66 protein-coding genes and 2 pseudogenes are annotated in these 103,842 nt (G+C 70.9%); 38 read left to right on the forward strand and 30 right to left on the reverse strand.

The window, feature by feature from the left end; translation table 11 throughout:
* Nucleotides 1-460: 460 nt before the first annotated feature.
* The 3 genes from POL72_RS31055 (at nt 461) to POL72_RS31065 (ending at nt 7,114) form a co-directional block, all read left to right on the forward strand.
* Nucleotides 461-685 carry a hypothetical protein gene (locus POL72_RS31055; RefSeq protein WP_272099878.1) on the forward strand — a complete coding sequence of 75 codons (225 nt, stop codon included), beginning with the start codon at nt 461-463 and terminating at the stop codon, nt 683-685.
* A 235-nt stretch (nt 686-920) separates the two neighbouring features.
* The gene (locus tag POL72_RS31060) at nt 921-2,381 is read left to right on the forward strand and encodes a hypothetical protein (RefSeq protein ID WP_272099880.1); all 1,461 of its coding nucleotides are present in this window, start codon (nt 921-923) and stop codon (nt 2,379-2,381) included.
* A 143-nt stretch (nt 2,382-2,524) separates the two neighbouring features.
* Nucleotides 2,525-7,114 (forward strand): HEAT repeat domain-containing protein, encoded by a 4,590-nt coding sequence (locus tag POL72_RS31065; protein ID WP_272099882.1) that lies wholly within the window; start codon nt 2,525-2,527, stop codon nt 7,112-7,114.
* 19 nt (nt 7,115-7,133) lie between these two features.
* Here POL72_RS31065 and POL72_RS31070 read toward each other — a convergent pair whose 3' ends face one another.
* Entirely contained in the window at nt 7,134-7,559 is a 426-nt protein-coding gene (locus POL72_RS31070) for a hypothetical protein (RefSeq protein ID WP_272099884.1), read from the reverse strand.
* Between the two features lie 163 nt (nt 7,560-7,722).
* Here POL72_RS31070 and POL72_RS31075 point away from each other — a divergent pair, with 163 nt between their 5' ends.
* The 5 genes from POL72_RS31075 to POL72_RS31095 all read left to right on the forward strand — a co-directional run bounded on the left by POL72_RS31075 (nt 7,723) and on the right by POL72_RS31095 (nt 13,853).
* Nucleotides 7,723-8,397 (forward strand): DUF1349 domain-containing protein, encoded by a 675-nt coding sequence (locus tag POL72_RS31075; protein ID WP_272099886.1) that lies wholly within the window; start codon nt 7,723-7,725, stop codon nt 8,395-8,397.
* An 866-nt stretch (nt 8,398-9,263) separates the two neighbouring features.
* On the forward strand, nt 9,264-10,556 hold the full coding sequence (locus POL72_RS31080; protein ID WP_272099888.1) for a cytochrome P450: 1,293 nt from the start codon (nt 9,264-9,266) through the stop codon (nt 10,554-10,556).
* A gap of 70 nt (nt 10,557-10,626) precedes the next feature.
* A complete protein-coding gene (locus POL72_RS31085; RefSeq protein WP_272099890.1) occupies nt 10,627-11,862 on the forward strand; it encodes a ferritin-like domain-containing protein in 1,236 nt (411 codons plus the stop codon).
* Nucleotides 11,863-12,167: 305 nt separating this feature from the next.
* Complete coding sequence (locus POL72_RS31090; RefSeq protein WP_272099892.1) at nt 12,168-12,740, forward strand: hypothetical protein; 573 nt, start codon at nt 12,168-12,170, stop codon at nt 12,738-12,740.
* Between the two features lie 291 nt (nt 12,741-13,031).
* Nucleotides 13,032-13,853, forward strand: a complete 822-nt coding sequence (locus POL72_RS31095) for a GNAT family N-acetyltransferase (protein ID WP_272099894.1) — start codon at nt 13,032-13,034, stop codon at nt 13,851-13,853.
* A 15-nt stretch (nt 13,854-13,868) separates the two neighbouring features.
* Here POL72_RS31095 and POL72_RS31100 read toward each other — a convergent pair whose 3' ends face one another.
* Nucleotides 13,869-15,707 (reverse strand): M2 family metallopeptidase, encoded by a 1,839-nt coding sequence (locus POL72_RS31100; RefSeq protein ID WP_272099896.1) that lies wholly within the window; start codon nt 15,705-15,707, stop codon nt 13,869-13,871.
* A 283-nt stretch (nt 15,708-15,990) separates the two neighbouring features.
* Between POL72_RS31100 and POL72_RS31105 the strand changes: the two genes are divergently transcribed.
* The 6 genes from POL72_RS31105 (at nt 15,991) to POL72_RS31130 (ending at nt 21,651) form a co-directional block, all read left to right on the forward strand.
* Nucleotides 15,991-16,377 carry a VOC family protein gene (locus POL72_RS31105; RefSeq protein WP_272099898.1) on the forward strand — a complete coding sequence of 129 codons (387 nt, stop codon included), beginning with the start codon at nt 15,991-15,993 and terminating at the stop codon, nt 16,375-16,377.
* 341 nt (nt 16,378-16,718) lie between these two features.
* A complete protein-coding gene (locus POL72_RS31110; RefSeq protein ID WP_272099900.1) occupies nt 16,719-17,117 on the forward strand; it encodes a PEGA domain-containing protein in 399 nt (132 codons plus the stop codon).
* A gap of 63 nt (nt 17,118-17,180) precedes the next feature.
* The gene (locus POL72_RS31115; protein ID WP_272099901.1) at nt 17,181-18,263 is read left to right on the forward strand and encodes an NADH:flavin oxidoreductase/NADH oxidase; all 1,083 of its coding nucleotides are present in this window, start codon (nt 17,181-17,183) and stop codon (nt 18,261-18,263) included.
* Nucleotides 18,264-18,509: 246 nt separating this feature from the next.
* Nucleotides 18,510-19,331 carry a hypothetical protein gene (locus POL72_RS31120; RefSeq protein WP_272099903.1) on the forward strand — a complete coding sequence of 274 codons (822 nt, stop codon included), beginning with the start codon at nt 18,510-18,512 and terminating at the stop codon, nt 19,329-19,331.
* A 131-nt stretch (nt 19,332-19,462) separates the two neighbouring features.
* Nucleotides 19,463-20,041, forward strand: a complete 579-nt coding sequence (locus tag POL72_RS31125; RefSeq protein WP_272099905.1) for a Uma2 family endonuclease — start codon at nt 19,463-19,465, stop codon at nt 20,039-20,041.
* 62 nt (nt 20,042-20,103) lie between these two features.
* Nucleotides 20,104-21,651: an Hsp70 family protein gene (locus tag POL72_RS31130; RefSeq protein ID WP_272099907.1), complete on the forward strand. Its 1,548-nt coding sequence runs from the start codon at nt 20,104-20,106 to the stop codon at nt 21,649-21,651.
* A 42-nt stretch (nt 21,652-21,693) separates the two neighbouring features.
* Here the strand turns inward: POL72_RS31130 and POL72_RS31135 are convergent, their stop codons facing one another.
* The 4 genes from POL72_RS31135 to POL72_RS31150 all read right to left on the reverse strand — a co-directional run bounded on the left by POL72_RS31135 (nt 21,694) and on the right by POL72_RS31150 (nt 28,818).
* The gene (locus POL72_RS31135) at nt 21,694-22,989 is read right to left on the reverse strand and encodes a PAS domain-containing protein (protein WP_272099910.1); all 1,296 of its coding nucleotides are present in this window, start codon (nt 22,987-22,989) and stop codon (nt 21,694-21,696) included.
* Nucleotides 22,990-23,371: 382 nt separating this feature from the next.
* Nucleotides 23,372-24,310, reverse strand: a complete 939-nt coding sequence (locus tag POL72_RS31140) for an AEC family transporter (RefSeq protein ID WP_272099912.1) — start codon at nt 24,308-24,310, stop codon at nt 23,372-23,374.
* A gap of 394 nt (nt 24,311-24,704) precedes the next feature.
* Nucleotides 24,705-26,693 carry a transketolase gene (tkt, locus tag POL72_RS31145; protein ID WP_272099915.1) on the reverse strand — a complete coding sequence of 663 codons (1,989 nt, stop codon included), beginning with the start codon at nt 26,691-26,693 and terminating at the stop codon, nt 24,705-24,707.
* A gap of 370 nt (nt 26,694-27,063) precedes the next feature.
* Nucleotides 27,064-28,818, reverse strand: coding sequence for an NHL repeat-containing protein (locus POL72_RS31150; protein ID WP_272099917.1), 1,755 nt, complete (start codon nt 28,816-28,818; stop codon nt 27,064-27,066).
* Nucleotides 28,819-29,452: 634 nt separating this feature from the next.
* Here POL72_RS31150 and POL72_RS31155 point away from each other — a divergent pair.
* Nucleotides 29,453-30,439 (forward strand): response regulator, encoded by a 987-nt coding sequence (locus POL72_RS31155; RefSeq protein WP_272099919.1) that lies wholly within the window; start codon nt 29,453-29,455, stop codon nt 30,437-30,439.
* 64 nt (nt 30,440-30,503) lie between these two features.
* Complete coding sequence (locus tag POL72_RS31160; RefSeq protein WP_272099920.1) at nt 30,504-36,584, forward strand: AAA family ATPase; 6,081 nt, start codon at nt 30,504-30,506, stop codon at nt 36,582-36,584.
* 63 nt (nt 36,585-36,647) lie between these two features.
* Here the strand turns inward: POL72_RS31160 and POL72_RS31165 are convergent, their stop codons facing one another.
* Nucleotides 36,648-37,769: an acyl-CoA dehydrogenase family protein gene (locus POL72_RS31165; protein ID WP_272099922.1), complete on the reverse strand. Its 1,122-nt coding sequence runs from the start codon at nt 37,767-37,769 to the stop codon at nt 36,648-36,650.
* Between the two features lie 177 nt (nt 37,770-37,946).
* Nucleotides 37,947-38,555 (reverse strand): LysE family translocator, encoded by a 609-nt coding sequence (locus POL72_RS31170; protein WP_272099924.1) that lies wholly within the window; start codon nt 38,553-38,555, stop codon nt 37,947-37,949.
* Between the two features lie 642 nt (nt 38,556-39,197).
* Between POL72_RS31170 and POL72_RS31175 the strand changes: the two genes are divergently transcribed.
* The 3 genes from POL72_RS31175 to POL72_RS31185 all read left to right on the forward strand — a co-directional run bounded on the left by POL72_RS31175 (nt 39,198) and on the right by POL72_RS31185 (nt 41,478).
* Nucleotides 39,198-40,055, forward strand: a complete 858-nt coding sequence (locus POL72_RS31175; protein WP_272099926.1) for a Uma2 family endonuclease — start codon at nt 39,198-39,200, stop codon at nt 40,053-40,055.
* A gap of 44 nt (nt 40,056-40,099) precedes the next feature.
* Nucleotides 40,100-40,705 carry a glutathione transferase GstA gene (gene gstA / locus POL72_RS31180; RefSeq protein WP_272099928.1) on the forward strand — a complete coding sequence of 202 codons (606 nt, stop codon included), beginning with the start codon at nt 40,100-40,102 and terminating at the stop codon, nt 40,703-40,705.
* 65 nt (nt 40,706-40,770) lie between these two features.
* Nucleotides 40,771-41,478, forward strand: coding sequence for a DUF4336 domain-containing protein (locus tag POL72_RS31185; RefSeq protein ID WP_272099930.1), 708 nt, complete (start codon nt 40,771-40,773; stop codon nt 41,476-41,478).
* Nucleotides 41,479-41,484: 6 nt separating this feature from the next.
* Here the strand turns inward: POL72_RS31185 and POL72_RS31190 are convergent, their stop codons facing one another.
* Complete coding sequence (locus tag POL72_RS31190) at nt 41,485-41,883, reverse strand: hypothetical protein (RefSeq protein ID WP_272099932.1); 399 nt, start codon at nt 41,881-41,883, stop codon at nt 41,485-41,487.
* Nucleotides 41,884-42,074: 191 nt separating this feature from the next.
* Here POL72_RS31190 and POL72_RS31195 point away from each other — a divergent pair, with 191 nt between their 5' ends.
* Nucleotides 42,075-42,923 carry a helix-turn-helix domain-containing protein gene (locus POL72_RS31195; protein ID WP_272099934.1) on the forward strand — a complete coding sequence of 283 codons (849 nt, stop codon included), beginning with the start codon at nt 42,075-42,077 and terminating at the stop codon, nt 42,921-42,923.
* Between the two features lie 92 nt (nt 42,924-43,015).
* Here POL72_RS31195 and POL72_RS31200 read toward each other — a convergent pair whose 3' ends face one another.
* Entirely contained in the window at nt 43,016-44,476 is a 1,461-nt protein-coding gene (locus POL72_RS31200; protein ID WP_272099936.1) for a serine/threonine-protein kinase, read from the reverse strand.
* A 990-nt stretch (nt 44,477-45,466) separates the two neighbouring features.
* On the opposite strand from POL72_RS31200, the gene POL72_RS31205 reads away from it, so the two are divergent.
* The 3 genes from POL72_RS31205 (at nt 45,467) to POL72_RS31215 (ending at nt 49,862) form a co-directional block, all read left to right on the forward strand.
* On the forward strand, nt 45,467-47,791 hold the full coding sequence (locus tag POL72_RS31205; RefSeq protein ID WP_272099938.1) for an adenylate/guanylate cyclase domain-containing protein: 2,325 nt from the start codon (nt 45,467-45,469) through the stop codon (nt 47,789-47,791).
* Between the two features lie 232 nt (nt 47,792-48,023).
* On the forward strand, nt 48,024-48,857 hold the full coding sequence (locus POL72_RS31210; protein ID WP_272099940.1) for an alpha/beta fold hydrolase: 834 nt from the start codon (nt 48,024-48,026) through the stop codon (nt 48,855-48,857).
* 474 nt (nt 48,858-49,331) lie between these two features.
* Complete coding sequence (locus POL72_RS31215; RefSeq protein ID WP_272100045.1) at nt 49,332-49,862, forward strand: class I SAM-dependent methyltransferase; 531 nt, start codon at nt 49,332-49,334, stop codon at nt 49,860-49,862.
* Between the two features lie 891 nt (nt 49,863-50,753).
* Here POL72_RS31215 and POL72_RS31220 read toward each other — a convergent pair.
* Nucleotides 50,754-51,233, reverse strand: a pseudogene (locus tag POL72_RS31220) (MFS transporter); the annotation flags it as partial.
* Between the two features lie 190 nt (nt 51,234-51,423).
* Between POL72_RS31220 and POL72_RS31225 the strand changes: the two are divergent.
* On the forward strand, nt 51,424-52,224 hold the full coding sequence (locus POL72_RS31225; RefSeq protein ID WP_272099942.1) for a DeoR/GlpR family DNA-binding transcription regulator: 801 nt from the start codon (nt 51,424-51,426) through the stop codon (nt 52,222-52,224).
* A gap of 88 nt (nt 52,225-52,312) precedes the next feature.
* On the opposite strand, the gene POL72_RS31230 is transcribed toward POL72_RS31225, so the two are convergent.
* Together POL72_RS31230 and POL72_RS31235 are read right to left on the reverse strand one after the other, a co-directional pair.
* Nucleotides 52,313-53,332, reverse strand: coding sequence for a glycoside hydrolase family 11 protein (locus POL72_RS31230; RefSeq protein WP_272099943.1), 1,020 nt, complete (start codon nt 53,330-53,332; stop codon nt 52,313-52,315).
* Nucleotides 53,333-53,604: 272 nt separating this feature from the next.
* Nucleotides 53,605-55,221 carry a cellulose binding domain-containing protein gene (locus tag POL72_RS31235; protein WP_272099945.1) on the reverse strand — a complete coding sequence of 539 codons (1,617 nt, stop codon included), beginning with the start codon at nt 55,219-55,221 and terminating at the stop codon, nt 53,605-53,607.
* Here POL72_RS31235 and POL72_RS31240 point away from each other — a divergent pair.
* The 3 genes from POL72_RS31240 to POL72_RS31250 all read left to right on the forward strand — a co-directional run bounded on the left by POL72_RS31240 (nt 55,208) and on the right by POL72_RS31250 (nt 59,163).
* On the forward strand, nt 55,208-55,501 hold the full coding sequence (locus POL72_RS31240) for a hypothetical protein (RefSeq protein ID WP_272099947.1): 294 nt from the start codon (nt 55,208-55,210) through the stop codon (nt 55,499-55,501). The genes POL72_RS31235 and POL72_RS31240 overlap by 14 nt on opposite strands.
* A gap of 275 nt (nt 55,502-55,776) precedes the next feature.
* Nucleotides 55,777-57,174 carry an FHA and sigma-54 interaction domain-containing protein gene (locus POL72_RS31245; protein WP_272099948.1) on the forward strand — a complete coding sequence of 466 codons (1,398 nt, stop codon included), beginning with the start codon at nt 55,777-55,779 and terminating at the stop codon, nt 57,172-57,174.
* Nucleotides 57,175-57,792: 618 nt separating this feature from the next.
* Nucleotides 57,793-59,163, forward strand: a complete 1,371-nt coding sequence (locus POL72_RS31250; RefSeq protein WP_272099950.1) for a glycosyl hydrolase family 18 protein — start codon at nt 57,793-57,795, stop codon at nt 59,161-59,163.
* Nucleotides 59,164-59,246: 83 nt separating this feature from the next.
* On the opposite strand, the gene POL72_RS31255 is transcribed toward POL72_RS31250, so the two are convergent.
* Entirely contained in the window at nt 59,247-60,050 is an 804-nt protein-coding gene (locus tag POL72_RS31255; protein ID WP_272099952.1) for a hypothetical protein, read from the reverse strand.
* Nucleotides 60,051-60,320: 270 nt separating this feature from the next.
* Here POL72_RS31255 and POL72_RS31260 point away from each other — a divergent pair, with 270 nt between their 5' ends.
* Complete coding sequence (locus tag POL72_RS31260) at nt 60,321-61,736, forward strand: serine/threonine-protein kinase (protein WP_272099954.1); 1,416 nt, start codon at nt 60,321-60,323, stop codon at nt 61,734-61,736.
* A 68-nt stretch (nt 61,737-61,804) separates the two neighbouring features.
* Nucleotides 61,805-62,815: a tetratricopeptide repeat protein gene (locus POL72_RS31265; protein ID WP_272099956.1), complete on the forward strand. Its 1,011-nt coding sequence runs from the start codon at nt 61,805-61,807 to the stop codon at nt 62,813-62,815.
* Nucleotides 62,816-63,173: 358 nt separating this feature from the next.
* Here POL72_RS31265 and POL72_RS31270 read toward each other — a convergent pair whose 3' ends face one another.
* Complete coding sequence (locus POL72_RS31270) at nt 63,174-63,809, reverse strand: cadmium resistance transporter (RefSeq protein ID WP_272099958.1); 636 nt, start codon at nt 63,807-63,809, stop codon at nt 63,174-63,176.
* Between the two features lie 183 nt (nt 63,810-63,992).
* Here POL72_RS31270 and POL72_RS31275 point away from each other — a divergent pair, with 183 nt between their 5' ends.
* Both POL72_RS31275 and POL72_RS31280 read left to right on the forward strand, forming a co-directional pair.
* The gene (locus tag POL72_RS31275; protein ID WP_272099960.1) at nt 63,993-66,464 is read left to right on the forward strand and encodes a heavy metal translocating P-type ATPase; all 2,472 of its coding nucleotides are present in this window, start codon (nt 63,993-63,995) and stop codon (nt 66,462-66,464) included.
* Between the two features lie 228 nt (nt 66,465-66,692).
* Nucleotides 66,693-68,636 (forward strand): hypothetical protein, encoded by a 1,944-nt coding sequence (locus POL72_RS31280; protein ID WP_272099962.1) that lies wholly within the window; start codon nt 66,693-66,695, stop codon nt 68,634-68,636.
* 118 nt (nt 68,637-68,754) lie between these two features.
* Here POL72_RS31280 and POL72_RS31285 read toward each other — a convergent pair whose 3' ends face one another.
* The 6 genes from POL72_RS31285 to POL72_RS31310 form a co-directional block, all read right to left on the reverse strand.
* Nucleotides 68,755-70,464, reverse strand: a complete 1,710-nt coding sequence (locus tag POL72_RS31285; RefSeq protein WP_272099964.1) for an RICIN domain-containing protein — start codon at nt 70,462-70,464, stop codon at nt 68,755-68,757.
* A gap of 150 nt (nt 70,465-70,614) precedes the next feature.
* On the reverse strand, nt 70,615-71,622 hold the full coding sequence (locus POL72_RS31290) for an NAD-dependent epimerase/dehydratase family protein (RefSeq protein WP_272099966.1): 1,008 nt from the start codon (nt 71,620-71,622) through the stop codon (nt 70,615-70,617).
* Between the two features lie 75 nt (nt 71,623-71,697).
* Nucleotides 71,698-72,000 carry a hypothetical protein gene (locus POL72_RS51915; protein ID WP_373372254.1) on the reverse strand — a complete coding sequence of 101 codons (303 nt, stop codon included), beginning with the start codon at nt 71,998-72,000 and terminating at the stop codon, nt 71,698-71,700.
* Between the two features lie 125 nt (nt 72,001-72,125).
* The gene (locus POL72_RS31300; RefSeq protein ID WP_272099969.1) at nt 72,126-73,502 is read right to left on the reverse strand and encodes a DUF1552 domain-containing protein; all 1,377 of its coding nucleotides are present in this window, start codon (nt 73,500-73,502) and stop codon (nt 72,126-72,128) included.
* A gap of 1 nt (nt 73,503) precedes the next feature.
* Nucleotides 73,504-75,018: a DUF1592 domain-containing protein gene (locus POL72_RS31305; protein WP_272099971.1), complete on the reverse strand. Its 1,515-nt coding sequence runs from the start codon at nt 75,016-75,018 to the stop codon at nt 73,504-73,506.
* A 641-nt stretch (nt 75,019-75,659) separates the two neighbouring features.
* Complete coding sequence (locus POL72_RS31310) at nt 75,660-76,688, reverse strand: MBL fold metallo-hydrolase (RefSeq protein WP_272099973.1); 1,029 nt, start codon at nt 76,686-76,688, stop codon at nt 75,660-75,662.
* 115 nt (nt 76,689-76,803) lie between these two features.
* Here POL72_RS31310 and POL72_RS31315 point away from each other — a divergent pair, with 115 nt between their 5' ends.
* The 4 genes from POL72_RS31315 (at nt 76,804) to POL72_RS31330 (ending at nt 81,713) form a co-directional block, all read left to right on the forward strand.
* Nucleotides 76,804-77,727, forward strand: coding sequence for a LysR family transcriptional regulator (locus POL72_RS31315; RefSeq protein ID WP_272099975.1), 924 nt, complete (start codon nt 76,804-76,806; stop codon nt 77,725-77,727).
* A 275-nt stretch (nt 77,728-78,002) separates the two neighbouring features.
* A complete protein-coding gene (locus POL72_RS31320; RefSeq protein ID WP_272099977.1) occupies nt 78,003-78,974 on the forward strand; it encodes a hypothetical protein in 972 nt (323 codons plus the stop codon).
* Between the two features lie 329 nt (nt 78,975-79,303).
* Nucleotides 79,304-80,341: a hypothetical protein gene (locus POL72_RS31325; RefSeq protein ID WP_272099979.1), complete on the forward strand. Its 1,038-nt coding sequence runs from the start codon at nt 79,304-79,306 to the stop codon at nt 80,339-80,341.
* Between the two features lie 37 nt (nt 80,342-80,378).
* Nucleotides 80,379-81,713, forward strand: a complete 1,335-nt coding sequence (locus tag POL72_RS31330; protein WP_272099981.1) for a hypothetical protein — start codon at nt 80,379-80,381, stop codon at nt 81,711-81,713.
* Between the two features lie 98 nt (nt 81,714-81,811).
* Here POL72_RS31330 and POL72_RS31335 read toward each other — a convergent pair whose 3' ends face one another.
* Nucleotides 81,812-83,044 carry a PAS domain-containing protein gene (locus tag POL72_RS31335; protein ID WP_272099982.1) on the reverse strand — a complete coding sequence of 411 codons (1,233 nt, stop codon included), beginning with the start codon at nt 83,042-83,044 and terminating at the stop codon, nt 81,812-81,814.
* 38 nt (nt 83,045-83,082) lie between these two features.
* Nucleotides 83,083-83,928: a factor-independent urate hydroxylase gene (gene pucL, locus POL72_RS31340; protein ID WP_272099984.1), complete on the reverse strand. Its 846-nt coding sequence runs from the start codon at nt 83,926-83,928 to the stop codon at nt 83,083-83,085.
* A 211-nt stretch (nt 83,929-84,139) separates the two neighbouring features.
* Between pucL and POL72_RS31345 the strand changes: the two genes are divergently transcribed.
* The 3 genes from POL72_RS31345 (at nt 84,140) to POL72_RS31355 (ending at nt 88,292) form a co-directional block, all read left to right on the forward strand.
* Nucleotides 84,140-85,648: a cobalamin-dependent protein gene (locus POL72_RS31345; protein ID WP_272099986.1), complete on the forward strand. Its 1,509-nt coding sequence runs from the start codon at nt 84,140-84,142 to the stop codon at nt 85,646-85,648.
* A gap of 215 nt (nt 85,649-85,863) precedes the next feature.
* Nucleotides 85,864-87,105 (forward strand): sensor histidine kinase, encoded by a 1,242-nt coding sequence (locus POL72_RS31350; RefSeq protein WP_272099988.1) that lies wholly within the window; start codon nt 85,864-85,866, stop codon nt 87,103-87,105.
* Nucleotides 87,102-88,292: a hybrid sensor histidine kinase/response regulator gene (locus tag POL72_RS31355; protein WP_272099989.1), complete on the forward strand. Its 1,191-nt coding sequence runs from the start codon at nt 87,102-87,104 to the stop codon at nt 88,290-88,292. Before POL72_RS31350 ends, POL72_RS31355 begins: the two co-directional genes overlap by 4 nt.
* Nucleotides 88,293-88,317: 25 nt before the next feature.
* On the opposite strand, the gene POL72_RS31360 is transcribed toward POL72_RS31355, so the two are convergent.
* The 7 genes and pseudogenes from POL72_RS31360 to POL72_RS31390 all read right to left on the reverse strand — a co-directional run.
* Nucleotides 88,318-91,029: a glycoside hydrolase family 15 protein gene (locus tag POL72_RS31360; protein ID WP_272099991.1), complete on the reverse strand. Its 2,712-nt coding sequence runs from the start codon at nt 91,027-91,029 to the stop codon at nt 88,318-88,320.
* Between the two features lie 381 nt (nt 91,030-91,410).
* Entirely contained in the window at nt 91,411-92,556 is a 1,146-nt protein-coding gene (locus POL72_RS31365; protein WP_272099993.1) for an ABC transporter permease, read from the reverse strand.
* A 35-nt stretch (nt 92,557-92,591) separates the two neighbouring features.
* Complete coding sequence (locus tag POL72_RS31370; RefSeq protein WP_272099995.1) at nt 92,592-94,118, reverse strand: sugar ABC transporter ATP-binding protein; 1,527 nt, start codon at nt 94,116-94,118, stop codon at nt 92,592-92,594.
* Between the two features lie 71 nt (nt 94,119-94,189).
* Nucleotides 94,190-95,227 carry a sugar-binding protein gene (locus POL72_RS31375; RefSeq protein WP_272099997.1) on the reverse strand — a complete coding sequence of 346 codons (1,038 nt, stop codon included), beginning with the start codon at nt 95,225-95,227 and terminating at the stop codon, nt 94,190-94,192.
* Between the two features lie 180 nt (nt 95,228-95,407).
* Entirely contained in the window at nt 95,408-100,468 is a 5,061-nt protein-coding gene (locus tag POL72_RS31380; protein ID WP_272092811.1) for an AAA family ATPase, read from the reverse strand.
* 362 nt (nt 100,469-100,830) lie between these two features.
* The gene (locus POL72_RS31385) at nt 100,831-102,057 is read right to left on the reverse strand and encodes a vWA domain-containing protein (protein ID WP_272092812.1); all 1,227 of its coding nucleotides are present in this window, start codon (nt 102,055-102,057) and stop codon (nt 100,831-100,833) included.
* Between the two features lie 56 nt (nt 102,058-102,113).
* Nucleotides 102,114-103,842: pseudogene (locus tag POL72_RS31390) on the reverse strand (hypothetical protein); the annotation flags it as partial.

Raw genomic sequence — 103,842 nt, forward strand, 5'->3', positions numbered from 1 at the left:
CGGCCCAGAGCCGCAGCGCTTCCGCTGCTCAGCTGCTGGTCCGTCAGCTCGGGGCGGGCCTTCTAACGGCCTACCTCGAACCTGTCAACCCTTTCTTTCTACTGGATCGATCCGGTCGACTCGCCGGCCTGCCGTGGCCCGCCGGGCAAGTGCTCCGAAAGCGCAGCGGCTTCGCTGCTCAAGATCTCGGCTTCCGCCTGCGTTTCCGCCGACGTGCGACGGTGAACTTATCTATGTTTCACGAAGGTGTCAACGGGCCCGTGGCGCGGCCGGACGGCCTCGAGCGCGCGGTCGCAGAGGGCGCGGTCGCGTGGTCGCTCGGTCGCTCGGTCGCGCGATGTTGCCCGCACCGCATGAGCCTGCTTCGTCGCTCGATGCGGCGCCGAAACGTCCGAGGTACCGGCCGCCCGCCACGTCACGTGACGACAGAACCGCCCGGGGCGCGAGGACGTCGTGCCTCGTGGCGAGGCGCGCGGCACGCCACCCGCCGGACCCGGCGTGCGTGCTGCCGGCCGAGCTGGCGCGCGACGACCTCGGCTCGCACGAGGACGTGACGCCGCAGGAGACCATCCCGGGCGAAAGCCCGCGGTGGGCGCTCACCGTGCGCGGGCCAGAGGCGCGTGAGCGCACCGTCGGCCGTCTGGAGCGCATACGCCCGAGCGCAAAGGAGTATGCAAAGGACTAACGAGACCTTCAATGCAGTACGGCTGCGCGCACGTGCCGCGCGCGTGCATCGTTTGCGCGACGCATCCTCCTCTCCGCTGGCCTGACCTCTGCAGACACCGGCGACCCAGGTGGCACGGGGTAGGCGTCCGGGGGGAGCGGCCATGACAATGCGCATCGGTGCAATCGCGGTGGGCTCAGCGGTTCTCGCGCTGGGCTGTATGGACCTGGATCAACAAGAGCCGCCACGCGAAAGCGTGGCCGCTCTCCAGAGCGGCGCGCAGCTGGAGACGGCGCGCTTCATCGAGGGTGGAACGATTCCGTACGTGCTCGGGTTCTCACCGGAGACCGGGCAGATCCTCGGCGGCTCGCACGAGCTCCTCATCCCGCTGACCGGGACGCGAGAGCCGATCGACGGCGCGAATCTGCCCACGAGCCTGCATCCGGAGCTCAGGGGGTCGTACGTGGCGCTGAGCTCGAGCCTGCTGCAAGGCCAGTCCGGGGGCCCCTTCGCCTCGCAGTGGTGGCCGCAGAACAAGAACGGCATCGCGGACCGGTGGAACTCCGCGGTCAAGGACTACGGCGATCTGACGTCCGATCCAGACAACCTCTCGCCGACCGAGAAGTACGATCTCCTGTTCTACGCGGGACAGGGCCGGTCCCTCGCTCCGCCCGCGGGCGCAATCGCGCTGGAGGTGGGCCGGGCCGAGGGGCTGCGCGCTCCCCGGGCGACGCAGGTGGCGGGGCCGACGACCTACTGGGAGCTCAAGCACCACGGCCTGTATCAAGGGGTGACCCCGGAGTACTGGTGGGGACACTGCAACGGCTGGGCGGCCTACGTCGTCGCCGAGGACGGCGGGCCGCCGCAGCACGACATCCGCGTGAAGCTCTCGGGCGGCAAGGTGACCACGTGCGCTTCGGTCGAGACGGGGTGCATCCTGTTCCGCACCGCCGACATCGAGGCGCTCATGACCGAGCTCTACCACAGCGACTCGGCCACGGTGTCCGGGCGGCGCTGCGAGACGCGGGAGGACCTCGTCCAGCGCGATCAGTACGGCAGGCCCGTCGATCCGGCGTGCCGCGACCTGAACCCCGGGACGATGCACATCGCCATGACCGGCCTCCTCGGGCTGGGCGCGAGCTCCATCAGCTCGCCGTCGAGCGCGCGGGCGCGGCGCGCGTTCGTCGTCGACTACACCTGGCACCGCGAGGTGTGGAGCTACCCGGTCACGTCGTTCGCCATCGACACGATGACGGAGGTGAGCGCGCAGGAGGCAGCGCGGCTCGTGTGTAACGGCGGGTTCCAGGGGGCGGATTGCTACAATTACCGGTTCAACCCGTACGCGAGGCGCTTCGTCCGCGTCAGCGGGCGCTACGGGATGGTCTCGGACGAGGTGAGCCCCGACCAGCTCCTCCTGCCCCCCGCGCAGCGCAACGTCCCGGTCCTGAACGTGGAGCTCCACTACGTGCTCGAGCTCGACGATCGGCTGGCGGTGCTCGGCGGCGAGTGGATCAAGAACCCCTCCCTGGTCAACGGCATCAACGGCAAGCAGCTGCACCCCGACTACCTCTGGCTCCCGGTGAGGGCGCAGGGCCCAGGGGAAGACGCCGATGATCTGGGCGGCTCCACGGACAACCCGTACATCGCGTACTCGCGCGCAAAGGCGCTGCTGAACCTGTCGCGCGCTGCCGTGACGGGGAGCAGGCCGTCGGAGTGACCCGGAGCGACCGCGCGCCGACGGCCTCGGTGACGGGGCGCTGACGGTCGCGGTGACCGCGCGCCGACGGCCTCGGTGACGAGGCGCCGGCCGTCGCTTTGCCGGCGCCGCGCCGCCGCGCGCCGGTCTACGATGGCGCCGCCATGGTGCACCTGGACGAGACGTTCGCCGCGGCGCTCCGCCGCGCGGACGTGCGGTGGCTCGCCGAGCACGTCGATGAAGCGCGCTGCAGCAAGGAGATGCTCCCCCGGCTCGTGAAGCACGAGGACGAGCGCGTGCGGTACCTCGGGCTCACGCGGATGGCCCAGGCCGCAGGGCGCGAGGGCAGCGCAGGGCGGCGAGAGCTCGCGGCGCTGCTCCCGCGCACGCTGGACAGGACGCCGGAGGTCGCGCTGCTCCTCGCCGGGCTCTACCGCGAGCTCTGGCCCTCCCTCCCGGATCAGCGCCTCCCGGCGTGGCGCGAGGCCTCGCTCCCCGCCGCCGTTCGCGTCGCGTGGCTCCGGACCGAGATCCTCACGCGGCCGGAGGCCGTCCGCGGCGAGCCCGCCGGCGAGCTCCTCTGCCAGGCGCTCCACGCGCTCGATCCGGCCGAGATCCCCGCCCCAGAGGCGCTCCTCCCTGAGCTCGCGGCGCGCCGCGAGCCGGTCCTCGCGGCCGCGGCGCTCGACCTCACGCGGCGCTGCCTGCATGCGGCGCTGCTCGCGCCGGAGCAGGCGCGCGCGGTGCTCGCCGCGCTGCTCGACGCGCCGGCGCCCGCGATCGTCGCCGCCGCCCTGCGCGAGCTCGCCGAGCCCTGGGCCGTCCTCGCCGGCGGGCCGCTCCCGGGCGCGCGCCTGGGGCAGCTCCTCGGCGGCGCCCCCGAGGTGGCCGCCGCCGCGCTGGAGACGGCGGCGCGCCACGGCGAGGGCGCCGCGCTCCGCGCGTTCGTCTCGCGCGAGGACGCGCCGCCGCGGCTACGGCAGCGGGCGCTCACGCTCCTCGGCGAGCACGCGACCCGCGAGGACGTCGGCGCCATCCTGAACGTCGCGGCGGGCGATCCGCTGCTGCTCGGCCCGAGCGCGATCGCCTGCCTGCGCGCGCTGCACCGGCGCGGGCACTTCCCCGCCCCGGAGCACGCGGCGGCCCTGCTCGACCTCGCCCTCGCCGATCCCACGATCGCCGCGGAGGACGTCGCGGCGGTCGCCTTCACCTGCCGGCGCGCGCTCCTGTCGGCGCTCGCCGCGGCGCCGGGCAGCGACGCGAGCTGGGCGCGCCGCGCCGAGATCATCGTCGCCATGGCGCGGCAGGGCGCGGCCGATCTCCCGCTCGGCGACGCGCTCGCCGAGAAGCTCCGCGACGCGCCGTCGCCCGCGCCCCTCCTGCGCGCGCTGGGCGCCCTGCGCCACGCAGCCGCGGAGGACGACGTGCTCGCCGCCCTGCCGCGCGCGCCCGCCGCGGCGCTGGAGGCGCTCGCCGCGCTCGGCGGCCCGCGCACGGCGGACGCGCTCCGGGCCGCGCTCGGCCAGGGCGACGCGGCGATCGTCCCCCACCTCCGCGGCGAGCGCCATCGGGCCGTGGCGCTGCTCTGGCACCTGACGGAGGATCCGGCGGAGCGGCGCGCGCTCGTCGCCCGCCTGAACCCACGGGACCTGCCGGCCGAGATCGCCGCCGACCTCGGCGCGCCCGAGGCGGCGGAGCTCGCCGTCCTCCAGCGCGCGGTGAAGCGGTGCACGCCCGCGGACGCGCTCAGGGCGCTCGCGCGCGCGGGCGACGCGAGCGCCCTCCCGGCGATCGCCGATCTGCTGCTCCGGATCGCGGCGGACCTCGCCGCGGCGTGGATCCCCGGCGGGCCAGCCCAGCCGCACGATCGCGACCTCGACACGGGCCCCGCGCGATCCGCGGAGCCGGCGATCCCGGACGATGTCGCGGAGGCGATCCGCGGCCTCGGCCGGCGGCTCCACGAGCGCCGGAAGATCCGGCCTGTCTGCCTCCTCGACGCCGCGAGCGGGAGCGCTGCCGGCGACGCGCTGCTCGCGAGCCTCGCCCTCGAGCTCCTCGACCGACCCGGCGTGTCCGCGGGCGAGCGCGCGCTCCTCGTCGACCTGCTGCGGTCGGCGCGCGGTCAGGGCGCGCGCTCCCGCGTCCCGCGCTTGCTCCGCCACCGCGATCCCCGCGTGCGCAAGCGCGTGATCGCGCTGCTCGCCGAGGACGGCGCGGAGGCGCTCTCGGCCAGCCTGACGCTCCTCACGGGCGCGGGCGACGTGCAGACGGCGCGGCAGGCGCTGCGCGCGCTCGGGGGCATGGGGGCGCGCTGGGCCTGCCCCGCCATCGCCGCGTGCCTCGATCACCCGAACATGAGCATCAAGAAGACGGCGGCCGAGGCGCTGGCGCGGGCGGGCGGGCCCGAGGCCGTGCCGAAGCTCGTCTTCTGGCTCGGCCGCCACGACAACCCGGGGCTGCGCGCGGCGCTCGAGGCCGCGCTGCGGTCGATCGTCGGGCCGGCCTGCGAGGCGACGATCCTCGCCGCCGCAGGGGCCGTGGAGGACGAGCGTGCCCGCGACCGGCTGCTCGACGCCCTGAGCGGCAAGCTGTCGGCGCAGGCGATCCGGAGCGGGCTCCGCCAGGGCTCGGCCGCGGCGGCGCGGCTGCTCGAGCGGGTGCTCGACGGCGAGATCGCCCTCGCCTCCGGGACCGCCGGCGAGCTCGCCGTGGAGCTCGAGGCGCACGGCCTCCCTGCCCGCGAGCGAGGGCGCCCCGGCGCGGCGCCTCCTCCGGACGACGCGGACGCGCTCGCTGCCGCGCTCGCCCGCGATGGCTGGGACGACGCGACGGCGCGGCGCCTGCTCGAGCGGCAGGCGGCGCTGACGCAGCGGTGGCTCGCCGCCCTGCGGACGCTCACGCCGGAGTGGCTCCGCCTGGCAGCGGGCGAGCCGGCGCTGCGCGACGCGGCGCTCCGGCTGATCGCCCGCGTGTCCACCGCCCCGTTGTCGCCCGCCGAGGCGCGCCTGTACGCCCGGCACGCCGCGGTGCTGCTCGACGGCCTCGCGGCGGCGGCGGCCGAGCTGCGCGACGGGCTGCTCCCGCTGCTCGAGGAGGCGGCGCCCGAGCTCCCGCGCGCCGAGGCGCTCGGCGTCGCGGCGCGCGTGCGCGGGCTCGCGCCGGCGCCGGGGGCGCGCCGATCGCCGCTCGCGCTGCTGCGGCGGTGCGGGGCGATCCTGGGGCGCGCCGACGTCGATCACGCGCTCGCGACGGCGCGCGCCGCCGCCGATCCGTGGACGGCCGAACCGGCGATCCTGCGCGAGGCGTTCGGGGCGACGGCCGAGGCGGGCGACGGCGAGGATCCCGAGGGCGCGGCCGCGTGGCGGGCTGCGCTCCGGGCCGCGGCGCTCGAGCCGGCGGCGCTCGCGGCGCTCCGGGCGGCGCCGCGCGGCGGCCTCGGATCGCGCGCGCAGCTCGCCGCGCTCATCGAGGTGTTCCCGGCCGCGGCCGAGGCGGCGCGGCCGGCGCTGCTCGACTGGATGGAGGCGCTCCAGCCGATCGGCGCGCCGCCCTGGACCCTCGCCGAGCAGGCGGCCGCGCCGCGCGGCGACGCGCGGGTGGCCCGGCCGTCCGATCTCGACCAGCCGCGCTCGGCCGCGCTCCGCGAGCGCCTCCTGTCGATGCTGGCCGCGCCCGCGCCCGAGCTCCGGAGCAAGGCCGCCGTCGCGCTCCTCTCGTGGCCGGAGCCCGACGCCCGCGCCGCCGCGCTGCAGGCCTACCTGCGCGGCGACATGGATGGCGTGGACCGCCCGGGGCTGCCCTCCCTGGCGCCCTCGCTGCTCGATCTCTCCGAGGGAGAGCTCCGGGGCGACCCGGCCGACGAGGCGCGCCGGGAGCGCGCGGCGCGCCTCGCGGACCTGCTGATGCCGCCGGAAGCGGAGCGCCTGTTCCCGCAGCTGCTCTCGTGGTGGGAGTCGGGCGCGCCGGCGACGCGCGCGGCGGCGGCCCAGGCGATCCGCCGCGTCGCGCCCGACGCGCGGGCGGCTCGCCTGCTCGATCACCTCCGGCAGGGCGCGTGGGGCTACCTCGATCTGATCGCCGGCGAGCGGCTGCTCCGGACGCCGGAGCTCGAGGCCGTGGCGGAGCGCCTCCGCGCCGAGGGGCGCGCCGATCTGGCCGGGCGGCTCTCCCTCGACGACGGCCCGCTCCGGCCGCCCGGAGGGGGACGCGCGGCCGAGGACGCGCGGGCGCTGGAGGCGCTGCGCGCGCGCCCCGAGCCGTGCGCGCCCGAGGCGGGCGACCGGGGTCCGTCGCGGCACGAGCTCGTGCGGCTCGCGCGCGCAGGGGACGCGGAGCAGGCCCGCCGGGCGCTCTCGGCGCTGGCCGGGGCGCCCGACGGGGAGCTCGCGGCGCTGCTCGTGGAGCTGCTCGGCGATCGGCGTCCCCGGGTGCGGCTCCACGCGCACCGGCTGCTCCGCGACGCGGTGGATCGCGCCGCCTACCTGCGCGCGACGTGCGCGCTCCTCTCGGATCCGCTGCCGGACGTGGTCCGCTCGGCGATCCGGATCCTCTGTTTTGCGCCATGGCCGCCCGCGCTCCCCGCGATCGTGGGCCTGCTCCTGCACCCGCACGCGGTCGTCCGCCGCGCGGCCGCGGAGGGGCTCGGGCACGTGGGCGCCCCGGCGATCCCCGCGCTCAAGGACGCGCTGGGCCGCGCGCGGCCGGACCGGCGCGAGGTCTATGCAGAGGTGATGAGGCGGATCGAGGGGCGGTGATCGAGCCAGCCGCCGCTCGTCAGTTCACGCGCGGCCCCGGCGCATCCCCTGGCGTCCCTCCCGGCCCGAGCTCCCCTGCCCCGGGCGCGGCCGGCGGCGACACCACGCCGCGATCGGGCTCGCCGAGGACACACGCCTCCTTCCCCTCGACGACCCTGCATCGGTAGTCGGCCGGACACTTCCCTCCGCACGGCTGCCGCACACACATCCCCGTGGCTGCGTCGCACGCCGTCCCGGTTGGACACGCCGCGTAACACGTGTCGTACACCGCGCGGTTTGCGACGGTCGACCCGGCCGCACCGGCGAGGGCGACCGCGGCGTCCGCATACCCGGTGCCGGTGACCCCGGCGCCAGAGGTCTCGTTTCGATGACCGTCGCGACCGGGCGACGTCTGAACCGCCGTCGCACCGAGCAGGAACTCGGGCGGTCCGTGCCTCGGTTTCAAACATCCCGTCAGGATTCCAACCAAGCAGCAGGAGACCAGAAGGACGGTAATTCTCATAGAACCGAGATCCTCCATACACACCGAAACGATTCCACGACAATACAGGAGCGCACTCCGGTACCATCGACGCGATGCAGGGGAGGGATACGAGGTGAGTGAACCTGTGCACCTAACGCCGTGGCCCACACCACTCCGCTGGGAGGTACCGCCCAGGAGCTGGAGCGCCGGGAAAGCGTCGAGCCTGACCGTCACAGCGGGCGGCAAGACCGACCTGTTCCTCGATCCGGAGCGCACCCGGGGCGCCCTGAACGCGCCGCGCCTGCTCGGGACGCCGCACGGGGATTTCCTTGCCAGCGCGCGGGTGACGGTGGGCTTCTCGGCGGTGCGCGACGCCGGCGTGCTGCTCCTCTGGGCGCACGAGCGCTCGTGGGCGAAGCTCTGCTTCGAGCTCTCGCCGGAGGGCGCCCCGACGGTCGTCTCCGTGGTGACCCGCGGCCTGTCGGACGACCGCCGATCCTTCGAGGTCGACGCGGATCACGTCTGGCTGCGCGTCTCGCGGCTCGGGCGGGTGTGCGCGTTCCACGCCTCCACCGACGGGACGACATGGCACCTCGTCCGCAGCTTCTCGCTGGGCAGCACGGCGGAGCTCGCCGTCGGCTTCTCGGCCCAGTCGCCGGCAGGCGACGGCTGCACCGCGGTCTTCGACGACATCCGCTTCGCGCCGCGCCGGCTCGGCGACCTCCGCAGCGGAGACGCCGCGTACGGCGATGCCCTGGCGCGCGCCGGCCAGATGCCGCCGCTCACCGGGATCGCCTTGCCGCTCCCCCACGTGCTGTGAAGCGCGGGCCGCGCGATGGCGCGCGGCCTCTTCCGGCGCGCTCCCCCGCCGGCGCCCGTGATCGCGCACGATCCGGCGTGACGGCCGGCGTCAGGGACAGGCGAAGGCGCTCCCGGGTGTCCCTGGCACGTCGCGTCTTGTCCCTGGCACGCCGGACCTCGTCCCTGGCCCGCCATACCTCGGCCCCCGGCCCGCCATGCCTCGGCCCGGACGGCGGTCTCCGTGTCGCTGGCGCCAACGCCGCAGGTCGCCAGGGCTCCGATCGTTGTCCCTGGCCAAGATCTCCCTCTCCATATCGTTCGACTCCGTGTCCCTGGCGGCGTTCTCCATGTCCTGTCGCCAGGCTCCATGTCCCTGGCGACCCTATCCATCGTCGATGTCGCTCGTTTCCCTGTCACTCGCGGTGTTCTCCGTGCCCCTGTCGCACGATTTTGCCCCGAGCGCCGAGATGTCTCGATATCCGAAGTGAGGCCAGTGACCGTCGGGCGACAGCGAAGAAGCCGGCGAGACCGAGCGAGCGATCGTGAACGGCTTCGTGGCAGGGACGAGGCTCGATTGCACGATGTCGGGCCCCACCCCGACAGGGAGGCGGTGGGCATATCTGATCGTTGGCAAGGACCAGTCCACCTGTTACCGGACTCCGAACATCCATCGTATGGACCTGGCGCCGGAGACCGCCATCCACTGTCACAGCCTCGGCACGAGCATCGGATGTGACAACATCCAGGACCTCTGGATCCCATCCCATCAGGCGGTCGCGCGCGGCGGGGAAGCCCGGCCGAGCGTGGCCGCCGGGTCGAGATCGAGGCGGCGCCGTGCTCGCGGGCTGTTTCCCTCGCTCGCCGGACCCGGTACGCTCGGGATCGATGCTTGACGAGAACACCCCTCACGGGACGCCGGTCAGCGAGAGCGCGCGCCGGGTCGGCGCGCTGTTCCAGCCCTTCTCGCCGGGTTATGCGGACGACCCCGCGCTCGCCTTCTATCAGGCGGCCCACCGGGAGGCCCCGGTCGCTTACAGCGAGGCGTTCTCCGCCTACCTCGTCACGGGCCACGCCGAGCTCACGCAGGTGCTCCGCGAGCCGGTCCTGTTCTCTTCCGCGCACATCCTCGACCTGCCGCCGGATCTGCCGCCGGAGGTGATCGCCGAGCTCAAGCAGGGCGTCTACGAGATGCCGCCTGCGCTCTTCAACAACGACCCTCCCGGGCACACGCGCGCGCGGGCGCTGTTCTCCAAGGGGTTCACGCCGGCGAGGGTCGCCTCCCTCGAGCCGGCGATCGCCCGGGCCGCAAACGAGCTGGTGCGCGCCATGGACCTCGGCGGCGGACCGGTGGATCTGATGCAGGCGCTCGCCTTCCCGCTCCCCTTGCAGATGAGCGCCGCCCTCGTCGGGATACCGCTCGAGGACGCGCCCCTGCTCAGGGCCTGCCAGGACGAGCGGTTCACGCTCTACGATCCGACGGCCGACACGGCGCGAAAGGTGGAGGCGGCGCGGCGGTTCGTCTCCTACGAGCGCTACCTGGCCGCTCTCATCGAGCGGCGCCGCGCCGAGCCCGCCGACGACCTCATCACGGCCCTGATCGGCGCCCAGGTCGACGGCGAGGCGCCGCTGTCGGTCGACGAGATGATCTCCCATATCATCGTCCTGTTCTTCGCCGGCTACGAGACCGTCGCGAGCCTGATCGGCTCGCTCGTGCTCCGCCTGCTCGAGGCGCCCGCGCTCTGGGACGCCATCGGCGGCGACGCGGCGCTGCTCCAGGCGGCGATCGAGGAGACGCTCCGGATCGACGCGCCCGTGCAGATGGAGCCGCGGCGCGCGACGGCGCCCGCTGTCGTCGGCGGCGTCGAGATCCCCGCGGGCGCCACGGCGTTCGCCTTCTTCGGGGCGGCCAACCACGACCCCGCGGTCTTCCCGAGCCCGGAGCGGTTCGACGTGACCCGCCCCGTCGCCACCCCGCGCGGGCGGCACCTCGGCTTCGGCTGGGGGGTCCACACGTGCATCGGCGCTCCCCTCGCGCGCATCGAGGTGAGGTGCGCCGTGCAGGCGCTGCGCGCGGCGTTCCCCGGCCTGCGCCTCGCCGCCGCGGCGCGGCCCAGCTACGCGCCCAGCCTGTTCTTCCGCAAGCCAACGGCCGTGCCGGTGACGCTCGGCGCGGCGTGACCGCGTCCCGGGGATCAGGAAACATCCCGATCCCGGCCGAGGGACGGCACATGGCAGGAGGCAAAGCACCATGACCAGAGATCTTCGCGCGCGTATCATGCACATCGTGGGAGCCGGCATGTTCACCGGCCTGTCGCTGGCTGTCGGCTGCCTCGATGGCGCCGTGGAGGGCACGGAGTCAGGTACGGGCGCGGGCGGTCAGGGCGGCGCTGCGGGTCAGGGCGGCGCTGCGGGTCAGGGCGGCGCTGCGGGTCAGGGCGGCGCCGGCGGTCAGAGCAGCGTCCAGACGAGGTGCTTTTCGCCGGAAGAGATCCAGGCAAACGCCGGCGGCGGGGGCGACGGGGGCAGCGGGGCCGGCGGCGCGGGTGGGAGCGCAGAGGCCTGCCCGAGCGACTACCATCCGAACCCCGTATCCTGCGTGCGCTACGAGAACGGCCGGCTGGAGGACGGCCAGTGCTGCTACGACGTCGACGACCCGGGCATCGGCGCCTGCGGCCGCCCGTTCCTCGTGGGCGGCGAGCCGCGCCTGGCCGGCGTCGAGGCGCGCGCCGACTGGGTGCTCGATCCTGCGGCGGACGACCCGATCGCGCTCGATCCCGCGACGCGCGCCGCCCTGGCGGAGGCGTGGCTCGCCGACGCGCGCCTCGAGCACGCCTCGATCGCGTCCTTCGCGCGCTTCACGCTCGATCTGCTCGCCCTCGGCGCGCCGCCGGCCCTGATCGACGCGGCGCACCGCGCCCTGTCGGACGAGCTGCAGCACGCGAGGGCGTGCTTCACGCTCGCGAGCCGCTACGCCGGCCGGCCGCTCGGCCCGGGGGCGATGGCCATGGACGGCGCGCTCGGCGCGCCCACGCTCGCCGGCGCCGCGGCCAGCGCGGTGCGCGAGGGCTGCGTGGGCGAGACGCTCGCCGCCCTCCTGGCCAGCGCGCAGCGGGACCGCGCGCGCGACCCCGAGGCGCGCCGTACCCTCGACAGGATCGCGGCCGACGAGGCCGCTCACGCCGAGCTCGCGTGGGCGTTCGTGCGCTGGGCCGTGGCGCGCGGCGGCGAGCCGGTGCGCGCGGCCGTGGCGCGCGCGTTCGACGAGGCGCTCGCCGAGGCGCGCGGCGTGCACCTCGGCGAGCGCGCCGGGATCGACGCCGCCGCATGGCGCGACCACGGCCGGCTCACCGAGGCGGAGCGGGCGCGCTGCCACCTGGGCGCCGTGCGCGACGTGATCGCGCCGTGCGCAGAGGCGCTGTTGTCCGCGCCCCTCTCCGCTCCCTCGCCGGACGCCCGCCCCGGCGCCGCGGCGTCGCCCTCGTGAGAGGATCCAGGAGAGCATCCCTGCCCCTGCCCCTGCCCCGGTCCGCGTCGGTCGAGATCAGTCGATATCAGCCGGCGCCAGTGGACGTCAGTCGACGCCGGTCGACGTGGAGGCTCGCCGCCATGGCGCGCTCATGACCCAGCAGTTTCAAGCAGTTGTCGACAGATCGCGGCAGAAAAAAAACATCGCTGAGCGTGTCGATCTCGGGTCCGCCCGTTCGTCGTGACGGTAGAACCAGGGCGCATCCGGTCAGTGCCGTCCGGACCACCCGCTTCGAACCAGCTCGACCCAGGAGGAGACACGACATGCGATCCATGATCACCGCGGACCCGGCCACCAATGACGCGAGGACGACGCAGGGGCAGCCGGATCACGCGCCGCCTTCCGATCGCCGGACGAGGACACGCAGCGCGGTCGTGAGGCGCGTCTCGATGGCAGCGTGCCTGTTCGTCGCCGCGTGCGGTGGCGCGGAGGACTCCGGCGATCCGGAGCCGACCGCGTGGAAGGACATGAGCTTCGAGCAGCGCGTCACGTACATGAACAGCGACGTCCTGCCGCGGATGAAGGAGGTGTTCGTGGCGTACGACCCGGCGTTCGAGACCATGGACTGCACGACGTGCCATGGCGCCGACGGGGCCACGCGCGCCTACGCCATGCCGAGCCCGGCGATCGCCGTGCTACCCGACACCGAGGAGGGGTTCCTCGAGTACGTGCAAGACCCGGAGCACCCCGAGCGCGCGGAGTGGAGCACCTTCATGTTCGAGAAGGTCGTGCCCGAGATGGCCAGCCTGCTCCAGCGCGTCCAGTACGACCCCACGACCGGCAATGGCGACTTCTCGTGCAACAACTGCCACACGCTGGGGTCGGTCAAGCCGTGAGGCCGTCCGAGGCAGGGACGAGCGGCGCGGACCTCGGCCCCCTCGCGCCCGTCGGCGCAACCCCGCTCTCCGGTCCGCGTCCTCTGGGATTGGCGCCTTTGCGCTGATTTCGTCGCATCCAGCGCCCTGATCCGTCAATCCAATCTCGATCGGGTCATCCTGCCCGGCCAGAGCGCCCTGCCGCTGCCGGGCCGAAAACCACAGCAGCGCCGCGGGCCCGCATGCTCGACGGCGAAAGCTCGATCGCCGGGGCGCCCGGCCCTGTATATCTCCGTCCAGAGGAGGTCTCCCATGTCCGACCCGAACGAGATCGCAGAGTGCAACGCGCAGTTCCTGGCCGCCTGGATCCACTTCAGCCGCTGCCTCCCCGGCCACCGGATCGAGCAGACGGACGGCGTCTCCGCCATCCTCTCGGGCACGGGCATGGCTCTGCTCAACATCGCCACCCTCTCCTCGCCGGCCGGCAACCGCACGGATCTGGAGCGCCGCGCGCGCATCGGCGCCGAGCTCGCCCGGACCGGCGGCGTTCCCTGGTTCTTCGCGCTGTCCGACAGCTGGGCGCCCGGCGGTGACGCGGACGCGAGCGCCGAGCTCCTGGCCGGGCTCGGCTTCCAGCCTGCGGTGTCGATCATGGGCATGGTCGCCGAGGCGCTCCCCACCCCGCGGCGGGAGATCGCCGGCCTGGAGCTCAGGCGCGTGGGCGACGCCGAGACGCGCGCCGCCGTCGCCGATCTCAACTCCACCGCTTACAGCCTCCCGCTCCCCATCGGGCGCGCCGCCCTGGCCCACGAGGCGCTGTGGGACGACCGGGCGTTCGGTCGGGTCGGCTACGTGGGCGACCAGCCGGTCTGCTGCGCGGCGACGTTCATGGTGGAGGGGATCCGGTACGTGGGCTTCGTCGCCACCGCAGCCGAGCACCGGCGCAAAGGCTACGCCGAGGCGGTGATGCGCTGCTGTCTCGACGACGCGCTGAGCGCCACCGGCGCCCAGCGGACCGTCCTCCACGCGACGGACCTGGGGCGGCCCGTGTACGAAGCGATGGGCTACCACGCGGTCACGCGCTTCGCCTTCTACACGCCGCCGCCGGACTACCTGCCGCCGCCGCAGGCCTGATCCCGCGCGCCCCGCCTACCACCCGCACGTCTTGCCGCGGTTCTGCTGGTCGAGCCAGTCCTTGAGCGGCCCGAAGTAGTCGAGCATCGCCCCCGCATCCATCCGCCGCGATCCCGTCACCACCTCGAGCGCATCCGGCCAAGGGCGGCTCCGCCCCATCTCCAGCATCCGCCGGAGGCGCTCGCCGGCCTTCTCGCTGCCGTAGATCGTGCAGCGGTGGAGCGGCCCCTTGTACCCCGCTGCCTCGCAGAGCGCGCGGTGGAACTGGAACTGGAGGATATGGGCGAAGAAGTACCGGATGTACGGGACGCTCGCCGCCACATGGTACTTCGCGCCAGGATCGAAGTCCGACTCGGAGCGGGGCACCGGCGGCACGACCCCCTGGTACCTCTTCCGGAGCTCCCAATAGGCCTCGTTGTATCCCGCCGGCTGGATGTCCCCCGCGAACACCCCCCAGCGCCACCGGTCGACCGCGACAGCGAACGGCAGGAAGGCAATCTTGCCGAGGGCCTCGCGGAGGAGGAGCGAGAGGTCGCTGGAGGCGGGGGGCAGCTGGTCCACGAGCCCGATCCGCTGGAGGTACTCTGGACTGACCGAGAGCCCGATCGTGTCGCCGATGGCCTCGTGAAACGCGGGGTTGGGGCTGTCCCGGTACAGGAGCGGCAGGTGATTGTACGCCCGCTGGTAGAAGTTGTGGCCGAGCTCGTGGTGGATCGTCTGGAAGTCGCCGGCCGTGATCTCGATGCACATCTTGATGCGCAGATCCTCCTCGTCGTCGATGTTCCACGCGCTCGCGTGGCAGACGACATCGCGATCCGCCGGCTTGACGAAGAGCGACCGCTCCCAGAAGGTGGCCGGGAGCGGCTCGAAGCCGAGCGAGACGAAGAAGCGCTCGCCCGTCTTCACCATCTCGATCGGCGTGTACCCCTTCGCCTGCAGCGCCGCGTCGAGATCGTAGATCGGCGCGGCGCCCTCGGGCTCCATGAGATCGTAGACGTTGCTCCAGTCCTGCGCCCACATGTTGCCGAGCAGATCCGCTCGTATCGGGCCCGCGCCGGGCACGACGTCCTCGCCGTACTTCGCGGCGAGCCGGCCCCGCGCGTAGCAGTGGAGCGCGTCGTAGAGCGGCTTGACCTGCCCCCAGAGGCGATCGACCTCCCGCGACAGCACGCCGGGCCGCATCTCGAATTTCGAGCGCCACGCGTCGCCTGTGTCCTTGAACCCGAGCTCGCGGGCGCCCTCGTTCGCCAGCTGGACGAGCCGCGTGAAATCGCCGCGCATGGGGACAGAGACCGTGTGCCAGCCGACCCACGCCCGCTTCAGCTCCTCGGGGTCGCGGCTCGTCGCGAGGATCCTGCTCAGCTGCTCGAGATCGAGGCACTGGCCGCTCGCCGGGCAGTACTTGCCCGCTCCGTACATCGCCTCCAGCCTCGACGCGATGGTCGCGACCTCCTTCGTCTTCGCGGGATCGGCGGGTGCGTAGAGCGTGAGGGACGTTCGCAGGAGCTCGAGCCGGCGGCGGACGTCATAGGGCAGATCGAGGGCGAGGTAGCGAGCGGCCCGCTTCGCGTAATCGGCCTGCACCCCGAGCAGCTTCGCGCTCGCCGCGGCCGAGAGGATCTCGGTGTCGACGGTGATGTACGTAGCGGCCACCCACGCCGCGCGGTTGTTGTAGGTGCTGAGTTCGTGCAGCTCCGCCTCGGCCGCATCGATGAACCGGGCGGCCTCCTCCACCGCCGGGTCGGTGGGCTTCGGCGCCACGGGCGACGTGGGCGGGGCAGGATCGGAGCAGGCCGCCGTGAGCGCGAGCATGCTGCAGGGCAAGGCGACGACGAACATCGGAATGCGCACCATTTCTCGCCGCTCCTCGATCGCGGACAGCTCCGGCGTAAAACCGTCCCTCCACCCCGGACGCGCAGAGGGCGCGGGGTGCGCTTCGGCGCCGCGATCCTGGTGGGGCTCCTAAGGCCGCTCGCCGGCTCCAGCAATCCTCTCGGGCGCGCCGCGGCGAGGGCCAAGAGGCGGCAAAGTCCGCTCGATCCAGGTCATCACGCCAGCCTGGAGGTGGCCCCTCGCCGCGAGATCGCTCAAGATCCGCCGGAGATGGGCAACCGCCCACGGAAGGGAGGAAGCAAGCATGGCCGTCCAGCTCAATCACACCATCGTCCCGGCGCGTGACAAGCGGACATCCGCCGCCTTTTTGGCCGAGATCCTGGGCCTCTCGGCGCCGGTGCCGTTCGGGCACTTCTTGACGGTACGGCTCGACAACGACGTCACGCTCGACTTCATCGACACCCCTGGCGAGATCCGCTCCCAGCACCTCGCCTTCCTGGTCAGCGAGGCCGAGTTCGACGAGATCTTCGGTCGAATCCGTGAACGCCAGATCCAGTACTGGGCCGATCCCAGGGCGCAGCACCCCGGGGAGATCAACCACCATGACGGCGGGCGCGGCGTGTACTTCCCCGATCCCGACGGGCACTTCCTCGAGATCCTCACCCGCCCTTACGGCAGCGGCGGCGGATGAGGGCAAGGCGACGAGCTGCGCCTTCTGGGCGAGCTCGCGCATCCGCGCGCGATCCTGCTCGTCGAAGGCGAGCAGCAGGATCGCGCGGGCAGCTTCCGGGGAGAGATCGTCCCGCTCGGGGCGGATGATGGCGGTCTCCTTCCCGGGGCCCGCTCGCGGCGACTGCATGGAGGGACGGCGGCACACCCCCGGTCTTCGTGGGGATCCGCCGGGTCGCGCGACGCCTGGCCGCGGGCTGCCGCCGCGTGAGGTCGCGCGCGGCGCGCGTGGTATCGCGCTCGGCGCGCGTGGTATCGCGCTCGCCATTTCCTCCCGCGCGTTTCCTGTCTAGCGTTGCGTCGATGCTTCGCACCTCCACCTTCCTCGTCACCCTCGCCATCGCCGGCTGCGGCGGCGCCCCGAAGCCGCCGCAGGAGCCCCCGCAACCCGCGCCGATCGCGGCCGAACCCGAGCCGGAGCCCGAGCCGCCGCTCGACGACGCGCCGATGCTCGACGTGATCGCCGCGCAGCCGACCGAGATCCTGCTGGACGGCAAGCCCATCGGGACGACGCCGATCTCGGGGCGCAAGGTCGCGCCCGGGTCGCACGAGGTGACGTTCGTGGACCCGGAGCGCGGCAATCGGACCATGATGGTGACGCTCGATCCCGGCGACGCGAAGACGGTCCAGTCGAACCCGCCACCTTCCCTCGTAGAGGCGAGCGGCGGCGCGACGGGCGACAAGCAGGGCGAGAAAAAGTAGCGCCAGGCATCCCGCGAGGAACGGAGGCGTGCAAAGCTGCGCCGGCTTGACAAGGAGGTCTCCGTGACGAGTTTATTTGAGCCCTTTCGCTTGAAGGACGTGACGCTGCGCAACCGCGTGGTCGTCTCTCCCATGTGCCAGTACTCCTCCAGGAACGGGTACGCGACCGACTGGCACCTCGTTCATCTGGGTTCGATGGCGAGGGGCGGAGTCGGCCTGGCGATCGCCGAGGCGACGGCGGTATCCCCGGAAGGCCGCATCAGCCCCGGAGACGCCGGTCTGTGGGAGGACGGGCAGATCGAGCCTCTCCAGCGGATCGTCGCGTTCGTCAAGGAGCAGGGCGCGGTCGCGGGGATCCAGCTCGCGCACGCGGGGAGGAAGGCGAGCGCCAACCGGCCCTGGGAGGGCGACGATCACCTCACGCAGGACGAGGGCGCATGGGAGACGCTGGCGCCCTCGGCGAAGGCGTTCGGAGCGAACCTCCCCAAGGTGCCGAGGGAGATGTCGAAGGCCGACATCGAGCGCGTGAAGGGCGATTTCGTCGCCGCCGCGCGGCGGGCACGCGAGGCGGGCTATCAGTGGCTCGAGCTGCACTTCGCGCACGGATATCTCGCGCACAGCTTCTACTCGCCGCTCGCCAATGCGCGCACCGACGAGTACGGGGGGTCGTTCGACAACCGGATCCGCTTCCTGGTCGAGACGTTCGAGGCGGTGCGAAACGTCTGGCCGGAGCGCTTGCCGCTGACGATCCGCCTCTCGATCACGGACTGGGTGGACGGCGGCGTCACGGTCGAGGAGTCGATCGAGCTGACGAGGCGGCTCAAGGCCTCCGGCCTCGATCTTCTCGACGCGAGCCACGGGTTCGCCGTGCCCGATCTCTCGAAGATCCCCTGGGGCCCTGGCTTCTTGCTCCCGCACGCCGGGCGCATCCGGAAGGAGGCGGGGCTGCCGGTCGCCGCGGGGTGGTTCATCAACGAGCCCGAGCAGGCCGAAGCAGCCTTGAAGGAGGGCCAGGGGGACCTCATCGTGCTGGCGCACGCTCTCCTGGACGACCCGCACTGGGCCTATCACGCCGCCAAGAAGCTCGGAGTGGAGCAGCCGAGCCGCGTCCTCCCGCCGCCCTACGGGCACTGGCTCAAGCGCTGAACAGGGGACGCTGGCCGTCCCCTCGTCCGCAGCTATCTTCGACCGATGGGGGATCGATGGAGCGTCCGTCGATGGTTGTGGGAAGCGCTGCGCGGGCGCGCGGTCGAGCCATCGAGGCCTGCACCCTCGGGGGTCAGCCGTTCTTGCTACAGGACGCCGGCCCCTCACGGGGAGCCCCGCCGTGAGGGCTCGCACCGCCGCGCTGCCGACGATGTCATCAACTCCGACACGCCGCTGACCGCGTTGATGCTCGGGTCCCAGGAGCGTCACTGGACGACGAGCGAGCTCGATACGGTGCGCATCGACCCTCCAGGGCTCTTCGATTCGTGGTCTGTCCTCGGGGTGAGCCAGTGGTTCTGGCAGTACCAGCGCCGCAACCTGATCCTCTTCGAGCGAGGAGAGCGCCGATACGTCTACGTTCCCGCGCGGCGGGCCCTCGCGTGGGCCGTGCCGGAAGGCGTCATGCCCCCGGACGCCCTCGAGGAGCGGGCGCGCGAGGGGGCCGAGCACACGGGGCCAGTGGAGCGGATGCGCCTCGAGCACCTGCGCGGATGCGCGCTCGACAGCGCCCCTTTCGGGGCCGGATCGGCGGCGCTCGTCCAGCGCGTGCGCGGAGAGGCGCCGCCGCAGCCAGGCGACATCGATCTCGCGACGCTCGTACACCGGGATCTGTGGAGGGCCGCCGACGCCGCGCGCCTCGATCCCCCGGCAGGCGCGTTCGGCGTGCTGGACATCCTCGCCATGTTCAAGGGGCTCGGCAGCCACGAATTCACGCTCCCGCGCGTGCTCTTCGGTGGAGAAGCCGAGCAGCTCGTCGAGGAGCGCCTCGGCGGCCGCGCACCGGGGCACGTCCGAGACGAGCTGCAGCGCGGAGCACCTGCTGCACGGCGGGGCGACGGCCCGCGGCGACTGGCGGCTGTCGTGGATCGGCATCACGCGCTCGATGGTTGCGTCGGCGGCCATGAAGCGGAGCTCGCGCTGGTCTGCCTGGAGCTGTCCGCGAGCGGGTGGGTGTACGAGCGCGAGGTGCTCTGGGCCGACGCGGAGGAAGGCGAGCCGATGAGCTGAGCTTCACGAGGATCCGCGGACCTGCGGCGGCACGCGCTGCCCGCGGCGGCACCGCGATCGCCAGCTCGGCGGCGCTCCAGCCGTTCCCTCGCCTGTCGCCAGCCATCGGTCGCCGCGCTAAGGTGCGTGCCATGGGCGACGCCGCCGCCAGCCGACGCATGAGCGCCGCCGAGTACCTGGCGTGGGAGCGCGAGCAGCCCGCGAAGCACGAGTACCACCTCGGCGAGGTCTTCGCGATGGCCGGCGGCAGCCCGCGGCACAACTTCCTGTCGACCGCCGCGGGCGCAGAGCTCCGCGCGGCCGTGCGCGGCAAGGGGTGCCACGTGCTCTCGTCCGATCAACGGATCTCGGCCAAGCAGGGAGAGCGCTACGTTTACGCGGATGCCGTCGTCGTGTGCGGCGGCGTACAGACCGAGCCAGGCACCGGCGACGTCCTCTCGAACCCAACTGCCATCGTGGAGGTGCTCTCGCGCAGCACCGAGGCATTCGATCGGGGCGAGAAGTGGGAGGGGTACCAGCGCCTCCCCTGCCTGACGGACTACCTTCTCGTCTCACCATGGCACGTGCGTATCGAGCACTATCGACGCGAGGGGGACGGCTCCTGGCGGTATCGCGTGCTCGAGCGTGGCGACACGCTCTCCCTGGCGAACGGCGCGCAGGTCTCGGTCGATGCCATCTACGACGGAGCCTTCGAGCTAGAAGCCGACTGACCTCGCAGAGTTTCACCGCGGGCGGCCGGATGTGGCAGCATGGGGCCGGAGGAGACCCCACCTTGCGCCTCGGGATCGATTTCGGAACCACACGGACCGTGGTCGCGTGCTGCGATCGCGGGAACTACCCTGTCGTCAGCTTCCAGGACGCGGCGGGGGACACCGTGGATTTCTACCCCTCCGTGGCCGCCGAGCGGCGGGGGGAGCTCCGGTTCGGCTTCGACGCCCTCGCGGTCGCCTCGGACCCCGAGTGGACGGTGCTCCGGTCGTTCAAGCGCGTGCTCTCCGGTCCGCGCGCGTCGCCCGACGTCGAGGTCGAGATCGGCGGGACGAAGCTCCGGGTGCTCGATCTCTTGACCCTGTTCCTGCGGTCGCTCCGCGACGCCGTGCTGAACCGGTCGAACCGGCCCAAGAAAGACGACGACGGGCGCCTCATCTCGGTCGTGGCGACGCCGGCCAACGCGCACGGGTCGCAGCGGTTCGTGACGCTCGACGCCTTCCGCCGCGCCGGCTTCGAGGTCATCGCGCTCCTGAACGAGCCGTCGGCCGCCGGCTTCGAGTACACGCACCGCCACCGCAGCACCATCACGTCGAAGCGCGAGCACATCGTCGTCTACGATCTCGGCGGCGGGACGTTCGACGCGTCGCTCGTCCACATGACCGGGCGCAGCCACGACGCCGTGACGACCGCGGGCCTGAACCACCTCGGCGGCGACGACTTCGACGCCGCGCTGGCCTCGATGGCGCTCGACGCCGGCAAGCTCGAGCGCGAGGGCCTGCCCGCGCGCGCGCTCGCGGCGCTCGCGGACCAGTGCCGCGAGGCGAAGGAGCGGCTCAACCCGAACTCCCGGCGCATCGTGATCGACCTGGAGGCCTGCCTGGGCGACCTCTCGCCCGCCCGCGAGGTGACGATCGCGACCTCCGACTACTACGACCGGTGCGTGCCCCTCGTGGAGTCGACCATCGCGGCGATGCAGCCGGTGATCGCGCGCCTCGACGCCGGCGCGGGCGAAGCGCTCGCCGACATCGCGGGGATCTACGTGGTCGGCGGCGCGAGCTCGCTGCCCGTCGTCGCGCGGACGCTGCGCGAGCGCTTCGGGCGCCGCGTCCATCGCTCCCCCTACCCCTCGGCGGCGATCGCGATCGGCCTGGCCATCGCCGTCGACGAGGACGCGGGCTTCGAGCTCTCCGACCGGCTCTCGCGCCATTTCGGGGTGTTCCGGGAGGGCAGCGGCGGGGACGAGGTGGTCTTCGACCCGATCTTCGACCGGGAGGCGCGCATCCCGTCGAGCCACGAGGCGCCGGTGGTCTCGCGGCGCGTGTACCGGGCGGCGCACAACGTCGGCCGCTACCGGTTCGTCGAGTGCGCAGCGCTCGACCGGCTCGGCGTGCCCCACGGCGACATCACGGCGTTCAACGAAGTCGTGTTCCCCTTCGACAGGCGGCTCCGCGATCGCGCGGCCGAGCTCGGCGGGGTGACCGTCGAGCGCATGGGCAGCGAGGGGCCGCTGATCGAGGAGCAGTACGCGATCACCTCGCACGGGATCGTCGAGGTGACGATCACCGACGTGGAGGCAGGGTACCGGCGCGTCTACCAGGTCGGGGCGTGAGGGCGGGATCGCCTCCGCTCGCCGACACGCGGGCCTGCCCGCTCACGCGCCCGGGGCGGCTTGCCCGCTCACGCGCCCGGGGCGAGGCGAGAGGGCATACGCGATGCCCGAATCGAGCGTGGACCGCACCAGGAGCCCGCCCAGATCCGCCCCGAGCTCGACGAGCGTCCGCGCGATCGCGGGCTGGATCCCCGTCAGGAGCACCTGCGCGCCCAGCAGGTTCACCGCGCGCGCCGTCCGCACAAGCGCGCTCGCGACCTGGGCGTCGATGGTCGGCACGCCCGTAACGTCGAGGATCACCATCGAGGCCTGGTGGGCGACGATGCCCGCCAGCAGGATCTCGAGCACCTGCTGAGCCCGCGGCGCATCGATGTTGCCGATGAGCGGCATCACCACCACGCCGCGCGCGATCGGCAGCAGCGGCGTGGAGAGGGCGCGCAGCCTGGCCTCCTGCAGGTGGATGATCTCGTCCTGAAGCCGCTGAGCCTCGGCCTCGGCCGCACGGCTTTCGGTGACCTCCACGGAGATGCCGCACACCGCATGCAGCCTGCCTCGTGAATCCAGCAGCGGGAACCTGTTCGTCACGAAGGAATGGACGCGGCCCTCGAGCAGGAGCTGCTCCTCCTTGACAACCGGCGCCTCCGTCGCGATGACCTGCCGCTCCGACTGCGCAAAAGCCTCGGCGAGCTCCGAAGGCATGACGTCGCGATCGGCGCGCCCGAGCACCGCGTCGCGGGAGATGCCCATGAGCCGCTCGAAGTGCCTGTTGACGAGCGCATAGCGGCCGTTCAGATCCTTGACGTACACGGCGCTGGGCGCGTGCTCCACGATTGCGGTGACGAATGCCGTGCTGTCCTGGTACGCCTGTTGGGCGCGCATCCTGTCGGTCACGTCGAGGTTGATCCCGATCACGTAGCGCGCGTCGCCCACGTCGGCCGCCGACATCCTGGTCTCGGTCCAGACGGTGCGGTCCTCGGTGCGCTCGAGGCCGGCGTCGGCCGTGTTGTACGCGGTCGGCGCCATGATCACGCCTCCGCCGCTCCGGATCACCTGTTCGAAGTGGGCAGTGTATCCGCCCGCCATGGCGACAGGGTCCTCGTACATATTATGCTTGCCGACCATGGCCTCCTTCGACGGCACGGCCAGTATCTCGCGGTTCCGCCGGTTGATGTCCACAAGTACGCCGTCGGCGCCGTAGAGGGCCGATGGGACCGGCAGGTGCTCGAAGACGCCCTGATACAGCGCCGCCTGCGCCTCCGCGGCCTGGGCGCGCTGCTCCAGCGCCTTGACCTCGCAGCGGAGCCGCTCCAGCTCCGCCTGCAGTCCCTCGATGTCCATGCCCCGCGGGATCATCGGATCTACCCTTTCAACTCGCGAGTGGCCATCGCGCTCAGGTCGTGTACATTCATTATTACACGCTGGACACTTACATGTTCTGTCCAGCATTGCCAAGCCGATTTGCTAAGCTCGGCTTTCAGCGATTGGGCGCGTGGTGGCGCTCACACCTGCGCGGGACCTGCGCTCTGCGTCGAATTGGGTCGCGTCAGGTAGCTCGCTCGCGCCTGATGTAGGCACAGCGAAAACTCGCCTGCACCTGACGGGGCCCCTCGAGCCGATCTTCAAAGCTCATGGACGCGCGGTGGCGGTATGGAATTTCGTCTCGTTTGCGACAGGCATGCTCCAGAGATCGGTGCCGATGAGCGGGGAAGCGGAGGGCGCGCTACGGGACGATCCGGCGCAGCACCTCGATCACGATCGGCAGGCTCGCCAGCGCGCCGAGCGTGGTCACGACCGCGGTGGCCGCGGCGAACTGGCCGTCGCAGCCGTACCGCGCGGCGACGATCACGGACACCATGGACGTCGGCATGGCGGACTGCAGCACCGCCACCTCGGAGGTCGGCCGCTTCAGGCCGAGCGCGACCGCGGCGCCGAGCGCGACCGCGGGCGAAAGGAGCAGCTTCACGGCGGCGACGGCTGCGAGCGGACGCACGCGGCCGCGGAGCGAGGCAAGGTCGAGGCTGAGGCCCAGCGCGAGGAACACGAGCGTCGGGGTCGCGCTCCCGAGCGCGCCGAGCGCGTGCTCCAACCACACAGGCAGCGGGATCGGCGCCGCGTGGAGCGTGAGCCCGACGGCGATCGACAGCACGTTGGGGTGCAGGAGCACCGCGAGCAGGCCCCGCCCACCCCCGCCGCCGCCCCCGCCCATGCGCGCGGCGAGCGCGACGCCGAAGGTCCACAGGAGGAACGCCGTGACGATGCTGTCGACGAGGATCGCCGTCCCCGCCGCGCCGCCCGCGTCGCCGTAGAGGGCCAGCACGACGGGGACGCCGAGGAAGCCGGTGTTGGAGAAGCTGCCGACGAGGCCGGCGGCGCCCTGCGCGGCGCGCGGCAGCCCGAGCGCCCGCGCCACCGCGACCCCCGCGAGGGCGCACGCGAAGAGCGCGACCGTCGACGCGGCGACCGCGCCCCACGCGCCGTCACCGATGCCCGAGCGGCGGAGCACGGTGACGATCAGCGCGGGCGTGGTGACGTCGATGACCAGCCGGTGCAGCACGGCGGCGTCCGCCTGGCCGGCCCGGCCCAGCGCCCGCAGCAGCACGCCGACCCCGAGCACCGCGAAGAGGGCCAGGAGCTGCGAGATCAGGTCGCCCGACGGCACGGCCGGCTTTTAGCTCGGCGGGGGGCGGCGTCCAGCGCTCTCGTCCCTCACCCGGCCTTCGTGAACGACCAGCGCCCGCGTCATCGCGCGCGTCGCCCCGGTGTCCCGTAGGATGGCCGCGGCGCCGCGCCGCCGTCGGCCGCGGCAGGGCAGCTCTCCGCGGTCTCGCCGGTGCAGCACTCGGCCTGGTTGGCGCCGAACATGGGGCAACGGCCGTTCACGCAGGCGGCGTGGCCATGGATATAGGCGAGCGGCGAAGTGCAGAGCGGGCAGCGCACCGCGGCAGACTATAGCGCCGGCCGGCCGGCAGCGGAACGGGAGACGGAGACCGCGCCGGGAGCGCCGAGGAATTTGCTTCCCGGCGTTCCCGGCGGTTTCTCGCTTCTTCAGGAGGTCAGGGCACGAGGTCCTGCACCGCCTGCACCACCGCCTGGGCATTCATGCCCAGCCGATCCATCACGATGTCGCCGGGGGCGCTCGTACCGAAGCGGTCGATCCCCAGGGCGATCCCCTTGAAGCCGACCCACCGGTGCCAGCCGAAGGTGACGCCCGCCTCGATGGACACGCGCCGCGTGCACGCGGCGGGCAGCAAGGCCTCGCGGTAGGCGTGATCCTGGCGCGCGAACCGCTCCACGCAGGGCATCGAGACGACGCGGACGCCGGGCCCGATCCGCTTCGCGGCCTCGACCGCGTGCTGCACCTCGCTGCCCGTCGCGATCAGGATGGTCTCGAGCGCCGCCGTCTCCTTGACGAGGACATAGGCGCCGCGCCGGACGCCCTCGCGCTTCGCGGTGGCGTCGCCCGGGAGCAGCGGGACGGCCTGGCGCGTGAGCGCGAGGACCGTCGGGCCGTCGTTGCGCTCCAGCGCGGAGATCCAGGCGCCGGCCGTCTCCTCGGCGTCCGCCGGCCGGATGACGTCCAGATCGACGATGGCGCGCAGCCCGGCGACGGTCTCCACGGGCTGGTGCGTCGGCCCGTCCTCGCCCACGCCCACCGAGTCGTGCGTGAAGATGTAGATGACCGGCAGGTGCGACAGCGCTGCGAGGCGGACGCTCGGCCGCAGGTAGTCCGCGAACACGAGGAACGTCGCGCCGCTCGGCCGCAGGCCGCCGTGGTACGCGATGCCGTTCATGATCGCCCCCATGCCGTGCTCGCGGATGCCGGCGCGGATGTTCCGACCGCCGAGGTGCTCCGGATCGAAGTCGGTGCTCGAGGCGATGTAGTTGAACGTCGAGCCGTAGAGGTCGGCGCTCGACCCGATGAGCGCGGGCACCGCCTCGGCGACCGCCTGCAGCACGGTCTCGCCGGCCTTGCGCGTGGCGACCTTGGTGCCGGCGGCGAAGGCGGGGACGCGCGCGTCGAGGTCCGCCGGGAGCTTCTTCGCGAGGCCGTCGTCGAGCTGGCGGGCGAGCTCCGGGTTCTTCGCGCGCCAGGCCTGGAAGGTCGCCTCCCACGCCCCGCGCACCTTGGCGAGCTCTTCCTTGCGCGTCGCGAAGAACTGCTTCACTTCCTCGCTGACGTAGAAGTGCTCCGCGGGCAGCCCCAGGTTCTTGCGGGCCTGATCCACGAACTTGGCGCCGCCCTCGCCGTGCGCCTTCTGCGTGCCGGCGACCTCCGGGATCCCCTTGCCGATGAGGGTGTGGGCGACGACGAACTTCGGCTTTCCGCTCTTCGACGCCCGCGCCTGGCCGAGCACCCGGTGGACGGCCTCCAGATCGTTGCCCTGCTCGATGTGGAGCACCTCGAAGCCGTAGGCCTCGAAGCGCTTGGCCGTGTCCTCGCTCTGGGTCTTGATGGCCATCGCGTCGAGGGTGACGTCGTTGGCGTCGTAGATGAGGATCAGGTTGTCGAGCTTGAAATGCCCCGCGAAGGAGGCCGCCTCGGCGGCCACGCCCTCCTGGAGGCAGCCGTCGCCGGCGAGGCAGTAGACCTGGAGATCGAAGATCGTGTGCTCCGGCGTGTTGTAACGCGCGGCCAGCATCTTGGCGGCCACCGCGTGCCCGACGGCGTTGCCCACGCCCTGGCCGAGCGGGCCCGTCGTCGCCTCGACACCCTCGGTGTAATGGTACTCCGGGTGGCCGGGCGTCTTCGACTCCCACTGCCGGAAGCGCCGGACGTCGTCGAGCGACACCGGATAGCCGGAGAGGTGCAGCCAGGCGTAGAGGAACATGCTGCCGTGGCCTGCGGACAGGACGAAACGATCGCGGTTCAACCAGTGCGGTTCGCTCGGATCGTGGCGGAGGAGGTCGCCGTAGAGCGCGGCCCCGATCTCGGCGGCCCCCAGCGGTAGGCCGAGGTGACCGGATGAGCAGGCGTGGACGGCGTCCATGGCGAGGCCGCGGGCGATCGAGGCCGCGGCGGCGAGCTTGGCGAAATCAGGCATGGCGCGCACTCTAACCTACTTCGTCGCGAAGCGCGCCCCTTCGCGAGGCCCCTCAGGCCCCTAACCCCGCCGTCCGGCGCCTGGAGCGGTCCGAGCGCGCCTCGGCGCTCGCGTGACTGTCCAGGCTTTCGTGGGATGCGCGGGAGCCGCGGGGCGGAAGGCGGAGATCTGGCCGATCCGGTCATCGGCCGCCATGCGCAGACGCCCGCCGCGCGGCCCGCTGGGGCTCACGGGCCCCGGCGGGTGCTCGCGTGGCGCCGCGCGGGGACGGACCCCGGGCGGTGTCACGCGAACAGCCGCCGCCCCGCGGCGCGGGACGCAATGGCGCCGGTGCGGTCGTCACCCCCTGGCGCAGGCGCGCTCGCGTGCGTCAGGGAGCCAGGACCGCGGCAAAGCCATCTTTGCCCGCCGCGTCGAACGGACCGGAGCCGAAGTCGGCTGTGCCCATGAAGTCGCCGACAAGCGCGATACGGCCGTCGCGATACGTCGTCATGCCTCGTATCGTGGCGCGCGTGTCCGCTGACCTGCGGCGCCAGAGCTCCGCGCCGGAAGCATCGAATTTGACGAGGGACTGTCCTCGCAGGGTGATGATGTTGCCGGCGGAGTCCGTGACCACGGCGTCGCTCGGCGCCTCTCGATGCCAGAGGTAGTCGCCGAGCGGGCTCAGCTTCACCACGAAGTGCGTATTGGCGGGGATTGGCCCACCGCCGAGATCCAGATTTCCCAGGCTGCGGCCCACGACAAGGACATTGTCCTCGGGGTCGACGGCGACGTCCTTTGCCTCTCCTCCATCGTCCGAGAATGGCACCGGTCCGGACAGGAGCTTTCGCCAGAGCAGCGTGCCCGTAGGGGCTCGCTTCTCGACATGGAAATAGTAGGCGCAGGGACATAGCCGTTGGCCGTCCGCGTGCCCCATGGCCGCAAGGACGTTGCCGGCGCTGTCCATGGCGATCCCGCCTGGGCTTTCGAAGCTCCGATGGGAGAAACCCCACATGTACTCGCCCGCCGCATCGAATGTCCTCACGGTCATGTCGGTGTCGACGGAGCTCGGGTAGACGAACAGCGCAGCGGAGGTGCCCGCGGCGCCCACCGCGATGCCTCGCAGGTTGATCGAGAGCGGGGAGCTATCGTTGATGTATCCGCGGCTGAAGAGGTGGTTCCCGTCCGGATCGAGCTTGACGAAGAAGACGGCGTTCCGCGAGGAGTCACTGACCCAGGGGAGCGGGCCGCCTCCGAAGTCGACAGGCCGCGGCAGCCCGTCGAAGAGGGCGCCGCCATAGTTTCCGCCGAGGAAGATATTGCCGCTCGCGTCGAGCGCGATCTTGGTTCCTGCTTCCCCGTAGGGGATGCTGCCGAATCGTTTGCTCCATATCGCATGGCCTGCCGGGTCGAGCTTGAGCACGAACACATCCGTAGATCCTGCGCTCACGAGCGGCCCCGCCCCGAAATCGACCGTCCCCTCGAACGCGCCCGTCACATAGAGGTTGCCCGCGGCGTCCGTTGCGACGCCGTAGGCGGCGTCAGCTCCAGCGCCGCCCAGAGCGGCGGACCACAGCGGCGGAGGCGAGCATTGCCCCGAGCCGTCGCAGTCCTCGTCGGCGTCCGTGGCGCAGTCTTCGACCGACGGCGTGACCTCGCCGGTGCACGGGCCATAGCCGGATCCGTCGGGCAGGCAGGTTTGAGCACCGACGGTGCAGAGCCCTACGCCTTGCGTTCCCGGGGGCCCCGAATAGCAGCTCAGATGCGACCCCGGCTCGCAACTCGCTGTGCCGCCACCGCCGCCCCCGGTCGCCGGCTCTCCCCCCGCGCCTCCTTGCCCGCCGCCACCGCCGGTCGCCGGCTCCCCTCCCGCGCCTCCCTGGCCTCCGCCCCCGGTCGCCGGCTCTCCCCCCGCGCCTCCCTGGCCTCCGCCCCCGGTCGCCGGCTCTCCCCCCGCGCCCCCCTGGCCTCCGCCCCCGGTCGCCGGCTCTCCCCCCGCGCCTCCCTGGCCTCCGCCCCCGGTCGCCGGCTCTCCCCCCGTGCCTCCTTGCCCGCCGCCCCCGGTCGCCGGCTCTCCCCCCGTGCCTCCTTGCCCGCCGCCACCGCCCCCGGTCGTGCAGCCGACGGTCAGCGCCATCCCGAGCATCGCAGCCCCTCTTAGCCTCTGCCACAGCCGAGCACCTCCGTGTCTCACGAGCTCCACCTTTCCCTTCCGGGTACTGACGACGGGATCCCCGAGCGCCTCCCTGGTTCTGGACGCGGGAGGAGCGCAGGCCACGATGCGCTAGGTGCGCCGACGCGCGCGCACATTCATCTCGCGCGGAGCCCCCAGGCGGGCAGGAGCACAGGCCAGCGGCCGGCAGCGCTCAGGGCGCCCGAGCATGAGGAGCTCCAGCGGCTGGAGATGGGGATGGAGCGTGAGCGCCGAAAAAGCGGAGGACTCCCCGCGAAGGAAAGCAAGTGAGGCGAGCCGACACGGGACCTCGGAACGAGGCGGAAAGCGCCCATCTCATGCGTACTCATGCGTACGTAGATGAAAGGGAGGACCTGTGTGGCTCAGCCCACCCTCTCCGCCCACCCTACGACCCTCTCCGCTTCCGCCTACAAAAGGTATGTTAAGGCTGAACAGCCCGTGGTACGAACCGAAGAAGAGAAGGTGGAATGTTTCTTGTGACGGGGCCGCCAGCTCACCGTGTACGCATTTGCTCGCTCGCTATCCGCCGGGGCACGCCGACCGGGCGCACGAGGCTCGCTCGATCGTGCTGAGCCTGCAGAATCCCATGCAAGCGCAAGAAGCTCCGCTCTCTGGGCTCGTCCTCATCGTGGACGATAGCGCCGACAACCTGGCCGTGCTGTCGAGCGCGCTCATTTCTGATGGCCTGGAGGTCGCCGTCGCGCGCGACGGTGAGGAGGCGATCGAGCTGGCCAGCCGGGCCCAGCCGGACCTCGTCTTGCTCGACGCTCTGATGCCCGGCCTCAGCGGGTTCGAGACGTGCCGGCGGATCAAGGCCGATCCGGCGACGCAGAGCATCCCCGTCATCTTCATGACGGCGCTCGCCGAAGCGAGGTTCAGGATCCAGGGCTTCCGGGTGGGCGCCGTCGACTATGTGACAAAGCCGTTCGAGAAGACCGAGCTCCTGGCGCGGGTGCACACCCAGATCTCGCTCCGGCGCGCAACGCGGGCTCTCGAGGAGCGGAATACGAGGCTCACGGAGGAGATCCGGGAGCGCGCCAAGGCGGAGGAGGCGCTGGCGCAGGCCGTGCAAATGCTGCGCGACACGAACGAGCGGCTCTCGCAGCAGCTGGTGCAGAGCGAGCGCGCCGAGGCGGCCAGGGCGGCGCTGCAAGAGCAGATCATCGCGGCCCAGCGGGAGCGGCTCCTCGAGCTCTCCGCTCCGCTCATTCCGATGATCGATGGCGTCCTCGTGATGCCCCTCATCGGCACGGTGGACGTCGAGCGTGCCGGACAAGCGGTCGAGACAGCGCTGCGCGGAGCGAGCGAGCGCACGGCGGACACTCTCATCATTGACATCACCGGCATAAAAGCAGTAGATGAGACGGTTGCTCGCATGCTCGTGCAAGCGGCGATGGGGCTCTCGCTCCTCGGCACACGGACGATCGTCACGGGCATCCGCGCAGAGGTGGCGCAAACGCTCGTGGCGCTCGACCTGCAGCTCGATCAGCTCGTGACGAAGGCCACCCTGCAGTCGGGCGTGGAGCACGCGCTGCGGACACGCGGCCGCCGCCGGCACAGGCCCGAGCTCTGAAGTACCGGAGAATTCCGTCGTTCGCCGGGCGTCTCCGCCGGACCCGAAGAGGAGCTGAACCGGGATGGATCTGAGAGACTACGTTGTGGGGGACGTGATGCACGAAGGGGCCGAGACCCGCGTGTGTCGCGCGGTCCATCGTCCCTCCGGCGACAGGGTGGTGCTCAAGCTCCCCGCGGCGGCCGCGCCGAGCTCGCGCGTGACGGGGCGCATCCTGCATGAGCATCACATCCTGACACAGCTTGGAGAGGTGTCAGGGGTAGCGCGGGCGCGGGAGCTCCTGCAGCGGGGCGGCACGGCCGCGCTGGTGATCGAGGACCCCGGCCTCCGGTCGCTGGATCTAGAGCTCGCCGAGCGCGGGCGCCTGCCGGTGGAAGCGGTGCTGAGGCTGGGAGCGCTCCTCGCTCGAGCCCTCGAGGCCGTGCATGCGGCCGGCATAACGCACAAGGATATCAAACCACAGAACGTGCTGGTCGACGCGGCGTACGCGCAGGTCAAGCTGCTCGACTTCGGCATCGCCTCGTCGCTACCGCTGGAGGCGACGGCGGCGAGCATCCCCGAAGGGCTCGAGGGGACACTGGCGTACATGTCGCCCGAGCAGACGGGCCGCACAGCGCGGGCGCTCGATCCCCGCACCGACCTGTACTCGCTCGGAGTGACGCTCTTCGAGGCGCTCTCAGGGCGGCTACCGTTCACCGAGCGCGACCCGCTCTCGCTGGTGCACGCGCACCTGGCCAAGGAGCCGCCGTCCCTCGACGAGGTCGTCCCCGATGTGCCTCCGGGCCTCGCGGCGATCGTGTCCAGGCTGCTCGCGAAGAACCCTGACCGGCGGTACCAGACGGCCAAGGGCGCAGCGGAAGACCTGGAGCGAGCGCTGCGCATGTGGCGCGAGCGCGGCGCGGTGGAGCGCTTCACGCTCGGGGACAAGGATTTCTCGCAGAAGCTGCGGCTGCCGGACGTCCTCGTCGGGCGAGAGCACGAGCGCGATCTGCTGGGCGCGGCCTTCGCCCGCGCCGCCGAGGGCGCGGCGGAGCTCGTGCTCATCGGCGGCCCGTCCGGCATCGGCAAGACGGCGCTCGTGCGCACCGTCTACCGGGACATCGCGCGCGCGGGGCGCGGGCTCCTGATCTCGGGCAAGCACGACCAGCTCGCGCGGTCGACGCCCTACGCGGCCATGGCGCAAGCGTTCGGGGCGCTGATGCAGCAGTGGCTGGCGAGCCCGAAGCCGACACTGACGGCGTGGCAGGAGCGGATCAGGGCCGACGTGGGGGACAACGCCCGGCTCATCGCCGACGTGGTGCCGGAGCTCGACCTGATCATGGGCAAGCTCGCGCCGGTGCCGCCGGTGCACGGCGAGCAGGTGCTCGCCCGCCAGCGGCTGACCTGGCTGAACTTCGTGAGGGCGGTCACGACGCCGAACGCGCCGCTCGTGATGTTCCTCGACGACATGCAGTGGGCCGACAGCGCCACGCTGGAGATCCTGAGGACGCTGCTGACCGACGCAGAGCGGAGAGACCTCCTCTTGATCGCGGCGTACCGCGACAACGAGGCGCCCCCCGAGCACCCGCTGTGGAGGCTCGTGGCGTCGGTCGAGGAGAGCGGGGCGAGGGTGTCGAGGATGTCGGTGCACCCCCTTTCGGCGGAGCACGTGCAGGCATGGACAGCGCGGGCGCTGAGCAGCGAGGCGGCGCGGGTGGAGCCGCTCTCGCGCATCCTGTGGCAAAAGACGCGAGGAAACCCGTTCTTCATGGAGCAGCTGCTGCTGTCCCTGCACCGGCAGAGCAAGGTGGCGCGGGACCCGGAGAGCGGCGCGTGGCGCTGGGGCCAGAAGGAGATCGAGCAGGCGCAGGTGACCGACAACGTCGTCGCCCTCCTGACGGACAAGCTGCTCGAGATGCCTGAAGCGACACAGCAGCTCCTGGGGCTCGCGGCGTGCGCGGGGCACGCTTTCCACCTCCACGACCTGGAGCGGCTCAGCGGATGGGAGCGCGCCCGGGTGACCGGCGCGCTGTGGCCCGCCCTGCGGGAGGAGCTGGTGGTGCCGGCCGACGGAGCCTACCGGACCGCGCAGGCGCTGGGAGAGGCCGGAGCCGGAACCGGAACTGGAACTGGAACTGGAACTGGAACTGGAACTGGAACTGGAACTGGAACTGGAACTGGAACTGGAACTGGAGAAGGAGCGCTCGACGCTGAATACCGCTTCTTGCACGACCGCGTGCAGCAGGCGAGCTACGAGCGGGCCCCGCCGGCGCAGCGCGTCCTGGCGCACCTGGAGATCGGCCGGCGGCTGTGGGCGCGGCATCGGGCGCAGGGGGGCACACCGCAAGAGCTCCTGGAGCTGGTGCGGCACCTCAACCTCGGCTCAGCGCGGATGGACTCCGCAGGCGAGCGCGAGGCGCTGGCGCGGCTGAACCTCGAGGCCGCGCGCGCCGCGAAGGCGGCGAGCTCGTACCGGCTTCTCCTGAGCCTCGCCGAGGCCGCGCGGGGCTTGCTGGGCGATGACGCATGGCGCAAGGACGCGGCGCTGTGCGCGGAGCTCGCGCTCGAGCAGATCGAGGCGGCCTTTCTGCTGCGGGAGTTCGACGACGTCGAGGCGCGGTGCGCGCGGCTGCTCGCCATGCCGCTGCCGGCGCTCACCAGGCTCTCGGCGCAGGAGCTCCGCGTCCGCAGCGCCCAGGCGGCGGGCCAGTTCGCGCGAGGGGTCGAGCTCGGGCTCGCCGCGCTCGCGGAGCAGGACATCGCGTTTCCGGGCACCGACGACGCGCGCAGCGCCGCGCTCCTCGAGGAGTCCGCCGAGCTGGATCGATGGTTCGAGCGCGACCCGGACGCGTTCGAGCGGATGCCCCTCGATCCCTCCCCGGAGCAGGTGATCATCGATGCGCTGACCATGCACCTCATGGTGTGTGCGGCGATCGGCGGTCAACCGCTGCTGTCCGGGCTCGTGATCGCCCGCGCCGTGCTGAGGGTGCGAGAGCGGCGCGCGCTCACGCCGGTCTCTCCCTTCATCATCGTTTGCTTCGCGAACGTCTGGTCGCTCACCACGGGCATGTACCGTCGCGCTGCGAGCTGGGTCGGCCCTGGAGTGCGCGCGGCCGAGCGCGTCGCGTCGCCCTTTCTGGCAGAGTGTCTGTCCTTCCACGGGCAGTACACGGCCTACTCCCGCCCCGCGGATGAAATGGCGCCCATCTTCGAGCGAACCTGCGCGACCGGCCTGAAGGTCGGCTCGTTCCAGGGGGCGAGCTGGGGGCTGGAAGGCGACCTGTTCTATTACCGAGTGTGGCGTGGCCAGCCGCTCGGGCAGCTCGAGGCGCACCGGGCGGCGCGCTGGGGGTTGATGCAGCGCGCGGGGACCGCGCTCGGGACGCACTATTTCGAGGCGATCGCGTCGTGGTGCGACCTCTTGACGACCGCCGACGGCGCGGGGAGGCTGCTGTCGGGCGAGCCGCTCTCACGAGGATCGCGCTCCTTCCTGGCGGACGGAGACGGGATGGCAGCCGAGCTGGCTCGCATCCTCGAGGCGCACCTGTTCCTCGTCGCCGGCGCGTACCCGAAGGCGCTCGCGCGGGCACGGGAGGCCGAGCAGTTCCGCGTGTCCATCTTCGGCTTTCCTCCGGTCACGGACATACCGCTCTGGCTCGCGCTCGCGGCCGCGAGGTGCTGGCCGACAGCCACGGACGCGGCGGAGCGGGCCGGGCTCCGCGAGGACATCGAGCGAGGCCTCGCGCGGCTGAGGTACTTCGCCGAAGGGAGCGCGGACAATTTCCTCCACAAGCTGCGCCTCCTCGAGGCCGAGCACGCCCGCGTGCAGGGCAAGACCGACGAGGCCATGGCCAGGTACGACGAGGCCATCGAGCTCTCGCGCGAGCAGCGATTCTTTCCTATCGAAGCCCTGGCCGCTCAGCTCTGCGCCGAGTTTCACCTCGAGGCGGGCAGGCGCCGTATCGCCGCGCTGTACCTGCGCGAGGCCAGGGACGCCTATGCTCGCTGGGAAGCGCACGCCGTGGTGGCCCACCTGGAGGCGAGGTGGCCCGCCCTGCTCCGTGCGCCTGTCCAGCCCGCGACGGCGGAGCGCCGCCGCACGACGGGCGTCGCTACGCTGACCACCACGGGAGTCACGGGCGGCGCGCAGCTCGACGTGAACACCGCGGTCCGCGCGGCGCGGGCGCTGTCGAGCGAGCTCGACCCGGAGCGGGTCGTCGGGCGTCTGATGGAGCTCGTGCTGGAGAGCGCGGGGGCGCAGCGCGGCGTCCTGCTGCTGGGCGAAGGCGAAGAGCTCTCGGTCGTGGCGCGGCTCTCGGTGGAGGGAGGCCGCATCGAGACGGGCCTGTCCGAGCCGCTCTCGCAGAGCAGCGAGGTGGCGAGGACGGTGGTGCACTACGTGGCGCGCACGAACGAGCCGGTCGTGGTGGACGACGCCAGGTCGGACGCGCGCTTCGCGGCCGATCCGCACCTGGCCTCGCGCCCCGTGCTCTCGCTCCTCTCGCTTCCCTTGTCGCATCGAGGGCGCCTCCTCGGCGTGCTCTACCTCGAGCATCGCGAGGTGCCTGCGGCGTTCCCCGAACGGCGGGTGGAGCTCCTGTCGGTGCTCGCCGCGCAGGCCGCCATCGCCGTCGAGAACGCCCTCCTGTACCGGGACCTGGAGGCCAAGATCAAGGAGCGCACCGTCGAGCTCCGCATCGCCAAGGAGGCCGCGGAGCGCGCCAGCCAGGCCAAGAGCGACTTTCTCTCCAGCATGAGCCACGAGCTGCGAACGCCGCTCAACGGGATCATGGGTTATGCCCAGATCCTGGAGCGAACGCCCGACGTCCCGCCGGCGTGGCGGGAGGGCCTGCGGGTCATCCAGAAGTCGAGCGAGCACCTGCTCTCGCTCATCAATGACCTGCTGCACCTGGCCAAGATCGAGGCGGGGAAGATGGACTCCGTCCTGACGGAGTTCCGGTTGCCTGCGCTCGTGCGGACCGTGGTCGACCTGTGCCGGGTGCGCGCCGAAGCGAAGGCGATCACATTCTCCCACGACCTTCGCGGACCTGCGCTTCAGGCCGTCTGCGCCGACGAGAAGCGGCTGATGCAGGTGCTCTTGAACCTCCTCGGCAATGCCATCAAGTTCACGGAGCGGGGAAGCGTGGCCCTCCATGTCGAGGTGCTGGAGGAGACCGTCCCGGCAGGGCGGATGGTGCGGTTCCGGGTCGAGGATACGGGTCCTGGGATCGCCCCGGAGCACCTGTCGCGCATCTTCGAGCCCTTCGAGCAGGTGGGGGAGCAGAGCGCGAAGAGCGAGGGCACAGGGCTTGGCCTCGCCATCACGAAGAAGCTCGTGCAGCAGATGGGTGGTGCGATCGAGGTGCAAAGCGAGGTCGGCGCGGGCAGCGTCTTTACGGTGACGCTTCCGCTCGCCGAGGCGCAGCTCGCGACGAGCCCAGGCGAAGCCAGGGGGTGGGACACGATCGTGGGCTATCAGGGGGAGCGCCGCGCGGTGCTCATCGTGGACGACAATCCCGACAATCGCGCGGTGGTACGCGAGCTCCTCGGCCCGCTCGGCTTCGAGCTGTGCGAGGCGGACGGCGGTGAGGCGGCGCTGCGCATGGCGGCGCTGCGCGCGCCGGCGCTCATCCTGCTGGACGTGTACATGAAGGACATGGACGGCTACGAGACCGCGCGTCGCCTCAGGTTCATGCCCGAGCTCCGGCAGGTCGTCATCCTGGCCTCGTCGGCGAGCGTATCCGAGGCCGAGCGGCAGCAGTGCGCCAGCGCCGGCTGCGATGACTTCTTGCCCAAACCGATCGTGGCGAGCGCGCTCCTCGACAAGATATCGCGGTTGCTTGGCATCGAGTGGCTTCGCCGCGATGAAGCCCCCGCTCGGGACGCGCCGGCGGAGGAGCTTGAAGGCGACGGACACCTCGCGCCGCCTCCGGCCGAAGAGCTGGCGATCCTGTCGGCGCTCGCGAAGAAGGGGCTCGTCCACAAGATCCTGGAGGAGGCGGAGCGGATAGCGCAGCACGATCCGCGGCTCAGACCTTGGATCGAGCAGCTCACGACGCTGGCACGCAGCTACCAGACCCGGAAGCTGCGGGACTTCGTCGGCGCGTACGGCCCAAACGGCGCGGGCGGCGCCGATGGCCGCGCGGAACCGCAAGAATCGACGTAGCGAGCGGCCCAGGTCGGGGGACGGTGCCAAGGGTGGCGGGCGAGAGCCGCCGGGTCGCCGTCGTTACCCCGACCTGGGGCGGGTCGCCCGTTCGAGCAGCCGCTGGACCGTCGCTGTCTGCAGATCGCGCGTCTGGGCCGTGAGCGAATAGAGCATCGCCTCGCGGAAGAGGCGCTGCGCGGCGTGGTCGAGGAGGTTGGCGCTGCCTCCGGTCGCAGCGACCGCGGCGTGCGCGGCCCTGACGCCCAGATCGATGCACCAGGCGCGAACGCGGACCGCGTGCTCTGCCTGGCCCTCCGCCTCCGGCCGGTCCGCCCATGCATCGACCTCGGCGCGGGCGGACTCCCTCTCTTCCTCGAACGCCCGCGCGGCGTCCGCCAGGCGCGCGCTGCCGCGGCGCTCCGCCAGGTCCGCGAGCAGGGCCGCGGCGGCGCCGGCGGCGCCCAGGGAGAGCGCCGACGGCGTGAGCAGGCCCGCGGCGTCGCGGGCGGCCTGCTGCTCGCGCGTCAGGGTCGTGATCACCTGCTCGGGGCCGACGCGCAGATCGCGCAGCGTCAGCGACACCGTGGCCGAGGCGTTCATCGCGCTCAGGCGGAGCGGCGGCGATGCCTCGATGGAGTTCCCCGCCTCCAGCGGCGTCAGGACGTACATCAGGCGACCATCGGGGAGCGCGCCGGCGATGACCGCATCGTCGGCGATCCCATGGCCGGTCAACCAGGGCACGGTGCCGTCGAAGCGGAACCGGTCGCCGTCGGGCTCGACATTGACCATCGGCGGGCCCGGGCGGCGGACGTGCGAAAAGCCGACGGTGCAAAACCGCTCGCCGGCGGCGAAACGAGGCAGGACGCGCTCCTTGAGCGCCTCGTTGTCGCCGCGCGCGATGAGCGGGCACGCGGCGGCGTGCTGCATGTGGACGAACGCCGTCACACCGCAGGCACCGGCGAGGATCTCCAGGACCTCGCGCGCGACGTGCGGCGGGGCGCCGTGGCCGCCGTAGCATGCGGGCGTCGCGGTCCCGAGGAGACCTGCGTCCGCGAGCGCGCGGAGGTGCTCTCGGGGAACCGCCGCGGCCTGATCCGTGGCGTTCGCCGAAGGGGCGAGCACGAGCGTCGCGAGCCGGCGGGCGCGCTCGATCAGCGCGGCGGAGCCGGCCGTGGCAGGCGGCGTGGGCGATCCGGGGGACATGCGAAGGGAGTGTAGGCCGCGGCAGCGAGGCGACCCAGGAGATCGGCGCATCGCGGCCGAGGCACGTGCCCCCACCTGCTGGGAGGCTGCAGCCTCCTCGCAGCGGAGCCGAGGCGGCGCGCCAGGGTCGAGGCGGAGCGCGCGTCCCGGAGGTGTTCATCAGGCGATTCGAGCGAATCAGGTGATTCGGGCGAAGAGGAGCGCGAGCGCGCACAGCATGATGCAGATGCCGAAGATCTTCCCGACGTGCCGCCCGTTCCCGAGGATCTCCACCATCACGCGGCCCGCCACGACATAGATCATGAAGCAGGCGAAGCCGATGGTGACGATGGGGACGCCCATCGCGATCACGCCGCCCGCCGCGCTCCGCCCCACGAACTGGGGAAAGAGGGCGGCGAAGAACACGATCGCCTTGGGGTTGACGACGGCGAACATGAAGCCGTCGCGGACGTGCTGCCACGACGACCCGGACCGCGCCGCGACCTCACGATCGCTCCCGGAACTGGCGATGCCCATCAGCGTCCAGCCGATATAGAAGATGTACAGCGCCCCCACGAGCTTCATGCCGAGCAAGAGCGAGCTCGACAGGCCGCCGACCTCGAGGATCATGACGTAGGAAGCGACCGCCTGGACGATCGTCGCCGCGATGTTTCCGGCCCCGGAGAGCGCCCCTGCCCCCCAGCCGTGGTTGGCGCCCTTGGCGAGCGCGAGCAGCATCGATGGGCTCGGGATGATGGACGCGACGAAGATGGCCATGCAGCAGGCCAGCAGCACCTCAGCGCTCACCCGCCGACAGGTGGATGCTATCGGGCTTCATCCAGGGATCGATGGTGTTCCTGGCGACGTGGTCGAACCTGCTATGCAGCAGCATCGAGGCTCCTTCTGTGCTGGTGGGCGACAACTCCGCGGTTCCGGCGCCCGGCCGTCCGGGGCCGCAGCGACGCGCCGCGCGCTGCTCCGGGGCTGTTGAGCAAGCGTCGGACCAGCGGTGTTCGTCGTCCGATTTCGACGAGAAAGCCCGTCCCGGCGGCCAGAAACACACCTCGCCCAACCAGGGGTTCAAGGCGCGCCGATAGGAGATAGGCAACACATTGCCCGGTCGAGCAATAGCCTGTCATGCGGCAGGAGCGACCCGCCGCTCGGCCGTTGAGTTTCAGCTCTCCTGGGCAGCTCGCTCGCCCGACGACCGAGGCTCGCGAGCGTCCTCCCTCACCGGACGCGACGCGACCCCTCCCGCGCCCGCAAACCTCACCGGCGCCGCCGCTGAGGGCGGCCCCCTCGCGCGACCGGACGCGAGCGAGCTGAGCTTGAGCGCGCGGCGCGCGGTGCCACCACGCGCCGGCGTGCCGCAGCGACGGACGCTGCGCTGGCCGGACAGGACGAACGCAGGCACGCTGGCGGGGACTCCGCCGGATGGTGGATTTCGAAATGAGCGTCCCCGGGATCCGCAAGCTATCGAGCGGCTACGCGGACACGTCGAGGTACGCCGCGGACCTTGCTGCGGGGGGGATCCTCCGGCAGGCTTCCGGGATGACGTCCCTCGCCTTCGCGATGCCGGCGGAGATCGTCGACCCGAGCGTCGTCGCCCCGCCGGGCGATCTGTACAGCAACGAGCCGCCGATGGAGAGCTACCAGCACCTCGTCCAGATGATCCTGCTGCTCGAGAGCCTGGAGCTCTTCTGGAAGGACCGGGCCGACTTCTTCGCCGCGGGGAACCTGACCATCTACTTCAGCCCCAAACAGCTCAAGACCGAGCACTTCCGGGGCCCTGATTTCTTCGTCGTGCTCGGCACCGAGCGGAGGCCGCGCAAGAGCTGGGTCGTCTGGGAAGAAGACGGCCGGTATCCGAACGTGATCGTGGAGGTGCTCTCGGAGAGCACCGAGAGCACCGATCGCGGCCTCAAGAAGCAGATTTACCAGGACGTCTTCCGGACGCCGGACTACTTCTGGTTCCATCCGGAGACGCTCGAGCTCTCGGGCTTCCACCTCGTCGACGGGCAGTACGAGCCGCTCTCCCCCGATGCTTCCGGACGGCTCTGGAGCGCTCAGCTCGAGCTCTTCCTTGGCGTCGAGGAGGGGCAGCTTCGCTTCTTCACCCCCGAGGGCGAGCTCGTGCCCGCAGGCAAGGAGCTCGCGAAACGGGCCGAGTCCGCCGAGCAGCGCGCCGAGTCCGCCGAGCAACGCGCCGAGTCCGCCGAACAGCGGGCCGAGTCCGCCGAGCAGCAGGCAATGCGGTTGGCGGCGAGGCTCCGGGAGCTCGGCGTCGATCCCGACACGCTCAAGTAGCGTTCGGATCCCGCGCTCCTCTCGCTCCTCCTGTGAAGAAAGCGATGAAGCTCTATTTCAGCCCTGGCGCCTGCTCGCTCTCTCCGCACATCGCGCTGCGCGAGGCCGGCCTCCCGTTCGAGCTCGAGCAGGTCCACCTCGGCACGAAGAAGACAAGGTCGGGCGCCGACTTCACCTCGATCAACCCCAAGGGCTACGTGCCCGCGCTCGAGATCGAGGGCGGCGAGGTGCTCACCGAGGGGCCGGTGATCGTCCAGTACATCGCCGATCGGAGGCCCGAGTCGGGGCTCGCCCCCCCGGCCGGCACCCTGGACCGCTACCGGCTGCAGGAGTGGCTGAGCTTCATCAGCACCGAGCTGCACAAGCAGTTCTCGCCGCTCTTCAAGCCGAGGGCGCCGGACGAGCAAAAGAACGCGGCGAGGGCGCTCCTCGGTCGGCGCTTCGCCTTCGTGGCGCGCCGCCTCGAGGACACGACGTACCTCCTCGGCGAGCGGTTCACGGTGGCGGACGCGTACCTCTATACCGTGATGACGTGGACGAGGTTCGCGGGCGTCGATCTCGGCGGATGGCCCGTCCTCGGCCGCTACAGGGAGCGCGTCGGCGCCCGCCCTGCAGTGCAGGCCGCCATCGAGGCCGAGCGGAGGCGGTAGGCATCCTTCGGTCCCTGGGGATACGCGCCTTGACGCAACGATCACGCGCGACTTTGCATGACGGCATGCTGCAGGCGATCGCCGAGGACGTGTGGGCGTACGAGAGGGACTTCCGGCTGCCGTTCGGCGATCTGCCAGCGCGCACGACGGTCGTGAGGCGGGCCGACGGCGGGATCGTCATCCACTCGCCGCTGGCGTTCGATGACGACACCGCCCGGGAGATCGACGCGCTCGGCGAGGTGCGCGCCCTCGTCGCCCCGAGCTGCCTCCACCACGTCTTCTTGAGGGCCGCGACCGAGCGCTGGCCGCGCGCGAGCGTGCTCGGGGCGCCCGGGCTCGAGAAGAAGCTCTCCGGCCTTCGCTTCACCCCGCTGCCCCGATCCGGCGCCGCGCCGGAGATCGGCGACGATCTCGACGTCCGCCTCATCGAGGGCGCACCGTACATCGCGGAGCACGTGTTCCTGCACGCGCGGTCGCGGACGCTCATCGTGACGGATCTCCTCTTCAACGTGCATGAGGCCCGCAGCTTCGCCATGAAGGTCTTCCTCTGGGTCGGCGGCGTGTGGAGGAAGACCGCCCAGGACCACGTGTGGCGCGTGCTCGTGAGGGACCGCGCCGCGGCGGCGCGCAGCGTCGCCGACGTCCTCGCGTGGGACTTCGAGCGCGTCGTCGTCGCCCACGGCGACGTCATCGAAGGCGAGGCGAAGGACCGGACGCGCAGCGCGCTCGCGTGGATCGGCGCCGGTGCTGGCCGGCTCCTGCCTGGGAGATGAGCGCTCTCAGGCGGCCACCTGCGCGCGGCGCAGCCCGATGACCTGCGCCTCCGCGAAGAGCGCGACGGCGAGCGCCTGCGCCGCGACGAACGCATAGCCGATCGCCGTCGGCTCGAACCAGCCGAGCGCGAGGAGGAGCATGCTGTCGACGACCCAGAGCGCGTTCGCGACGACGACGGCGACGACGGCCCCCCGGGCCGGACGCTCGCGCGTGCCGAGCCATGCGACGAGCGCCGCGAACGGGAGCAGGCTCGCTCCAGCCCAGCGGAACAGCGGCTCGGGGAGGCCAGTCAGGCCGGCGAGGGGCGCCGCGGCGGCGAGCATGAGGAGGCCTGTGGCGCCGCTGAGGGCCGCGTCGGCGAGGAGGGCGCGGCGGAGGAAGCGAGGAGAGATCACGAACGACATGGTGGGCTCCTTTCGTTGCGGTCGGGGGCTCATCGCCCCTCGGTGGGCGGGACCTGCGGGGCAGCGCGCGCGCGGCGCGCCGGGTGTCCACAGCGCCCCTGACACCGCTCACCTTGGGGCGCCCTCGGCATGGGGTCGATTACCTCCCAGGTAATGGGCGTCATTTCCCGGCGTGCTAGGGTCGACTCGCGATGACGAGCTCACACCCGCCGATCGGGGGTCTCCTGCGCGAGTGGCGCCAGCGCCGTCGAATGAGCCAGCTCGACCTCGCCTGCGAGGCCGACATCTCGACACGCCACCTGAGCTTCCTCGAGACCGGCCGCGCGCAGCCGAGCCGCGAGATGGTGATCCACCTGGCGGAGCGCCTCGATGTGCCCTTGCGCGACCGCAACCAGCTCCTCGTGGCGGCGGGGTACGCGCCACTCTATCCGGAGCGCAGCCTCGGCGATCCCGCGCTCGCGGCGGCGCGCAGGGCGGTCGATCTGGTGCTCGCCGGCCACGAGCCCTATCCGGCGGTCGCCATCGATCGGCACTGGACCCTCGTCGCCGCGAACGGCGCGATCGGCCCATTCCTGGCCGGCGCCGACGCCGCCCTCCTCCAGCCCCCGATCAACGTGCTGCGCCTGAGCCTGCACCCAGGGGGCCTCGCGCCGCGCATCGAGAACTCGACCGAGTGGCGCGCGCACCTCCTCTCGCGCCTGCGCCGTCAGATCGACGTGAGCTCCGATCCCGCCCTCGTGACGCTCTTCGAAGAGCTCATCCGCTATCCATCGCCGGAAGGATCGAGGCGCCCTGAGCCCGCCCGCGAGCCCGACCCGGTCACCATCGCGGTGCCGCTCCGGCTCAGGACGGAGGACGGTATCCTGAGCTTCCTCAGCGCGACCATGGTCTTCGGCACGCCGATCGACGTCACCCTGTCCGAGCTCGCGGTCGAGTCGTTCTTCCCCGCGGACCAGGCGACCGCGGAGGCGCTGCGCGCGACGGCGCGACGCCGAGGACAACGGCCCTCTGCAGAGGAATCGCATCGAATCCCGCTCTGAGGGCGCGCGCCGCGCGCGCATCGACCAGCCGCGCTCCCCTGGGCAGCGCGGAGAGCGCTCCCGGTGCGTCGCGATGCGCAACGCTGAGAGCGCTACCGGTGCATCGCGATGTCGTTGCGGGGAAAGGGCTTGATGCGTCGGGTGTGCCGCCCAGTGGACGGAGCGGTCTTGATCCGCCCGGGGGATCGCGCGGGCCGCGCGGTGGGCTTCTTCTTCGTTGTCGACCGCGAGGCCTCGCTGGCGGGCGCGCTCTCGGGCTGCGCCGCCGCGGCCTGGACCGGCTCCTGGAGCTCCGGCGCGAGCAGCGGTCGGGGTGCCTCCACGACGCTGGCGAGGAGCGTCGCCTCGGTCGAGCTCGCCAGCCCGGCGCCGCGGGGGGCGACGGCGGCGAGCGCGGCGTTGTCGGCTGCGGGCGCGGCGAACCGGACGCCGAAGAACAGGCTGGCGCCGGCCAGCACGGCGCCTAGCGCGGCGGCCGCCGCCATCCGCGCGGATGGCCTTTTGCGCTTCTTGCGGCCCGACGCCGTGCCCAGGACCGCGGTCGTGCCATCACCGCCGTCGTCCTCGCAGAGATCCGCCTCGACCACCGGTATCGACGGGGACGTCATGACAGGGTTGCGCCGGGTGACCACGCCGTCCTGCGAGCTCACGGGCGGCGCCTCGACCACGCTCTCCGCACCCGCCGGAGCCGGCGTCTCGGTGCCCCACTTGCGCGACGACAGCGCCCGCTCCAGCGCGTCGGCCATCTCCTTCGCCGACCCGAAGCGCGCGCTCGGATCCTGCTGAAGGGCCCTCGCCATCCATTCGTCGACGGCGGCCGGCACGTCGATCCGGTGCGCGCTGGGCGGCGTGAACCGCCCCCTGTGCACGGCGAGCGTGAGCGCCGCGAGCGTCTCTCCGGAGAACGGGGTCCGCCCCGTCATCGCATGATAGGCAACGACGCCGAGCGACCAGAGATCCGCGCGGAAATCGAGATCCCTCGGGGTGACGAGCTGCTCCGGGCTCATGTAGAGCGGCGTCCCGACCACGTTCCCCGTCGAGGTGACCCGCAGGTCCCGGACCCGCTTGGCGATACCGAAGTCAAGCACCTTGACGAAGATCTCCCCATCCACCTGGGTCAGGAACAGGTTGTCCGGCTTGATGTCGCGGTGGACGATGCCGAGCCGGTGCGCCTGCCCCAGCGCCTTGGCCGCTTGCGCCACGATACGCGCCACCTCGCCGAGCGGCAGCCGGCCCTGGCGGCTGATACGGACCCTCAGGTCCTCGCCGCGGAGGAGCTCCATCGCGATGTACGGCATGCCCTCCGCCGTCAAGCCGTGATCGAGGACCTGCGCGACGTGCGGGCTCGTGATCTGCGCCGCAGCGACCGCCTCTCGCCGGAACCGCTCGACGTAGCCCGGGTCGTCCGCGTACTCGGGCGACATGAACTTCACGGCTACCTGAGCCTTCAGCGGAAGCCGATCGGCAACCCAGATGCTCCCCATCCCGCCGCGCCGGAGGATGCGCACGAGCCTCAGCGAAGGCGTCACCATCTGTCCGGTGTGCAGGGGCATACCTCTGCTACTCCTTCTCGCACTCGCACAAGCTCGAGCCGGTGGTTCCGTCAGCTCCAGCCGAAAATCGCCCGAATGGCGTAAATAGATCACTACGACGCCTTCATTGCCTCTGCAAGAGAAACAAAGTGCTCTCCGCCACGTCCGTCACGTGTGTCAGCTCTAGTCAGCTCTAGGCAGTTCTAGGTGCGCGTCGCGCACCCGCGCACACTGAAGCCGACCCGTCTCTTGCATCCCCCAGGAGCCCAGGGGCCGCGGAGAACTCCTATGCGAGACGGCCACGGGGACGGACATCCACCGTGCGCTGATGTCGGCGGATGAGCGCATGTCGAGCGCCAGCTTCGTCCAGCCGGTCGAGGGCGCCCGTCGCCGCGAGCGGCGGCGCCGAACAACGGAGTTGAAGGTAGGCCACCCGATCATCAGGTGGGGAGCGCGGGAACAAGCGTGCCTGTCGTGCGGCCATGGCCCGCGATCCGCTGTGGCTTCATCCATGGGCTCACCTCGCGGCGTCAGGTGAGCCCGCCCGGGGGGCGCGAGGGCTCATCGCCTCTTGACTTCGAAAAAAGTCTTTCATTTTGCCTCCACAACCACCGTCCGGGCAGCATGGAGGGTGGCGCTCGTGTCTTCAATCCAGCGCGAGAGTCACGTGGACGGGGCGAGACCCATTGGGGGTCGACATCGTCCGACATCGGAGGGCGGGCCTGTCCAGCTCCACGCGGGGCGCGCTCGCGCCTCCCTGGATCACGCACCGCGACAGGCGGGTTGTCCCCTGGAGGAGGATTGAAGCCTCTCGTCTTCTGGGTGCCGGCTCACTGAAAGAGTTCACCCAGCCGAGGACGGCCTGGACGCCCACGGAGCTCGCGCGTACGCCGGCGGAGGAAATCCACCCGCGCCGAGACTGAAGCTGATGCGTAGGGGTGCGATAAAAAATGAAGCGCGGGTGTCATCCATGGTTGCGTCTACGCGCGCAGGCGTAGAATCGCCGGAACCATGAGCCGATCCCCCTCCGACAAGGACGCGCCCAAAAAGGCAACGGTCAGCCCCGTGCCGTCGCGAGGGACCCCGCCGGAGACGATCCCGTCGCGCGCCAGCGCCAGCAGCAGCAGCGCCCTGCCGTCGGCGCCGCCCCTGACACGGAGCAGCGCCGGCAGCGGCAGCGCCCTGCCGCCGGCGCCCGCCTCGAACCGCGGGGGCAGCACCCTCCCGCCTCCTCAGCAGCACGCGCCGCCCCCGGCGCGCGGCAGCCATTTCCCGGCCGACGCGCGCGTGCGGCGGGATCGACCGAGCGTCCCGCTCTCTCCGCACGGCGCGTATGCGTCGCAGGAGGCGCGCGGCTGGCGAGAGCGGCCGACCGCCGCGGCCGCCGCCGCGGCGCGCGCCGGCTATACCTTGCAGGATCCGTTCGATCGGTGGGACCCGTCCGAGGGCTCCCCCGCTGCGCCAGCGACCCAGCCGCCCGAACCGCCGAGCTCGCGGATCCCGGAGGCGTCGCGCCACGAAGACGCCGGCCGCGGCCACGCGCCGGCCTCGTCGCCGGGCAAGCGCACGGCGACCGGCGGGCTGCCCGCCGCGCACCAGCCGGCGGCGTCGGCCAGGCCGTCCGCGGGGCGCGAGCCGCAGCGGCTCCACGAGCCGCACGGCGGAGGCCACGATCCGTACACGCCCATCAACCAGATCCTCGGCTACACGCGCCTGCTCGTGGCGTCGCTGCAGGGCAAGGTCGCGCCGCAGCACATCGAGGACATCCGCAACATCGAGCTCGCGTCGCGCAAGCTGCTCACCATCGTGCAGGCGATGGAGAACGGCGACGAGGACGCGCCCTCGAGCGTGAAGGTCAGCATCCCCTCTCCGCACGAGGAGCCCGCTGTCCACGCCGAGATCGAGGGCAGCGGGCGCGGCACCATCCTCGTTGTCGACGACAGCCGAGGCAACCGCGACGTCCTCTGTCGGGTGCTGCAGAACAACGGCTACCGCACCGCGTCCGCCGAGGACGGACCCCGCGCGCTGGGGCTCGCCGCGCGCGAGCGCTTCGACGCCGTGCTGCTCGACGTGAACATGCCCGGCATCAGCGGCCTCGGCGTGCTCTCGGCCCTGCGCCAGAGCCGGTCGCAGGCCGAGCTCCCGGTGATCATGGTGACCACGCGCGGCGCGAGCGAGGACGTCGTCGAGTCGCTCAAGCTCGGCGCCAACGACCACGTGACGAAGCCGATCGACTTCGACATCCTGCTCGGGCGGCTCGACACGCAGCTCACGCTGAAGCGCTCGCGCGAGCAGCTCTCGCAGCTCGCGGCGGAGCTGTCGGTCAAGAGCGAGTTCATCCGCAAGACGTTCGGCCGCTACCTGAGCGACGACGTGGTGAACCGCCTGCTCTCCTCGCCCGAGGCCCAGCTCCTCGGCGGCGAGGAGCGCGAGGTGACCATCATGATGACGGACCTCCGCAGCTTCACGACGATGACCGAGAACATGCCGCCCGACGTCGTCATGCGGCTCCTGAACGGCTACCTCGGCGAGATGGCGCGCATCATCGTCGCGCGCGGCGGCACGATCATCGAGTTCATCGGCGACGCGATCCTCGCGCTCTTCGGCGCGCCGTTCCCGGCGGGCGACGACACCCGCCGCGCGGTCGCCTGCGCGCTGGAGATGCAGATGGCGATGGACGCGGTGAACGAGAAGAACAGCGCCGAGGGCCTGCCGACGCTGCAGATGGGCATCGCGCTCAACACCGGCCCGGTCGTCGTCGGCAACATCGGCTCCGAGGCGCGCACGAAATACGGCGTGGTCGGCGCCCAGGTGAACCTGACGTCCCGCATCGAGTCGTGCACGGTGGGCCGCCAGATCCTGATCGCGGACACCACGCGCCGCGCCGCGGGCGCGGGCCTCCTGCTCGGCCAGAGCCACGCGCTGGCCGTCAAGGGGTTCTCGAACCGTGTGCTGGTCCACGAGGTCCTGGGCCTCGACAACCCCGAGCGGCTCTACCTGCCCGAGCGGCGGGTCGAGATCCTCTCGCTCTCGTCGCCGCTGCCGGTCGTGTGCGCGCGCCTCGCGGGCAAGCGGGTGGAGGGCGAGCCGCAGTCCGCCTTCATCCTCGGGCTCTCCCCCTTCGGCGCCGTGCTGCGGCTGCATCCCCGGCCCGCGCCCTTCACGAATCTCCAGATCCACCCGTCCGGCCCGCTCGCCGAGCAGCTCGGCGGCGAGCTGCACGCGAAGGTGATCGAGCTCGACGCGCGCGCCGACGACGTCGTGCGCATCCACTTCACGTCGTCACCGCCGGGGCTCGCGGCGTTCGTTCAGAAGCTGCACCGCGCCGAGGCATAGCGGCTCTCCCCACAGGCAGGCTCGTTCACATCGAACCCGTGCTCCTGAAGGGGCCGTATCGGCTCGGCGACCGGCTCTCCTCGGCTCCGAGGACATCGCCCTGCGCGTGACCCAGGGCGAAGCGCCCCTGGGAGAGCACCTTTGCTTCGAACGAGCGCCTCGCCTACGCTCCGCCCTCGCAGCGCAACACGGCCCCTTCACGCGGACCCATACACCGAGGTAGCAGACGCCCATGCCTTCCCTGACCGTTGCGGGCCCTGTGGGCGCGCTCCACATCGTCGATCATCCGGCCGCCGTCCCTCGCCCCGACGCAGGCGCCGGCTCCTCGCGCGAGGCGCTGCCGGTCGTGCTCGTGCACGGGATGGTCGGCCACGCCGGCTTCTGGGAGGCGACGCTCGCGCACGTCGCCGGCCGACGGCGCGCATTGGCGCTCGATCTCCGGGGACACGGCGCGTCGGAGCCCCCGCCCGACGCGGACTACACGCCCGCCGCCTGCGCGGCCGACGTGCTCGCGGCCCTCGACGCCCTGGCGCTCCCCCGCGTGGCGCTCGTCGGCCACAGCTACGGCGCGCTCGTGGCGCTCGCCGCCGCGGCCGCCCATCCGGAGCGGGTCGCGCGCCTCCTGCTCGCAGACCCGCCCCGGGATTTCACGCAGATCCCGGCGGAGGTCCAGGCGCAGCACTTCCCGCCCTACCTCGCCGCCCTCGCGGCGGACGGCTGGCGTGACACCGCCGTTGCCACCTTCAACGAGGCGCTCGCGGGCAGCACGCCCGCGACCCGGGAGACGGTGCTGGCGCGCGTCGCCGCCACGCCGCACGACCGGATGCTCGGCATGTCCCGGCATTTGCTGGAGTTCGAGGCGGTGAACGCGCTGGACCGCTACCTCGCCGCGCCGGGCGCCCGCGCCCACGCCATCGTCGCCCCCTCGAACGCATGGCCGCAAAGCCTCCACGCGCTGAGGCCCGCGCTCACGGCGGTCGTGCTGCCGGAGACCAGCCACTGGCTGATGCTCGACGCGCCGGCGGCGTTCGCCGCCGAGCTCGAGGCGTGGCTGGACGCCGCCTGACGGAGCGCTCGCGCCCCCTCATCCCCCTCTCTCTTTCTCTCTCCTCCGCCCTGCGTGCCTCTACGGTCCCCTCGCCTCTCCTCTCCTCGCTTATCGGAGGGAGAAGCCCGGATTACGGCACTCCCGCTCTCCGGCTCAGCTCCGCCCTCGCTTCCCCGCGGCGAGCTCGCCGAACCGCTCGAGGTAGCCGCCGAACCGGTCCAGCACCTCCCGCTCGGTGAGCCCGAACTCGTCATCGCACGCAGCGCCGATCGCCCCATCCGCGCCCCGACCGCGTCGAGCGCGCGGAACGGCGTCGACACGCGGTACGGATGGGGGGTCGATCTCGTGGGTCCGCGCATGCGCCTGCCTCAGGGTAGGCGCGCGCCGCACGGAGGGATGGCGCCGACCGGGCGCACGCGGGCCGGGCGGCGGCCGCGCCGCGAGCGCCTCGCGGTCCTTTTCTGCGGGGCGCTCCCGGCCCACACTGCCGCCATGCACGACGACAGCGCCCCCCGGCTCTCCGCGCTCACCGAGAGGACCCTGGCTCACTACGACGATCACGCCCTGTCGTTCTGGGAGGGCACGCGCGATCACGACGTCTCGCAGAACCGCGCCGCGCTGCTCGCGGCCCTGGAGGGGGCAAGTCCGTTCACGATCCTCGATCTCGGCTGCGGCCCCGGGCGCGATCTCGCGGCGTTCCGCGCGGACGGGCACACTCCGGTCGGGCTCGACGGGTCCGCGCGGTTCGTCGAGATGGCGCGGCGACACGCGGGCTGCGAGGTGCTCCACCAGGACTTCCTGCGCCTCGACCTCGAAGCCGGGCGCTTCGACGGGATATTCGCCAACGCGTCGCTGTTCCACGTGCCGAGCAAGGAGCTGCCGCGCGTGCTCCGCGAGCTCCACGCCGCGCTCCGCCCGCGCGGCGTCCTCTTCAGCTCGAACCCGCGGGCGACGATCGGGAGGGGTGGTCGGGCGACCGGTACGGCTGTTATTGGTCGCTCGAGCGGTGGCGGGAGCACGTGACCGCCGCCGGGTTCGAGGAGATCGATCACTACTATCGACCGGCGGGCCGGCCGCGCGAGCAGCAGCCGTGGCTGGCGACGGTGTGGCGCAAGCGCTGATCCCTCGGCGCGAGCAGCTCCCGGGAAATCGCCCCGGATCGGGAGGAGACACGCCGGCGCCCGCGGTCAGTGCGCCCTGATCGCCTGCGGGCGCGCGGGCGGCGGGGGCGCGGGACGCGGGCCCGCGGATGACCGCCGGGCCCAGCGCGACGATCACGAGGGCCAGCGCCACGACGAGGGCGAGGCCGCCGCGCAAGGTGAGGCGATCGGAGACCAGGCCGATGGCCGGAGGGCCGACGAGAAAGCCGCCGTACGACAGGGTGGCGAGCGTCGCCAGCGCCTTGCCGGGCGCGACGCCGGGGGCGCTCGCCCCGGCGCGGAAGACCAGCGGCACCACGACGGACAGGCCGGCGCCCACGCACCCGAACCCCAGCAGCATGGCGACAGGGGCGTTGGCGAGCAGCGCCGCGCCGAGCCCGCCCGCGACAACGACCCCGGCCGCGCGCACGACCCTATCGGCGCCGAACCGCTGCGTCAGCCCGTCCCCGGAGAACCGCCCGAGGAGCATCGCCAGCGAGAACGCGGCGTAGCCGGTCGCCGCGAAGGCCGCGGTGGTGTGGAGCTCGTCGCGGAGGTAGACGGCCGACCAGTTGGCCATCGCGCCCTCACCCACGGACGAGCAGAAGGCGACGAGGCCGAGCAGGAGGAGCCCTGTCGAGCGTGCGGCCCCGGGGGCGGCCGCGGTCGCGGGCTCGGGGCGCGCGTCGGCCGAGAGCGCCCCGCCCTCGCGCGCGACGGCCACGGCGAGGACGGCGGCGACGGCGACGAGGTGCGCCGAGGGCGACAGCGCGCGGTCGGCCGCGAGCGCGCCAAGGGCCGCCCCGATCAGCCCGCCGAGGCTGAACATGCCGTGCACCGACGCGAGGATGGGCCGACCGGAGCGCCGCTCGACCTCGACGGCCTGCGCGTTCATCGCGACGTCCATGAGGCCGTTGCACACGCCGAGCAGCAGGAGGGCCGCGACGAGCGCGGCGAAGGAAGGGGCCAGCGCGGGCAGGGGCAGCGCCGCGCACAGGAGCAGGGCCGAGACCCGGGTGATGCGCCGGCTCCCGAAGCGGGCGACGAGCGGCCCGGCGGCGCGGAAGGCGAGCATCGCGCCGCAGGCGAGGCCGAGGAGGGCGAGGCCGAGCAGGCCGTCGCGCAGCCCGAGCCGCTCGCGGACCGCAGGGACACGCGCGGCCCAGGACGCGAAGGCGATGCCGTTCGCCACGAACATGACCGAGACGGCGCGGCGGGCGCGCGCGACGTCGTCAACGACCGCGAGGGAGCCCATCACGGCACCCCCCGCGCAGGACCAGGCGAGCCGCTGGCGCACCGCCGCGGCCCGGGGAAGGCCGTCCGGAGGACGGCGTTGAAAGTTGGAGGCTCCCCGGAAGGTTCGTGCATTTTCGTGAACATCAGGGAAAGATCATGGGGCCGGAAGGGACCGGAGCAAGCAACTTCGTGCACAAACAGGAACAATCGTGCAAAACAACGCAGACACCTCCGGCTTGATGGTGGCCGAGCGGCGCCAGCATATTCTCGCAGTACTGGAACGCGACGGGAAGGTGGTGGCGGCAGAGCTGAGCCGTGCTTTCGGGGTCTCGGAGGACACGATCCGGCGCGATCTGCGCGAGATGGCGAACGAGGGGCTCTTGCAGCGGGTTCACGGCGGCGGCCTGCCGGTCTCGCGGGTGAACCCGAGCTTCCCTGCGCGCGAGCGGCAGCGGCCGAAGGCCAAGGAAGAGCTCGCGCGGGCCGCGGCGACGTTGATCAAGCGGGGTCAGGTGGTGTTCATCGACAGCGGGACGACCAACGTGGCCGTGGCGCGCCACCTCCCGCGCGATCTCGAGGCGACGGTCGTGACCAACAGCCCTCCCGTCGCCATCGCGCTCTCGGAGCACCCGCGGGTGGAGGTGGTCCTGCTGGGCGGGCGCGTGCGCAAGGATCCGCTGGCCGCCGCCGACGGGGTGACCATCGCGGGGGTGCGCCAGATCCGGGCGGACCTCTGCTATCTGGGGGTGTGCACGCTCGATCCCACGTTCGGCGTCACCACGCTGGATCTGGACGAGTCGTACGTGAAGCGGGCGATGGTGGAGGCCTCCGCCGAGGTCGTCGCGCTGGTGACCGCGGACAAGCTGGGCACCGTGTCACCGTACGTGGTCGCGCCGCTGAGCGAGCTCACATGGCTGTTCACCGAGCGCGGCGTGTCGCAGGAGGCGCTCGCGCCCTACCGGGCCGCGGGCGTCACCGTCACGCAGGACCTCGAGGCGGAGCCGGCCTAGTCCAGCGGGTCAGAGATCCTGCCACGATTTCTGGGAGGCGCAGGCTCGCTCTGGCCATGCCGAGCTCGAGGTCCCTGGACGCCTCGGCTCATTTTTTCACGACGAACTTCGCCGTCGTGAACTTGACTGTCCCGCTGTTGTTCTGGGACTCGACCAGCAGCTTGATCTCGTGCAGATTCCCCAGGGAAAGGCCGAGCGCTTCCCACTTGGTGAAGTGTTCGGAGACGGAGATGGTGCCGCACGTGCGAGCCGTCCGCCGGATGCTGAAATATTGATCGAACGTCGCGCTCGCGCCCGTGATGGCCGGCTTGTTCACGCGGGTCTTCTTCCACACGTCGTAGGTCTCACCATCGGCAGTGAGCGTTCCTACCTCGTCCCGCGGCGTCCCGTCGGAAGAGAAGCCTGCCGGCTTTTCGCTGCCCCAGTCGTCGAGGATGTAGAACTCGCGCAGCGGGTTGACGGTCCAGCCGTAGATGCCGATGTACGTCAAGCCGCCGTCCTCCTCCGTCTTGGTATGCGCGAACTCCGCCGATACGGTGCCGATCTGGGTGTGCTTCTGGGTCTGGTTGAAGTCGAGCCCGACGCGCGCCAAGAAATCCTCGACGTTGTTCCATTCCGCACTGAACGCGGCGTCGACGCCGTGCACGGTCATGCAGCCCTTCCCGCCTCCCTCCGCCCAGAGCTCATAACCATAACCATTGCCCGCATTGCCTCGGCTGTTCGAGCAATACTCCCTGCCTCCGGTCAGGGGTGTCGCTGGCGGGCAGGTGTTCGCGCCGCTGCCCGTGGACCCGCCGCCCTCGCCGGTGGACCCGCCGTCGCCGGTGGATCCACCTCCACCCGTCGCTCCGCCCGCACCCGGGGGTCCACCGCTGCTGCTCCCGCCGCCGCTCCCCGTGACGCCTCCGGTAGTAGCGGAGGCAGCGCCCGTGCCCCCGGCGCCCGGTTGACCACCGCTTCCGCTCGCGCCGGTGGATCCTGCGATCGATCCGCCGCTCCCGTCTTCGTCCTTCCCTTCCCCGGAGCCGGAACAGCCCGTGAACGCCGCGGCAGCCAGGCAAGCGGCGAGTGTACCCAGCGACCAGCGGGACGAGACGAGAATCTTCATGGTTGGAGCATGCCAGGGGTTGCACATGGTGATCAAGCGAGGCGAACCCTTGGAAGGTTGGCTCGTCGTCGGGTCGCCGCTCTGACAGAAGTTTCCAGACCTGTGGAAACATTCTCGCCGAGGCGCGCAGCCGTTCGGCGTAGGTGTCACCGGCGGTCGCGAGCCCCCGCGCGCCGCGCAGGAGCGCGATCTGCACGGCGTCGAACCCCATCATCGTCACGGCGCCGTGAACCAGGAGAGTCTGTCTGTATCCGAAGGGAGCGATCTCCGCTCTAAGGCACCGTGTCCCGACGGGAGATCGACGAAGACCGAAGGCTAGTTATCTTCGCGTCGACCTCGGCGGACGACAGGATCGCGTCCTCGGCGAAGTAGACCCAGTCGACGTCCTCGTTGTATGTCCGCGAGCTGCCCTTCGCGGCGTCGAGCTCATCGTACCAGAGGTTGAAGAAGATGAATTGATCCACTTCTGGAGCGTACATGGAACCGTGCGTCGCGCGATGCACTCCATCGATGTAATAGCTGATGGAGGCGCTGGTGACCTGGACAACGAGCGTGTGAAAGCCGTTGAAGTTCGCGGAGACCGAGTTCGAGACGTTCACGTCCGACGTCTCCCACGAGGTCAGCCACATCGTGCTCGTGTTGCCCTGGCCCCAACCGCCGTTGGGCATGTACTCGAAATCCTGCTCCGAGTAGTCCGGGTCGCCGGCGGCCCACTCGGTCAAGGTGAAGAAGGTCTCGACGGGCTTGTCGGCGTAAAAGCGCGTGCCGGACAGCGGGGTGTCGTTGAACTTGACCCTCGCAGCGTAGGTGCCGAAGCGGAACTTCTGGGCATGGGTGATCACCTCGGCCTGCGACGTGGTCCCTCCGGTGCCGCTCGTGCTCGCCTTGAGACGCATCAGCTTGTTCGTGGAGCTCTGCGGGTCAGCGACCATCGAAACGTTGGATTCCAGCCACGCCGCGCCGCTCACGCCCGGCGCCCCCGACCAGCTCCGCACCGACCACCAGCTCGTGAAGTTGGCGTCGCTGGTCCCGTTGTAGCTGAAATCGTCGAAGAACTCGGCCGTGACCGCGCTGCCGGCCCGGGTCGTCGCGCTCGCCTGATTGGAGGCGGCAGACGCGCCGCCCGCGTTCAGGGCCGTGACCTTGTAATAGTAGGTGGTCGACGCCGCCAGGCCGGTGCTGTTGTAGCTGGTAGAGGTCACGCCGCTGGCGATGCGGTTCCCCGCGCCAGGCGTGAAACCCGACGTGGTCGATCGGTAGACGTCATAGCTCGTCGCACCGCTGCTCGCCGCCCAGCTCAGGGAGATCGCGCTTGCGCTCGACGCCGTGGCCGTCAGGGAGATCGGCGCCGGAGGCGGCGACACGCTGCCGCTCGGCGGCGTACCGCTGCGCAAGCCGCCCGTGGGCGCGGAGCCGGCGTCGTGCACGGTGATACGGCTAGAGTTGGAGAAGGTCGTCTGGCTTCCATACGAGTAATCGTCGGTCTCGACGACGTTCGTGTTGAACTCGATCCCGAGGTCGATCGGCTGGGTCGTCGCCCCCGCAGCCAGGCTTCCGGCGGCGCTGGTGAAGCCGATCTGCACGTAGCGATCGGCGCCCGTGTAGGACACGGTCCCGGTCGTCAGCGTAACTCGACTGCAGCCAGGGCTCCACCACCAGCACGCCGGGGTCACGGTCGTCGCGCTGTCTTTCGTGAACCAGTAGCGTATGACGATGCTGCTCAGCGGTATCGAGACAGCGGTGTTGTTGCGGATTTTTATCCCGGCCTCGATGATGGAGTCGTTCGGCGCGGCGGCGTCATAGTTGCTGTAATGAACGGTAAAGTCGGCCGCTCCGGCGAGGCTATCGCTCGAGTGACCGCAAGTCGAGAGCGCGATGAAGATGCTCAAGCACGCAAGGCGGAGGGCGCGAGCCCGCAAGAAAACGGCCGTCCTTTCGAGGAACGTCACACCTTGGCGCCGGCCAGTCCGCCTCGTCTGCTCGGCAGCATGTAGATATCTCGAGTTCATGATTGTCAATCGTGCTCCTTTCGCGCCCGCATCGCGCAACGTCGCCGAGCCGTGGTCGACTTCCAGCCTCGTGTCGAGCGGCGTCCGCTTCGCGCAGAAATTCAGCGTATGGACGCTCTTGCTGCGCCACGTGGCGAAGCACAGCGTGTGCCAGCGCTGAGCAGCGCCGAATTGGGCTTCGAAGCGACAGGTTCAACGGAGCATTGCCGGGAGTGTGTGCGAGGGCGATCTCGGCGATCCCTCGGGTGCGATCTCTGGGGCAAAGGGGCGATCGACGGGATCGCACCCGCCGTCATGGGGTCGCACAGCGGCTCGGGGGTTCAAATGCTGGATAACTTCAACAAAGCTGCCCTATGGATCTTCTTTGATCCATCCATGCACGAACGTCGCGCGGCCTCACGTGACGTCGGCGCGGAGGCCTGCTGAGATGGCAGCATGCCTCCGTTGAGCGACGACGATGCCGCCTCCACCGAACTCCTGCCCGGGCCGGTGCGCCCCGCTACGGCCACGGCCGAGAGCTTCGCCCTCTCCGTCATGGCGGGCCCGGACGAGGGCCGCCGGTTCACGGTGGCGCCGGGGCTGCCCTCGCGCGTGCTCGCCGGCACGAGCCCCGCCTGCGACATTCCCCTCACCGACCGGCTCGTTTCGCGCCGCCACGCCGCCTTCGAGCTCGCCGGCGCCCGGCTCCGCGTCACCGACCTCGGATCGACGAACGGCACCTTCGTCCAGGGGATCCGCGTCGGCGACGCGTACCTCCAGGGCAGCGAGCTCGTCCGGATCGGCGAGACGGTGCTCCGCGTCGAGGCGCTCGGCCTCACGCAGGCGGCCGAGCTGTCGCCCGCCGTGCAGTTCGGCAGGCTCCTAGGCGCCAGCGAGGAGATGCGACGGCTCTATCCGCTGTGCGAGCGCCTGGCGGCCTCGAGCGTCCCCGTCGTCATCGAGGGCGAGACGGGGACCGGCAAGGAGGTGCTCGCGGAGGCGCTCCACGAGCAGGGGCCGCGGGCGGCCGGGCCGTTCGTGGTCTTCGACTGCACCGCGGTGCCGCCGACGCTCGTGGAGTCGGCGCTTTTCGGGCACGAGCGCGGCGCCTTCACCGGCGCGAACGAGACGCGCCGCGGCGTCTTCGAGGAGGCGCACGGCGGCACGCTGCTGCTCGACGAGATCGGCGATCTCGACCTCAGCCTGCAGGCCAAGCTGCTGCGCGCGATCCAGCGATCGGAGGTGCAGCGCGTCGGCTCGAGCCGCTGGATCCGCGTGGACATCCGGGTGCTCGCGGCGACGCGGCGCGATCTCGAGCGTGAGATCCAGGCGGGTCGGTTCCGGGACGATCTGTTCTTCCGGCTCGCGGTGGCCCGGATCGAGCTGCCGCCGCTGCGCAAGCGGCGGGGCGACGTCACGGTGCTCGCGCACCACTTCTTTCAGCAGCTCGCGGGCCGCGGCGCGCCCTTCCCCCAGGGGTTCGGCGAGCGGCTGGAAGACTACGACTGGCCGGGCAACGTGCGCGAGCTCTACAACGCCGTGGCGCGGCGCGTGGCGCTCGGCGAGGCCGCGCCGATCGAGACAACCCGGGCCGGGCTGGCCTCCCCGGGCGCGCCGGCCCCGGCCTCCACGCGCGGAGGCGCGGAGCCCGGGACATCCGGCGACATCGTCGAGGAGATCCTCGCGCTGAACCTGCCCCTGCCGCGCGCGCGGGAGCGGATCGTCGATCACTTCGAGCGGCGCTACGTGCAGCGCGTCCTCGCGCAGCACGGGGGCAACGTCAGCAACGCGGCGGCCGCGTCGGGCATCGCGCGGCGGTACTTCCAGATCCTGCGCGCACGGCGCTCCACCTGACACCCGCGGCGCCGGCGCGCGGGACGACAGGCGCGCGAAAGGCGCGCGACAGGCCGCGGATGAGCTCCAGGCGGCCCGAGAGCGCCGGATCGCCGGGGGCGATCCAGGAGTTCCCACGCTCGCGATCGAGGCGATCGCGGTGCGATCTCCCCGATCGCCCACGCGCGCCCCCGGCTCGCCGAGCGCGATCGCCGCGCGTCGGCTCCAGGAAGAGCTCAGCGACGGGCTGCCGCGAAGCCGCGCGCCCATCGTCGGGGCCATCATCACGACTGGTACATCGCTTGCTCTTCCGGGAAACAGAAGCAGCGCAGCAGTAGCAGCAGCGCAGTTGCATCGGGCCACGACGACCCAGCCGCGCTCGGTACCACGATGTCCCCATCAACGGGTGGTGATCGAGGGCGAGCCCAGCGGCGAGTCACGGCCCAGCGGCGCCGGATCGCAGCATGGCAATGCTGCGTCCGGCGAGACCACCATCGGCGATCGTTCATCTCTCGTCGAAGAAAGGCCACCATGTCTCTCCATCTTTCTAAGATTGCTCCCAGGCTTTCACTTCTCCTCGTCGCCTTCACCGCGAGCGGGCTCGGATGCCTTGCTTCCAGTCCGCAGGAGGAGCTCGAGGTGGATCAGAACGAATCCGCCGCGTGCGCAGACTTTCCGGAGTGGCAGGAGGGTCAGCCGTATGCCGCGGGGGACATCGTGAATTACGAGGGGTCGGCCTACATCGCCAAGTACGACAATCCCGGCTTCATCCCGACCGTCAGCACGTACTTCTGGGAGCCATACTCCGGCTGCAGCGACAGCTCCGAGCCCACCGAGGGCTCCAGCTCCGAGCCCACCGAGGGCTCCAGCTCCGAGCCCACCGAGGGCTCCAGCTCCGAGCCCACCGAGGGCTCCAGCTCCGAGCCCACCGAGGGCTCCAGCTCCGAGCCCACCGAGGGCTCCAGTTCCGAGCCCACCGAGGGCTCCAGCCCCGAGCCCACCGAGGGCTCGTGCAGCTATCCGCAATGGCAAGAGGGTCAGCCGTATGCCGCGGGGGACATCGTGAATTACGAGGGGTCGGCCTACATCGCCAAGTACGACAATCCCGGCTTCATCCCGACCGTCAGCACGTACTTCTGGGAGCCGTACTCCGGCTGCAGCGACAGCCCCGGCGACGACGGCAGACCCCGCGCGGCCTTTGGGCTCCCCCAAAAGGTCGTCGCTGGCTACTACCCCAACTGGACGGAAGCGCCCGTCCGCATCCGGGACATCAACAGCAATTACAACGTGATCTATCTCTTTGCCGCGAAGCCCTTCGGAGGATCGCCCGGCACCACGGGCGCCGTCTACTGGGAGGCGCCGGGTGATGGCAAGGGAGCAGCGACGAACCTGAACGCCGACATCGAGTACGCACGGACGATCCAGGATCGCAGGATCATCCTCTCCGTCGGCGGCGCCAAAAATGGTATGAGCTTCCCGACACGCAAGAAGTCGGAGACGTTCGTCAATAGCGTGATCGGGATCTACGACCGCCTGGGTGGGTTCGACGGCCTCGACTGGAACACCTTCGAGGCCGATCAGGCCCCCGACACCTCCGAGATGATCTGGATCAGCCAGGAGCTGAAGCGGCGCATCCCCGGCTTCATCATCACCGCGCCTCCGGCCCCCTGGAACAGCCGCGACAAGACGTTTTGCCAGCAGATGGTGGACGCCGGCGCCTTGGACTACGCGGCCCCGCAGTACTACGATGGCCCCGAGCTCGCCGAGCAGTCTTACATCGTGAACAGCGTGAACGAGTGGGTCTCGCTGCTCGGTCCGACGCACGTCGTCGTGGGGTTCGGGATCTCGGACCGGCAATACTACATGTCGATCGACGAGGCGATCCCCACGTGGAATCAAGTCGAGAGCAACCACCCGGCGCTCCGCGGCGTGTTCGACTGGGAGATCAACATCGACGAGAGCAAGGGGTGGCAGTTCGCCAACGGCGTGGGACCTCTCGTCACGGACTGAAGCGGGATCGCGTGGAGCGCGCGGCGATTCCGCCCGCCGATCGCGGACAGCGCGCGCTCCCCTTGATTGAAGGAGATCTGCGCCTATCGGTAGAAGGCGACATCGTCGATCCTGATATCGAACGCCAGCTCCTTGTCGAAGAAGAACTCGATGGCCCAGAGCCGCTCCAGGGCGGGCGCCAACAACTGCTTACCGTAGGGCTCCTGCTTGAGGCACTCCACCGGAATCTTGAAGTGCTTCCAGTCGCTCTCCAGCATGACCGGCTTGTGGAAGTGATTGTTGCATTCCCCCTCTGCGTCGTTGCAGATGCCCCCCATGTGATAGGTCTGCTGATCGATGAAAAGCACCTTCATTTTCCTGGTGGAGCCCTCCTCGGCGCGGGCCCAGAACGTGAGGCCACGGTACTCGGACGCGTCGTAGTAGGCCTCGTCGTCCAGATGGAAGCCGACGCCGGCTCCCCAGAGGAGGAAGCCGTCATCGGCGCTCGTGTGCACGGCCTTGGTGCTGGCGCCGCGCGGAGGGTCAAGGGTGCTCACGAGGTCCGCCGGGTCCGCAGGCTCCTGCGTTCCTTCCGGTGACTCGTCGTTGTCCTCGAACCAGAACCCTGCCCAAGGGTTCGCCCCGTTCCCTCCGGAGATCCGGGTATCTCCGTCTTCCATGTCGTCGATCGTCGACAGGGCGAGGGTCTCCCCGGGAAGCACCGCGAGGATCTCGCATGGATCCCCCGCGTCGTCGCCACCGCTCCCGACCGCTGAGCCCGCCGCGCCGCCGCCTGCGGAGATCTGGTCCTCAGGCTCGTAGACCTTGTCGAAGCCGAAGAGCTGCGCACATCCGAGCCCGAGCAACGCCATCGCACATCCGCCGGCGCACCGAACGAAAGCCAGCATCGTCTTCATTTTCATGTGAAATTTCGAGAGGTTTTGGTCGCGGAGGATATCAGGGTGGCCGCCGAAATGGAATGATGCCCCCATCGAGTCATACGGCTGTCACCGATCAGTCAGCGAGCGACCACCGGCCATTCCGCCGCGCGATGGCGCAGATCGACGGAGCGCGCCCTAGATCTTTACTGGAATACTGTAAACAGCGCTTCGATCCGTCAGTTCCTGAGTGCAGGCGTCGCGTACGCTGGTGTATAAGTTCGCCTGCTGGTGGAACCCATGTCGCTGAGTCTGGACGACGGGATGCTGTTTGCTGGCAGGTACCGCGTGGTGCGCGGAATCGCCAGCGGCGCGATGGGCGCGGTCTACGAGGTTCTGCACATCGAGACGGAGCGCCGGCGGGCGCTCAAAGTGATGCACTCGCACCTCGCCGACAACCCCGAGTTCCAAGCCCGGTTCAAGCTGGAGGCGCGCGTCGCCGCGCGCATCGAGAGCGACCACATCGTGGAGGTGTTCGACGCCGGGATCGACGCCGAGACCGGCAAGCCGTTCCTCGTGATGGAGCTGCTCCGCGGCACGCTGCTCAACGAGCGCCTCCGCCACGCAGGGCGCCTGCCGCCGGAAGAGGCCGTCGCCTTCCTGCGCCAGACCGCCGTCGCCCTCGACAAGACACACGCCGCCGGGGTCGTCCACCGCGACCTCAAGCCTGCCAACCTCTTCCTGGCCGAGACCGACGACGGGGCGCCGCGAATCAAGGTGCTCGACTTCGGCATTGCCAAGCTCGTCGTCGAGACGGCGACGGACTCGGCGGCGACCGCGGTCCTCGGCACGCCGCTCTACATGGCGCCCGAGCAATTCAGCGGCGAGTCGGTCTCGCGGGCTGCCGACATCTTCGCCCTCGGCATGATCGCGTACACGCTCCTCGTCGGCAAAGCGTACTGGCTGAACGACAGGCGGAAGTACGACAGTGCGCTCGCCTTCGCGACCCTCGCCGTGAACGGCCCGAAGGAGCCCGCGTCCGCGCGCGCGGACGCCGAGGGGGTGAAGCTGCCCCCGGCCTTCGACGCGTGGTTCACCAAGGTGACGGCCCGCGCCCCCGAGGCGCGCTTCGCCACCGCTTCGGCCGCAGTCGAGGCGCTCGCCGAGGTCTTCGACCTGCCCGCCGCGCCGGTGCGATCATCGCGCCTGCTCTCCGCGGAGGCGCCGAGCGGAGGTGGACCCCCGATCTCCCGCTCCTCGTCGCCGCCGAGCGGCGTCCAGCTCCCGGCCGCCGCCGTGGTGACCGCGCTGCCTCCGACGAAGCAACGGAGCCGAGCCGCGATCACCGTCGCGGTGCTCGTCCTCCTCGGGGGCGGCGTTGGCGCCTTCGCCTCGCTGAGCCGCGGCGCGCTCCCCGCCGACAGGAGCGCGGAGCCCGCGCAGACCGCGGGGGACGCGCGCTCGCCCGCCTCCGCGCCCCCTGAAGTCCATCCGACGCCGCCTCTCCCCGAGGCCTCGGCGACAGCCACGGCGCCGGGCGTCGCGACGCCCGCTCCCGCGGCCTCCGTGCCGGTGGGCGAGGGCAGCCGCGCGCTCGCCCCCGCGACGGGGGCGGCGAGCGCGTCGCCGCCGCCGGCGCTCGGCTCACGGCGCAGGCTCGCGCCGGCCAGGTCGGCCGCAGAGCCGAGCCCTGAGGTGCTGTACAAGCCGGACTGAGCACGATGGCAGGGCGGACACTTCTTTGCCAGGAGCGAGCGGGAACGATGGTATTTGGCGGCTCACTCATGCGCTTCTCCTGGCTCCGGTCCATCTGCCTTGGCGTGCTGGGCGTCGCCGTCGCGGCGCCGGCCAGCGCGCAGGCGCTCGCCGTCGCGGAATCGCACTTCGACCGCGGGCGCGCCGACATGCTGGCAGGCCGGTACGAGACCGGCTGCCCTGCCCTCGCCGAAAGCCAGCGTCTCGATCCTCGCCCGGGGCGGCTATTCACGCTCGCCGAGTGCGAGGCCAAATGGGGGCGTATCGCGACAGCGGTCGCGCGCTACAACGACTATCTCGCGATGGTCGATCGCATGAGTGAGGCCGAGCGAGCCAAGCAATCGGCGCGACAGAAGATCGCGCTCGGGCAGCGCAGCGCGCTCGCGCCGCTCGTGCCGCAGCTCACGCTGTCGCTGCCGCCGGGCGCGCCGGCGGGGACGCGCGTACAGTGCGACGGCATGACGCTGGAGCAACCCTCGCTCGGCGTCGCGCTCCCCGTCGATCCCGGAGAGCACGTCGTGACGACGCAGGCGCCGGGATCGCCCGCGACCGAGACGCGATTCACGATCGACCGGTCGGAGTCGAAGGCGATCGTGCTCGAGGTGAAGCCACCGGCGGCCGCCAAGCCGCCGCCCGTCAAACCGCCAGCGCCAGCGCCAGCGCGGGCGCCGGATCAGGGGCCCAGCGGCCTGCGGGTGGTCACCTATGTGGCGGGCGGGCTCGGCGTGGCCGGGCTGATCGTCGGATCGGTGACCGGGTGGATGGCGCTCGACGCGAGCGGCGTCGCGGCCGACAACTGCAGGGATGTGAGCCCCGACCGGGCGCGATGCAAACCCGACGGGCTCGACGCTGGCAACCGCGCGAAGCGGCTTGGGCTGGTGAGCACGATCGGCTTCGGCGCTGGCGTGGCGCTCGCCGGCGCGTCGGCGCTGGTCTTCCTGCTGGAGCCATCCCCGCGCCGCCAGCCGGCGCCCGAGGTGAGCTGGGAGCTGACGGCGGGCCAGGCCGGTGGCGGCGTCGTGGTGCGCGGCCGCTGGTGACGCGGCTCGCGCGCGCCGCCGCCGGGCCATGATCCGGCCAGCACGCCACGCCCGGGATAGGGGATCGCTGCGTGGAGCTGTGTGCAAGGCTCGTTTGCGATTGTCATCATCGTCCCGACGAATCGCAACGGTTCAACGCCGCGGAGCAGTCCTCCCAGGGATCTGTCTCGCGATCGACGAGAGATTTCAACGCAAGGACGCCAAGAGCGCGAAGGCGCAAACCTGCACCAAAATTGTTCTTTTGCGTCTTTGCGCCTTTGTGCCTTTGCGTTCAAATCTCTCTCCGGATCCGTGGCCGGACTCCGCGTGGGTGGAACTGGCGCCTCTCACCAAGGTGAGCTCACGGCGTCCACGGGCGCTACCCTGCACGGACGAGCACGAGGGCGTCGGACAGGATCCAGAGCCCGAAGCCGATCAACACGAACGGCAGCGCCGAACGGCCGTAACGCCGGATGCGCGTGCCCAGGATCGGGTGGTTGACAAGTCGGTGTCCGAGCGCGCACCAGGCGCCGGTCATGGCCGCGAACACGGCAGCATGAAGCGGGATGTGCGCCGGGGAGCTGGAGAACAGCGGGATATAAACGCCGAGGTTGTCCCCGCCGTTCGCGAGGGTCACACTCGCCACGGCGATCACCTTGAAGCGCGACGCGCTGCCATGGTGCTCGCGCGCGCTGTCTGCTGCGTCTGCTTCGTCCGCCACGCCTGCTTCCCTCGCCCTGGAGCCCCGCCGGAGCGCCCAGAGGCCGCGCAGGCCGAGCGCGAGGGGAGCCAGGCCGAGCAGGCCGATCCATCCGTCCGGCACGCGGACCGCGAGCAGCGCACACGCGACGCTCGCGATCACGAGCGCCGCATTGCCCAAGAACTGGCCGGCCATCACCTGGGCGGGGGTAAAGCCTGGATCCGCGAAGAAGGCCGAGAGAAGGAGGATGTCATCGATGTTCGTGGACACGAACACGACGACGCTCACCCCGAGGATCGGAAGGATCTGCTCCATGGCGCGCCCGCGGACGTACCACCTCCCGCGGCGCGCGTCCCCTCGGCGGGGCGCCGGCGCCGCTCCGAACCGCCCGGCGCTGGAGCCCACCCGGGCCTGCAGAGGTAGACCGTAATCACCGGAGCGACGGCGCGTCTGCGCAGGCGACAGGAGACGAGCCACGAGCTCGTGTAAGGAGAAGCCATGGCGACGATTCCCCAGCCCGTGCAGCCGACCAGCGCGAAGGCCGCGCCCGCCGCGCCCGCCGCGCAGGGCGCCCGGACGGAGCTTCCGGTGCAGGGCATGACCTGCGCGGCGTGCGTGCGCCGCGTCGAGAAGGCGCTGCGCGCCGCGCCCGGCGTCCAGGATGCGGCCGTCAACCTCGTGACCCGGCGCGCGACGATCACCTACGACGCGCAGGCGACCACGCCGGCCGCGCTCGCCAGCGCCATCGTGGAGGCGGGATACGAGGTGCCCGAGGTCCCTCCGGCGGCCAGCGTCGCTGAAGCCGCGCCGATCACCGACCTTCCCGCAGAAACGCAGACCAACGGCGCCCCCGCAACCCCGCCGATCGCCGGCGTCCGCGCGGCCTCCACGGCGCCCGAGCGCCTGGCAGCGACGGCGGACGCCCCACCGCCGCGCCAGCAATCGGGCGCGGCCGAGCGCGCCGCCGCCATGGACGCGGCCGAGGCGAAGGAGCAGCGGACGCTCCGGCGCGACGTCGCGATCGCCGCGCTGCTCACCGCGCCGCTGCTCGTCGTGGCCATGTCCCACGGCGCGATCCCGGCGCTCGAAGGCGCCTCCGCGCGCTGGCTCTCGCTCGCGCTCGCGACGATCGTGGTCTTCGGGCCGGGGCGCCGGTTCTTTCGCCTGGCCTGGAGCGCGCTCCGGCACCGCGCCGCGGACATGAACACCCTCGTGAGCCTCGGGACCGGCGCCGCCTGGCTCTACTCGACCGCCGCGGTCGCGGCCCCCGGCCTCTTCCCGCACGCCGAGCACGGCCACGCGCCGCCCGTCTACTTCGAGGCCGCGGCCGCGATCGTCACCTTCGTGCTGCTCGGGAAGCTCCTCGAGACGCGCGCGCGGAAGCGGCTCGCCGACGCGGTGCGCGGGCTCGTGGCGCTCCAGCCGAAGACCGCCCGGCGCGTCCGCGGCGACGCCGAGGACGAGGTGCCCGCCTCCTCGCTCGGACCGGGCGACCTCGTGCGGGTGCGGCCCGGCGAGCGCATCGCGACCGACGGCGAGGTGGTCGACGGCGCGTCCGCGGTCGACGAGGCGATGCTCACCGGCGAGAGCATGCCCGTCGACAAGACGGTGGGCTCGGCCGTGCTCGGCGGGACGCTCAACCAGAGCGGCGCCCTCACCTTCCGCGTCACGAAGACCGGCGCGGACACCGCGCTCGCGCGCATCGTCGAGGCCGTCGAGCAGGCGCAGGGGTCGCGCGCGCCGATCGCGCGCCTCGCCGACGTGGTGAGCGGCGTCTTCGTGCCCGTCGTGCTCGGCGTCGCAGCGCTCGCCTTCGCCGCGTGGCTCGCGATCGACCCCACCGCCGCGGGGCTCGCCACGGCGGTCGAGCGGTTCGTCGCCGTGCTCGTGATCGCGTGCCCGTGCGCGCTCGGGCTGGCCACGCCGGCCGCCGTGGCCGTCGGGACAGGGCGCGGCGCGGAGCTCGGCGTCCTGGTCAAGGGCGGCGCGGCGCTCGAGGCGGCGAGCCGCGTCGACACGGTGCTGCTCGACAAGACAGGGACCCTGACGTCGGGCCGGCCCGAGCTCACGGACGTCGTGGACCTCGCGGGCCACGGCGAGGCGGCGCTCCTCGGCCTCGTGGCGGGCGCCGAGCGCGAGAGCGAGCACCCGGTGGCGCGGGCGATCGTCGACGGCGCCCGCGGCCGCGGGATCGGCGTGGCGCCCGCCTCGGCGTTCCGCGCGGAGATCGGCCACGGCATCGAGGCGCGCGTCTCGGGGCGCCTTGTGCGCGTCGGGACGGCGGCGTGGCTGCAGCGGGCGGGCATCGACACGGCCGCGCTGGAGGCCGAGGCCGATCGCCTGGCCAGGCTGGGCCGCACGCCGTCGTTCGTGGCCGTCGACGGGCGGCTCACGGGGCTCGTCGCGGTCGCCGACCGGCCCACGGAGGAGGCGCGCCGCGCCGTCGCGGCCATGGCTGAGCTCGGCGTCGAGGTGGCGATGGTGACCGGCGATCGGGCGGGCGCCGCGCGCGCCGTCGCCGATGAGCTCGGCATCCGGGCCGTGTTCGCGGAGGTGAGGCCCGAGGACAAGGCGAGGATCGTCCGCGAGCAGCGGGCCGCCGGCCGCAGGGTGGCCATGGTCGGCGACGGAATCAACGACGCACCCGCGCTCGCCGGCGCGGACGTGGGGATCGCCCTGGGCAGCGGCACGGACATCGCGGTGGCGTCAGCGGACGTGGCGCTGATCCGCGGCGGGATCGCGGGCCTGCCGGTGGCGCTCGGGCTCGCCCGCGCCACCCTGAGGACGATCCGGCAGAACCTGTTCTGGGCGTTCATCTACAACGTGATCGGCATCCCGATCGCGGCGGGGCTGCTGTACCCGCTGACCGGATGGCTCCTCTCGCCGGTCCTCGCGAGCGCGGCGATGTCGCTGTCGAGCGTGTCGGTGCTCGGCAACTCCCTCCGGCTCCGCGCGTTCGGTCGGCCGTAGACCGGCACGCGCGGGCTCGCGCTGGCGGACACAGCAGGAGCGGCGCGTTCCTGACACCTTTCAGTCCAACGCGGTAAAGCAAGAAGCCGACGAGCAGCGCGCTCATCGCGCTGTTATCCCGAGCAGCCAGCGCGTCGCTCCGCTTCACGCCCGCTCGCAGGGCGACTACCCGGTGAGTGAATGTTCGGTGCCGCGGATGCACCGAAGCGTTCAAAATACGGAGGATCCATGAGAGCTTATCGCCTGCACATTGGCATAACCGTTGCTTTTGCCCTATCCCTCTCGGCCCAGGCCGCAGATGCCGCCGTCACCGTCGGGCTCATCGAGCCGACCAACGCGATCATCGAGGGCAGCACGATCCCGGTGCACGCGACGGCGTCGTCCCCCGAGGACATCTACTATGTCGAGGCGGAGCTCGAAGGACTCACCATCGAGCTCACGCCGACGGAAGGGGGGCATTTCCAGGGAGCGTTCGACCTCGGCGAGCTCGAGGGCGAGCTCGCCTACGGGCCTCACGTCGTGACGGTCCACGCGTACAACACGTTTGGCGAGGTGGCGAGCGCGCAGGGCACCGTGCACCGGTACGCGGCGCCGACGCTCGGATGGAACGCGCTCGCGCACGACACCCTCACAGAGGGCTGGCGCTTCGCCGCGAAGTGCGTCCCGACGCCGCCGTACACGTGCCAGAGCCTCCAGGCGACGTTCCGCAGCGCCGAAGGACAGGTCACCCTTTCGGCGAACAACCCGCAGCCCGTGCCGGGGCACCTCTACCTCAAGGAAGAGCAGGCCTGGTATGGCTACCAGATCCCGTCGGGCAGAGCGTACACGCTCACCATCGAGGCCAGCGACGGCGTGGGCCCCACCATCACGAAGACCATCGGCCCCATCTACGTCGAGCGGAGCCCGAGGCTCACCGCCGTCCAGCGCGCGCCCGGCACCATCCTCGATTTCGACGCCGCGCGGATCCTCTTCCGCGATCAGTACCAGCGCCTCGGGATCTTCGAGCGCGCCACGCAGCAGGTGACGTGGGTCGCGACCATCCCGCAAGGAGAACTGCCGATCAGCGAGGTCTACGGGGCGCTCACGCCGTCCGGGTCCGTGCACCAGTCGACGACGGGCCACATCCTCGCCTGGGTCAACGGCGCCCGGCGCAACATCACGAGCGCGGCGCGCCTCGACGCGGTGAACGGCGACACCATCGTGTGGACGGCGAACAGCGACGACTGGGCCGTCGCTACCTCGCTGTCGGCGGGGACGAGCAGGACCCTCTGGCGCATCGACGGGAGCAGGTCGCCGTTCCAGGCCGACATCACGCCTTCCGGCGGCATCTATTTCGGCACCTACGAGGATGCCTCCATCGTCGGGCCGAGCAGGCTGCGCCTCGGCGATCATGAGGGCAACCTGCAGCGGCCGATCACCGACGGGACGAACGTCGCCGGCCGGTGGTGGGACGGCATGACGAGCTCGAGCTACCTGTACACGGCGGATGGAGAGGAGGTGTTCCTGGGCGACTCGATCACCGGCACCTCGGCCGGGCTGCTGGTTCACGCAGGCCACGCCGCCTTCCTGAAGAGCGACGGCGCCGTCAACCAGGTCTGGCTGCGGACCCCCGACGGCGAGCAGCATCAGATCAGCGATTTCACGGCGTCGAGCCAGTTCGATCAGGTGAAGCTCCGGGTCGGCCACGACGGCATCAGCGACACCGGCGAGGTCCTCTTCCTGAACGGCGGCAAGCGCTACCTCGGCCGGGCAGGGGGTGCGCCCGAGAGCATCGGCTCGTCCCTCGGACACGGTCGCTGGCTCGACGGGAGCTGGTATGTGACCATCGGGAACACGATCCTTCAGGTCTCGAGCACGCAGGGCGCCGTCGCGCGCCTCTCCGCGCCCGGGAACGCGGAGTTCGCGCCGGAAGAGGGCCTGGGCGGCGAGCGCGAGGTGCTGTCCACCTCCTTCGCCGTGGACGAGGTGCTCGATGAGCCGGTGTGGGCTCGGGATCTGCACGAGCCGGACGCGCTGCCACCGTCGGCCGACGTGACCACGTGCGGCACCGTCGCGTCGGCCGCGGCCGGGTGCAGCGCCTCTGGCCCGGCAGGCTCTGCGGGCAACGCCGCTGCGCTCGCGGCCGCGGCCGCGGGCCTCGTGCTCGCCCGGCGTCGGCGCCTGCGGTCCTAGCGGCGCCGCGAGCCTCCCCCCGGCCCGGTCGACGTCGATCGGGCCGGGCCGCCGCGCTCATCGGCGCCGGCCTCGTCGCGGCCCCGCCCTCGCGGCCGCTCCGCCGGTCATCCACCCATCACTCGGCAACCACAATCTGCCATCGCTGCTCCTCGCCGCCGCCGCCCGCGCGCTGCTCGATCGCGGCAGCGTCCGCGGTGGAGCCCTGGTAGACCCCGACCAGCTTGCCGCTCTTCTTGTTCCTGATCTGGAAATCACCGCCGCCCAGATCGATGAACAGCCATGCCTGGTTGTCGCCGTCATGGTTCTCCCACTGCACCAGCGCTACCCCGTCGCTCGTCGACTCGTCGGGGACATCCAGCACCTTGCCGCTCTTGACGTTGGTCAGCCGGAAGTAGCCCGATCCATTGTAGTTGAAGCTCCACTTCTGGCTGTCTCCTCCCCTGTCCGCGTTCTGGACGATGTCCGCCCCGTCCTCGCCCGACGCGCCGACGACATCCATCACCTTGCCGCTCTTCCTGTTGACGAGCTTGAAATTGTTCGTCGCTCCGGCGACGGTGCCGGCCGACGTGTCGATGGCCAGCGTGTTGTTCCAGCGCATGCTCATGGTGGTGTCCGACGGGAAGGAGATCGGCTGCCATACATACGTCGAGTTGTTGACCGGTCCGCTCCAGGCCCCTGCCCACCGGTCTCCCATGTACAGGTAGGCCGTCCCGGAGCTGCCCTGGACCGGGAGCACGTAAGTCGACTGGGAGTTGTACGTCGTGCCGTCGCCGACGTTGGTCATCGCCGACCAGCCCCTGTCGAGGGAGCGGGAGGTCGCGTATTTTGCCTGGTTGGGCGACCAGCCCGTGGCGCCGGAGGTCAGCAGGAAATAGGTGCCGTTCCGCTTGAACAGCGCCGGAGCCTCCCGGTGCCCGCCGGGGAAGAGCGTGGCGGAGAGGCGGGCGACGGACAGGTAGTCGGGGGTCAGCTCGTAGAGGTTGAGATCGTAGTTCTCGTTCGTGGCGGAGATGAAATACGCCTTGCTGTCGTCATCGACGAAGAGCCCGCAGTCGCGGGACATGTACCCTGGCTTGCCGTGATCGGTCACCCCGCTGCCGGTGAGCGGCCGGAAGCTGCCGTGATACGTATAGTCGCCGTCCACGGTGCTCGAGCTCGCGACCGCGGCGCGGGCCTCGCCGTAGTTCACCCCGTTCTCCCAGTGCATCCACATCACGAATTTGTCCGTGGACGCGTTGTAGACGACCTTCGGGCGCTCGATGTTGGCCGGATCGAGGTCCTTGTCCGAGTCCATCGTCAAGACATGGTTCCTGAACTCCCAGCGCCGCAGATCGGTCGAGCGATAGCAGGAGACGGCATAGAACGTCCCGTCCGGGTTCCGGTTCTCCCCGAACCAGTAGTAATAGTCGCCCACCCGGATCACCCCTCCCCCGTGCGCCTGGATGGGTTTGCCCGAGGTGTCGGCCCACTGGATGCCGTTCACCAGGGGGCCGACCGCCGGCGGCAGCTCCGGTCCCCCGCCCTCGCCAGGCGCCCCGCCGCCGCCGGACGCCGAGCCGACGGAGGCGGCCAAGGTGCCGGGCGCCCCGCCACCCGAAGCGCTGGAGGTGCCGGGCGCCCCGCCGCCGCCGGACGTCGAGCCGACAGACGCGCCGGGCGCCCCGCCGCCGCCGGACGCCGAGCCGACAGAAACGCCGACCCCCGAGGCCCCGCCACCGCCCTCCGATGAGCCCCCAGGGAGCTCTTCCGAGCCGGAAGCGCAAGACGCGATGCCGAGCCCCACGACCAGCAGGCCCATCACCGGAGACAAGGAACCGAGACGCATGACGCCCTCCAGAAAGAGTGAGATCTCCGGGCCTTCAACCGGACGAGTCAAGTCCTTCTCGCGCGCAGCGGCCTGGGTGATTTGATCCGCTCCCGTGCGATCTGCCAGTCTGCGCCCCTGCGAGATCTCGGCCGCGCGCTCGTGGCCCGATCAGGCCCGCGCGGCGGGGATCGCCGCCGCTCCGCGCGGGGCGGCGATCTTGTACCTGTCGCGGGCCCAGGCGGCGATGTCGGCGACCTGCCGCTCGACGGGGGTCGCCGACCAGCCGAAGGTCTCGCGAAAGCGCGTGTCGTCGATGACATAGGGCACGTCCCACTGGTACGCCATCTCGGCCACCTCCCGCATGAAGGGCGAGAACAGGCCCACCGCGCGCAGCAGGATGCGCGGGAGTCGCGCCACCTCGACCTCGACGCCGAGAGCGCGCCCGAGGCGCCGCGCGAGCGCCCGCGTGCTCTCGGCCGGCGCCGTCGGCAGGTGCCAGACATGGCCCATGGCCTCCTCCCGCTCACCCAGCGTCACGAGGCCCCGCGCCACGTCCTCCACGTAGGTATACGAGTGAGGCATCTCGGGATCACCCATGCACTCCACGGCTCTTCCTGCGAGCGCGCGCGCGTAGAAGCGATCGCCCCAGGCGGACAGCGGCACGTTGGCGCCGAAGAAGTCGCTGGCGCGCCCGATGGCCACGCGCGCGTCGCCGCGGCGCTGGGCCGCGAGGCGCATCTCCTCGAGCTCGACGCGCAGCGCGCCTTTCCTGCTGCAAGGGCGGCGCGGCGAGTCCTCTCGCATGGCCCCGTCGGGCACGCCGTACATGTACAGGCAGTCGAGGGCCACGAGCTTCGCGCCCGCCCTGGTCGCGCCATGCAGCGCGCCGCGCGCGATGGGCAGGAGCTGCGTGGCCCAGAGGTGGTAGGGCGGGTTCATGCAATCGTAGACAACGCTCGCGCCGCGCGTGGCCTCCTCGGCAAAGGCGAGGTCGGTGATGTCGCCGCACACCGACGTGAGCCCCGGCCGCTCCGGAGCGCGGCGGGTGCGCTGCACCAGGCGCACGCGATGGCCCTGCGCCAGCAAGAGATCCGCGACCCGCGGGCCGATCTGGCCAGCGCCGAGCACGACGTGGAGGCGAGACGACGGGCTGGAGACGAGCGATGCGTTGTTCATGGGCGCCAGGATGTGTCTTGCAATCACGCAAGACAACGCCCAGGAACGCAACCCATCGCGGCAAAAATGCAAGACCTAGACGCAGGCCGCGCGTTCTGTGCGACCCGGGGCTCCCTGGGGCACAGGCGTTAACCAAGCTTCGCGCCGCCTTCTCCTACATCCGAACGTTTGCGCGGTCGTGGTCGTGGTCGTGGTCGTGGTCGTGGTCGTGGTCGTGGTCGTGGTCGTGGTCGTGGTCGTGGTCGTGGTCGTGGTCGTGGTCGTGGTCGTGGTCGTGGTCGTGGTCGTGGTCGTGGTCGTCAACGGTAGGCCGTGAACGACCACGACCACGACCACGACCACGTAAACGTTCACGTAAACGTTTACGTAAACGTTCACGTTGGTGACCGGTGGTGGGGCGGAAGGCGGCGGGCTTCGTGCCCTGAGCGTGACCGAACGAGCCTCGTTAACGCCTGTGGGCTCCCAGGGCCTTGAAGGAGCCCGAGTGTGCCTCGGCGAGCTGGCTACGTCAGGCTGGGAAGCGCGCCGGTGCTGTAGTTCGGGTCGCCGAAGGTCTTGTCGTCGGTCCCCATCGCGTTCGCTATCGTGAGGAGCAGATCGTTGTGCTGGCGGGCAGAGCCGCCGTTCGCCAGATAGTCAACGAAGCGGCCCGTGCGGAAGACCCCGCCCCCGCTGCCGGCGAGCAGGAACGGTATGTTCGTGAGCGCGTGCTGCATCGACTCGCCGATCTCGGTGACCCACAGGACGACGGTGTTGTCGAGGAGCGTGCGATCCCCTTCCGCGTACGAGTCGAGCTTCCCGAGCAGGTAGGCAAGCTGCTCCGCGAACCACGTGTGGATCTTCTCGTACTTCGCGTTCGTCGGCCACTGGTGGGAGATGGCGTGGTGATTCTCGGTGAGACCGAGGAACGGGTAGAGGTGCTCGCTCTCGGCGTACGACCACTGGATCGTGGCGATCCGGGTGAGATCGCACGCGAGCGCCGCGGCCATCATATCCATCTGGAGCTTGCCGATGACGGGCATGTTGTCGTCCTTCGAGAGGTCGATGCGGTCGCCCAGCGCCGGGGCCTGGCAGCTGCCCGTGGTCGGGGTGCCGCCGCCGTTCGAAGAGCCGCCACCGGCCAGGCGCGCCTCGATGTCCTGGATCGACTGCATGTGCGCGTCGAGCTTGAGGCGATCTTCCTTGCCGATGCGAGGCCGCACGTCCGCGATGTCCTCGCGGAGGATATCGAACACGGTCCGCCGCTGCGCGCGGAGCCGATCCAGCGCGGTGGAGCCGCCCGGGTCCTGGCCCTGGCCAGGCACCGAGGCCCCGAAGAGCTGCTGGAACGTGTCGTAGGGGTCCTCGCGGGGGGGGACGGGCTGGTCCGGCCCGGCGTAGGAGAGCCGACCGCGCACCTCCGCGTCACGGACCTGGACGCCGAGCTCCAGGGACTTGAACAGCGTCGGGGGATTCAGCTTCTTCGCCAGGTGCTGATCGAGCGAGATCCCCGACGACCAGCCGGCGTTGGTGGACATGAAGCTCTTGAAGTTGCCCTTGAGCAGCGCCCGCCCCGTCAGCAGGCCCCCGATGCCCCGAGCGTGCTCGGAGCCGATGTTGGAGTTCACCACGACGTTCATGTTGATCCCGCGCAGCGGCATAATCTTCGCCTTGAACGGCGAGAGCGGCTGGAGCAGCGGGCTCAGCGTGTAGTTGGTCTCGGTGCCCGTGGGCATCCATTTCGACTCGCTGGTGCCGTTCGGCGTATAGAACACCACGAAGCGCTTGGGCGCGGTGGTCTCTTGCCCGCGGGCCAGCTCGGAGTTCAGCAGCGGGATCGTCGCGGTCGCCGCCAGCGCGCCCTGGAGCATCCGCCGTCGAGAGATCATTCGCTGTCTCATGTCACTCCTCCTCTGCGATCGCGCTGCGGTACATGAACGCGTCGGTCTGCGTCGTCGCCACGATGAGCTCCACGAGGTCGCCCTCCGACCCGTGGAACCCTGCGCGCAGCCCGTCGAGCGAGCACTCGTCGTCGATGTTCTCGAAGCGCCCGGCCGTGTAGCGGAACCATTGCGTCGCGAGGCACTCGCGGACCTGCGCGCTCCCGGCGAGCTTCTCCGCCAGCTGGCGGACGCCGACGAACGGGCCGTCCATGTCGTCGGACAGGACCATCTGCCCGGAGACGTCGATGACCTGCCCGCCCTCCTCGGTGCGGTACGCGCCCACGGCGTCGAAGTTCTCGAACGCGAAGCCGATCGGATCCATCAGCTGATGGCAGCCGGCGCACCTGTCATTGGAGGCGTGCTGGTTGAACCGTTCACGCGCGGTGACGCCCTCCTCGCCCGTGGGCGGCGTGAGGTCGACATCGTCAGGAGGAGGCGGCGGGTCCTGGCACATGAACTTCGCGCGGATGGCCTTGCCGCGCAGCACCGGAGACGTCTGATCGGGGTGCGCGTGGACGGCCAGGAACGCGGGCTGCGTGAGCACCCCTGCGCGCTGGTCCGGCGGGAGATCCACGAGCTGGGGTGTGGTCGAGCCGGGCGGGACCGTCACGCCGTACAGCTCGGCGACGGGCTCGGTGGCAAAGCCGACGGGCAGCGTGAGCAGGCTCGAGAGCTTGTGGTCCCCGGACCACAGCACGTGCTCGATGAACGCGGGAGTCTCCGCGCTCATCCCCGCGACGAGCTCGTCGTTGTACCCGGGGAACTTGCTCTCCTCCTTGACGATGGTCCCGAGCTTCCCGAGGTTGAGCCATTGCTTGTAGAACTCCGTGATGGCCCGGCGCGCCCGCGGGTGCTCCAGCATCTGGCGGGTTCGCTCGGCGAGCTGCTCGCGGGTATCGAGCAGGCCCGCCTCCGCGGCGTCGAGCAGCTCGTCGTCGGGGCCCGACGCCCAGATGAGGTACGAAAGGCGCGACGCCATCTCGTACGGGTCGAGGCGCACCCGCGACGAGGAGGCATCGGAATCGTGACGCAGCTCCAGGCGGAACAAGAATTTCGGCGATTGCAGCGCGGCCCGGATGACGACCTCGATGCCCTCACGGAACGACCCGTCCGTGCGCCCCGCGGCGTAGGCGCGCATCAGCCGCTCGACGTCCGACGTCTCGAGCGGTCGACGGTACGCGCGACGGCCGAAGTCCTGGACGAATTGCCGCGCGCACGCCTCCTCCTGGGCGACCTGCCCCTCGACCGCGGCCGGATCACACGGCACCAGCTTCGACAGATCGCCCGCGACGGCCTCGGCAGCGAGCGCCTCGGCAGCCAGGAGGTACTTCTCCGCGTGCAGCGCGGACACGGTCAGCACCGTCGCGTTGTTGTTGAAGCCTCCGGCGATCTCATCCGGGGGGAATTGATCGGAAGGGGTGAGGGACGTTCCGAGGAGATCTCGGACCGTGTTGTTGTATTCGAATCGCGTCAAACGCCGCTGGGGTGCGAGGATCCGCTCGGCGCCGCACACCGGGGGATCTCCTCCTTGTCCGGACGTCGAACCGTCCCCTCCGGGGCCGGACCCGGAGCTGGAGCTGGAGTCCGCCGCTCCGATCTGCCCAATACCGCACCCGGCCGCGGCCGTCAGCGCGAGCGTCGCTATGAGCGCATGACCGGCTCGCCAGCGACGATATCCTAAGTCAGCCATACCGTGACCTCCTACCGTCGGTCACAACCTACGGTGAAGCCTCGCCAGACGTCAAGCGTTGCTCCCACCAATCCACAGCGCGAGACGCCAGCGTTCAGCCAGCGTTCAATCGCCGGACAGCGGTCAACAACGGACCATCCGCCGGCGAAGTCTGATACTGACCGAAGACTCCACTCCCGCCATATTATCGATCTCGATTGACAGCCACTTGACGCGGCACGCGCCGCGTCAGACCAGCAGGACCGGGCGCACTCCGGCCTTGGAAGCGAGGCGAGAGCGCGAATCCGTCGCGTCTCTCCACGCCACCCACGCCGCGCACACGAACAGTTATTGGAAGAATTCCCGCTCCGGCGCGGATTGATCACGAGCTGCCGAAAACTCTCCAATTGACCAGCGACTCCACGCCCGCCGCGGGCGTCGTCGCGTCACGGGGTGGTGGAGATCTCGCAGATCACCTGGGGCGCTTCGTGCCCGTAGACGACACGCAGGCTCGGGTGGGCGCGGACGAGCTCGCGCAGGCGATCCAGGCTCTGCTGTCCCGCGGCTTCGTCGCTCGCCGAGGGCCCGCGCGGGCCGATGCCGCGCTCGAATGCCCAGGCGTAATGCGACGCATCGCCGACGAGCAGCACCGGGCCGGACTCGGCGTTGACCACGAACGAGAGGTGACCGCGCGAGTGGCCGGGCGTCGGGAGCGCCCAGAGCGCGCCGTCGCCCCACACGTCGATGGCCATGTCGAACGGCGGCATGGGGGCGCCGCGCGCGAACGAGAGCTCCGAGAGCGTCGCGCCTTCGGCGAAGTGCCCGTAGCCCAGGTGCCCCGCGAGATCGTCGGCCTCGCCCTCGCCGGTCACGATCTCCACGTCGCGCGGGAGCTCGCCGAGGCCGGCCGTGTGATCGCCGTGAACGTGCGTCAGGTAGACCTGACGCGGGCGCGAGCCGAGGCGCGCGAGCTGAGCGCCGAGCGAGCGCCCTGCAGGGAGCGTGAACCGCGTGCCCATCGCCCGGTGCAGCCAGCTCACCGGCGCGCGGACGTCGCCGAACGGATCCCGCTCGAACGGGGCGGAGAGGCCGGCGTCTATCAGCACGTCGCCGCGCGTGGGATGGCGGACGAGGTGCGCGTAGATCGGCAGCGGCTCGTGCTCTCGGGCCCGATCGAACTCGACGTGGTCGCTGCGGAGCAACATCGAACGCGCTCCGCTGACCTCGCCCGTCTCGAGGGTGCACAGGCGCACCCGCTGGCCGCGCGCGAACACGTCCTCCCACGCGGAGGCGCGCTGCGGGGGCACGGCGAGCTCCACGCGTGGGAGCTTCGACGGGCTGCCAAGGCCGGCCCAGATCACGAGCGCCGCCCCGATCGCGACGACGGCGCCGAGCCCGGCGCCGATCCGGCGAAGCCACGGGCGGAGGGACGTGGAGGGCCGGCGAGGCACGGTCGGCGGCTCGGGCGGCGTCATCGAAGGAGCTTCATCGAGCGGAACATCACGCATGCCTCGGTTGTACGGCGCGCGGCCGCACGCGGGTCATGCTCCGGCGTGATGCCTGATATGTCGCGCAGGATATGATCCGGCGATGCGGATCGAGGACGTCGATTTCAACGGGCTGCGCGCGCTCCATCACCTGCTCGAGACGCGGAGCGTGACCCAGGCGGCGCGGCGCCTCGGCACGACGCAGCCGAACATGAGCCGCTCGCTCGCGCGGCTCCGAGAGGTCTTCGGCGATCCCTTGTTCGTGTCCACCGGCCGCGCCCTCGAGCCGACGCCCATGGCGCTCGCGCTCCAGCCCGACGTGGAGCGCGCCCTGTCGGCGCTGCGCGTGGTCTTCGATCCCATGGTCCGCCAGAAGCGCGAGGACGAGCCGTTTCCGCTGCGCGTGGCGACGTCCGATTACGGCACCCTGGTCGTGCTGAGGCCGTGGCTCGCGCAGCAGGCCAAGGCGCCGCCGATGACGACGCTGCGCATCGTCCAGCCCTCGCTGGAGACGATCGGCGCTCTCGAGCGCGGGGAGGTCGACCTGGCGCTCGTCCCGAGGGTGGACATCGACGGGCTGGAGCAGTTCGTGTTCCGCCCCATCGTCGACGACGAGCACGTGATCGTGACGCGGCGCGGGCACCCGCTCGCGCGGGGGCGCGCGACGTTCGAGCGATACCTCGCGTGCGGGCACGTCGTCGTGGGCAACTCGCTGCCGGGGCTCTCGCCGGTGCAGCGGGCGATCGCGCGGCTCGAACGATCGCGGGACGTGCGGGCGCGCGTGCCGTCGCTGCTGCTCGCGCTCTCGCTGGCAGCGGAGACCGATCTCGTCGCTACCCTGCCCGCGCGCATCGTCCGCGCCTCGGGGCTCCCGCTCACGACCCGACAGCTCCCTTTCGAGGTCGAGCCGTTCACGCTTCACGTCGTGTTCCACCCGCGCTGGACGACTGACCCGCGCCATCGCACCATCCGGGAGAGCCTGATCTCCAGCTCCGCCGCGAGGGGCCGCTCCAGGGCGTCCGCATGAGCCCGCAACGTTCGTGTGGCTCGCTCCGCTGGCACGATTCGACCGGAGCAGGCGATAGCGCCACTCACGCGCTCCCCGGCCGCCGTGCAGGTCCGACTCCGATGCTGCTATGCTGGTGCATGGGTCAGCGTGTGGTCGCGGTGTTCGGCTGGCTTCTCGCGCTCCTGGTCGTTCCGTCCGGTTGCAATCTTTCGTCGGCACAGGCTCCTGCCGCGCTGCCCGCGCGCGCGACTCCGATCCATCGTGCGGCGCCGGCCCCTCGCGATCCGTCGGCCGTGATTGACCCGGACGATGATGCCGGTATCGCCGCGGCGCTCGCGGGCGGCGGGCTCGACGGATGGATGCACGGCGCGGCGCCCGAGGCCGGACTCTTCGTATTCACCTACCGGCTCCCGAACGACTTCTTTCGTTACGCTGACTTTCCGATGATCCCGGGGTCGGCCGCGGTCGCGCGGGAGCTCGCCGGGCTCCAGCGGCACGACCGGCTGCGTGTCTTCGGCAGCCTCGAGAAGAAGGGCGCTCAGCGCCATGTCCGCGCGCGCCGCATCGAGGTGATCGCGCGGTTTTCCTCCGGCGTGGACGCCCCGTCCTATGCGCACGACACGACCATCGACGCCGCGCTCCTCGGGGCGCGCGAGCTCGTGGGCCGTGTGCACGGCGTCGACGCCGACGGCCAGGTCCTCGTGGTCGAGCTCGCGGACAAGGTGGTGCCGGTCTTCGTGACCCGCCCGGAGCACGTCCGAGACCTGTGGCGCAATGACAAGATCCGGCTGCATTACGTGATCGCCGGGCACCCCGATCGCCCGATCCACCTGCGGCTCGATCCGGACGTCGACAAGCCCATCGAGGTGCTGGAGCGCATGCAAGCGGTCCATGGCCAGCCGATCGAGCTGGAGGGCGACCTCGTGCTTTTCCCGAGGAGCCCACAGATCAAATTCGATATATGGGCGCTGCGCGTCGTTGACAGGGATCGGGTGGAGCGCGAGTATACGCTGGTCAATTTCGGCGATCCCGAGCTCTTCAAGGCGATCCGGGACAAGCTCGCGCGGGGCTGGGCGGCGCACCCCGGCGCGCCGGTGGACGTGCGCAACAAGTTCATCAAACCAGGCCTGCGCGTGCGCGCGAGGGGCGTGCTCAACGTGATCTCACCGGCGCAGGCCAACCCGCAGATCTTGCTGTCGGCGGAAGGCGCGGTCGAGGTGCTCGGAGCTCCAGGAGGCGGCTCGCCCCCTCCTGTCAATCGATGATCGCTCGCGGGGCGAGCTGCTGAGGCGCTCCCCGGTCTCGCCAGTCCGTCCTGTGCGTCAGCTAGACCCGAGCACGGGACGCGATCGAGCGCGGTGGAAGGAAGAAGGCAATCCCGCCTTCATTTTCCGCTTGCCCCCCGTTTCTCCAGACCACACTCTCTTCCGTGAAGGGGCGCCCGCGTGCGCCTCTTTCGGAGTGTGATCCTTCCCCATTTCGAGCGAGCGCTCCCTCCAGCTCGGGCCGCTCGCGACGTTCGTCCGTCGCGCTCCGAGCGCGCGCGTCAATGCCTCGTGTCCCGCCGGCCATGCTCTCGATCGGAGGTGTGCCCGTGAAGTCAGCGTTCGTCCTGCCGCTCGTCGTCGTATCGTCGTGCCTCGCCTCCGCCGCTGCCGCCGCCGAGCAGGCGTGCGGGTACTCCAGCGCCGGCTGGAACGCGCCGAACGGCGCGGCCGTGTTCAGCGCAGGCTCCGGGCCGATCGGAGACGTCCTTAACGCCGTCGGCGAGTTCCGTACGCACTCCATGCTGTCGCATGGTCCCGGCCGGTGGGTGACGCATGCCACCATGAAGCAGCCGCGTGAAAACTCCTGGCCCGAGGTGTGCAGCACGCCCATCGTGACGAACGATCTGCTCGATGGGTATCCCGGGCTCGCGCAGGTCAACCAGGGCGGGATCTACCGCTTCCTCTACGGGAGCGGCGGGAGCGGCCCGGTCGCGCTGACCTATCAGGTCGGCGATCCCAAGCGGGCCGCGTCGATCGGCGAAACCATCTGGTGGGAGGTGCCCTACTACGCCGAGCGCTCGATCATCGACGAAGGGGTCGAGATCCCTCGGCTGAGCGTTCGCGGCGACCGGGTGCACTACTCGTTCTTCCAGTACCGCAGCACCGAGGGCACGCCCACCGGCGGGCCGGCGTGGAACAACGGTATGGTTTGCTCTTCATTTTTGGCCTACGCGCACTACCTCGACGGCCAGGGCGCCATCCCCCCGTACACGTACAGCCACGCCAAGCTCGCCAGCGCGGCCAACGCCCTTCACGACGGGGTGATGGACAGCTGCGAGAACAGCCTGGGGTTCTGGGGCTCGCTCGGCACCTCGCTCGCCTGCTTCACGGACGTCTGCGACAAGGCCGCCAATCAGGTCGCGAACTGCATGGCCTCGCACGCATGCGACACCGGCAGCAGCAGCGTGTGGAGAGGGGTCCGAGACGATCCGAAGACCGTCGCCGTGTCCATCAGCCCCGACCGCATCGGCGGCTGGAGCGGGCACCCCTGGGGGACGCAGGCCGGCGCGACCGTCTGGTCCGCCGATACGAACCACAACGTCCAGTGGAACTCCGGAGGCAACGTCTACGGGTGCTGGTACTGACGGACGTTCGAGCACGATGACGTGAGGAGCTCCGGCCATGACGACCAGGATCGGCGAGCATCGGTCAAAGGCGCAATGGATCGGTGGGGTGGTGCTCGCCGCCGCGCTCTGCTGGGTCCTGGTCTGGTCGGTCCACCCTTCCAGGGCGCCCGAGCCCGCGCCGGCAGCGCCGAAGGCGAGCGCGCAGGAGGCCCCGCCGAGCGCCAGACGCGCGGCGAGCGCCGCCGCCGCGAGCACGAGGGCGCCCGCGGAGGACCCGGCGCCCATCATCGACGAGATCGAGGTCGAGAAGCCGGAGGTGTGCGCCGGCGAGGAGAACCTCATCACCGTGCGATCCCATACCACGAACGGGACAGATGAGTACCTCCACAGCGTCATTGGCACGCGCACCGGATCGCGGGTGCCGCTGCGAGTATGGCCCGAGATGGACGGATCGTACGAGATGCCCACCATCTCCGTGTTCGGACGGAACAACGTTGTGACTCGGATCGAGGTCCCGAGATACAAGGTCAACGCCTGCAAGCCAGAGCGGATCGTCGTCATCACCCACAGGCTCCTGCCTAGCACCCCCGGTGAATTCGAGCTCACGGCGCAGATCGTCGGCGTCGGCCTCAAGGACAAGCCCGACGCGACGCCGTTCAAGCCCGCGAGTTATGCCTGGGTGTTCGACGACGGCGGCTCGGGGAAGACGAAGGCGCCGTTCGTGACCCACAGCTACGAGCGCCGTCCGCAAACCGCGCTCGTCTCCGAGTTTCTCATCCGGGTGGAGGTCCAGAGCGAAGCGGGCGAGAAGCTCACCGGCCGTGCCCTGCTCCAGATCCCGAACACGATGTTTCAGGACCTCGCCGAGCGGGGGATCGTGACCATCGCGGCGACGCCGACGCCCCGCTTTCCCCGGCAGGACGGCGACGGCGTGGTCCGGCAGACCTTCCGCCTCTGGCATCACGGCGACGCGCCGGTCCGGATCGATACGGTCACGGCGGTGCGGCACTACGCGGGGGCGTCGAGCGCCTCACCGCTCGAGAAGGCCTCGCTCAGCCTGGTCGAGATCCCCCCCGGGCAAGGGGTCGATGTGGACGTGAGCCTCGACACGGTGCGTGAACCGGATGTCTTCACCATCACGTACATCCTCGATGGGGAGACGGCGGAGGGGCACGCGGCGCGCGGGACATTCTCGCTGATGAAGCCGCCGCCCGCGCCGACCAAGGAGTCGAGCACACCGGTCACGGAGCCCGTCCTCCTCGCCAAGATCAAGCGGGCGCGAGAGCTCCTGGCGCAGGAGTTCGTCACGGACGAGGACATCTGGCGGCTGGAGCGAGAGGGGAAGATGGCAGATCTCGACGGCTCTCCGCCGCCGGCGCCAGCGCCATAGCCCGCTCCGAGCACGCCGCCATGGCCGCGTCGACTCCTCTGCTTCGGGGCTCGTGGCCGGTCGGGCGCCGAGCGCGATCGCGACCCCGAAGCCCCCGATCAGCGTGCCTCGGCCCGCCTCGAGCCGTTGGCCGCGGCGGCGTCGGCGCCGTTTATCCGCTGGATGCAGAGCTTGAGGCCGGCGCGGAGGTTGCCCATCGTGATGATCCCCGAGAGATCGAGCCCCAGCGCGATCATCGTCTGCGCCACGTTCGAGCGGATACCCGTGATCACGCCCTCGGCGCCGAGGAGCCGTATCGCGCGGACCATCTCGATGAGGTAGCTCGCCGTCTTCGTGTCGACGGCGTCGACCCCGGTCAGATCGAGTATCGCGAAGCGCGCCCCCTTGCTCGAGATCGCGTCGAGGAGGCTATCCATCACCTCGGAGGTCCTCAAGCTGTCGACGACACCGACCATCGGGAGCGTCAGCACGCGATCCCAGACCTCGATGATGGGGGTCGACAGCGCGCGAATCACCTGCTGCTGGGCCTGGATCATGTCGAGCCTCGCCTGGAGCTCGACCTCCTTGCGCTTCATCTCCGTGATGTCGAACGTCACGGAGACCGCGCCGTCCGGCGCGCCGCGCTCGTCGAAGACGGGGAGCAGCCAGGACCGCCAGGTGACGCCGTGGGTCTCGACCTGATTCTCCACGATCTCTCCCGCCAGCGCGCGCCGCATCCCGTCCGCGGCCTCGGGGCTGGACCCGTAGAGGTCGAAGACGTTCTTGCCGATGAGCGCCCCAGGCTTCACGCCCGAGTTCTCGAGCCCCTTGCCGTCATGATGGGTGAAGACCCCGTCGCGATCATACTTGCACGCGGCGATCGGGACGTGATCGAGGATGGAGCGCAGGATGATGGAGTCGTCCCGCGACGCTTCCGCCAGACGGCCGCGGTCGGTCACGTCCTGCCCGATGAAGAGCCTGCGCATCACCTGGCCTTCGGCGCCGCGCATCGGCTCGTGCACCCACGCGCACGCGACGACGCGCCCGTCCTTCCGCCGGTGCTCGGCGGAGAGCGGCGCGCCGCCCCGCCCGTCGCAGACGCGTCGCCAGAGGTCGACGTCGGCGCCGCCCAGCGCTGTGTCCGCGAGGCGGCGGCCAATCACCTCTTCCGCGGTATAACCCAGCAGCCGCTCCGCCCCGGCGCTCCACGCGGCGATCTCGAGATCATCGGCGTCGCCCGTGCACTCGACGGCGATGAACGGCCCGTTGAGGACCGCGTTCATGTAGCTCGTCGCGACCTCAAGCTCGTCCGGGCCCGCCACCTGGTCCATGCGCAGCACTGTACCGGGCACGTCATCGGCATGTCGAGAAAAACGGCCACGCCCGACGGTCAGGTCCCTCGCTTCATCGTGGCCTCGATGAGCCCGTGCGGCTCGTCGACCGGGACGAATATCTCGTTGTCGTTGGCGAGCCCAAAGGGCGTGAGATCGACGAGCAGGCAGTGCTTGTTGGGGAGCGAGAGGCTCACCTCGTCGATGGCAGGACAGGCGGCGAGCACCGCCTCCCCCAGGTCATGAATGGTGTGCTGCACCGAGAGGCTATGTCGCTCCGCGAAGGTCTCGATCAGGGCGCGGCGGGCGCGCTCCCACGTCGCCGTGGGCGCCGGGTCGCGGCCGGCCGTGCGCCAGCGGGCCACCATGAGCGTCGAGAGGATGCGGTCCCCGGTCTCCTTGAGCGTCGTGTACTCGTCGCGCGGGAAGCCCGAGAACGCCGAGCCGGCGGTCTTGAGGACGAGGAGATCCGCGATGCCGGACGTGATCTCGACCCCGCCAGGAGCCGCGGAGATCTCCGCGGTCCGCCGCTCCCCTGCCGCGCGGAGGAACGCGTGAGGGTGCGGCGCGCCGCCCGCCTCGACGCGAGACCACACACTCTCTGCGATGACGACCGTCGCCCGCCGGGTGTGCGGCTTGCCGAGGAAGTGTTCGGCGAGCAGGGCGCCAAAGTCCTCGATCGGCTCGACCGGGTGGCCCTTGGCGAGCGCGTACACGGTGTTCTTCATCGTGTCCGTGGGCAGCACCTTGCTGTTGTCACCCTTCGTGTAAGCGTCGTCGAACTCGCCCTCCAGCTGGATATCGACCTGGACGTCGGTGAGCTCGTGCCGCGCGCCCGCGCGGCGGACCTTCACGAGCCGCACCCTCGATTTGCCGTAAGCGTTCCGCACCAACGAGATTGACATCGTTCTTCAGCTCCCGCGCCGGGCGACGACGCTCCCTTGCGACGCGGGAGAGACGGTAGCTTGAAGCACGACGCCAGCTCAAGCCTGGCGGGCCCTTCGGCCCGCGGCGCGCGACGACGCACCGGCGGCGGCCGCCCGCCAGTGCATCGTCGGGCGAGCCCGTGCGATATCGCGCGTGCGGCGACGACGGCGCGTCACCACATACGCGGGCATGGTGACCACAGAGCGTGACAGGGCGGCCGATGAGCTCGTCGCTCGCCGTGAATCGTTGAGGGACGCCGCGCTCGCCCGCCTCGAGGCCGCGTCCGTCGCGCCGCGCGCCTTCGGAGCGCGCGGCGAGCGCGAGGCGCTCTCGCGCTGCCACGTGGACCTCGCGGCGCACATCGACGCCCTCGCGGCGGCGCTCCGCGCTGCGGGCGCCCAGCAGCTCTGCGAGTACTGCGCGTTCACCGCGGTGTTCCTCGAAGCGATCGGGGTGCCCCGGCGCGCGCTCAGCGCCGCGCTCGACGCCCTGAGCGAGAGCATCGGCGAGCAGCTCGATCCGGCGCTCGCTTCGGTGGCGCAGGACGCGCTGGCCGCGGGCCGGGAGCGCCTCTGCGCCTCGCCCCTCGTGACGCCGGCCGCGCTGGCGGCCATCCCCGAGCCCCCGTGCGCCGCCGGCGAGGCCGGCTCGGCGGCGGAGGCCATCGAGCGCTCGGCGGCGCGCATCGCGCCGATGAGCGTCGCGCTCAGCTTCGTGCGGCGCCCGGCGGACGCGCTCGCCGCCGACGCGAAGCGCGCCCTCTGCCTCGACGATGCCAGGCGCCACGTCGCGCAGCTCGCCGCGGCGGTCGACCAGGAGTCGCCGGAGCTCTTCAGCGCCTATGCGGAGTGGGCGCAAACGCTGCTGGTGCAGCACGGCCTCGACCCCGCCGAGCTCGCGGCCTACCTCCGCGCGCTCGACGACGTCGTAGCGCTCACGCTGCCGGAGCGCCTCGCCGAGGCGCCGCGGCGGTACCTGGCGGCGGCGCTCGAGCGGCTCACCTCGATGCGCGCCGAGGATCGCAGCTTCGTCCGCTCGGAGGCGCCGCTCGGGGCCGTCGCGTGCAGCTACCTCGACGCGCTGCTCGAGCGCGACAGGAGGCGAGCGGTGCGGGCCATCCGGGAGGCGCTCGACGCGGGCGCGCCGATCAAGGACATCTATGCTCACGTGCTGCAGCCGTGCCAGTACGAGCTGGGCCGGCGCTGGCAGCTCCGTCAGATCAGCATCGCCGGGGAGCACTACTGCACGGCGGTCACGCAGATGATCCTGGGCCAGCTCTATCCGCTCGTCGTCAGCGGCGATCGCGCCGGCCGTCGCCTCGTGGCCACCGCCGTGGACGGCAACCTCCACGAGATCGGCGCGCGCTTCGTCGCCGATTTCTTCGAAATGGCTGGGTGGGACACGTTCTATCTCGGGGCCAGCACGCCGGCCGAGCACGTGATCCAGGAGGTCGTCCAGCGGAAGGCCGACGTCCTCGCGATCTCGGCCGCGCTGAGCGACCAGCTCTCGAGCGTCCGCCAGGTGATCACCGCGGCGCGCGGCGACGATCGCTGCGGGGGCGTCGTCGTCCTGGTCGGCGGCCACCCGTTCCGCGTCGTCGACGACCTCTGGAGGCAGCTCGGGGCCGACGGCTCGGCGCCGAACGCGGAGCGGGCCGTCCGCACGGCGGAGCAGCTCCTCGCGGCGCGGAGCGCATGACCCCGCTCCGCGCGCTCAGGCGCCGGCCCCGCGGGGGTGTGCTTCGCATAGCGAGCGCCGCGCCGGCCTGCCAAAGACAGATCGCCTCCGCCGCGAGCGAGGGAGAGGCTCGGCCTCCGATGATTCCGATGGAACCGCGCAGGACGCAAAGCGCAGGAGAAAACGAGGGAGCGCCGCTCGCGGCTGTGCCGTCAGGACACGAGCTCAGCGGTCCGGTGGCAGAGCTCGCCGCCGCTTTCCTCATGGCCTCGACCGCGCTCGCGCTCGGCGTGTTCACGCCGAACGGCGCGCCGAGGCTCACCAACCACGGCATGCGCCGGCTGCTCGGGGAGGCGGGTCGCGCCGAGGCTCGCCTCATCAGCCCGAGCTTCGCGCAGCTCGCCGCGGCCGAGCGCGGCGCCGACGAGCCGATCTACAGCGGCATGCTGCACTTCGGGGACCTCCGGTCGATCGCGCACAGCCTCCGGGGAGAGGTCTGGCGGCTCGGCCACGACCTGCTGCTCCTCGCCGAGTTCGACGTCATCGAGCTCGAGCGCGTCGTCGCCGACGTGTCCGCGCTCAACTCGCGGATCACGAGCCTCCAGCGGCGGCTCGTCGCCGAGCAGAAGGAGCTCGAGCGGTCGCTCGAGCAGCTGCGCGCCACGCAGTCGATGCTCGTCCACTCGGAGAAGATGAACGCGCTCGGCAAGCTCGCCGCCGGCGTGGCCCACGAGATCAACAACCCGCTCGCCTTCGTCCGGAGCAACGTGCACACCCTGGGAGAGTCGCTCGATCGGCTGTTCGCCGCCTACGAGGCGCTCGAGCGGGCCGCCGTCGACGCGGGCTCGGACGAGGTGAAGGGCCTGGCCGAGGCGCTCCGCGCGGAGGTCGAGCCCGACTTTCTGCGCGAGGATACGGCGGATCTCGTGAAAGGCACGCTGGGCGGCCTCGCACGCGTGCAGAAGATCGTCGAGGACCTCAGGATCTTCACGCGGATCGACCGGGCGGACGAGGAATGCTGCGATCTGAAGGAGTGCCTGGAGAGCACCCTCGCGATCGCGGGCCCGGCGCTGAAGGACGGCGGCGTCCAGGTGACGGTCGAGTGGGCCGAGCTGCCGAAGCAGCGCTGCAAGCCGGCGGAGCTCAGCCAGGTGTTCCTGAACCTCCTCATCAACGCGGCCCAGGCGGTCGAGTGCCGAGGCCGTGGGAACGGTCGCATCGTGATCCGCGTGCGCGACGAAGGGCGCGGGATCGTCCTGGAGTTCGAGGACAACGGCGTCGGGATGACCCCTGACGTCCTCGGCCGGATCTTCGATCCGTTCTTCACGACCAAGCCTGTCGGCCAGGGCACGGGGCTGGGCCTCACCATCTCGCACAAGATCATCGTCGATCAGCACGGCGGCACGATCGCCGTCCGATCGACCCCCGGGGCGGGCAGCACCTTCACGATCACGCTGCCGAAGGAGCTCGACCGATGACGCGCGCCTCCGGCGAGCGGCGCGCGCTGCTCATCGTCGACGACGAGCGCGAGACCTTGAAGGCGCTCCGCCGCGAGCTCCGGCGCGACTACGATGTCCTCATCGCGGAGAGCGCCGAGCAGGGTCACGCGATCTTGCGCGAGCGGACCATCCCTGTCGTCCTCAGCGACCAGCGGATGCCGGGCACGACGGGCACGGAGTTCTACGCGAGGGTCAAGGCCGAGTTCCCGGAGACCGTCCGACTCCTCATGACCGCCTATGCGGACACGAGCGCCGCCATCCAGGCCATCAACGAGGGCGGCGTGTACCGGTTCATCTCCAAGCCATGGGATCCGCCGGCGCTGGCGGGCGTCGTGAGCGACGCGTTCGCCCATCACGAGCGCATCAGCAGCTGCCAGCGGCTCCTATCGAGCCTCAAGACGAGCGCCGACGCCCTCCACCTCGAGAACCAGCAGCTCGCCGAGGCGACCCAGAAGACCCATGAGCTCATGGGCATCGCCGCGCACGATCTGCGCAATCCGCTCGCGGCGATCCAGTGGTTCACGAAGATGCAGCTGGCCGGCGTCGGCGCGGGGCCCGAGGACACGCGGCGCTACGCCCTGAAGATCCAGGACAACGCCGAGTTCGCGCTGCAGCTGATCGAGAACCTGCTCGACATCACGACGCTGGAGCACGGGAGCGGCGCGCTGCGCCTGCAGGAGGCCGACCTGAGAGGCATCGTCCTGGCGGCGGTCTCCCTGAACGAGCACGGCGCCGGCCGGAAGAGGATCACGGTGGACGTCGACGTGCCCGCGGATCTCCCGCTCGTCTGCTGCGACGTAGGGCGGATCGAGCAGGTCCTGAGCAACCTGCTCAGCAACGCGTTCAAGTTCTCTCATCCGGGCACGACGGTGACGGTGCACGCGTGGAGGATCGGCCAGGCGGTCGAGGTGATGATCGAGGATCAGGGCCTGGGCATCCGCACGGACGAGATCAGCGGCCTGTTCAGCAAGTTCCGGAGGACGAGCACCCGATCGACAGGCGGCGAGAAGAGCACGGGGCTCGGCCTGTCAATCTGCAAGAACCTCGTCGAGCGCCACGGCGGCACGATCCGCGTGGAGAGCGAGCTCGGCCGGGGAACGCGGGTGTTCTTCACGCTGCCGATGAAGGCTGGGTGCTCCTGCGAGCCGGAGCGCTCCGCGGCGTAGGCTCGCCGCGCGCGCCGCGCCTGAGTTACCAGCTCACGGTGTCGTTGAGCGTGAGCGTCCCGCCGGACGCGGGCGTGCTCATCGTGCGATTGCCGCCGCCCGGGAGGTTCTCCCAGGTCACGCTGCCGTCGGCGTTCTTGCGATAGTACTTGTACTGGAGCGCGCTGCTGGCCGGCAGGTTGACGCGGTTCGTCCACACGGGGTAACTGCGCGGATCGACCGGGATGCCGAGATCGGTGTTCCAGTTGCCGAGCGCCGCGGTGTTGCCAGTGACGTACATGGTCTGGCCGACCACGGTGGTCGCGGTGACGTTGACCGCGACGCCGGCCTCGCCGGACGCGGGCGGCACCGCGCGCACGTTGTAGCGGCCGCAGACCACCGAGGGGATATCGACGACCCTGCCCGCACGGATCGACGCCACCAGGCTGATGTACTCGCCCATGGCCCAGTTCAGGGGGCTCATGGACCGCGTCGGGGTGCCCGCCGAGACGTTGCCCGGCTTCTGGACGGACCAGCCGGTGACGTCCGTCGTCTCGCTCCACACCTGCTCCGGGATGAAGCCCTGAGGCGTCGAGAACGCCTTCACCGCGGTCAGGAAGGGGCTGCCGTCGGCGCCGACACCCGTGCTGGCGATCTTGAACATGCCGCGCTCGGCCGTGAAGATGGGCCACAGCCGGCCCCGGCCGCCGTTGCCGTCGAAGTTGCCGCCGTCGTTCTTCTCGCCATATCCATCGTAGTTGTAGCGGAACCAGGCCTCGCCCTTGCCGGCGATGGTCCGCTTCAGGATGGCGTCGTACTCGGGCAGCGTCGCGACGATCGAGGGATCGTCCGGCCGCTTCACCCCCATCCGCACGAGCTCGAGGAAGCCGCCGTCGACGATGTAACGCTGATCGTGCGTGCCGCCGCCGTTGCCGATCGTGAAGGTGGTCGCCGCGTCCGGCCCGGACACCGGGTTGTACACCTGCGGCCCGCTGCCGGTGTTGCCCCGCGCAGAGGGGTTGATGCGGATGTAATACCGGCCGTCACCGTGGTACCCCGTGGTCGTGAACGTCCAGCGGTCGACGCTCTGCTGCCAGGTGTCGGCGGCGGCCATGTAGCGCGCCGCGCTGGGGGTGTCGCCGTTCGCGCGGGCGATCGTGGCGGCGCAGACGAGGCCTGCGATCTCCGCGGCGATGGTCGACGGCGAGTACCCGGCGTTCTCCTCCCAGCGCTCCTGCTGCGTCCATGGGCCCGTGTTGACGATGTAGTCGGCGGTCCTCTTGATCTTCTTCCACAGCGGGTTGTAGACGGAAGGTCCGAGCCGCCAGGCGAGGATGATCGGCATCGCCTGCTCATCCATCTGCGTGCCTTGCCAGTACTGCCAGCCGCTGACCCAGGCGTTCTGCGGGAAGCGGCCGACGCGGCTGTAGCCCTGCGGGCAGCCCGGCGCGTCGTACTCGGCGGCGCCGCAGTCGCTCGACTGCTGCAGGGTGTTGAACAGGTAGTTGACCACCGAGGCCCCGGTCGCGGTGTCGCCGGCCGTCACCAGCGCGCTGGCGAACTTGAACAGATCGCGCGCCCAGACCAGGTGATAGCCGCCGTTGTTGCCGTCGCCGTTGGTCTCGCCCCAGGGCGTGCCCATGCCCGCGATCATGGCGCCGTTCGACTTGTCCTGGATCGCCTTGAGCGACATCGCCGCGAGGTAATACTGGTCGTCGGCGGTGGCGCTCTGGCTGCTGAGCCCGGCGGCGTAGGTCTTCCACCCGTTGTCGTAGGTGGTTTGCAGGGTGCTCAGGCTGCTGCCGAGCGTCGCGTTCGCGGTGGAGGCCGCCTCGGTCTCGGTCGCGCCGAAGCCGAGCACGACGTCGAACGAGACGCTGGTGACGGCGCTGGCGCCGAGGTCGATCCAGCCCATCTGCGCCACATTGCCGCCGCTCGCCAGGTCGTTTCGCCAGGTCATGGTCCTGTCGACGTTCCCGCCGAGGAGGTCTGTCCAGCCGTCCGACTCGCCGACGAAGCCGCTCGACACCATCGGCGCGCCGCTCACCACCTTCCACGGGCGCGACGCGGCGAGCGCCGAGGCGCGGCTGTTCTCCGAGGCGACGAGCAGCGTGCGCCCCCCTGCCGCCACGGTCCTCGACGTGTCGCCGGCCCCGGAGTTGTCCATCGCCGGGTTGTGGAGCAGGTAGAGGTCGAACTGGGTGACGTTCCTGCCGCCCAGGGCGTCGAACTGGACGCGCTGGATCAGCGCGTTGCGCCCCGGATCGGTGAAGATGGTCTTGGTGATCCGCCAGTTGTGGGCGCTGTTCGTTGTCGTCGCCTGCCAGCGCATGGACCGCTTGTCCGGCTGGGTCACGGTGAAGCTCTGCTGCTTCTCCTCGTCGACGAACGTCTTTGCCGTGTCCCCCACCAGGAACTGCAGATCGACGGTGTTCACGGTGTCGAGCACCGGATAGAACACCTCGGACACGATGCCGCGATGTCCGGTGAAGTAGACCCTCGAGGTCGCGGTCGTCGAGGTGCCGAGGAACGACTTCTCAGCAGGTCCCCACACAGAGGGTACCCCGCCCCCCTTGGCGGCAATGCCAGCGCCGATGGCCTTCAGGGCCTCCCCCTTTGGCGGGGCCCTGCCGGCAGTGCCGAACGGAACAGCGGACTCCCCGGCCGTCGCCTCCTCTGCATCTGGTTCGAGCGCGCAGCCCGCGAGCCCGAGCGTCAGGTAAAGAATTGTAGTGCCACAAGAAATGCGCTCCAGCATCACGCCACTCCCTTTCCATCGGGTGGCCGTCGCGTGAAGACCGCTCCACGGCTACCGTAAGTCAGCGACTTGGTTGATGTTTTTACGTGGTGCTTGCGGATCGCGGCCCGGGCCCCCTGCGCTCACTTCGCTCCGGCTCCGCGTGGGACGCCAGCAATGCTGTAGCGTAGCACGCGATCCTCGCACGCTTGCGCGCGCTCGCGCGCCGCTATGCCGAGCTCCTGACGAGGACAGCGACGCTGCGCTTCACGCGCCGTGTCGGCGCGGATCGACGAGCACCGAGACCATCATCCACGGGTCGGCGATCGACGCAAACGACGCCGCGCCCATCGCGGGCTCGACGGAGCGCGGCGTCGACCTCGCCGCCGCGAGCTCACGACCTCACGAGCCAACCACCTTGCGCCGCGCCGCCGCGTAGCGCCTGACCAGCTCGTCCGCGATGACGCCGGTCAGGATGACGGCGCCGATGACAGCGAACTCGATCTGGGTCGGGACGCCCAGCATGTTGATGGCGTTGCGCAGCACCTGCATGAGCGCGGTGCCCAGGATGACGCCCAGCACCGCGCCCTCGCCGCCGCGCAAGCTGAAGCCGCCCAGCACGGCCGCGGCGATCGCGTAGAGCTCGTAGAAATTGCCGAAATCGACCGGCTGGGCCGAGTTGACCTCGAGCGCGAACAGCATGCCCCCGAAGCAGGCGAGCACCGAGCAGAGGACATACGCGAGGATCGTCATCCTGTCGGTATCGACCCCGCTGTAACGGGCCGCCTGCTCGTTGCGGCCCAGCGCCATCAGATAGCGGCCATAGACGGTGCGGTTCAGGAAGATCGACGCCGCCACCGCGATCGCGAGGAACAAGAGGAACGGCATCGGGATGTCGAGCCACGTGATCAGATCGAGCCGCGTCTTCACGCCGGTGAACGGGTGCACCGCGTAGGGGCTGAAGTGCCCCTCGGAGATCCACGAGAGGAACGGCACGGGGATCGAGAGCGGGCTGCCGACCGACAGGTAACGCAGCGACTCGAACCCGACGCCGAACCCCTGCGTCTGATCGCCGGAGATCCCGCGCGCGGTGCCCCGGTAGAGCAAGAGCCCGCAGAGCGTCACGACGAACGGCTGGAGCCGGAGCTTCGTGATGAGCAGCCCGTGCGCGAGCCCGATGCAGAGGGAGATGGCGAGCAGCACGGGCACCGCCAGCGCGGGCGGCCAGTGCTGCACCGAGAGGAGCCACGGCAGCATGCAGCCGGCGAGCGCCACGACCGAGCCGATCGACAGGTCGATACCGCCCGTGATGATCACGAAGCCCGCCCCGATGCTGAGGATGCCGAACAGCGCCGTCCTCCGGATCAGGTTCTCGAGGTTCTCCGCGAGGAGGAACCTCCCGTTCATGAGCGCGGTGCCGAGCGACACCGCGAGGAGGAGCCAGAAGACGCCGAGCACCTTCCGCCGCGTGCCGTGCGCGAGCGGCGCGGCCGGCGCGACCGGCGCGGCGCCGCGCGCCCGGAGATCCTGTGTCGTCGTCACAGACATGCTCTCTGGCCTCGATGGTTAGTGGCCACGCCGCGTCACGCCGCGGCGTCGCTACCGGTCGCGAGCTGCATGATCGCCTCCTCGCTCAGCTCGGCGCGGCCGAGCTCGCCGGCGATGCGCCCCTCGTGCATCACCAGCGCACGGTCGGACATGCCCATCACCTCTTCCATGTCGCTGGAGACGAACAGGGTGGCCATGCCGCTCGCTGCCAATCGCTCCATCAGCTGGTATATCTCGTGCTTGGCGCCGACGTCAATGCCGCGGGTCGGCTCGTCGAGGAGGAGCACGCGCGGCGACATCGACAGCCACTTTGCGATGACGACCTTCTGCTGATTGCCGCCCGACAGGTGCTGCACCGGCTGCACGTCGCTCGGCGTCCGCACGCCGAGCTCCCGGATCATCTGCGCCGACATCCGGCGCTCGCCCGCGCGGTCGAGGACGCCGTAGCGCTGCGCCCTGCCGAGGCTCGGCAGGCTCACGTTCGCCCGGATCGCCATCTCCAGGATGATGCCCTGTTGCTGGCGGTCCTCCGGGACCAGGCCTATCCCGGCGGCGATGGCGTCTCGCGGGGCGCGCGGCATGATCGCCCGCCCGGCCACGCGGACGGCGCCCCCGGCCGCCGGCGTGACGCCGAACAGCGTCCGGAGCAGCGACGTGCGCCCCGCGCCGAGGAGCCCCGCCACGCCGACGATCTCCCCGGCGCGCACCGTGAAGGAGAGCGCGCGCTCGGGGTGCCTCGGCGTCCGGAGGCCGGAGACCTCGAGCACCGGCTCGCCGGGTGGGTTCGGGACGTGCGGATAGAACTGCGAGAGATCGCGGCCCACCATCAATCTCACGATGCGATCGTGGCTCATCTCCTCGCCGCGCGAGAGCTCTCCCGCGTTCTCGCCGTCGCGCAGCACGAGCACGCGATCGCAGAGCGCCCTCACCTCGCCGAGGCGGTGAGAGATGTACACGACGCTGATCCCGCCCGCGCGGAGCTCCCTCACCACCTGGAAGAGCGCCTCGGCCTCGTGCGGGCACAGGCACGACGTGGGCTCATCCATGATGAGCACCCGCGCGTTCGCGGAGAGCGCCTTCGCGATCTCGACGAGGTGCCGCTGCCCGAGCGACAGGCCGCCGACGAGCGCGCGCGGCGAGCACGCGAGGCCGACCCGCGCCATGATCGCCCGCGCCTCCCGCTCCATCCTGCCCTCGTCGATGAAGCCGCCCCGCCGCGGCTCCCGGCCGAGATAGATGTTGGCCGCGACATCGAGGTTGTCCGCCAGGTTGAGCTCCTGGTGGATGAGCGCGATCCCGCGGGAGAGCGCCTCCCTGACGGAGCCGAGCGCGACGGGCCGCCCGTCAAAGACCATTTCGCCGGCGTCGGGCGCCTCGACGCCGGCGAGGATCTTCATGAGGGTGCTCTTGCCGGCGCCGTTCTCGCCGACGATGCCGAGCACCTCGCCGCGGCCGAGCGCGAGGTGCACGCCGCTGAGCGCGAGCACGCCGGGGAAGCGCTTGGTCAGGCCGCGCGCCTCGAGCAGCGGCGTCGCGTCCAGTTCGGGCGAGGAGGCTGTCATTCGCGTCGGCGCGTCGAGCGTCGCCGGCCCGGGGCGCGCGCCGCGCGGCGCCGCGCTGCCCGACGCCGGGTTCACTGTTGCTTGGCGGCCTTCTGCTTCAGATCAGCCCAGAACTCGTCCAGGTTGCTCTTGCGGATCTGACGGGCCGGCAGGGAGATGAACTTGTCCTGAGGCACAACGGAGTTATCCCCTCGCACGAGCGCCGCGAGCACGCGCACCGACTCCTTGCCATACATGTACGGATTCTGCACCACGGTGCCGACCACCTCGCCGTCCTGGATCGCGCGCAGCGTCGCGTCCTGCTCGTCGAAGCCGACGACCTTGATCGAGCTCATCTTCCCCGCCTGCTTGACCGCCTCGAGCAGGGCCGGCGTGTGGTACGCGTTCAGGCCGATCAGGCCCACGAGGTCCGGGTGCGCCGACATCATGTCTTCGGCGTTGCTCTTCGCCTTGGCGGCGTCGATCTGGTCGGTCAGGGTCGCGACGATTGTGTATTTCGCCCCCTTGATCTCCTGGTTGAGCGGGTCGCTCCCGGCGCTGCTGTCCGGGCGATCGAGCAGCTCGTCGAGCACTCCTTGGCGGCGCTTGCGGGCGTTGTCCCCCTCGAGCCGCCCGACCAGGATGGCCACCTTGCCGCCGGCGGGGATCGCCTCCTTCACGAGCTGCCCCGCCATCCGGCCAGCGACGTAGTTGTCGATGCCGATGTACACGATGCGCTCGCTCTTCGGAGCATCCGAGTCCTGCGTGATGAGCTTTGTCTTCGCGGCCGCCTTGTTGAGCAGCGGGACCTGGTTCTCCGCGTCGATCGGGCTGATCGCGATGCCGTCGACGCCGCGGATCAGGAGATCCTCGACCCGATGCATCTGGTCGTTCACGTCGCTCGGCATCACGACGCTCACCTCGGCGTCGTACTCCTTCGCGCCGTCGATGACGCCCTTCTCGGCGATGGTCCAGAAGGGGGCGACGCCGTTCGTGATGTAGGCGAGCTTCGGCTTGCCCCCAGCCGCCGACGCGTCCGCCGCCGGCGCGCCGCCGTTGTCGCAGCCCAGGGCCGCGAGCCCCGCCGCCACGCAGACCCCGACGATGAACCGACCGATTCTGTTCGACATGCGCTCTCCCCTCCACCCGACAAGAGCCGCCTCGCGCGGCGGATCTGGGCGCCTCGTGCCGACGCACGGCGCACGACGGAGCAGGCACCCCCAGCCAACTGGCCAGCTCATGATGCGCGATCCGCTCCAGACGTGTCTACACGATTCGACGCGGACATTCCTACCGCGCCTGCCGCGCCCCTAGCGCCGCGTGCTCGGCGCGCTCATGCCGCCCGATCGGCCGACGGCGTAGGCGATCCCGCTCTGCAGCGTCCCGCGGATCACGATGCGCGACATGTCGATGTCGAGCCGGAGGAGCGCCTGCGCGACCTCGCCGCGGATGCCCGTCAGCACCGCCTGGACCCCGAGCAGCCGGAGGGCGTTCGCGGCGTTGAGCAGGGCGTTCGCGACGCGTTGATCGACCCCCTTGATCCCCGTGACGTCGATGATGACGGTGCGGGTGCCGCTCCTCGTCGCGCCGTCGAGCAAGGTCGTGAGCACGTCGTGCGCGCGCTCCTCGTCCAGCGTGCCGATGAGCGGCATGACCATGACGTCGCTCGTGATCGGTACGAGCGGGGTCGACAGCTCGGAGATCTTCGCCCGCTGGAACCGGATCACCTCCTCTTGGAGCTCGGCCCGGGCCGCCTCGGCGCGCTCGCGCTCGCCGAGCTCGTGCAACAGGCGCAGGTTGGCGTCCCGTAGCTCGGCGCTCTGCGCGGAGAGGCGCACGTTGGCCAGAGAGAGCTCCTCCGTCCGCTCCTTCACCTCCTGCTCCAGCCGCTCGTTGGCCTCCCGGAGCTCGGCGCTCACGGCCGTGAGGTCCGCGTAGAGCAGCGCGTTCTCGACCGCCACGGCCGCCTGCGAGGACAGGAGCCGCAAGAGCTCGATGCGATCGGCGGTGAACGCGTGCTCCGCGAGGTGGTTCTCCAGGTACAGGACCCCGCTCAGCCGGCCCTGGTGCAGGAGCGGCAAGCCCAAAATCGATTTCGGCCGGCGCGCGCTCACGTGCGGATCGCCGGCGAGGCGCGGGTCGTCCTCCGCGCGGCCGATCACGAGCGCCTCGCGCGAGCGCGTCACGTAATGCACGACCGAGCGGGCCAGATCGAGCCGCGCCTCCAGGGGCATCGAGAGGCCAAGGCTCACCGTATCGGGGCCGACCGCGATCATCGCCTCGACCGTCAGCACCTCGCCGCGCGCGAGGATGAGGAACCCCCGGCTCGCCCCGGCGCTCTTGATCACGCTGCGCAAGACCTGCTCGATCACCTTGTCGAGCACGATCGCGCTCGAGATGGCCTGCGCGGTGCTGAGGACCGTGGCGAGATCGAAGCTCTCCCCCGCGACGAGGCCCTGGAGCGCGGTGCCGGTCGGCGAGAGCGGCAGAGGCTGGCCCAGGGCCGAGGGGTCGGCCGGCGCGAGCTCCTCGCGCAGCGCCTTGGCCTTCTCGGTCGCCCCCCAGCGCTCGTACAGGTAAACCGCCCTTCGCAGGAAGATGTGCGCGAACTCGACCCTGCCCTGGGCGAGCCAGAACCTGCCATAAAGCTCGTTGCCGAGCGCCTGGTTGTTGATGTAGTCGGCCTGCCGCGCGGCCTCGATGCCCCGCTCGTAGAGGTCCATCGCCTCGGCCCTCCGCCCCTCGACGCGGGCCTGCTCGGCGAGCAGCAGCAGGTGCTTGTGGAGCACGTTGTCCGGCCCGGCGTCGGCCCAGCGCTTCATCCGCCCGAGGAGCCGCAGCAGGTGCTCCTCGTGCTCCCGCCGCTCCGCGCCCTCGGCGCTCTCCCACGCGGCGATCCGCATGAGGCCCGCGTAGAACGTCGCCTCGGGCACCTTGGCGTGCGTCGGCAAGGCGCCCTCGATCACGGCGAGCTTCGGCATCAGATCGGCAAAGCTCGCCCTGTCGCCGAACAGGTAGGCATTCCGGATCTTGGCGTAGTACAGCCACCCCATGTGGTAGGGCGAGCCGCCATGCTTCGCCGCGTAGGCCGCCTCGTCGAACCCGTCGTCGTCGAAGCTGAGCCGGCCCCTCGTCAGCCCTTGCAGGCACCGGAGGGGCTGGATCACGCCCGCGAGGAGGATATCGATGATGTCATGGCTGCGGGCGCGCCGCAGGAACGCGAGGTGCGTCTCGGTGAGCTGCGAGAGCTCCGCGAGGTTCATCCCGTAGGTGAGCCGGTCCGAGCCGCTCTGGCTGATCATGTACCCCATGGCCGTCCAGTCGCCGGCCTGGAGCCCGAGGTCGTAGACCCGGTCGTAATAGGGATCTGCCCTCCGCAGCGGCTGCGTCCAGCTGTGCACGTCCGCGGAGAAGATGTGGTAGGTCTTCGCCCGGAGCACGAGGTTGTCGAGCTGGTCTGCGAGCTCGACGGCCATCTTGCCGAACCGATAGGCCGTCTCGTACTCGCCGAGCAGCGGGCCGACCACCATGCCGTACGCGACGTATCCGAACGCGGACATATCGCTGTTTCCGTGCTGCAGCGAGAGCGTCACCATCTTCACGATGGCGAGGTTCGCGAGCGTCTGGTCGCTCGAGTTGTAGGCCCCGAAGAACAGGTTCACGAGCAGCTCGAGCGTCACGGGGTGCTCGGGGTTCGTCGTCCTCGGGGCGTGGGCGAGCTCCTCGATGCTGCGCGCGCCGAGGAGGACGGGCACCGCCTCGAGCTCCCGCTCGAGGAGCGCGGCGACCTCCTCCCGGGCCTCGGGGATCGGACAGCCGAGGAGCCGGAGGCCGGCCTTCTGGACGAGGGTCGCCTCGTGATTGCGCCACTGGAGCAGGTACTGGTTCGCCTGCACGAGGAGGACGGAGACCTTGTCCATGGCCGTCCGGGCGCGCGCGAGCGCCGCGGCGCAGAGCCGCTCGGCCTCCTCGAAGGCGCCGCACAGCGACTCGACCTCGGCGCGCTCCCTGTGGAGCGCGAGGGCGAGCTCGTGATGGTCGTCGAAGCCGCCGTGGGGCAGAAACCCCATGCCCGCGCGGAGATAGCCGGCCGCCGCCTCGTAGGCGGTGGCGGCCTTGGCCCTCCTGCCGGCGGCGAGGTTGAGCTCGGCGGCCGTGGCCTGCTCCGCGGGCGAGCTCACGATGGGCGCCGCGATGTTGAAGTGGTTGACGATGTCGAAGAGCGCCTCGTCCCGAGCCGCGCCCTCGCAGCTGGCGAGCATGAGCCGCCCGATGCGGAGGTGGACCTCCCGCTTGTGATCCTCGCTGATGAGCGAGTACGCCGCCTGCTGGACGCGATCGTGCAGGAAGCGGTAGTTGACGCGCCAGTCGACGCCGGTCTGCGCCTCGTCGTCGGTCGCGTGCGCGAGGCGGTAGTCGGTGTCCACGGGCGCGATCAGGCCCTCTTGCAGGATCTTCCACAGCGCGGCCACGGTCTCGTGCGCAGGCCGCTCGCTGATGACCGCGAGCGTGCGCAGGTCGAACTCGTGCCCGATGCAGGCCGCGAGGCGGAGGACGCGCACGAGCTCGGGCTCGAGCTCCCCGATCTTGCGCGCCATGAAGTCGACGACGTTGTCGGTGACCGTGCGCCGCCGGATGCCGTCGAGCTCCCATGTCCAGGCGCCCTTCTCGAAGCGGAGCAGGCCCTCCGTGTGGAGCGAGCCCAGGAACTGCCGCACGAAGAACGGGTTGCTCTGGGTCCGATCGAACACGACGCGGGCGAGCGGCTCGACGTCGGCGCGGGCCGCGGAGAGCGCGTCCGAGAGCAGCGCGATCACGTCGGCGAGGGCGAGCGGGCTCAGCTTGAGCTCACGGAGCGGCGCGCCTGCCTTCTCGATCTCGCCGAGCGCGACGCGGAGCGGGTGAGCCGCGTAGACCTCGTTGTCGCGGAAGGCGCCGAGGAGGAGCAGGTGGCCGCGCTCCGGATCGGCGGCCAGGACCTGGAGCAGCTTGAGCGAGGCCGGATCGGCCCATTGCAGATCGTCCAGGAAGAGGACGAGGGGGTGCTCGGCGGTCGCGAAGACGCGGACGAACGCCTTGAAGATCGCGTGAAAGCGGCCCTGCGCCTCCGCCGGCGGGAGCTGCTGGACCGGGGGCTGCTGGCCGACGATCCACTCGAGCTCCGGGATGAGGTCGACGAGGAGCTGGCCGCTGCTCCCGAGCGCGCGGCCGAGCGCCGTGCTCCAGCGCGCGAGCTGCTCCGGTCGCTCGGTGAGGATGTGCCGGAGGAGCTCCCGGAAGGCGCGCGCGAGCGAGGCGTACGGCGCCCCGCGGTTCAGCTGCTCGAACTTGCCCGCGGTGAAGTAGCCGCCTCGCTGGGCGATGGCCCTGTGCATCTCGTTCACAAGGGCCGACTTGCCCATGCCCGCGTACCCCGACACGAGCAGGAGCTCGCCCTCCCCGCCGGCGGCGCGCTCGAAGGCGGCGAGCAGCGCGCGCTCCTCCTCGGCGCGGCCGTAGAGCTTCTGCGGGATGCGCAGCGTATCCGGGATGTCGCGCAGGCCGAGCGCGAAGGGCGCCACGGCGCCGGACGTCGAGAGCTGGCGGAGGCACGCGTCGAGGTCGGCGAAGAGCCCGAAGGCGCTCTGGTACCGGTCCTCCGCGTTCTTCTCGAGGAGCTTCATCACGATCCGGGACACCGCGTCGGGCACGCCCGGGACCTGCTCGGGCGGCGGCACCGGCGTCCGCGCGATGTGGCCATGGATGAGATCCAGCGGGTCGCTGCCGGTGAACGGCAGGACGCCGGTGAGCATCTGATAGAGGGTCACGCCGAACGAGTAGAGGTCGGTGCGGCGGTCGATCACGCGGTTCATCCGGCCGGTCTGCTCCGGCGACATGTACGCGAGCGTCCCCTCGAGCGCCTCGGGGCTTATCGCCTGCTGCGTCTCGTGCGGGAGGAGCGTCGCGATGCCGAAGCCGACGAAGTGGACCTCGAGCGTGTCCGGGTCGACGAGGAGGTTGTGCGGCTTGATGTCCTTGTGAATCACCTTGCGGCGGTGGAACTCGTCGAGGACCCGGGCCGCAGAGCGGGCGATCGTCAACGCCGCCTTGAGCTCCAGCCGGCCGGCGCGCAGGAGGTCGTGGAGCGTCGTCCTGCTCGGCCTCTCGAGCACGAGCGCGAGGCCGTTCCTGTGCTTCTCGAGCCCGTAGGCCTTGACGACGCCCTCGACGTCGAGCGCGCAGAGCACGTTGTACTCGTGCCGGAGCGCCGCGAGCTCACGCGCGCTCGGGAACTCGCTCTTCAGGACCTTGAAGACAGCAGGCTTGCGCTCGTCACCCCAGGTCCCTTCGAACACCTCGATGCTCGAGTCGACATAGATCGGCTGGCTCACGAAACACGTCGCGGAGAGCATCTCACCTCGCCGGGGCGCCGGGCGGGCCCGCCGGCGCTGCTGCTCGCATCGAGCAGGCAGGACGGACGGTGTTCTCGCACAAGCGCACCATGGGCGGATTATGTCTAGATCGCTGCCCCCGAGTCACCACCGAAATCGGAACATTGATTCGTCCACGGTGATATTTTTCAGCATTTGTGCGCTAGATATCCAACTTGGACGGAGTCTGGCGTTCGCGCCCCGTCGCCGAGCGCGGCAGTGCGGCGCTGGCGCGGCGCTCCATGCGATGTGGGCTGGCCCTCGGAGGGCTGGACGGGGGATCGATCACGCGGCGCGCCGGGAGGGCGCGTCACGGGCGCAGGTCACTGCGGCACCTCGACGGTGGGACAGCCGAACTCGACACGGACGCTCTCCGCTCCCATGGACTTCACGTGCTCGCACGTGGCGCCCTTGATCACGAGGGTGGGCGGGGTGGTCGAATCGTCGTAATCCCAGCCGTCGTCGCCCGGCCTCGGCAGCACCTCGTCGTCGATGAAGACGTTCACCTTCGCGCGGTCCGGCGGCTCGGCCTCCAGCGAGAGCTCGCAGGTCCTCACGAGATCCCTCGTGATGCTGGTCAGCGTGTCGCCGAGGCTCGCCGCGTCCACCACCTCGAAATAACGGGGCGAGGTCTCCGACGTGGCCGTGTCGCCCTCGACGGCGAGCTGGTCCAGCACGGCGGCATAGGCCGTCGCGCCGGGGATGCCGACGACGAAGGTCTTGATACCGGCCGCGCGCAGCTCCTTCACCCGCTGCACCGTGCGCGCGTCGTCCAGGCACACGTCCGTCAGGCCCGCGACGCAGCAGTTCGGCACGCCCGAAGGGCAGTCCCCATCCATGTTCGTGGTGCAGGTCGCGGCCTCGCAGGTCATGGCCGGATCCTGGTTGCAGTTGGGACCGCCGTCGGTCGCCAGGAGGACGTACTTGTCACCTTCGAGGGCGCCGCCGGCTCCCACGGTGAGGTACCCGAGGGCGCGCGCGAGGGCGTCCGCGGTCGGCGTCGCGCCGCCGGGGTCGGTGGCATCCAGGAGGGTCTTGATGGCGGGGACCGATGTCTCGCCCGGCGCCACGGCCACGCTCAGGTCCTCGCCCGCCTCCATGCCGCAGTGGTCGTCGGAGGGAAAGAGCTGAAGCCCGACGGACATCCTGTCCTGGATCACGTCGAGCGCGGTGCCGAGGGCGCCCTTCATCATCGTCCAGCGGTCGCTCGCTTCCCACGCTTTGGTCATGCTGTCGGAGCGATCGAGCACGATCACGAGGTGAGCCTGCCGCGGCTGAGCTTCGACCTGCTGGCCGCCGCAGTCGCCGCCGCCCTCCCCCCCGCCCGAGCTGGCGCCCGGCCCGGACGCGATGAAGCCGCCTCCGAGGGAGGGCTCCCCGCCCGTTCCCCCGGAGTCCGTACCGCCGGAGCCGCCGTTTCCGGAGCCGCCGCCGCCCCCACCCGTTCCGCCATCCGATACCGAACATCCCGACGCGAGCGCCCAGCCCAGGCACCAGAGCGATGTCAGGAACAAGGAGCGGGCGTAGATCCCGCGGTTCTTGCCGGTCATATCCATTCTCCTCGACACGAGTGAATCGACGCGAGTCAACGCGCCCGCACGCGGCGTCAGCCCGGAGGAATGCGGCAGATGCCGTTGTAACACTGCACGGTTCCGGCGTTGCAGCAGTCGGACGTCGCGCCGCAGAGCTGCCCGTACTCGGCGCATCGCGGCGGGGTGCCGCCCGCCCCGTCCGAGCCACCGCCGCCGCCGGCGCCGCCGGCTCCGCCGGTCGCGCTCGAGCTCCCGGTCGCGCCCGAGCTCCCGGTCGCGCCTGACGGGGAGTCCGTCGTGCACGTGCCTGAAAGGGAGCCCGGCTCGTACTCGCACGTCGTTCCGACGCAGCAGTCGCCGTTGTTCGTGCAGGGTCCGCCCGCCGTGACACAGCGGGGCGTCGTCCCTCCGGGCGTGTCGTAACACTGGAGCTTGCCAGTTTCGCTATTCCGTACGCAGGGAGCGCCGTCGCAGCAGTCGTCGGCGGAGGCGCAGTCCTCGCCTGCCTGGCGGCAGGCCGTGAGCGCGTTGCACCGAGGCACGCCGAGGGCGTCGAGGCGGCAGTTGCTGGCGTGGCCCAGGTAGCTGCAGCAGTTGTTGGGAGCGCTGGTGGACGTATCCGAGCAATAGCTGTCCTTGAAGTGACAGACGCCGCCCTGGGGCGTGCAGCCGTTCGGGTTGCGGCAGCGGCCGATCTCCCCGTCCGGATCCCCCGACTTGTCGCAGACGACGTTGCCCGCGCCCGGCAGATCGGCCGTGGGATCGCCGCCGCAGCAGTCCTCGTTGCGCCGGCACAGGGCGCCGTTCACGCGGCAGCCGCTCGGCGGCTGGCAGACAGCGATCCCGGTGGGGCCGTACGGCGCGCAGACGCGGCTGCAGCAGAAGCCGCAGCTGTCGCAGACCGCGCCGTCGATGCCGCCGCTGCTGCAGCGGCTCGCCGTCGACGGCTCCGCGCCGCAGTAGCCCGCGGGGTCGGCTGTGTTCCGCTTCACGCACACGCCGGTACAGCAGTCGCTGTCGCCCTTGCAGACGTCGTTGCGCTGCACGCAGAACGAGGAGTAGAGGACACAGCGGTTGTCTCGCCCGCAGAGCTTGGAGCAACACTGGCTGTCCTCGGTGCACGGGTTGCCGCCCGTCTGGCATGCGGTGGCGCCGTTGACGTCGCTGCACGTCCCGCCGACGCACATGCCGCTGCAGCACGCGGCGCCGCCTGCCGTGCAGTCGGATCCATCGGGGAGGCAGGCGGTCGCGCTGCACCTGCCCGAAGCGCAGTTGAGGGTACAGCACTCCGAGGATTCCTCGCAAGCGGCGCCGGTCCCGAGGCAGACGCTGAGCGGCGAGGCGCAGGTGCTCGTCGCGCTGTCGCAGATGCCGGAACAGCAATCTCCGGAGCGCGCGCACGTGGCCCCGTAGGGCTCGCAGGTCGGCACCTCGACCCCCGTGTCAGGACCGCCCGCGCCGCCGACGCCATCCGTGCCGCCGGCGCCCGCGCCGCTGGCGAGCGCACCGCCCGCGCCGCCCGCACCGCCGGCGCCCGCACCACCGACGCCTGTGCCCGCGCCGCCTTCTCCAGAGCCGCCCGCCGCGCCGGCGCCGCCCGTTCCGCTCATCCCGCCGCCGCCAGCGTTGGCCCCTCCGGAGCCGCTGGCGGAGGAGCTGCCCTCGGCTGCGCTGCTGGAGGGCCCTGACGTGTTGGCGACGCCACCTTCGCCTCCCGAGCCCGTGCCTTCGGACGAGCCGCAGGCGCCGGAGAGCCATACGATGCCGACAGCCGCGAAGATTCGAGATACGCGCATACACTTT

It is taken from the genome of Sorangium aterium (assembly GCF_028368935.1).
In the GTDB taxonomy this organism is placed as follows: domain Bacteria; phylum Myxococcota_A; class Polyangia; order Polyangiales; family Polyangiaceae; genus Sorangium; species Sorangium atrum.

Excerpts from the sequence above, each read along its gene's own strand:
- POL72_RS31065 (WP_272099882.1), top strand. The coding sequence starts at position 2,525 with ATGGTGCACCTGGACGAGACGTTCGCCGCGGCGCTCCGCCGCGCGGAC.
- POL72_RS31080 (WP_272099888.1), top strand. The coding sequence starts at position 9,264 with ATGCTTGACGAGAACACCCCTCACGGGACGCCGGTCAGCGAGAGCGCG.
- POL72_RS31085 (WP_272099890.1), top strand. The coding sequence starts at position 10,627 with ATGACCAGAGATCTTCGCGCGCGTATCATGCACATCGTGGGAGCCGGC.
- POL72_RS31090 (WP_272099892.1), top strand. The coding sequence starts at position 12,168 with ATGCGATCCATGATCACCGCGGACCCGGCCACCAATGACGCGAGGACG.
- POL72_RS31095 (WP_272099894.1), top strand. The coding sequence starts at position 13,032 with ATGTCCGACCCGAACGAGATCGCAGAGTGCAACGCGCAGTTCCTGGCC.
- POL72_RS31100 (WP_272099896.1), bottom strand. The coding sequence starts at position 15,707 with ATGGTGCGCATTCCGATGTTCGTCGTCGCCTTGCCCTGCAGCATGCTC.
- POL72_RS31105 (WP_272099898.1), top strand. The coding sequence starts at position 15,991 with ATGGCCGTCCAGCTCAATCACACCATCGTCCCGGCGCGTGACAAGCGG.
- POL72_RS31110 (WP_272099900.1), top strand. The coding sequence starts at position 16,719 with ATGCTTCGCACCTCCACCTTCCTCGTCACCCTCGCCATCGCCGGCTGC.
- POL72_RS31120 (WP_272099903.1), top strand. The coding sequence starts at position 18,510 with ATGCTCGGGTCCCAGGAGCGTCACTGGACGACGAGCGAGCTCGATACG.
- POL72_RS31125 (WP_272099905.1), top strand. The coding sequence starts at position 19,463 with ATGGGCGACGCCGCCGCCAGCCGACGCATGAGCGCCGCCGAGTACCTG.
- POL72_RS31135 (WP_272099910.1), bottom strand. The coding sequence starts at position 22,989 with ATGGACATCGAGGGACTGCAGGCGGAGCTGGAGCGGCTCCGCTGCGAG.
- tkt (WP_272099915.1), bottom strand. The coding sequence starts at position 26,693 with ATGCCTGATTTCGCCAAGCTCGCCGCCGCGGCCTCGATCGCCCGCGGC.
- POL72_RS31150 (WP_272099917.1), bottom strand. The coding sequence starts at position 28,818 with ATGCTCGGGATGGCGCTGACCGTCGGCTGCACGACCGGGGGCGGTGGC.
- POL72_RS31155 (WP_272099919.1), top strand. The coding sequence starts at position 29,453 with ATGCAAGCGCAAGAAGCTCCGCTCTCTGGGCTCGTCCTCATCGTGGAC.
- POL72_RS31160 (WP_272099920.1), top strand. The coding sequence starts at position 30,504 with ATGGATCTGAGAGACTACGTTGTGGGGGACGTGATGCACGAAGGGGCC.
- POL72_RS31165 (WP_272099922.1), bottom strand. The coding sequence starts at position 37,769 with ATGTCCCCCGGATCGCCCACGCCGCCTGCCACGGCCGGCTCCGCCGCG.
- POL72_RS31175 (WP_272099926.1), top strand. The coding sequence starts at position 39,198 with ATGAGCGTCCCCGGGATCCGCAAGCTATCGAGCGGCTACGCGGACACG.
- gstA (WP_272099928.1), top strand. The coding sequence starts at position 40,100 with ATGAAGCTCTATTTCAGCCCTGGCGCCTGCTCGCTCTCTCCGCACATC.
- POL72_RS31185 (WP_272099930.1), top strand. The coding sequence starts at position 40,771 with ATGCTGCAGGCGATCGCCGAGGACGTGTGGGCGTACGAGAGGGACTTC.
- POL72_RS31190 (WP_272099932.1), bottom strand. The coding sequence starts at position 41,883 with ATGTCGTTCGTGATCTCTCCTCGCTTCCTCCGCCGCGCCCTCCTCGCC.
- POL72_RS31195 (WP_272099934.1), top strand. The coding sequence starts at position 42,075 with ATGACGAGCTCACACCCGCCGATCGGGGGTCTCCTGCGCGAGTGGCGC.
- POL72_RS31200 (WP_272099936.1), bottom strand. The coding sequence starts at position 44,476 with ATGCCCCTGCACACCGGACAGATGGTGACGCCTTCGCTGAGGCTCGTG.
- POL72_RS31205 (WP_272099938.1), top strand. The coding sequence starts at position 45,467 with ATGAGCCGATCCCCCTCCGACAAGGACGCGCCCAAAAAGGCAACGGTC.
- POL72_RS31210 (WP_272099940.1), top strand. The coding sequence starts at position 48,024 with ATGCCTTCCCTGACCGTTGCGGGCCCTGTGGGCGCGCTCCACATCGTC.
- POL72_RS31215 (WP_272100045.1), top strand. The coding sequence starts at position 49,332 with ATGCACGACGACAGCGCCCCCCGGCTCTCCGCGCTCACCGAGAGGACC.
- POL72_RS31230 (WP_272099943.1), bottom strand. The coding sequence starts at position 53,332 with ATGAAGATTCTCGTCTCGTCCCGCTGGTCGCTGGGTACACTCGCCGCT.
- POL72_RS31240 (WP_272099947.1), top strand. The coding sequence starts at position 55,208 with ATGAAGATGCTCAAGCACGCAAGGCGGAGGGCGCGAGCCCGCAAGAAA.
- POL72_RS31245 (WP_272099948.1), top strand. The coding sequence starts at position 55,777 with ATGCCTCCGTTGAGCGACGACGATGCCGCCTCCACCGAACTCCTGCCC.
- POL72_RS31255 (WP_272099952.1), bottom strand. The coding sequence starts at position 60,050 with ATGCTGGCTTTCGTTCGGTGCGCCGGCGGATGTGCGATGGCGTTGCTC.
- POL72_RS31260 (WP_272099954.1), top strand. The coding sequence starts at position 60,321 with ATGTCGCTGAGTCTGGACGACGGGATGCTGTTTGCTGGCAGGTACCGC.
- POL72_RS31265 (WP_272099956.1), top strand. The coding sequence starts at position 61,805 with ATGCGCTTCTCCTGGCTCCGGTCCATCTGCCTTGGCGTGCTGGGCGTC.
- POL72_RS31270 (WP_272099958.1), bottom strand. The coding sequence starts at position 63,809 with ATGGAGCAGATCCTTCCGATCCTCGGGGTGAGCGTCGTCGTGTTCGTG.
- POL72_RS31275 (WP_272099960.1), top strand. The coding sequence starts at position 63,993 with ATGGCGACGATTCCCCAGCCCGTGCAGCCGACCAGCGCGAAGGCCGCG.
- POL72_RS31280 (WP_272099962.1), top strand. The coding sequence starts at position 66,693 with ATGAGAGCTTATCGCCTGCACATTGGCATAACCGTTGCTTTTGCCCTA.
- POL72_RS31285 (WP_272099964.1), bottom strand. The coding sequence starts at position 70,464 with ATGCGTCTCGGTTCCTTGTCTCCGGTGATGGGCCTGCTGGTCGTGGGG.
- POL72_RS31290 (WP_272099966.1), bottom strand. The coding sequence starts at position 71,622 with ATGAACAACGCATCGCTCGTCTCCAGCCCGTCGTCTCGCCTCCACGTC.
- POL72_RS31300 (WP_272099969.1), bottom strand. The coding sequence starts at position 73,502 with ATGAGACAGCGAATGATCTCTCGACGGCGGATGCTCCAGGGCGCGCTG.
- POL72_RS31310 (WP_272099973.1), bottom strand. The coding sequence starts at position 76,688 with ATGACGCCGCCCGAGCCGCCGACCGTGCCTCGCCGGCCCTCCACGTCC.
- POL72_RS31315 (WP_272099975.1), top strand. The coding sequence starts at position 76,804 with ATGCGGATCGAGGACGTCGATTTCAACGGGCTGCGCGCGCTCCATCAC.
- POL72_RS31330 (WP_272099981.1), top strand. The coding sequence starts at position 80,379 with ATGACGACCAGGATCGGCGAGCATCGGTCAAAGGCGCAATGGATCGGT.
- pucL (WP_272099984.1), bottom strand. The coding sequence starts at position 83,928 with ATGTCAATCTCGTTGGTGCGGAACGCTTACGGCAAATCGAGGGTGCGG.
- POL72_RS31345 (WP_272099986.1), top strand. The coding sequence starts at position 84,140 with ATGGTGACCACAGAGCGTGACAGGGCGGCCGATGAGCTCGTCGCTCGC.
- POL72_RS31355 (WP_272099989.1), top strand. The coding sequence starts at position 87,102 with ATGACGCGCGCCTCCGGCGAGCGGCGCGCGCTGCTCATCGTCGACGAC.
- POL72_RS31360 (WP_272099991.1), bottom strand. The coding sequence starts at position 91,029 with ATGCTGGAGCGCATTTCTTGTGGCACTACAATTCTTTACCTGACGCTC.
- POL72_RS31365 (WP_272099993.1), bottom strand. The coding sequence starts at position 92,556 with ATGTCTGTGACGACGACACAGGATCTCCGGGCGCGCGGCGCCGCGCCG.
- POL72_RS31370 (WP_272099995.1), bottom strand. The coding sequence starts at position 94,118 with ATGACAGCCTCCTCGCCCGAACTGGACGCGACGCCGCTGCTCGAGGCG.
- POL72_RS31375 (WP_272099997.1), bottom strand. The coding sequence starts at position 95,227 with ATGTCGAACAGAATCGGTCGGTTCATCGTCGGGGTCTGCGTGGCGGCG.
- POL72_RS31385 (WP_272092812.1), bottom strand. The coding sequence starts at position 102,057 with ATGACCGGCAAGAACCGCGGGATCTACGCCCGCTCCTTGTTCCTGACA.